The 115,343-nt window shown below is 47.9% G+C and carries 77 protein-coding genes and 10 pseudogenes (2 of these 87 cut by a window edge); 18 read left to right on the forward strand and 69 right to left on the reverse strand.

Annotated elements, in window-relative coordinates:
* The 15 genes from F1728_RS24425 to F1728_RS24495 form a co-directional block, all read right to left on the reverse strand.
* A protein-coding gene (locus F1728_RS24425) for a hypothetical protein (RefSeq protein ID WP_155366262.1) crosses the window boundary here: on the reverse strand, positions 1-3,780 show its 5' portion. Its footprint begins 504 nt before the window's first position; 3,780 of the gene's 4,284 nt are visible here — the first part of the coding sequence; the start codon lies at positions 3,778-3,780; the stop codon falls past the left edge of the window.
* Between the two features lie 492 nt (positions 3,781-4,272).
* Positions 4,273-5,148 (reverse strand): hypothetical protein, encoded by an 876-nt coding sequence (locus tag F1728_RS24430; RefSeq protein WP_155366263.1) that lies wholly within the window; start codon positions 5,146-5,148, stop codon positions 4,273-4,275.
* A gap of 608 nt (positions 5,149-5,756) precedes the next feature.
* Entirely contained in the window at positions 5,757-5,987 is a 231-nt protein-coding gene (locus F1728_RS24435; RefSeq protein ID WP_155366264.1) for a hypothetical protein, read from the reverse strand.
* Between the two features lie 19 nt (positions 5,988-6,006).
* The gene (locus F1728_RS24440; protein ID WP_155366265.1) at positions 6,007-6,867 is read right to left on the reverse strand and encodes a DUF2971 domain-containing protein; all 861 of its coding nucleotides are present in this window, start codon (positions 6,865-6,867) and stop codon (positions 6,007-6,009) included.
* Between the two features lie 298 nt (positions 6,868-7,165).
* Positions 7,166-7,486: a hypothetical protein gene (locus F1728_RS24445; protein WP_155366266.1), complete on the reverse strand. Its 321-nt coding sequence runs from the start codon at positions 7,484-7,486 to the stop codon at positions 7,166-7,168.
* Positions 7,487-7,983: 497 nt separating this feature from the next.
* Positions 7,984-8,889: a hypothetical protein gene (locus F1728_RS24450; protein WP_155366267.1), complete on the reverse strand. Its 906-nt coding sequence runs from the start codon at positions 8,887-8,889 to the stop codon at positions 7,984-7,986.
* 12 nt (positions 8,890-8,901) lie between these two features.
* The gene (locus F1728_RS24455) at positions 8,902-9,819 is read right to left on the reverse strand and encodes a TIR domain-containing protein (RefSeq protein WP_155366268.1); all 918 of its coding nucleotides are present in this window, start codon (positions 9,817-9,819) and stop codon (positions 8,902-8,904) included.
* A gap of 1,110 nt (positions 9,820-10,929) precedes the next feature.
* Positions 10,930-12,678: a DegT/DnrJ/EryC1/StrS family aminotransferase gene (locus F1728_RS24460; protein ID WP_155366269.1), complete on the reverse strand. Its 1,749-nt coding sequence runs from the start codon at positions 12,676-12,678 to the stop codon at positions 10,930-10,932.
* 52 nt (positions 12,679-12,730) lie between these two features.
* Positions 12,731-14,311, reverse strand: a complete 1,581-nt coding sequence (locus F1728_RS24465) for a glycosyltransferase family 39 protein (protein ID WP_155366270.1) — start codon at positions 14,309-14,311, stop codon at positions 12,731-12,733.
* 153 nt (positions 14,312-14,464) lie between these two features.
* Positions 14,465-16,060 (reverse strand): glycosyltransferase family 39 protein, encoded by a 1,596-nt coding sequence (locus F1728_RS24470; RefSeq protein ID WP_155366271.1) that lies wholly within the window; start codon positions 16,058-16,060, stop codon positions 14,465-14,467.
* 67 nt (positions 16,061-16,127) lie between these two features.
* Positions 16,128-18,104: an SUMF1/EgtB/PvdO family nonheme iron enzyme gene (locus F1728_RS24475; RefSeq protein ID WP_155366272.1), complete on the reverse strand. Its 1,977-nt coding sequence runs from the start codon at positions 18,102-18,104 to the stop codon at positions 16,128-16,130.
* 76 nt (positions 18,105-18,180) lie between these two features.
* Positions 18,181-23,010, reverse strand: a complete 4,830-nt coding sequence (locus tag F1728_RS24480) for a hypothetical protein (protein WP_155366273.1) — start codon at positions 23,008-23,010, stop codon at positions 18,181-18,183.
* Between the two features lie 152 nt (positions 23,011-23,162).
* Positions 23,163-24,017, reverse strand: coding sequence for a carboxylesterase family protein (locus tag F1728_RS24485; RefSeq protein WP_155366274.1), 855 nt, complete (start codon positions 24,015-24,017; stop codon positions 23,163-23,165).
* A 392-nt stretch (positions 24,018-24,409) separates the two neighbouring features.
* On the reverse strand, positions 24,410-25,501 hold the full coding sequence (locus F1728_RS24490) for a DUF1559 family PulG-like putative transporter (protein ID WP_155366275.1): 1,092 nt from the start codon (positions 25,499-25,501) through the stop codon (positions 24,410-24,412).
* Positions 25,491-26,609 carry a DUF4339 domain-containing protein gene (locus F1728_RS24495; protein ID WP_155366276.1) on the reverse strand — a complete coding sequence of 373 codons (1,119 nt, stop codon included), beginning with the start codon at positions 26,607-26,609 and terminating at the stop codon, positions 25,491-25,493. Before F1728_RS24495 ends, F1728_RS24490 begins: the two co-directional genes overlap by 11 nt.
* A gap of 222 nt (positions 26,610-26,831) precedes the next feature.
* Here F1728_RS24495 and F1728_RS31850 point away from each other — a divergent pair.
* From F1728_RS31850 to F1728_RS24530, 7 genes and pseudogenes are all read left to right on the forward strand, one after another.
* Positions 26,832-27,069 (forward strand): annotated as a pseudogene (locus tag F1728_RS31850) (integrase core domain-containing protein); the annotation flags it as partial.
* A gap of 1,045 nt (positions 27,070-28,114) precedes the next feature.
* A complete protein-coding gene (locus F1728_RS24505) occupies positions 28,115-28,759 on the forward strand; it encodes an RNA polymerase sigma factor (protein ID WP_194242500.1) in 645 nt (214 codons plus the stop codon).
* Positions 28,728-31,298, forward strand: a complete 2,571-nt coding sequence (locus F1728_RS24510; RefSeq protein WP_228030332.1) for a protein kinase domain-containing protein — start codon at positions 28,728-28,730, stop codon at positions 31,296-31,298. The genes F1728_RS24505 and F1728_RS24510 overlap by 32 nt, the downstream gene beginning before the upstream one ends.
* A gap of 213 nt (positions 31,299-31,511) precedes the next feature.
* Positions 31,512-32,604: pseudogene (locus F1728_RS24515) on the forward strand (IS3 family transposase).
* A gap of 813 nt (positions 32,605-33,417) precedes the next feature.
* A complete protein-coding gene (locus F1728_RS24520) occupies positions 33,418-34,716 on the forward strand; it encodes a hypothetical protein (RefSeq protein WP_155366278.1) in 1,299 nt (432 codons plus the stop codon).
* Positions 34,709-35,341 carry a hypothetical protein gene (locus F1728_RS24525; protein ID WP_155366279.1) on the forward strand — a complete coding sequence of 211 codons (633 nt, stop codon included), beginning with the start codon at positions 34,709-34,711 and terminating at the stop codon, positions 35,339-35,341. The genes F1728_RS24520 and F1728_RS24525 overlap by 8 nt, the downstream gene beginning before the upstream one ends.
* A gap of 3 nt (positions 35,342-35,344) precedes the next feature.
* Positions 35,345-36,418, forward strand: coding sequence for a DUF1573 domain-containing protein (locus F1728_RS24530; RefSeq protein WP_155366280.1), 1,074 nt, complete (start codon positions 35,345-35,347; stop codon positions 36,416-36,418).
* Between the two features lie 63 nt (positions 36,419-36,481).
* Here F1728_RS24530 and F1728_RS24535 read toward each other — a convergent pair.
* Together F1728_RS24535 and F1728_RS31360 are read right to left on the reverse strand one after the other, a co-directional pair.
* Positions 36,482-36,910 (reverse strand): annotated as a pseudogene (locus F1728_RS24535) (integrase core domain-containing protein); the annotation flags it as partial.
* A gap of 118 nt (positions 36,911-37,028) precedes the next feature.
* Positions 37,029-37,151 (reverse strand): annotated as a pseudogene (locus tag F1728_RS31360) (integrase core domain-containing protein); the annotation flags it as partial.
* A gap of 98 nt (positions 37,152-37,249) precedes the next feature.
* Here F1728_RS31360 and F1728_RS24545 point away from each other — a divergent pair.
* Positions 37,250-38,398: pseudogene (locus F1728_RS24545) on the forward strand (IS3 family transposase).
* Between the two features lie 82 nt (positions 38,399-38,480).
* On the opposite strand, the gene F1728_RS24550 reads toward F1728_RS24545, so the two are convergent.
* The 7 genes and pseudogenes from F1728_RS24550 to F1728_RS32320 all read right to left on the reverse strand — a co-directional run bounded on the left by F1728_RS24550 (position 38,481) and on the right by F1728_RS32320 (position 48,793).
* Positions 38,481-42,515, reverse strand: coding sequence for a hypothetical protein (locus tag F1728_RS24550; protein WP_155366283.1), 4,035 nt, complete (start codon positions 42,513-42,515; stop codon positions 38,481-38,483).
* Between the two features lie 62 nt (positions 42,516-42,577).
* The gene (locus F1728_RS24555) at positions 42,578-44,239 is read right to left on the reverse strand and encodes an ArnT family glycosyltransferase (protein ID WP_194242503.1); all 1,662 of its coding nucleotides are present in this window, start codon (positions 44,237-44,239) and stop codon (positions 42,578-42,580) included.
* A gap of 1,474 nt (positions 44,240-45,713) precedes the next feature.
* On the reverse strand, positions 45,714-46,079 hold the full coding sequence (locus tag F1728_RS24560) for an integrase core domain-containing protein (protein ID WP_155366285.1): 366 nt from the start codon (positions 46,077-46,079) through the stop codon (positions 45,714-45,716).
* A 12-nt stretch (positions 46,080-46,091) separates the two neighbouring features.
* Entirely contained in the window at positions 46,092-46,775 is a 684-nt protein-coding gene (locus F1728_RS24565; RefSeq protein ID WP_155366286.1) for a hypothetical protein, read from the reverse strand.
* A 222-nt stretch (positions 46,776-46,997) separates the two neighbouring features.
* Positions 46,998-47,513: a transposase gene (locus F1728_RS24570; RefSeq protein WP_155366287.1), complete on the reverse strand. Its 516-nt coding sequence runs from the start codon at positions 47,511-47,513 to the stop codon at positions 46,998-47,000.
* Positions 47,510-48,608: pseudogene (locus F1728_RS24575) on the reverse strand (IS3 family transposase). Before F1728_RS24575 ends, F1728_RS24570 begins: the two are co-directional and overlap by 4 nt.
* Positions 48,609-48,664: 56 nt before the next feature.
* A complete protein-coding gene (locus tag F1728_RS32320) occupies positions 48,665-48,793 on the reverse strand; it encodes a hypothetical protein (protein WP_261344481.1) in 129 nt (42 codons plus the stop codon).
* Between the two features lie 701 nt (positions 48,794-49,494).
* Here F1728_RS32320 and F1728_RS24580 point away from each other — a divergent pair.
* On the forward strand, positions 49,495-53,604 hold the full coding sequence (locus tag F1728_RS24580) for a CheR family methyltransferase (protein ID WP_155366288.1): 4,110 nt from the start codon (positions 49,495-49,497) through the stop codon (positions 53,602-53,604).
* Between the two features lie 154 nt (positions 53,605-53,758).
* Here F1728_RS24580 and F1728_RS24585 read toward each other — a convergent pair whose 3' ends face one another.
* From F1728_RS24585 to F1728_RS24595, 3 genes are all read right to left on the reverse strand, one after another.
* On the reverse strand, positions 53,759-54,517 hold the full coding sequence (locus F1728_RS24585; RefSeq protein ID WP_155366289.1) for a response regulator: 759 nt from the start codon (positions 54,515-54,517) through the stop codon (positions 53,759-53,761).
* A gap of 630 nt (positions 54,518-55,147) precedes the next feature.
* A complete protein-coding gene (locus F1728_RS24590; protein WP_155366290.1) occupies positions 55,148-55,669 on the reverse strand; it encodes a hemerythrin domain-containing protein in 522 nt (173 codons plus the stop codon).
* A gap of 468 nt (positions 55,670-56,137) precedes the next feature.
* Entirely contained in the window at positions 56,138-56,491 is a 354-nt protein-coding gene (locus F1728_RS24595; RefSeq protein WP_155366291.1) for a hypothetical protein, read from the reverse strand.
* 141 nt (positions 56,492-56,632) lie between these two features.
* Between F1728_RS24595 and F1728_RS24600 the strand changes: the two genes are divergently transcribed.
* Together F1728_RS24600 and F1728_RS24605 are read left to right on the forward strand one after the other, a co-directional pair.
* Positions 56,633-57,517 (forward strand): LysR family transcriptional regulator, encoded by an 885-nt coding sequence (locus F1728_RS24600; RefSeq protein ID WP_145042236.1) that lies wholly within the window; start codon positions 56,633-56,635, stop codon positions 57,515-57,517.
* A gap of 436 nt (positions 57,518-57,953) precedes the next feature.
* The gene (locus F1728_RS24605) at positions 57,954-58,526 is read left to right on the forward strand and encodes a hypothetical protein (RefSeq protein ID WP_155366292.1); all 573 of its coding nucleotides are present in this window, start codon (positions 57,954-57,956) and stop codon (positions 58,524-58,526) included.
* Between the two features lie 665 nt (positions 58,527-59,191).
* On the opposite strand, the gene F1728_RS24610 is transcribed toward F1728_RS24605, so the two are convergent.
* From F1728_RS24610 to F1728_RS24620, 3 genes are all read right to left on the reverse strand, one after another.
* On the reverse strand, positions 59,192-59,368 hold the full coding sequence (locus F1728_RS24610) for a hypothetical protein (RefSeq protein WP_155366293.1): 177 nt from the start codon (positions 59,366-59,368) through the stop codon (positions 59,192-59,194).
* A gap of 574 nt (positions 59,369-59,942) precedes the next feature.
* Positions 59,943-60,119, reverse strand: coding sequence for a hypothetical protein (locus tag F1728_RS24615; RefSeq protein ID WP_155366294.1), 177 nt, complete (start codon positions 60,117-60,119; stop codon positions 59,943-59,945).
* A 71-nt stretch (positions 60,120-60,190) separates the two neighbouring features.
* The gene (locus tag F1728_RS24620) at positions 60,191-60,475 is read right to left on the reverse strand and encodes a transposase (protein ID WP_155366295.1); all 285 of its coding nucleotides are present in this window, start codon (positions 60,473-60,475) and stop codon (positions 60,191-60,193) included.
* 90 nt (positions 60,476-60,565) lie between these two features.
* On the opposite strand from F1728_RS24620, the pseudogene F1728_RS24625 reads away from it, so the two are divergent.
* Positions 60,566-60,831: pseudogene (locus F1728_RS24625) on the forward strand (integrase core domain-containing protein); the annotation flags it as partial.
* 717 nt (positions 60,832-61,548) lie between these two features.
* Here the strand turns inward: F1728_RS24625 and F1728_RS24630 are convergent.
* From F1728_RS24630 to F1728_RS31365, 26 genes and pseudogenes are all read right to left on the reverse strand, one after another.
* A complete protein-coding gene (locus F1728_RS24630; RefSeq protein WP_155366296.1) occupies positions 61,549-64,938 on the reverse strand; it encodes an RHS repeat domain-containing protein in 3,390 nt (1,129 codons plus the stop codon).
* Complete coding sequence (locus F1728_RS24635; RefSeq protein ID WP_155363077.1) at positions 64,938-66,092, reverse strand: IS256 family transposase; 1,155 nt, start codon at positions 66,090-66,092, stop codon at positions 64,938-64,940. Before F1728_RS24635 ends, F1728_RS24630 begins: the two co-directional genes overlap by 1 nt.
* Positions 66,093-66,242: 150 nt before the next feature.
* Complete coding sequence (locus tag F1728_RS24640) at positions 66,243-69,230, reverse strand: hypothetical protein (RefSeq protein WP_155366297.1); 2,988 nt, start codon at positions 69,228-69,230, stop codon at positions 66,243-66,245.
* A 424-nt stretch (positions 69,231-69,654) separates the two neighbouring features.
* Positions 69,655-71,097: a D-glycero-beta-D-manno-heptose 1-phosphate adenylyltransferase gene (gene rfaE2 / locus F1728_RS24645; protein WP_155366298.1), complete on the reverse strand. Its 1,443-nt coding sequence runs from the start codon at positions 71,095-71,097 to the stop codon at positions 69,655-69,657.
* A gap of 38 nt (positions 71,098-71,135) precedes the next feature.
* Positions 71,136-73,259 (reverse strand): glycosyltransferase family 2 protein, encoded by a 2,124-nt coding sequence (locus F1728_RS24650; RefSeq protein ID WP_194242505.1) that lies wholly within the window; start codon positions 73,257-73,259, stop codon positions 71,136-71,138.
* Between the two features lie 10 nt (positions 73,260-73,269).
* Positions 73,270-73,932, reverse strand: coding sequence for a glycosyltransferase family 2 protein (locus F1728_RS24655; RefSeq protein ID WP_194242506.1), 663 nt, complete (start codon positions 73,930-73,932; stop codon positions 73,270-73,272).
* Positions 73,929-75,548 carry a methyltransferase domain-containing protein gene (locus F1728_RS24660; protein WP_155366301.1) on the reverse strand — a complete coding sequence of 540 codons (1,620 nt, stop codon included), beginning with the start codon at positions 75,546-75,548 and terminating at the stop codon, positions 73,929-73,931. The genes F1728_RS24655 and F1728_RS24660 overlap by 4 nt, the downstream gene beginning before the upstream one ends.
* The gene (locus F1728_RS24665) at positions 75,542-76,591 is read right to left on the reverse strand and encodes a glycosyltransferase family 9 protein (RefSeq protein ID WP_228030333.1); all 1,050 of its coding nucleotides are present in this window, start codon (positions 76,589-76,591) and stop codon (positions 75,542-75,544) included. The genes F1728_RS24660 and F1728_RS24665 overlap by 7 nt, the downstream gene beginning before the upstream one ends.
* A 495-nt stretch (positions 76,592-77,086) precedes the next feature.
* On the reverse strand, positions 77,087-77,497 hold the full coding sequence (locus tag F1728_RS24670; protein ID WP_194242507.1) for an iron-sulfur cluster assembly scaffold protein: 411 nt from the start codon (positions 77,495-77,497) through the stop codon (positions 77,087-77,089).
* 243 nt (positions 77,498-77,740) lie between these two features.
* Positions 77,741-78,640, reverse strand: a complete 900-nt coding sequence (locus F1728_RS24675) for a plasmid partitioning protein RepB C-terminal domain-containing protein (protein ID WP_145043902.1) — start codon at positions 78,638-78,640, stop codon at positions 77,741-77,743.
* A complete protein-coding gene (locus F1728_RS24680) occupies positions 78,637-79,527 on the reverse strand; it encodes a plasmid partitioning protein RepB C-terminal domain-containing protein (protein ID WP_155366302.1) in 891 nt (296 codons plus the stop codon). The genes F1728_RS24675 and F1728_RS24680 overlap by 4 nt, the downstream gene beginning before the upstream one ends.
* A 1-nt stretch (position 79,528) precedes the next feature.
* A pseudogene (locus F1728_RS32670) lies at positions 79,529-81,096 on the reverse strand (recombinase family protein).
* Positions 81,097-81,191: 95 nt separating this feature from the next.
* Entirely contained in the window at positions 81,192-81,554 is a 363-nt protein-coding gene (locus F1728_RS24690) for a helix-turn-helix domain-containing protein (RefSeq protein WP_155366303.1), read from the reverse strand.
* 590 nt (positions 81,555-82,144) lie between these two features.
* Complete coding sequence (locus F1728_RS24695) at positions 82,145-82,804, reverse strand: HesA/MoeB/ThiF family protein (protein WP_155366304.1); 660 nt, start codon at positions 82,802-82,804, stop codon at positions 82,145-82,147.
* Positions 82,801-83,469 carry an MPN domain-containing protein gene (locus tag F1728_RS24700; protein ID WP_228030336.1) on the reverse strand — a complete coding sequence of 223 codons (669 nt, stop codon included), beginning with the start codon at positions 83,467-83,469 and terminating at the stop codon, positions 82,801-82,803. The genes F1728_RS24695 and F1728_RS24700 overlap by 4 nt, the downstream gene beginning before the upstream one ends.
* A complete protein-coding gene (locus F1728_RS24705; RefSeq protein ID WP_155366305.1) occupies positions 83,381-84,397 on the reverse strand; it encodes a hypothetical protein in 1,017 nt (338 codons plus the stop codon). Before F1728_RS24705 ends, F1728_RS24700 begins: the two co-directional genes overlap by 89 nt.
* A gap of 89 nt (positions 84,398-84,486) precedes the next feature.
* On the reverse strand, positions 84,487-84,711 hold the full coding sequence (locus tag F1728_RS24710) for a MoaD/ThiS family protein (protein ID WP_155366306.1): 225 nt from the start codon (positions 84,709-84,711) through the stop codon (positions 84,487-84,489).
* Positions 84,712-84,916: 205 nt separating this feature from the next.
* Positions 84,917-85,132, reverse strand: a complete 216-nt coding sequence (locus tag F1728_RS24715; RefSeq protein WP_145043917.1) for a hypothetical protein — start codon at positions 85,130-85,132, stop codon at positions 84,917-84,919.
* A gap of 96 nt (positions 85,133-85,228) precedes the next feature.
* Positions 85,229-85,474 carry a hypothetical protein gene (locus tag F1728_RS24720; protein ID WP_145043919.1) on the reverse strand — a complete coding sequence of 82 codons (246 nt, stop codon included), beginning with the start codon at positions 85,472-85,474 and terminating at the stop codon, positions 85,229-85,231.
* 9 nt (positions 85,475-85,483) lie between these two features.
* On the reverse strand, positions 85,484-86,419 hold the full coding sequence (locus tag F1728_RS24725) for a hypothetical protein (RefSeq protein ID WP_145043921.1): 936 nt from the start codon (positions 86,417-86,419) through the stop codon (positions 85,484-85,486).
* A 31-nt stretch (positions 86,420-86,450) separates the two neighbouring features.
* Entirely contained in the window at positions 86,451-87,947 is a 1,497-nt protein-coding gene (locus F1728_RS24730; RefSeq protein WP_145043923.1) for an AAA family ATPase, read from the reverse strand.
* A 44-nt stretch (positions 87,948-87,991) separates the two neighbouring features.
* A complete protein-coding gene (locus F1728_RS24735) occupies positions 87,992-88,597 on the reverse strand; it encodes a hypothetical protein (RefSeq protein ID WP_228030337.1) in 606 nt (201 codons plus the stop codon).
* 59 nt (positions 88,598-88,656) lie between these two features.
* Complete coding sequence (locus tag F1728_RS24740; protein ID WP_145043927.1) at positions 88,657-88,851, reverse strand: DUF2997 domain-containing protein; 195 nt, start codon at positions 88,849-88,851, stop codon at positions 88,657-88,659.
* Positions 88,848-89,216 carry a DUF1257 domain-containing protein gene (locus F1728_RS24745; protein WP_155366308.1) on the reverse strand — a complete coding sequence of 123 codons (369 nt, stop codon included), beginning with the start codon at positions 89,214-89,216 and terminating at the stop codon, positions 88,848-88,850. Before F1728_RS24745 ends, F1728_RS24740 begins: the two co-directional genes overlap by 4 nt.
* A gap of 1 nt (position 89,217) precedes the next feature.
* Entirely contained in the window at positions 89,218-89,790 is a 573-nt protein-coding gene (locus F1728_RS24750) for a hypothetical protein (RefSeq protein ID WP_145043931.1), read from the reverse strand.
* A complete protein-coding gene (locus F1728_RS31365; RefSeq protein ID WP_194242508.1) occupies positions 89,729-89,920 on the reverse strand; it encodes a hypothetical protein in 192 nt (63 codons plus the stop codon). The genes F1728_RS24750 and F1728_RS31365 overlap by 62 nt, the downstream gene beginning before the upstream one ends.
* Positions 89,921-90,273: 353 nt before the next feature.
* Between F1728_RS31365 and F1728_RS24755 the strand changes: the two genes are divergently transcribed.
* On the forward strand, positions 90,274-91,143 hold the full coding sequence (locus tag F1728_RS24755) for a tyrosine-type recombinase/integrase (protein ID WP_145043933.1): 870 nt from the start codon (positions 90,274-90,276) through the stop codon (positions 91,141-91,143).
* Positions 91,140-92,363, forward strand: a complete 1,224-nt coding sequence (locus F1728_RS24760) for an IS91 family transposase (protein ID WP_145043935.1) — start codon at positions 91,140-91,142, stop codon at positions 92,361-92,363. The genes F1728_RS24755 and F1728_RS24760 overlap by 4 nt, the downstream gene beginning before the upstream one ends.
* Before the next feature lie 369 nt (positions 92,364-92,732).
* Here the strand turns inward: F1728_RS24760 and F1728_RS24765 are convergent, their stop codons facing one another.
* The 3 genes from F1728_RS24765 to F1728_RS24775 all read right to left on the reverse strand — a co-directional run bounded on the left by F1728_RS24765 (position 92,733) and on the right by F1728_RS24775 (position 96,253).
* A complete protein-coding gene (locus tag F1728_RS24765) occupies positions 92,733-92,915 on the reverse strand; it encodes a hypothetical protein (RefSeq protein WP_145188126.1) in 183 nt (60 codons plus the stop codon).
* Positions 92,916-92,972: 57 nt separating this feature from the next.
* Positions 92,973-94,937 (reverse strand): serine integrase family protein, encoded by a 1,965-nt coding sequence (locus F1728_RS24770; RefSeq protein WP_145043937.1) that lies wholly within the window; start codon positions 94,935-94,937, stop codon positions 92,973-92,975.
* A gap of 68 nt (positions 94,938-95,005) precedes the next feature.
* Positions 95,006-96,253, reverse strand: a complete 1,248-nt coding sequence (locus tag F1728_RS24775; protein WP_155366309.1) for a tyrosine-type recombinase/integrase — start codon at positions 96,251-96,253, stop codon at positions 95,006-95,008.
* Positions 96,254-96,451: 198 nt separating this feature from the next.
* Here F1728_RS24775 and F1728_RS24780 point away from each other — a divergent pair, with 198 nt between their 5' ends.
* From F1728_RS24780 to tnpC, 4 genes are all read left to right on the forward strand, one after another.
* The gene (locus F1728_RS24780) at positions 96,452-97,606 is read left to right on the forward strand and encodes an IS256 family transposase (RefSeq protein WP_155363077.1); all 1,155 of its coding nucleotides are present in this window, start codon (positions 96,452-96,454) and stop codon (positions 97,604-97,606) included.
* Positions 97,607-98,813: 1,207 nt separating this feature from the next.
* Positions 98,814-99,203 (forward strand): hypothetical protein, encoded by a 390-nt coding sequence (locus tag F1728_RS24785; RefSeq protein WP_145190855.1) that lies wholly within the window; start codon positions 98,814-98,816, stop codon positions 99,201-99,203.
* 20 nt (positions 99,204-99,223) lie between these two features.
* Complete coding sequence (gene tnpB, locus F1728_RS32675; RefSeq protein ID WP_228030878.1) at positions 99,224-99,565, forward strand: IS66 family insertion sequence element accessory protein TnpB; 342 nt, start codon at positions 99,224-99,226, stop codon at positions 99,563-99,565.
* Between the two features lie 103 nt (positions 99,566-99,668).
* Positions 99,669-101,324 carry an IS66 family transposase gene (gene tnpC / locus F1728_RS24795; RefSeq protein WP_194242510.1) on the forward strand — a complete coding sequence of 552 codons (1,656 nt, stop codon included), beginning with the start codon at positions 99,669-99,671 and terminating at the stop codon, positions 101,322-101,324.
* A gap of 326 nt (positions 101,325-101,650) precedes the next feature.
* Here the strand turns inward: tnpC and F1728_RS24800 are convergent, their stop codons facing one another.
* From F1728_RS24800 to F1728_RS24840, 10 genes and pseudogenes are all read right to left on the reverse strand, one after another.
* Complete coding sequence (locus F1728_RS24800) at positions 101,651-103,942, reverse strand: SulP family inorganic anion transporter (RefSeq protein WP_194242511.1); 2,292 nt, start codon at positions 103,940-103,942, stop codon at positions 101,651-101,653.
* A 1,078-nt stretch (positions 103,943-105,020) separates the two neighbouring features.
* Entirely contained in the window at positions 105,021-106,640 is a 1,620-nt protein-coding gene (locus tag F1728_RS24805; RefSeq protein ID WP_145190867.1) for a TolC family protein, read from the reverse strand.
* A 673-nt stretch (positions 106,641-107,313) separates the two neighbouring features.
* A pseudogene (locus tag F1728_RS31860) lies at positions 107,314-107,730 on the reverse strand (transposase); the annotation flags it as partial.
* A gap of 301 nt (positions 107,731-108,031) precedes the next feature.
* Positions 108,032-108,148: pseudogene (locus F1728_RS32680) on the reverse strand (hypothetical protein); the annotation flags it as partial.
* A 164-nt stretch (positions 108,149-108,312) separates the two neighbouring features.
* Positions 108,313-109,164 carry an aspartyl/asparaginyl beta-hydroxylase domain-containing protein gene (locus F1728_RS24815; RefSeq protein WP_194242512.1) on the reverse strand — a complete coding sequence of 284 codons (852 nt, stop codon included), beginning with the start codon at positions 109,162-109,164 and terminating at the stop codon, positions 108,313-108,315.
* A gap of 585 nt (positions 109,165-109,749) precedes the next feature.
* Positions 109,750-111,891: an LTA synthase family protein gene (locus tag F1728_RS24820; protein ID WP_145190876.1), complete on the reverse strand. Its 2,142-nt coding sequence runs from the start codon at positions 111,889-111,891 to the stop codon at positions 109,750-109,752.
* Entirely contained in the window at positions 111,888-113,474 is a 1,587-nt protein-coding gene (locus tag F1728_RS24825; protein ID WP_145190879.1) for a PP2C family protein-serine/threonine phosphatase, read from the reverse strand. Before F1728_RS24825 ends, F1728_RS24820 begins: the two co-directional genes overlap by 4 nt.
* A gap of 522 nt (positions 113,475-113,996) precedes the next feature.
* Positions 113,997-114,527: a hypothetical protein gene (locus tag F1728_RS24830; RefSeq protein ID WP_145190882.1), complete on the reverse strand. Its 531-nt coding sequence runs from the start codon at positions 114,525-114,527 to the stop codon at positions 113,997-113,999.
* 270 nt (positions 114,528-114,797) lie between these two features.
* The gene (locus F1728_RS24835) at positions 114,798-115,001 is read right to left on the reverse strand and encodes a hypothetical protein (protein WP_145190885.1); all 204 of its coding nucleotides are present in this window, start codon (positions 114,999-115,001) and stop codon (positions 114,798-114,800) included.
* 99 nt (positions 115,002-115,100) lie between these two features.
* Positions 115,101-115,343, reverse strand: partial view of an efflux RND transporter permease subunit gene (locus tag F1728_RS24840; protein ID WP_145190888.1) — the end only. 2,967 nt of this gene lie beyond the right edge of the window; only the last 243 of its 3,210 coding nucleotides appear in the window; its start codon lies off the right edge, out of view; it ends in the stop codon at positions 115,101-115,103.

Genomic DNA, 115,343 nt, shown 5'->3' on the forward strand with positions numbered 1-115,343 from the left:
ATTTTCCGGGAACAATCGCCACATGCTTTCTATGAGATCAGGTGGCTCAATGTAAGTTACGCCTTTGAAATGTGGCACTGCTTGCCTTTCCAAGCTTTTTCCACAAACAAGAGGAACAAGTACGATTGATGACCACAGTAGTTCGATAGCCTTGACTTTTACTAATTTTTCGCGATCTGGCTCAAATGCGGCGACCAATTGATGCCACATTATTTCTATTGAGTTCAATGTCGCAATAGGATGAATCGTGTCGCAAGTGATCCACAGTGCAGAACAACCGTTCCATGGCTCGTTTTCCGTAAGAATTTGTGCCTTTATGCCCTTTTTTCGAAGTGCTTGAAGCGAGTTCTTCAGGCGGTTCCTGGTCTGAACAAGCAAGTCACCAATTCCGGGAGCTTTTATAGTATTTCTTTTATGGAAAGGCGACTTCTTGTTTGATCTTTTCGCCATTTCTTTGTCTGTGACATCATCAACGAACATACACCAAGTAGTCATAGTCAGGTAAAACTCTCGATGCTCGCGTTCACAGAACTCTACATCTGCACCGAGTAGTTGCTCGTATTCGAAGAATCTATTTGTAGTCCTTTGTATCTGTTCAACGGCGGCGCAAGCGTCCATGCCATTGATTATAGACAAGCGAATTGAACTCTCTTTGACCCCTAGCGCAGATACAGTCGACAGCAGCTTGTCCTTGTCGAATTGTGATTTTGCATTCCGTAAGTGTGGCACGAGTACCAAGCAGTCAAGAGCTTGAGACATGAAGTTTCCAATCGTTCGTGCATACTCACCAACGGCTTTTCGAACAGGTGTAAATCGTCGCAATCCAGAATAACGTTCAGAACGAGGGTCTGTATCATTACTAATTGATGATTCTGTAATAAAGCCCCATTCATCGAGGGCCGCTTTAGGCAAAAGTAATTGCATATTAATTTTTCGACGGCAGTTGTCCCATTCAGCAGTATTCTGGAGGAACTTCATTCCGTGGACGGGGGGGGCTTTCAATCGTGGTATTGATTGCCGCAGGTCATCAAAGGCAGCCAATACTTCTTCTCGTAATGATTTAAGCAACCGAAAGTAATCCAACCAATTGGCTGGCCGGAATTTATGTTCGGTATATCCACGAGCCAATGCATTAAAACGAGGTGGCCATGTGGCATGCAAATTCTCGGCTAAGACACCAGGTTTATCGGCTTCATCCCAGAATTGTGATACAAGCGACATGCGGTGACCGTAACCAACTGCCCCGTATCGTTTTTTCCCAGGGAAAAGATTACTTAGCAACTCAATTCGCTCAATTGTCAAATCGTGAATAGTCGTTTTGGCAATCACCGAACTTTTTCCGCGGCTACGCAATGTAGATGACTGTCGATCAAGATTTATTGCATAATGGGCAATCAATGCATCGTCGGTTTCATCCCAAACGATGATTGCAGCCTCGTGCCGTAGGTACTTGAACAAATTATCCCAGTGTGCTTTGACCCATTCTTCATATATACTAGGAACACATGTTCGGATGCCTCGGACAAACTCACCTAAGAGATATACTGGAAGTTCTTCAAGTGCTTTGTCGATGCAGTTTCCAGTTATTGCTTTACTTAATGAGGTATCGATCTGCAAATGTCCAATCCAAAATGCAATCTCTCCCATTGAATTGAAATTTTGGATGTCATCGGGGAACAATGGTGATTCGCTATACTTTTCTAGCCAGTGACGCAATTCGGAGAAAACTCTATCTTTGTCTGACTGCCTGGACTTGACGGAACGGGCATAAGATGCTGCCATGGCCGCTTCTTTAGACATGTTCTCAAGCCCCTCAAACAACTGAAACCCTTTTTTCCCGAGTGCCTGTCCCAAGTCCCAATCGAGCATACCATACCATCCATCTCCTAACTTCTGATATACCTCTTCCAGTAGTGCTGAATTTTCTTCTGTGTATTGTTTAATTCCATTCCACATAAGCGAAGTTGTAACACCGTGAATGCCGACCCAAGTTCTTGGTCGAAAATCATCTAAGGCGGAAATAAGAGAGTGGGTTGCACCGGAGTTTCGTGAAAATGCACAAAGAAGAAAATCTTGTAAATCCTCTTCGGCGATTATTGGTAAAGCTCGAGAAGCTGCTTCGGACCAAGGGGACACAACGGAGGCAGTAAGCACGTTTGAGATAATTTCACTACGAATTGGATGAAACCCTTCGATATGTTGGCCATCTTCAGAGACGCGAATAAAGTATTCTTCGTTAAAAAGATCAATTGTGCGCTGTGGTGCAGAAAGATCGCAGTAATTCAAGAGTATTGCGAGGTTTAAACGGGCTTCGTAGGACGTGGCGACGGCCACAAGTCGTAGAAGGTCTAATTCCCCCTCACTCCTTTCACCTCGTATCACCGCGTCTTGTAATGCATTGATTTGTGCTGTAATTCGTTCCGCAAGAGATTCTTCCTGTGTAATGTAGTAAGCAAATTCGAACAAGGTTTTTCGCGTACCGAATTGGTTCCAGGCGTCCTGAAAATCTAGATGACGCGACTGTTTTACTTGTGCTCTCAAACGGTTGTAGATTAACTCAGCCTCCTCTATCTCAAAAGCGAGTTGAACTTCATAAAACGAGAAATCGGCTGCACTAATCCTAGCACGTACCCAATCTTCTTCACGAATTGTAATTATGATGCGGATTCCGATAACGGAACTGAGTTCACGAACAACTTCGGTCCAGTAGTTGTCACCCGGTCTCACATCTAGAAAAATTAAAGTGGGAACTTCAACAGCTTCAGCGTGGCCGATCAATGCCAGTGCAAGCCGTCGTGCATGTTGAAGATTCGATGAAGTCAGGACCTCAAACCGAAAAGCCGAAGGTGCGAATATTTTTGCATATCGGTAAGCGAGAGTAGTCTTTCCCTGACCTGATGCGCTATGGACAACAACTACGTCATGACTATTGAAAGCAGCATGAATCTCATTCAAGATGCGGTCGCGTGGTACATCAAAGTCCAAATTGACGTGGTCAAAGCGAACTCGACCTCCTCGATAGAACTCTTCTGCCAGTGAGGTAACATTGTCAGCGGTTTTATCTGTTGGCCCAATTGGAATGATGGATGTATACCACTCGTCGTGGTAAGCAGCACGCTGTGATAGAAACCTGCCAATATGTTCAACTTTTATGATGGCCTTACTTCTATCGATTCTCAACTGTGTTTCAGAAGATGTGAGAAGCCACCACATCAGGAAATCGAATGCATTGTGGGCGTCTACTCCTGTAACGGTTTTCGATAATGCATTGACAACGGAGTTTGTTAATTCTTCTTCAGCCACAGAACTAAGTTCGAGGTGGTTGATGATGTTCTCAGCCTCGGTATCTGTGAGTCCCGGTATTGTGTGCGTCTGCGTTGTTCCGTTTGCTAGCTTATACTCTCGTGTCTGAGATTTAGTTATGGTCTTTAGCACGCGAGACTTCGCGGCGACATCTCCTGAAACAGCATCCCGAAGATCAGGACCAATCGGTCCATACGATACAATCCGTACTTTTGTAGACGAATCAGTAGCACAGTAAGGGGCGATCCTCTCGTAGAAAGCTGATTTAAAGCTTGATGCTGCTAAGTTGTGACTATGATCCTTCACTTGAACGATTTCAACAAGAGTCTCAGCCGAGTCGAAGATCGCTAAGTCTTCGTTTCCTTCAGGTTGGATTACTGTACCTTCCGGTAAAGCATCATCAAAAAGGCGAAACAGAGCATAGAGTGCCTGCCGTCGATAGCCTCGATATGTTGCTGTTGGGTCATCAACACTCATGAATAAACTTCTACAAAGGGCGGGTACCTGATCTGGTATTATGCTTAGATTTCAGATTTCACAGGATTCACCGCTCCGGTTTCGTTGCTTCTCTTGCCTGTTTTCTCGCAAACGCTTTCTCTGTGATCTCCCAGTTTCTTGGACTCCTGAGTGACGTGCTCCCCTTAACCGCATCCAGAATTTGATATACTATTCAGGATTCTGGACCAAGTGAGGAGGCGAACATGCCCACTAAGCGTCTTCATCATTTTGGTCAGTGTCACCTGTCTCATTATAAGACGCCCCTTGTTTTTGTTTAGCTAAGCGGTTTTTGTTCGAACCAGTTCGGCCTTTCGCCTATATTGATCCGAGGACATTAATCTTTCATTTCTCTTTTAAAGAGGTAGTTGGCAATTTTGACATTGGAAACATAATATCACTGTTTACTGGGCCACGGAGAATGACTTCGATTCTACAAAACGCGAGATCCGCGGCTCCGTGTGCAGGGGTTTGTTATCCCGTTATAATTCCCTTGTCGGTCGCCCATTGTTCGATGGGAGACTTGATCGACTCTTTAGCGTTTTGCGGGTCGAAAGGCCGGTATAGCTTCCCAACAAGGTCAGTGTGCAGTGTCTTTAGGGTTTGATCTTTCACGAGACAAACGGGTTTCTTTAGTGCGAACATATATCCTACCTCCAGTGAGACGTTTGGATTGAAATCATCACCCTCCAAACGCTCGAATACCGCAATACCAAATGACGACCCATAAATATATGTGAGGATGTTCGGAAGCAGGTCGTCGTGATACTGCTTGTCGTCCGCGCGTAGTACGCTGATTCCGTGACCGGAAAAAACATCGCGAATTCCAGTGACAATGTCATCATGCGCCTGAGTATTTCCAAATCGCATCATAAGGAATGCGACGTTTTCGGGTTTAGGATGGTCTTTACGAAACCGACGAATGCTGTCGTTAATCTCGACAGGTTCTTGAAAGTGTGGGGGCATATGAACAAGTTCTCGCTCTGTGAGGTAAAGGCGTATTGCAGCGTCAAAAGACGGTGTACCAAAAGAATCACGCTCGGTTTGCTCAAATTCAGGCACCACAGCGACAGTACCAGAAAGCCATGCGAATTTCGGAAGATCGGGAAAAGCCTCATAGAGCTTTAGAACATCAATACGCCAGTTCTCTCGGTCGGGAATTATCCATTCGACGTTGTTTTCCGTAAGAATGCGTTCGATCGCACGAAAGGCTTGTCGCCTTTGGTATTGCTCGCGAAATGAATGCAGCGAGAAGGAAACACAGATCCCGTCTTCGCCATCGAAGTGGTTTTCGCCTAGTTGCCAGATGATGTCGCCGGATAGAACGGGAACACCGGTTACGTAGTGCATACATTCACCCTGTCACCTCAACGGCCAATGAACATAGTTTCATTTAACTGAATCTATCAGAATTTCTGTTTATTATCAACTGACGCCATGTGAACATATTGTATTAGTCCGAGGGTTGTTCATGGAAGAACGAAATTACAGCGGATTTTGATCCTCTCCTCTCCTCTCTATCAGGATCACGCAACATGACCACTACAGTCTGCCTTAACCCACTGAGCAGATGCAGCAGCAGTTGAGCTTAATGTAAACTCGCTTCGGTGAACCAACCAAAAGAGGTTTCCGAGAAAACCTATGGCTTCTAGGGATATTTGTAGTGTCCGTTTTATTATTCGTTTTCGATTGCTGTACGGCAAACAACGACTTTCGCGAACTAATTATGGCGTATTTGTCGGGGGTTCTGTTTTGATTCGATTTCACTGTAGATTAGATACGGACTCCTGAGACCGAATTAACGTGTCAGCGAAATGGGTAGCTTTCTCGGAATTTCGAAATGAAATACGGATGAGTTGATGCGACAACAGTGGTCAGTAGGTGGAGGCTCACGCCGTACTTTGGAATAAACCGAAACGAAGCGTAGATTTGTCCCTGGCTGCACTTATTCATGCCTATCACCGCCAAGAAGCGACACTAGACTTTACCTCAAAAAACTTATCAACCTGAGCTTGATCTAGATTTGGGAGAAGCTTTTGCTTAAAGGCATTCCCCAGACCTTCTGTGGCCTGCTTTACAATAGGATGTAATTTTCTTGCAACTTCAAATATGAAGTTTTTTTCGAATGCTATTTGCGCACCACCATGAGCATTCAGCGAGTTTACCTTCTGGGCATCAGCCTGTGACAAAGTACCTCCTGTAGGCGACCTAGATATAACGATGCTTCAATCGGGGGATTCCATTTTTCCATCCGATTCGTGCAGCCGGTATTTCAAGTGCCTCACAGAGTTTCAGCAGACTTGGAAGATAGACGTCTGGGAAATCCACCCCGACAACAACACCCGCGATTGCAGATGTGATCGGTACGAATTCGGGTTCGTTCATCCCACCAATTGCAATCCAGCGATACTCAAATTCCTGTTGCCAATCAAGCGCCTTAGAGAAGAAGAAAGTTTTGTGGTACCGCTCACGCTGGGTTACCAAGCAGTTTTCGACCCCGTGATGGTCAATGTCTTCCTGCCTCAGCGCGTACGCCATCAATTGTTGACCGACGTTGTCCGAGTATTCGACTGGGCCTTTGTAGATCGTGTGAGTCGTTGCAAATGCGTTGTTGATTGCTTCGTCCAAGTTCACCTTGCGGAATATCAAGCATATCCCCTTGTGACTATCACCGTATTGAGCCCACATTCGTGAGTGACCAAATCCTCGCTTTGCATCCGTAAGACCATCCGCGAAGGCAGAATACGATGGATCATCCATCGTGACACAAAATAGCTTGCACTTTTCTTGGATAATCTCCTGTGCGCGCTCAAGCGTTTGCCTAGTTTCGCCGAGCCATTCCTGGCATTCCGGGTTGCTTTTGGGCGGATCAGGAGGATTCGTGGCTGAGATACCGAATGACCACGTTCGGTTCTCTCGCGGGTCATTTGTGTTTCGAAGCAGTCCGAGTCGAATTGAGGCTCCAGTGAGAATGTGCTCGAGGGCCGTATCACGCGAAGTGTAGTGGTAGACATACTCATCACAGTCCAGATCGCGAAATTCAACTGAGATGTCGGGAGGAAATGCCATATTGGATGGGATTGTCGGCTAACGTCCGCGATAACCGAGTCGCAGAAGTAGGTTGTCCATTTAAAGTCGCCCGGCTACCGCGACTTCGGTTCATCACTTAGTTGAATAGAGAACTTGAACATCGGCTCCATTCCTGCGTCACTACGCGATGTCAAATTCTTATTTGTTATGTCGCGATCTAGGAGTTCACGATTAATTGGTTGGCAGCTCAAAGTGTGCATGCGTTGACAGCGCACTCCGTTTCCGACAGTGACATTATCGAGTTAAGTGCGATAAATTCAAGGACATCTTCAACAATTCAGATCCGATTCCATTGCGACCACATCAATCCGGTGAATCCGACAATAAGAATCAATAAAAGGACCGCCAAAGCAAATTGAACGGTGGAGTTTGCAGTTTTTAAAGTTGAAATTGCAAGCCATGAAATCAGCACAACAAACGGGATGAGCCAGACGAGCTGTTGTAGCGCAATAACGTCATCGAACCGCCCGGTCGAGCGGGAAATCTGGACGATTGGCATCGCCACAATGGCACCGAGCCCGAACAAGACATAGCCGATTATCAATCGAACCCTAGGATCGATGTTGCGTTGTGGCGACTTTTTGGAGAATTCATTCATCGGTCGCCCAAGCGACATAACTATTGATAGACAGAGCTTAATTCTGTTGAAATCTATCAGGAATTCTTCCTAGTATCAATTGACATCACGTGAATATGCTTCGGTGAAACGACCGATGAGTCGAACCGGCTGAAAGATGTTTCCGAGAAAACGTCTGGTTTCTTGGGGCACTTCTATTGTCCGTTTTATTATTCGTTTACGTTTGCTGTCCAGCATTTGATGAGTTCCGCGAACTAAATTAAAAGTGCGGACTCGTATGGATCAATTTAAGATCGGATCGAAGTGACGCGAAACTGTTAACTGGTGAACTGAGTGAATGTCAGCGAAACGACGACTTTCGCTGACAGAATCCACACTCTCGCAAGAGAATAGTAATCATTACCGTTCAGTCCATTGCCGTTCTCGATTGTCTCATCTATTAGCAACGGACATCTACTGACACATGTCGGTTAGTCCTGCGCGAATAACGAGTTGGTGTTTCTTTCATATACACGGGCTCAATCGGAGGAAGCGGGCGGTGCTGCGAGCATTGTCCGGATTCGTTCCATGCAAGAGCGTCCCTCGTCGTTGATATCGTTGTCCGACGAGTCAACTGTTTCCAGAGCGTACAAAGCGAGCCATTGGTATTTTTCACACGCAACGCCACTATTGAGTGCTTTCTCTAGGTGCTCTCCGAAACGGCAAATTGTGCCCTTAAACCCGGCTTTCTCCCTACCCACAAATGTAGAAAGATAATCAACGAAGATCTCGGGGTCGCCGACCCACAACGGATGGCCTGAAGAATAGCTCGTGATAAGTTTTCCTTTGTAATAGAATTCGGTGAAATCGTTGTTTAGGATCTCTGCCATTTGCTTAAAGTTCTTCCCATAGAACTCCTCAACCTCTTTCCCTATTACAACTCGGGGGACAATACTCTGTTTGCTTTCAAGCAAATATGCCTGAATATATGCCGGGCCAACGATGAGATTTCTTTCGGAGTCATGAACAAGCTTGCCTACGGATATGCCGCCACGCATGTAGTATCCGTTTAGAGCTAATTCATGTTGGAGGTTGCCGATTATCACGCAGAGGTTGAATAAGTCCTTGAGAATCTCATCAGACTTTGCCTTGACGGACACTATAATCGAGTCACTGATATTTGTAATTTGCAGGTCGTCCCGCAGAATATTCACTTGGTTAGTCCGAAGCATGTCGGGTATGAGGTTTACGACAAATTCAACATCATCGTCCCGACGTTCCTGGACCATATTAGAAAAACCGAGTAGATCCAGAAATGCCACTAGTCTGTCTTCATATGTGAGTTCAAATGGTTTTGTCAGACCATAAGTGTCTATTTTTCGTTTTATTTCTTTCATTTCGTTATTGAGTCCTTTTTCTGTCTGCGCATCGTTATCGGACGACATCCGTCATTCATTCTATTCATTTTTAGGTTCAGGTATTATGTTTGCATCAACCCAAGACGGTGCATGCGCGCGAGGCCACGGAAATCCGCCACTCGCAGGAAGTTCACCCCAAGAACCGACGTCCGATCGAAAGTAGTCGGATTTGTGACCATTGTCCACGAGCCATTGAGCAAATTTTTTCCCACGGTCAGTTAATGACACATTATTTCGCAAGTCAGCTTGGAGCAGGTCAGCGTCTGGCAGTTTGTTGCATAGTTCGTCAATCGAGAATTCTCCCTGACCACCGGCACGATTCTTAAGTGAATATTCGAATTTAATACCCGAACCTAAACCCATCCTTGGCATGCGATAGAGTGTTTTTTCAGTTTCGTGCATGAATATCAAGAATTGTTCAGCAGCACTATCAAGTAAATCGTGGATGATTTGAAACGTTGTATACTCGTCAACTTTGCCAGTGATTTTCGGTGTTCGTTTCCCCAGGTTTTCGATTGTCCCCTTAATTAGTGTCGAGGCTGCGCCCAACGAGGATTGTAAGTTACCGCTGGAGTGAATTTCATACGTCGCCGGAGTAACGCCAGCGAGGTCGGACGGTAGCTTCATTGGCGTTTTTCGATCATAAACTGTGAATGTTCGCTCACGTCCGAGCGCACCAATAAATAGCCCAATCTCAAGCAAGACATTATCACGGGGCGATTGTAGTTCTTCGTCACGGGAAATAGTAATATCGTCAGGCGTTAGCACAAGTGCTGCAAAATCAAACCCTTCAAGTCGGTCAACTAATGATTCAAGAGTGCCCTGCCCAAGACCGAAAACTCCTTGTGACCAAATCGTTACCTCACATGCATAATCCAGATTTATCTGAATCGCCTCTGCGACAGGTAGACCTTCGGCAGAGGAACCGATGAACATGGAAGGGCGAGGTTTCGTCATTAAAGCTAAGTCCGTTAAAGACCGCCATCACCGGGTGGCGTGAGTTGACTTTGATTCCATAAAACGCTGGCCACCGCCACTCCGGAGTATGGCATTGTTCATCGACTTTCCCTTTGCACATGGCCATCGCACATCAAGATAATTTTTGTCTCCGCAGTACAAATTCGGTCTCGTGGAAAATACCTGTCGATGTTCGTTATCGTATGATCCGCACCGTGAGTGAGAAACAGTTCGATTGCATCATAATGGGGTTCTCACCGCTACATTCCCAGCAAATTTTTACTGTTGTCATGTCACTATCTATTCACTCAGTGATTGTGTAAACAGAACGAATCAATTTGGAAAAGGCTACGAATACACTAAAATGGTGAGTTGAGGACATAAGTCGCTTATTAATTCTATCCGGGATTTCCCATATGGATCAGACTAGAACCGCTCCAAGTATAGATTGTCCATAATTGTAACTACTGCGATTCCCCGTGTCTAAAATGAAGTGATATTTCTCCAGTTTTGCTGTCTTTCTGTTGTTGAAATCTGGGAAACGGCCGAAAGATGTTTCCCAGAAAACGTATGGCATCTCGGGACACTTGTGGTGTCTGTTTTATTATTCGTTTTCGCGGAAAGCTGGAAAATCAGTATCTCATCACTTTAATCTACACATGCTGATTACGTTCTTGCTGTAAGCGAAATCAAAATACTTTTATTCCGTGAATAGAGATGAACCCCGTACACAATTCGAAGGACGAGGTTACCCAGAAATAGTGAATCGTTAAATCAGCGGAAGCCTGCCCCTGCCAATTGCTTAATGGACTCGAAGAGTAAAACAATAGCATTTCTAAAACATCATCCAGTAAACAGCGATGTTCTAAGGGCATAAAGCATAGAAGCTTACAGCATTATCACTCAATTAAGGTATATGGCTGGTTCTCTTCAGAGAACGGTAGCAATACCTTATTGGTGTTTCTACCGGAATGAACATTATGATGGTTTCTATATCAATCAGTTTCAGGACCCGAAGGTCATACTTAATCTCTTTCGCCATCAGATGGAAGTTCCTTATTTTTTAGCTCGATAGCGATAACAGATAATTATACAATTAATGTCCTTGAGCTAAAGATTGCGTGAACTCGAAACAGACCTGTAGATACGTTCGATATCATTTTTACCGATTTGCTGATGGCAAGGCACATACAGATATTGCGATGAAATCGCTTCCGCATTCGGGAATTCTGAATTTGTGCAAAAATGTTCTCGAGCAATATTGGAAAACAGGGGGCGACACTCAATACCAGATTTACTGATCTCTTCCAAAGCACGATCGCGTGACATTTTGTCAGCATATCTTATCGGAAAGCCATGAGCGACAATATCGTTCGTCGCAATTTCAAAATCGTCTCCCAATCGGTCTGCTAACTGCCTGACGACCTGCTTCCTTTTTTGAATCATCTCTTCAAAATCATCAATATGCGCAGTTGCGTATGCAGCCTGGATGTTTGACATTTTTGCATTAAAGCCCAATCTGGGAAAGCAAAAACGTTCATTTACATTGTCTCCCAAGCGTCCATGTGCACGGATTGATTTGCAAAGTTCTGCGATTTCATCATCATTAGTAACAATCATTCCCCCTTCCCCAGAGGTAAAGGAATGAGACACATACATGGAGAAAGTACCTGCCATCCCCATGGTACCTGCATATCGCCCCTCAAACTGACTTCCTAAAGCTTCGCATGCGTCTTCCAGTACGGGTAGAGAGCTCTGGAGCTGGCTTACCCAACGACAGACCTTCCCCATCAGATGGACTGGGTAGAGAATGGCCTGGTTGCGTTCTGCTAAGTCCACGACATGTTCCATTAATCCATCAGTTCCCACATCGACGAACAGGGGATTCAGCCCCGCATGTCTTATGGCATTAGCCTGGGCAATGAAGGTCAGGGACGGCACAATGACATTGTTGAAGCCTGTTTTTACTGAGATCGCGGATAATGCAACTGCATCGGCCATCGTACCATTGCAGACTGCAATTGCGTGTTTCGCATTCAGTTTTTCAGCAAATTTATGTTCAAGTTCTTCCACGAATCTCCCGCTGGCAATTCTGCCTGTACGTGATGCTTCCAGCAGGTTCTGATCTGCCTGTCTGTTATAACTGACACATCCCAATGAAACCTGAATCTGAGATGTCTGGGTTTCATATCTTCCCCCTACATAACTCGTTCTGGAATTTAGATCATAAATTGTGCAATTCTTTTTCAGATACCAGATGATAAATAAGCTGTTTACAACAACCTCAATCCCTTTTTCTGGATTCCGGATCAGAAATTCCGCTGAATTTATTTTCTCGAAGCTGAACTGGATAAACCGGTAGATCCATTCCATGAACTGATGGAATGCTGCTTTCTGCATAATTAAGGTTCCAACAGTAAAGCCTTCTTTCAGTTCAAAATAATCTCCTGGAATCTCTTCCTGCAGATCAGCAAACAGACTCATAATGTATGAGGTGATGCCGGGATACATTTTTTCTGACTGGGAGGCAAGCCCCAGATGGGAGCTGATTTTGGATCCGGAGAGGATTACGTTTTTTTCGAGTAACGCTTCAATTTCGATTTCCTCAGGGAAAAGATCTTCAGGAGTCTCTTGCAGACTCCCTGTAAAATATCCGATCCAATCATGTTGATCCTTGGGTGAGCTTCTCCATAAATACAGTAATTCCGCGAAATGCGGTATCTGCTTGTGGATTTCGGGGTTCAGGAGTTCCGGACAGAATGCGGTTAAAGCAGCATTGAACCCTGACTCTGAATCTAACCCCGAAAACATCGAAGGATCAAAGCTATGATCTGGCTGGAAACAAGACTGATAGATCATATTGATCGTCCTGAGTTAGTGTTACGAGTTGATTCCAGTGTGAAATTGTAGTTCAATTTGACTTTGGTTTTGCTGTCACTTCGGTTGCTCGTGAATAGAGTCTTACTGCATATTTCGCTCGGAAACCAGGAAACGAATTTTCCCCCACTAATCGGTAGCCAGGCGGAACCGGAACTCTCCAACGATAAGAGTCAGCATCAAAAGCCCAGATCCAGGGATCCCTCCGTTGGGCAATTTCCTGTGATCGTAAATATTCATCTTCCCGCATGGCCGCAGCTCCGTGCGTAAAGGGATAGTCTTCACCCGGATGAAACGTGAAAATATCTCCGCGTTCTCTGGCATGGGCGATCACAGATACATAAATCGCAGGATCGCACACGAGAAGCAGTTCCCCTGGTTTCCGACGTTCTTCAATACTCGCCATGGCGCCCTGAATGGCAGGCAGTTTGAAATCTGCTTCACGATTGAGCCATTGTTCATAAGCCAGAAAACCGGTCCCTGCGATGCAGATTCCATACAGGCAGAATTGAGCCGGTTTCAAGCTGATACGACTGATTAATACAGCCAGCGCAGCAAAAAGAAAGATCTGATTGAACATGAAATAGCGATCATTGAAGATATTCCGTGAAAAGATGGAAACGAGAATTCCAGCTACAAATGGGAAACCGGCTATCAGAGCTAGAAAATAGTCCCCCGGACGACGCCCGAATGCTAGCAACAATAGAATCAATACCATGATCTGACCTGCGATCAGACCAATGACCGGAGTCATATTTATTGCCTGATCAAAGCCAAACATATCAAAGAGTGTCGCTCCCGCTGTCTCCCAACTGAATGGTTTCGTCCAGAAGCCCTCGACAACAAGTTCTCTCTGATGGAGAAACGAAGGCAGCCAGGGCAGCCAGGCGAGAAGAGTGCCTGCCGCTGAGATCAAAAGCGGCATAAGCCGGGAGCCCGCTTGTGACAAACTCGCAGCACGGTGATATAGCAACAGATAACCGGCTGCAAAGAGATATTGCGCTGTGACTACGAACAGCCCGAAATTATGAGTGTAAACCAGGGCGATCGCAGTCATTGTGAAAAAATACCAGTCACGTTTGCGTGAGGGTTCTCGTCGCAGGACCTTAAGCAGAAACCAGCTTGAAAAAGCAGCCAGAGCAGTGCCTGCCGCGTACATCCGCACCTGGTATGACCATAATATGTGGAGTGGGCTCAACGCGACCAGAGCAGCGGCTACGACGGCAGCCGAATTCACGGAGGAACTACAGTTTCCTGTTTGTGGGTCGCGATATGCTTCTTTTACTACAAGATAAATCCCAATGATGGACAAGATACCCGGGATGAAACTGGCCAGCCTGGTGGCCAAGGTCGATGAGCCAAACAGCATTATCCAGTACTTCAGGATGAAGTAAAATAATGGTGGATGCGGATCTTCCTTTGCATGGACCCACAAATCGGAAATGGGGAACTCTGCCATTTTGAGACAGAAACTTTCATCAAACCAGAAACTCATGTCTGAAATTCGATGCACCCTAAAAATCATAGCAATCAATAGAACAACCAGTAGCATCCCGACCGCAGGAGTTAATCTGTGTTTTGTTCTATCAGTATTGGAAGTTAGCTCTGATTGCATTAATTTTTCCCATACCTGATTCTTTCCCGGATAAGGAATTTACCTGTCAGAAGTAGTTCGAATGATTTAATTTTTATACTCCGCTGCACTTATTCTTTTACTTCACACTACTAAATTTGGTGTCGTTCTCAACATCAGCATTTCCCACCTCCCTTATTGGAGAAGTAGTGTTTGCTGAGCCTGCGGTTTGTCTTCACGAACATATAACCGCAAAATGAGATCTGCATAAAATTCAGGAAAATGCATTTCCCCTGCCTTTCTCCAGCCAGTCGGTACATGAACTTCCCAGGTACCATTGAACCAGCGTTGAGCATCCAGAGTCCAGAATGCGTTACTGTCTTCACCAAGATATTCAGCGGGTGCAAGATATTCATTTTTTCGAATGACCGCTGTCCCCTGATAATAGGGATACCTGTCTGGCGAACCATCTACAAAAATTGTATACCTGTCTCGGGAATATGCATTAGCAGAAGTAAATAACATGGGGTTACAGCAGATCAGTTTTTCGTCCGCCCTCCGAGACTGTTCAAAACGGGCAATTGCCGTTTCCATACCAGGTAAAAGAGCATGTTTTTGTCTGACCTCATGATGCTTCCAGGCGAGGAATCCCATACCTGATATGACGAGAACAGCCATACTCAACCGGAGTGGTTTCACTGGGAGACGAGAGAGCAGAACAGCTATGGCGATTAACATGAAAATCTGTGCGAATTGCAAATAGCGATATGCAAATACACTGCGAGATATTTTTGAAATGATGACAGCAATCAAAATGGGGACACTTGCTGCTAGCGCAATATAAATATCAGCCGGACGACGTCCCATTACCAGGATCACCAGCAAGACAAAGCCGATCTCTGCAGCAAGCAAACCTTTCTGTGGCGCATTGCTCAACCATAAAATCAAATCGAACAGCAGGGCGATTTGTGAACCAAAGCGATCCCACGTAAGTGGACTACTCCAGAAAGTCTGACTAACATGCGATCGCTGGTACAAAAACTGTGGGATCCAGGGAGACCAGACTAACCAGATTGCGAAGGCAGAAAGAACCAAAGGCCATATATGGTTTAGTCGATGTGTCCACTTTTTCTCTGTGGAATTCAATAGCAGATATCCAAGTGCAAACCCGAATTCGACGGCCAGCGTAAACAGTCCAAAATAGTGAGTGTAAATCAGTAAGATTCCCGTTAGCGTAAACAAGCCCCAGTCACGTGTGCTCCCTTGAGGACGCTTCAGTGCACGAAAGAGAAACAAGCTCGACAGTACTGCCAATGTGGTCCCCAGAGAATACATGCGAATACGTTGAGACCAGGTGATATGCAGTGGGCAGAGCGCCGTCAATAAAGCAGCGGTAATAGCGATAAATCGTGCCTGTTTTTCTGAGCTGGCATCTCCTGGTTTTCGGTACGCTTCATAGGCTAGGAAATAGACCCCTAAGACCGTAATTGTGCCCAGTGCGACGCTCAACATGCGTGTTGAGAACAGGGAATCACCGAATAACCCTATCCAGGCTTTCAGCGTGAAATAGAACATAGGTGGGCTGATATCTTCAGGGATCCGTTCCATCATTTCCTGAAAAGGGAACTGGACCATTTGCAGGCTGAAACTTTCGTCAAACAGGTAGCCCACCTCTGACAGGTTTTGGATTCTGAGAAAAACAGTCAGAACCACGATTGGGATCAGCCACCAGAGTTCCGAATATGCTCTTGTGGAAGTCGTGTTTTGGAGAGTGGATTCTGGAATGGCCATAGCAAGGAATCTTGATACAGTTGAATAGTTTGATCGGTTCTACTTTCTTTGAGAACGTTTTACATGTTCAATCAGCTACATCTCCGTGATTATGAATCGAATTCTCATCCGGTATTTGGTGCAATTCACAAACTATTCGAAATCCGACAAAGGGGCTGGCCTTCCAGGGAGGCATCATGGAATAATCGATGCGACAGGTTTCACCGGTAAAGCGCCAGTCAGACCCGCGGACCACTTTAATAAATCCCTGTGCTGGGCCCCGGGGATTTTCTCGGGGAGAGCGACGATAGTAGTCGCGATCAAACCAGTCGGAACACCATTCCCAAACATTGCCTCGCATGTCATAGATTCCCATTGAATTTGCTGTATAATGGCCGACGGGTGTCACAGGCAGTGCCGGTCTTATCCCACCTGCATAACCAGTGCCACCTGAGCGGTTTTGGTATCTGCTCCAGTTAAATGGTTCATCTGATCCAGCCTTGCAGGCATATTCCCATTCAGCTTCAGTGGGCAGTCGATATGAGCGCCCTTTTATCTGCTCTGCAGGTAAATTCGAAAGTTGTCTGCAAAAATCGTGTGCCTCATACCAGGTCACCTGTTCGACAGGAAAATTTGCTATATTATCACCTGAGGAATTTTCAGGGAGATGATAACTTGGATTGCTGCCCATAATGCGTAAATACTGTTCCTGGGTTACTTCATATTGTCCCAACAGAAAATCATCTGTCAGAGTGACAGGGTGAGCAGGAGTTTCCGGAGGTGGATCGAAATCATTCCCAGAGTCCGGAATCCCCATGGTAAAAGTACCTGCAGGGACCAGAACAAACTGCATCTCGATGGAATTTGTCAGCGTAGTAGGCTTTTCAATAACCCGCTGTTTTGTTGTTTTTGTCTCGTCGCACGAAGCAGTTTTCTCTTCAAAATTCTCTGTCGCAAGCTGGTGATCAAAATCATTGGAGTTCAGTAATTCTGAAGGGGTTTCCCTGGAATGAATTGCATGCCAGAGTCCCGGATCAATTTGATTTGATAAAAAACGACTGGCGCCATCCAGAAACAGAACGTTTGCTCCCTCAGTGTGAAGACTGCGTGCGGTAGCGTTGGTGTTACTATCAAGATAGGAGACGCAGGGCATTCCTTCTTTTGTTAAAGTCTCTGTCCCAACGGTATTGTGCAAGCGCGCACACCCGAGAATATCATCAGATCGCGGCCATTGATTATTGGGACCATAATCATCTCCGTTCACACCATGTGCCCACGTGACGCTGCCCCCGATCTGACCGAAAGCCCAGACACCTCGAGGGTCGACGGGGTGAATACCAGCACGCACTTCATCAAAGACCACAAGAGACGAACTTCCATTTGCAAAATCTTTCTGTCGAAATGAAATATTAAATCCGGCAACGCCATTTCCCCAATATTGAAACTCTCTGTTTTCCCGGTCGATTTTCAACTGCGCTCCATCTCCTGACGGAATTGTGGTTGATCCCGGCACCAGACGCATATTATGAGATCCGCCATTGATGGCATAATTCCCTCGCGCAAAAGAGATCGCTTGCCCTGGTGCCGGTTCAAAAATATGCAGGTTCTCAGCCTGATTAAAAGAATCCCCCGGACAGGTCATCACTGAGAGGAATGTCGTGCGAACTGCACTATTCTGTTCGACGCTGACGGGCTGGCGAAAATCCATTTTTTCTGCCAGGTGTTCCTCCCCCACAAAAGGCAACAGCATCAAAGCCCAGTTAGCATGCGTGAACAGATCAGGACGCGTACTCATATTCAGAGAGAGCGAATGCATGGATTGCGTGCTCCAGATCGCAGCAGGAGGCAGACATTGATACGTGGTATGATATGCCGCGAGTCCTGTGCCAAGACGTTTCAAATTCGACTGACAATGCAGCAGACGAGATGATTCGCGAGAATAGATCACAAGAGGCGAAATAATGGCTATCAACAGGATCGCCACACAAGACACGACGATGACCTCACGTCTGGTGATTCCCCGTCGTGAATACCGATTTGTAACGCAGCTTTGTCCTCGATACATTGCGAGTCCTTGAGCTCTTTCTGTATTCCAGCTAACAACTGATTCCGTCCGCAATACGATCTGGAGAACTCCAGGTTCAAGCTTTTTTGAAATGAGATCGAAACAAAAACAAGATCACTCCCAGGACCAGGACTACATTCAGCCCCAGAACGAGAAGCATCATGTTTGATTCACCTTCCGGTGCCTCATCCTTTTTTGACACCTGGAGACTGCTGCGGTTCCCGGTCTTGAAAGACATATCGGGTGCGAGAATCTGATTACCAGCTTCAGTGTCCAGTTCTACCAGACTGATCAGTTTGTCACCGTTCACATCTGCTCGATAAAACGCCTCTTCGATCCGCATGACGCGCGGTTCTGGACTCCCATCCAGCTTGATTTTGCCGCTGTTTTTCTCTGCGTTGAGAACCTCGTCGAGGTTTAAAGAACCATCCTGATTTTCGTCGCAGTGTTTCAGGATGAGTGCCTTAGGGACTTTGCTCATATCTGCAGTGAATTTGAACTCGTTAAAATCCAGATAGCCATTTTTGTTGACGTCCAGTCGGTCGAAATATTCCTGGCGCAACAGGTTTAATTCCATGCCTGAAGACCAGCCTAGTTCCGTCAGTGTCACCCGTCCGTCTTTGTCTGTGTCCCGGGAATAGGAAATCCAGTTTTCAACCCGATTCGCAGGCAGAGATGTTCGATATTCATCGAGAGAAAGCACTCCATCCTGATTCAGGTCAAAACCCGGAAAAGTATAGCTTGCCAGTGGTCGCAGAAAAGGAGCAATGCCTTCCATCAATTCGGTTTCGTCCAGGGACGCATCCAGATTGAGATCCATCTTCCGAAATTCGGCAATCGGATCGAGCAGATGCCCGGGCATCTCCGCCCATTCCTTGAGTGTAATGTTTTCATCCTGGTCAGCATCCCCTTGATCAAAAAGTTTTTTGCCCGCCTCTTCCCCCAGTCGCTGATAATAATTCATGAACTCTTTGAGCGTCAGTGAATCATTGTGATCGCGATCCAAAGCTTTGAAATGCCACCAGTAGACGATTTGCCCAGTTGGCAGGTGAAGCAGTTGACCGTCCAGGCGACGTAATCCATATCCCGCTTCAAACAGCCAGCGGCAATCATGTTTGCTGATTTTACCATCTGCATCTCGATCCCAGTCCTGCCAGGAAGAAAGCGCCAGTCCCGGGATTTGCCTCCCTGGTTTTGCTGACTGAAACTCATCGGGAGAAAGCATTCCGTCTTGATCCTGATCCCACTGGCTCCAGTTTTTTTCAAGCTTCTCCATGAGCCTGTCAACGTGGCCGCTCAGTGGATTTGACAAAGCACCACGAAGCTGACTCGGAGCCATCCCCGGTACTGCAGCGTACTCATCAAGTGCCAGTTTCTGATCCACATTCCGATCAAAGAGCTGAAAATCCCGTCGTGCTTCAAGTTGTTTATCTGCAGGAAATGCAGCCGTAAATTCAGACGGGGTCAAAAATCCGTCCTGATCAGTATCGCGTTTGCGGAACCCGGCTTTGAGTGCCACCTCTGGGGAAGTCTTACTAGCATCAACGGAAAAGTTAAACTCGTTCGGGTCAAGAAAACCATCCCGATTCTGGTCCAGTCTGTCAAAATACTCCTTACGTAACAGACTTAGTTCCGGCCCTGGAGTCCATGGCAGTTCGGACAGGCTTAACTTTCCGTCATGATCCTGATCTCGTGCGCTGAGCATCCAATTTTCCACTCGATTCGCCACCATGGTTAAGCGGTACTCGTCAAGTGAAAGAAATCCATCCCTATCGAGATCAAACCCGGGGAAGATGGTTTTGACCAGCGGCTTCAAAAATGGAGCGACACCATCGGTGATTTCCTGCTGACTGAGTTTCCCATCAAAGCTGGTATCATATTTACGAAATTCTGAAACGGGATCGAGTAAAAAACCGGGCATTTCTGCCCACTCTTTAAGTGAGAGCATTTCATCCTGATTCGAATCCCCTTTCTGAAAACGCGTTTTTGCATCCTCTTCACCAAACCGGTTGTAATAGGTCTGAAACTCTGCCAGGGATAAGCCATCACTGTGATCGCGGTCTAGATCTTTGAAATGCCACCAGTAGACAACAAGCCCCGAGGGAAGCTGAAGAGGCTGGCCATCCAGACGTCGCAATCCATAGGCGGCTGTTATCACCCCTCGACATTCTTCCAGGTCAATGGTACCGTCCGAATTATGGTCCCACTCGCGCAGCTCAAGAGATTCGATGCATGGCAGGTGTGTACTCAATGTTGTGGATGGATATTCTTTCGCAGACAGATTGCCATCGCCATCCTGATCCCACTGCTCCCAGTTTTCTTCAATCAGAGCTATCTGCTTTTCAATCATTGGAGTCAGTGGATGCGGCAAAGCCCCACGTAAAGCCAATGGAACCTGACCGGGTATCGTTCGAAATTCCTGAGCAGATAAATGATCATCACCATCCAGATTAAACAGCTTGAAATCACGTTTTGCTTCTGCCTGCTTCTCTTGAGGAAAGGCTGCCAAATACTCCGTTTCATCTAACCGGCTATCCTTGTCAGTATCTCTGGAAGCAAATGCAACCTGTAGTACAATCTCCTCCGGTACCCGATTACTGTCGATGGAAAACTGATATTCATTTAGTTCGAGAAAACCATTCTGATTGAGGTCAAGACGTCGAAAGTACTCATGCCTTAAGAGGCTTAACTCCAGTCCGGGAGTCCAGGCCATCTCATTCAGGCTCAAACGCCCATCAAAATCCAAATCACGTGAAGTAACAGACCAGTTCTCCAACTTATTGACCGGCATTGTCATGCGGTATTCGTCCAGGGAGAGCTTTCCATCACGATCCAGATCAAACCCCGGAAAAGTATAACGAGATAATGGGACTAACCATTTTGCGGTCTGCTCGACAAGCTCATCCTGATCCACAAAGGTGTCCAGGTTGCGATCCATTAGTTGAAATTCAGAAATTGGGTCGAGCAACAGACCGGGCATCTCTGCCCATTCCTGAAGTGAGATCGTCTGATTCTGGTCAGAGTCTCCATCGGTAAACCTTTGCTTCCCTTTCTCTTCTCCATATCTCCGGTAGTAACTTTGAAACTCTTCTAAGGTCAGTTGTTCGTTGTGATCTCGGTCCAGATTTTTAAAATGCCACCAGTATACGATGCGTCCCGAGGGAAGGTACAAAGGCTGACCATCGAGGCGTCTTAATCCGTAAGCCGCTTCCAGCACATGACGGCAGTCATCTCGACTGATGGTTCCGTCAGCATCACGGTCCCATTCTTTCAAAGTGGTCTGGGGTAAGCCCGAAATATGATCTTCGAGTTTCGCAACCTTGAATTCCTCAGGAGACAAAGTGTCATTACCATCCTGATCCCACTGCTGCCAGTGTTTTTCGACCACAGCCAACTGTTGCTCTACCAGAGCTTGCAGAGGATGTGGCAACCCCTGACGTAAAGCGACAGGGATCAGACCGGCGATCGTGCGATACTCTTCAAACGAGATGAGTTCATTCCCGTCACGGTTAAACAGATGAAAGTCGCGTCTGGCTCCTGCCTGCTTCTCTTCTGGGAACGAGGCCACGAATTCTTCTTCGGTCACTTGTCTGTCCCGGTTGGCATCCCGGCTGTAAAAACCAGCTTTTAAGGCCATCTCGGGGGGGACTTTTCCACCGTTGACCGACACTTTGAACTCATCGAGTTCCAGGTAGCCGTTCTCATTCTGATCCAGCCGTTGAAAATAATCCTGACGTAACAGACTCAATTCCAGTCCGGGGATCCAGGCCATTTCCTGCAGGCTCAGGCGACCATCATGATCCGTATCCCGGGAAGTGACATCCCAGTTTTCCACCCGGTTCGCTACCAGCGTCAGTCGGTACTCATCTAAAGAAAGCGTTCCATTCTGATCCCGGTCAAAGCCCGGAAAGGTAAACTGCGCCAGTGGACGCAGAAACGGAGCGATCCCTTCCAGCAGTTCCTGCGGATCTACCTGGGCATCGAGATTCCGATCCAGGTTTCGAAATTCGGAAATTGGATCTAAGAGATAGCCCGGTTGCTCCGCCCATTCATTCAAGGTGATGGATTGATTTTGATCTGAATCGCACTTTTTAAATCGCTGCTTCGCTTCATCCTCACCAAAGCGATTGTAGTACGCCACAAATTCCTTGAGACTCAGCTGATCATTCCGATCTCGATCCAGATCCTTGAAATGCCACCAGTAAACCACCTGACCGGTCGGTAACTCCAGGAGCTGACCATCCAGGCGTCTCAATCCGTAAGCCGCTTCCAGCACTTGACGGCAGTCCTCCCGGCTGACGGTTCCATCAGCATCCCGGTCCCATTCTTTCAGAGTGGTCTGGGGTAAGCCTGGGATCTGATCTTCGAGTTTCGCCGACTTGAATTCCTCAGGGGACAGGCGGTCGTTTCCATCCGTGTCCCACTTCTTCCAGTTCTGATTAATGACGTCTGTCTGTTTTTCAACATGAGTACCCAAAGGATGAGTGATTGAACCACGAAATCGTTTAGGTACAAGACCTGGAATTGTGCGGTATTCCTCAAATGACAGAGACTGATCACCATTACGATTGAATAGCTTGAAGTCTCTCTGAGCGACAGGTTGTTTCTGTCCAGGAAACGATTTGAGAAATTCTGATCTGGATAACTGACCATTCTCATCAGCATCGTGAGCAAGAAAAGAATCTTTAATGTTTATCAGGGACATAGACGTCTTGGTGGCAGGGGTACTCCTTGGTTTCTCTACCCTGGATTCTGGCTTCTGGCTGCCTGTATCTGCTCGCAGGCAGGTAGTCTCAAAATCAGGAGAACTGAGAAGAATAATCCAACAATAAAAAGACCTGAAAATCAGATATATAACGTTATTACGATTGAACATGAACCTATACCCTTCGGTACAAAACAACATCCAAACAAATATTCATGCTACAAATACATTTACCAATGTACAACAATAATTATGGTTAATTATTTACAGACATTAAATTTGCAAGATTGGATAGAAGGTATTTCCCGGGCAAGTGATCTGGGACCATTTGAGATAGTGAGTTCAGAAGATGTTCAATGAGAACTGCCCGGCGATCTTCTTTGTTTGAATAACCATTCCATCATTCCGGACTGCTTACTGTATGTAGGTGTCCAGCTATCATGAGCAACTCCCCGTAACTCCACGTAAACTGGTGAACTGCCCACCTGTTGAAGTGCCTTAACCATCCTTCTTGAAGAAGCTACCGGTATGGTCTGATCTGCATCTCCGTGAGCAATCCAGATGGGCATCTTTGAGAATCTGGATACTGTTTCCGGATTGCCTCCACCGCAAATCGGTACGGCTGCAGCAAACAATTCCGGGTAACGGGCAATCATACTCCAGGTCCCGAAGCCTCCCATCGAATATCCTGTGACGTAGATCCTCTGTTGATCAATGGGATATTTACTGCAAATGTCCAGAATTAACTCGTGAATCTGATCAAGCAGCAATTTATCTTCGCCGGCGGGAGTGTCATCCTGGATTACAGTCGACGACCAGTTCATGCCGCGCGGGCATTGCGGTGCCAGAACAAAACAGGGAAACGCCTCTCGGCAAGGAGATTTTGCCATTTGCTGAGGTAGAAATTTTAGCTGTTGTCGATTGTCATTTCCTCGTTCTCCTGCCCCATGCAGGGACACAATCAGGGGATAAGCTTTCCTTCTCTCAACCCTCTCCGGTTTCAAAAGCCTTGCTCTGAGAGTAACAGAATCTTTTGAAATATCTGTCAGATTTGGAGTCGGGAGGGACTCGAATTCGTTGACAATCTCGGGAGCCAAAATGATTTCGGTTTTGGTTTTATCATGATTCGATGAAAGGCAGATAAAGAATCCTGCATTCACCAGGATCCATGCCATGATGAAGCCGATGGTGGATTTAAAAACCTTCATGTTGACTCAATCACGAGAGATAAAGTACGAGCAGCATTACCAGACATTTGCTCGCACATCAAACAATCCAATCTTATTTACAGAATACAAGCTGACTATTGTCACAGGATGCGGAAGCCGCATCTCGGCGGCTGTTCCGGACTGATGGTTCCCACTTCCTTGCGATTGCTAAGAATCTGGTTATCTGGATCCGGTACGGCAGGCATATTCGCATTCTGCTTCGGTCAGTAGAAGTGTCAACGGCCCGCTGATGACGCAGAGCATCCTCGAGGCCAGGATCGAGGTGCCAAAGGCCAACCCCCCTAAATCTGAGTACATAATTGATTTCGAGCGATCATGAATTCTGCTAAATTTTAGATAGATTCAGAAGCTGAATTTCTGAAATACTACGCTTATTGTTCCAGTGGCGTACCACTTAATGCCTGCCCTTGGGGACTGGCGAGAGCAGCATATACTTTTCCGTCAATGTCTGCTGATAGAAACTGAATGTGTCCATCACAGTATCCAACGTTAACTCCTCCTTCGTGCAGTGAATTGGGAAAAGGGGCACTCCCCTCGGGCTGAGTAATTCCGGCGTTAATCTTGCTTGAACCTGAATTTGAGCGATTATAATCCACGTTTCCGGAAGCGCAGTTGCTATTCAGGCAGGGATTTCCTATATAAAAACTGGTGAGATAGGGATTCGGCGAAGCCCAGTTGGCTGAATCAGGTCTGGCTGGATCGTAGCCCGTACGGATATTCTCAGAAATCAGCATGGTATTGGAGGCACCGTCTGTGAGCCCGGACATCTGATAGTGACGCTTGGCCCGAATGACCCCTTTCCACGTTTCGTTGAAAAACAGTCCCATCTGGAAAAATATTTCCCGATCTGACGGTGTTCCATCCCCCTCCGTAGATGAGTTGCATGTAATCCCGTTTCCATTCAAATCCAGCTTTCCTGATGAAGGACCAACTGGACAGTCATGGATTCCACCAATCATTGCAGAAAAGCCGACACCACTGCTGACGACGTAAGTCAGATTTCCCTGGCCGGGGACTTCAGTGATATCATCAGGGCAGGTCAGGACAGGGAGATGCGTTTGGGCCAGGGGAGCATTAACGGGATCTTTGTAGTTCAGTTCAACATCCCATTGATTGTACAGGTTGGACTGATCAATAAAAGGTAGAATGGCCACAACCCAGCTCCGAAAAGAGCCCCCGCCTGTCGGAGTCCCATCTCCGAAATAACCACAAGCAGGGAACCGATTCGCACTGTCTGTCGCCTGCAGCAGTCCCAGACTTACATTGCGCATGTTATTTAAACACTGCAACTGTCTGGCCGAGTTGCGTGCTGACTGAACCGCGGGAAGCGCCAGCGCAATTAATATCCCGATGATCGCTGTCGCAACCAGTAATTCGACAAGGGTAAAACCTGCTCTCTGGCGAAACGCCCCTGTTAGAGAACTGTGATTGATTCGTACGATATTTCCAGGTTTAGATTTCATCAGCTTGCGCCTCCAGCCACCAGGCGGCAAAGTAAGCCACTACAGCCACAATGACCACGGAATCAACAAAGTACATCCAGTATGCAAACGGGGAACATTCGCCCAGGAGCGGAAAGATCAGTTTGGTTTCAGTCGGTCTGCGTGAAGGGAAAATCATGTTCTGTTTTTCCGACCAGTTCAACAGAAAAAATATTGTGATATTCGCGGTCACCAAAGCTGCCCCCACTCGGTACCCGAGACGCAAATAGGGCGCTGCAATATAGACCAGCAGTGGTCCCAGCATAAGAACCGTCAGTAAGGAGCAGCCGGCATATGCCAGAAACAACAGGGGCGAGGTATATCCGATAAAAGGAAAATAGAGTTTCCCCTGCCCCATCCAATCGACAAATCCATAGATCCCCAGACTCGCACAGAGGATGAAAACGCAACCCACCAGCAACTTGCGAAAAGCAGGATGATCCCGAAAGGAAAAGCTGAATGTCGGGAGTATTTGCCTGGGAGGCGAAGTCTGTTCCTGTTTGGGTGCCCGGGCATCGACGCGCTCGACAGCTGCGTTCACAGTCGATGACCAGGTCTCTTCGGAATAAGCACCGATTTCAACATCATCGTTTAGATTGTCTGAATCGCTGAGCGCGTCCTCAAGCTGTTCCAAACCGGTCGCTGATTCCGTGCTGCCGTCAACAGGAGCATGAAGATTTACATGAATCTCCCGCTGGGGGTCGAGGGGAACCGAAGGGATCTTACTGTCTCTTAATGACAGCAGCCGTTTCAGCCAGCCCGGGCGTTCAGATTTTTGTCCCTGAAGAGCAGAAGCAGTCGACTCAGATTCATCTGAATTTGCCAGAAATGTATCCAGATCATTTTCATCAGCATATTCATTATCAAGGTCCATTTCTTCAGAGGAAACGGGGGGCAGGGGCTCAGGTTCTTTCCGCGCCATATAAAACAGACCCACTACAGAATCTGCCCGTTGCCACTCAACCATATAGCTGGGACGCACTAAGGAGTCAGGCAATAAACGCTCTTCACGCACCATGTCCACCATATCACGGAAGAGATATGGTCCCAGCTCTTCATCAGACTGTTTGTAGAACCATTCAGTCGCCATTGTTAGCCATCATCAAGATGCAAGTAATGCTCCCATGATTCCAGTTTCAAATTAAAGCAAGGAATCACTTGACCAGAATGAAACACCAGTGTACATAAAGAATTGTTCGAATTGCAACGTTGGTTCACGCATTATGTTCATACAAAGTGAATCAAGACGGGAGATTGATTGAAATAGGCTGCTCTTCAAAAGTGGTACAAAAGTTTTGAAGGTTCTTATCGCACTGAATTTTTTTCGAAGAGTCTGGTTAGGAGGGCTTACTGGAACCGGGTGAAGCTTGACTTCAGTCGTCCTGGAAAGCCTACAGATAATGCGTTTATTGAATCCTTCAGCGGTCGACTGTAGCGGGAATGTCTGAACCAGCACTGGTTGCTATCACTGGCAGATGCCCAAGAAAAACTGGATTCCTGGAAAAAACATTTACAACGACCGGCATCCCCACAGTACATTGGGCAGTTGAACGCCTCAGGAGTTTGCTAATTTTTCAGACCGGGGGCAAGGTTAAAATTTTGGGTTTTAAATCTTGTCCGGCTTGAGAGCGAACATTCAATCAGCCCTCATTATTCTCCGCTGAACAAGAACGTAAACAAACGGGAATCAACAGATAACAATTAGCTTTGACTGAATTGACCAGTAATTGGATCCACGTGAGGCTTTAATCACAGCATTTGTCTCCCGACCAGCAATTCTAGAGGTTTTACTATCAGGCCCTATTACCTCGATTTTTGTAGGCCAATGATCGACTTAAGACTATCTCTTCGATCTGCTTTGTCGAAAATGTGTCTTTGCGAGTTCATTAATTTTATCCAATTCCGGATCATCACCATCTTGCCCATCCCCAGTAACGACGCCAGACACACGACAAAGGGGGCTTATATATCCGCAGTTTTTCTGCCCACCTGTTCGACCGGAAGCAAACGGGCGGTAAACTAGGTGTCGCCAAGACTGAAGTGGCTGGGTAGTTCGATGTCAGTACCAAAAGGTAATGAGAATCTTCTCTGAAACTGTCGATTGCTCGGATCGTTATTAAACTGTCAGCACATTCTGAGTGGTTTTCTCTGGTTCAGAGATTCGGAAGCATACTTTCGGCTACAAGAATTTTTTGAACTAAGTGGATCAGAAATCAACAGGTGAATCGGTGGAACTGAGAATCGCTTAAAGCCGTAGAGATTTTGATTTTCCCACACTCGTCGTGCTGAATTCCGACTGGGCGACAGTCGAAATAACAGTTAAAGTAGTCACGTAACTTATAACCTCTTTTGGCGGAACGATACCTTGAGGAATACCTATCCCCACAGGTAGCGGATGTATACAATCAAGCAATATATTGATAGAATGTAGAGAGTTATAGCAATTATGTATTCTTGTACTATGACGCCGTCTGATGTGCGACTTGTCGCGTCTGAAGGTGACTGGTCATGACAATATCTCTAATATTATCCGGAATTCGTGTCAAATCCTCTGACGAGATGGATTAGATACTATAGTCAATTGAGGAGACTGGTGTGACTGAATTTCCAGAAACCGTTGATAGCTTGATCGTTCGGCTGCGCGACCCGTCGAATCGTGCAGCGTGGGATCAATTTGAAGAGCTCTATCGACCGGTTATCTTTCGCATCGCACGAGCGAAGGGACTTCAGCATGCCGATGCGCTCGATTTGGTTCAGCAAGTGCTGATCTCAGTAGCTTCCGCGATCAGTAACTACGAAAAACAAGGAAGCGGAGTGCGATTTAGGAATTGGCTAAGCCGAATCACCCGAAACGCGATACTTAAGGCATTCTCGCGGCAACCTCGCGACCGTGCGACCGGCGGCTCAGGTATCCTGGACGTACTCTCGGAGTTACCAGATGCTGATCCTGAAACTGATGCGATGATTAACCTTGAGTATCGACGTGAATTATTTCACCGGGCCGCTGGATATGTGCGAGGTGAGATTCTGGAAGCGACATGGTTAGCATTTGAAATGTCTACATTGCAGCAAAACTCTATTGAACGGACAGCGGATTTTTTGGCTGTTTCAACCGGGAGTGTATATGCGGCTCGAAGTCGTGTCATGCGGCAGATTCGAAATACAGTAATTCGACTAGAAAACTCCGACTTCTGGGAGGAAATAAATCATGAACATGAACCCAATAGAGAAAGTTTGTAATTTACAATGTATTGAAGACTATCTAGACGAACGTCTCAGCGATTCAGCGGTCGTTGAGTTTGAATATCATCTCATCGGCTGTGAACACTGCCGCACCGAACTGCAAAAACGCTCTGCTGAGCCGGAGATCTGGCGTGATGCCATAGCATTGCTGAGCAGCATCGATAGTTTTTCTCATGACCAGAACTCTGGAGAGCAAAGCAACGGTCAAGGAGATCAGCATGTTTCCAATGTGCTCGAGTTACTCGCTCCGACTGACGACCCGGAGATGCTCGGTCGCATCGGTGGCTATGAAATTATCGGAGTCGTGGGGTTTGGAGGGATGGGGGCGGTCTTGAAGGGATTCGACAAGTCACTATGCCGCGTGGTGGCGATTAAAATGATGGCTCCACATCTGGCTGGTAGCGGTTCGGCTCGCAGACGATTCCAGCGTGAAGCCAAAGCAGCGGCGGCGATCACTCACGAGAACGTTATCGATATTTATGGGGTTTCCGAAGAGAATGGACTGCCCTATCTGGTTATGCCCTTTGCTCGCGGGCCATCGTTGCAAAAACGTATCAATGAAAGTGGTCCGCTGACGACTCATGAGGTGGTTCGGATTGGGCTCCAAATTGCTTCTGGCCTGGCGGCGGCTCACGAGCAGGGGCTTGTTCATCGAGACATCAAGCCGGCTAACATACTGCTGAATGAGGGAAACGAGAGACTGTGGATAACTGACTTTGGCATTGCACGAGCGGTGGATGATGCATCGATGACACAGACCGGAGTAATTGCCGGTACACCGCAATACATGTCGCCTGAGCAGGCTAGAGGTGAGTCTGTGGATCAACGTAGCGATTTATTTAGCATGGGGAGTGTGCTTTACACCGCGTGTACTGGACGTCCACCGTTTCGCTCCGAATCGGCCTACGGTGTTCTGCGCCGCATCACTGATACCGCCCCGCGGCGGATCATCGAGATTAATCCAGACATTCCGATATGGTTATGTCGACTCATCGAACGACTAATGGAGAAACACCCCACCGATCGTTTCAAAGGAGCTAGTGAAGTGGTCAAAGTACTGGAAGGATGTATGGCTCATCTGCAACAGCCAACTATAGTCGAATTACCACAGTGTGTCGCATCGTCAAGCCGCTCTGGTGAGTCAGTCTCTCCGAAAGATAAAAAGTGGCCTAAGCAGAGTCGTTCTAAATCCACACATTCATCTTATTGGCGACGCACGAGAAATTGGATTTTGATTTGCTTGGCGATACTGGCGGGAAGCGGGATTGCCGCAATGCAAATGACGAAACCAGAGGATATCTCTGGAAGGTGGTCGGGTGAGAAGTGGAAAAGCGTTTCATTAACGACAGTGGAAAAGGCATCCGGATGGTACACCGGTACATTTACTAATTTGGATGGTCGTCAAGGTGCCCTTCAGCTTGAGTGGTCTCGATTGCAACGGCGTTATAACGGTCGGTGGATGATCGGCGATGATTTGTCTGGTTCCGTAACGCTGCGAGTCAGCGCCAACGAACTTCGTGGAGCCGTAGCGGTGGACTCCTATTCGCGTGTCGCCGCGAAGATGCCCCGCTTGCGCGAGTTCATTTGGGTACGTAGTCCTGACGCGGTAAAGAGGTTTCACACAGACAAATTCAAAGGTCCACCAACAGCTATTCAGTCTCCGGTCATTGGTCATATCGTTCGATGGGGTGAAGGCATCCGCGAAAACAGCCATGTCAACAAGGGAGATCTGTTAGCCGAAGTGGCAAATCTGGATTCCGAATATCTAGACCGACTCAAAAAGCAGTTGGCCGACTCTGCTGTTCAAGTTGAAGCAGCCAAGAAAACTCTCGAGTCGGACCGAAGACAGCTGGAAGCCATGCGGTCTATTGTGGCTGCTTTAAAATCACAGCAATCGGTTTACGAGAAGGTGGCGAATGAGTTCTCTAAGGCATCAAGAATTGTTGTAGACTCAGCAAAGATCAAAGTCGAAACCACCAAAGCAGAACGGGATGAAGTTTTCGCGGAGTTGGAGCAGGCTCGGGCGGAGTTCGATCAGCAAAAGATGTTGTTCGATAAGAGGCTTGTCTCTCAACTCAAATTCAAACAGGCTGAACGCAAGCTTAAACAAGCTGAGGCAAAGGTTAAAAATGCCGAAACTCAGATTCAGTCGTCGAAAAACGAGTTGAATATGAAATTGAATGATCGGGCATCAAAGCAAGCTAAAGCGAAAGCCGATCTTGCTCAAGTCGCTGCTCAACTAAACAAGGCACTGGCTGATATAGCAAGACTCGAGAGCGATATCGCGAAAGCGGAATCGCACGTCGCAAAATCCCAAAGTGTTTACGAAGAGTTGCAGACAAAGTTATCACGACAAGCAAAGATTATTGTTAGAGCACCCTTTACCGGATTCGTTACTGATGTCATCGATGCGAGGGGCGTCCTCAAAAAAGGTGGCTTGCTTTGTTATCTCTGGCCGGAGGTTGCTGAAAACGTGCCTGAAAATTCATCAGTTGAGAAGAAGCACAGTAATGAAGAAGCAGACGCCGATGACTAGTATTACAGCACTAGGAATGTCTTGGAAAATACTTCTGAATCTATTGGATTCGGAGCATCAAACCTGCACAAGGAGGTGCTGTCATGGATGCTCGTGAAACTCGTCGGCTGAAGCCGGAACTAAGTCGTTATTTAAATCGCTTTGCGGACTGCTTATAGCCCGCAGGGATACCCGAGAGCATCTGCCCGTTTATGTGGAAGGCAATTGTCCGATTTGCCACGCAAAAGTGCCGAGCGGATTGCCGTTGCTTCGCGGCAGCATGACTCCGGTACTGCGGTGGCGGAGATCGTCTGAAGATGGGGATCACCGAACAGGCCTTTTACCGCTGGAAGAAGAAATACGCCGGCCTGGGCGTCGCTGAAGTCCGCAGACTGAAGCAGTTGGAAGAGGAAAACCGGAAGCTCAAACAACTGGTGGCTGACCTGAGCCTGGATAAGAGCATGCTCCAGGACGTTCTCAAAAAAAAGCTGCGAGGTCCGCTCGTCGCGTAGTGGTGAAGCGGCTTCAGGCAGGTTATTCCCAAAGCGAACGTCGTGTTTACAGGGTGCTGAACTTTCTACGAGCCAGTCACCGTTACCAGAGTGTTCTTGATGAACGGGCCGAGCTGCGGATGCGACTGCGCGAACTGGCCACCATTCGTGTGCGCTATGGTTATCGGCAGCTGCATATCCTGTTACAGCGGGAAGGCTGGCGTGTGAATCACAAGCTGGTGTATCGTCTCTATTGTGAAGAAGGCCTGCAGATGTAGATCAAAACACCTCGTCGGAACAAAAGCTGTGCCGTTCGTGGTGAGCGTTCTCCAGCCCGGCAGTCCAATGAAACGTGGAGTATGGACTTCATGTCCGATCAGCTTTATTCTGGACGGAGATACCGACTGCTGACGTTAGTTGATAACTTTAGCCGTGAGAGTCTGGCGATCCAGGCCGGACAGCGTCTGACCGGTGATGATGTTGTTCAGATTCTGGAGCAGGTCACGCAGCAGCGTGGTGCTCATCCAGAAACGATTCGAGTCGACAACGGCCCTGAATTTATTTCGAAGAGTCTGGACTGGTGGGCTTACTGGAACCGTGTGAAGCATTACTTCAGTCGTCCGGGGAAGCCGACAGATAATGCGTTTATTGAATCCTTCAACGGTCGACTGCGACAGGAATGTCTGAACCAGCACTGGTTCCTGTCACTGGAAGATGCCCAGAAAAAACTGGATTCCTGGCGTAAGGATTACAACGAGCGGCGTCCCCACAGTGCATTGGGCAACAGGACGCCTCAGGAGTTTGCGAAGTTTTCAGACCAGGCATGCCTGGTCTGAAAAACCTTGTTCACTCGCATTCCAACTGGTACAGAGTTGGGGGCATGGTCATATGAGTGGATGTCGGAATATCAAATATTTTGAGATTTAATATTCATGATTCCTAAATCTTTTAAGAGTTGAATCATCAAAATTACTGAATATATTATATAGACAACATGAACGATTGTAGCTATGTTGTACATGTCATCGAATGCTTGCACTAGAATTTGAGTGATTCATTTCAATAGATAAAATAACACTTACCTTAATACAGAAGGAGAAATAAAATGTACGTTAAGCTTATTTGTGTTGCAATTCTTTCATTTATAACCTTGTTTTTCTTTAGTTCTCAACATCCAACTGTAGCTCTAAGTTATTCAGACCTGCAAACGGCTGTTGGTGCGTGTGAAGCTCATGGAAGTTTACAAGAAGTGAGATGTCAAGTAACAGAAGATCTATGTACCTCTGATGATCAGATCGATTGCATAATTGAAGTTTTCCACACGGGATGTACGGGCGTCAATGCCCCAAAACCAGAAGGCGCAGGATCTCAGAATCATAAAGAGATTCAGTGCTCAAATAGTTACTTTCAAGGGAAATGCAGATGGTCTCTTTCACTAAACAAATGTGTATTTGGTCAGTATGTACAACCTTCTCTAACGTGTGGCACAAAGATCGGCGCCGAAGGTTGCTAGAAATCAGATCAATAATTTTTAAACCTTAGAAGTGTTACTTTTATGTAAAATAGCATGGTGAATTGCCAGATATTGAGAGCATAATTTTCTCTTCTGAGAATGATTGAGTAGTTGATCTCTAATATGGATTTAGCTCATGAGTAACAACAGCTGGCTGAAACTTTATTGGATGCATGGGCTTTGTAGGTCAGTACAGTTTCGAGCCGTTGCTATTGTATTATGTTTAACTCAGATCGTCTTGGGGCAAGACGCACCAAAATCTACCCCGAGTTCAGAGAACGAAAATCAGAAAGTTTCTAATTGGATCGAATCGACAAAGAAGTGGATCACATCAACAAAGCGAAACTCTGGTAACCCTCCAACGGACCGCCAGCTATCAGAAAGAGCTGTGGAAGCAGGCGCTTCTCCTGATGAGTTTATGGCTTGTTGGAAGATACTTCTAAAGGAGCAACAACCTGTTGTTTCAAAGTCCGATCTCATTGAATTAATTAAAGCTAAGCGTGCATCAATTCACGACATGTATTGTAAATATAAATTTCAATGGGAGGAACTGGACGAAAATGATGAACTGTCTGAGACTTTCCGCGTGGAGAATTCTTTTTTTCGGTCTGGGGTTAAACTTAGAATGCATGCTAAGAACTGGAAAGGCTCGAGTCCAAAACCAACTGATAGCGATATCTCTTATAATGGCGATTATGTTCAGTATGTTGATTTCTCGCTTAAAACTCCTAACGCATCAATTAGTAAGTTGCGAGGTTACAACGATTTCTATTTCCCTTACGACGTGCTAGCAAACGCTATGCTGCTAAACAGCGACGTCGATCTTGGTCTAAAGGGGGCACGACCTTATGACCTGTTAGAAATGTTGGGCGGTAAGTATACTCTCCTATTGCAAAGACTTGAGGAAGTAGACGGTCGGGAGTGCTTGGTAGCCACCGATACGATGTTTCGAGTCTATTTGGATGTAGAACGCGATTTTTCGGTGATCCGTTTTGAAAGCGTAAGTTTGGTTTTAGATTCTAGTGTAGTGGCCAAAATTATTGACTATCAGTTAGATTACACGCGGAGATTTGAATCCATGAAAAATTATGGCAATGGTTTATGGTTACCGCACAAGATTGAGACAACTTCTCTGAAGGACGGAAAGGTTATTAATCGTCAGATAACTGAAGTTTCAGAGATGACTGTAAATGAAGGTGTCAACGATAATATTTTTAATGACATCATCCCCAAAGGAGCATTCGTTTTTGACAGCATTCAAAATGCGTCTTATCGCTATGGGGAGAATCAGTCTATCGAGGGAACACTTGAAGACGAGATGAAAAATGCTGTCAAGCGGGGCCAGACTCAGTGGGCTCTGATTATTATCAACATCGTTTTTGTTTGCGCGATGATTGGTTGGATGTTGTGGCGGAGGCATTCACAAGATGCTTAGACAAATCGAGGGGAAGATACGAAATGCGTTTGTGCTAGCTGTTGTGGCAACAATCTTGTTTGTACCAACCAAGCGTGCATCGCCAGTTGATGATGTCAACACTACTACCCTACCGACTCTCACAGACAATGGTTACCAAACCGCGTGTGGACCGATCGCTTGTTTTGTGGCGATGCGATTGATGGGTGTCGATTGTTCTCTTGATACAATAATCACCAAGTGTGATTGGAAGGAGGGTGAGCTTACGACCTTACAAAGTATGCAGGACACATTCGCAGATTTCGAAAAAGAAATCGTGAGTATGCCTATTCGTGTCTCTCCTCAAGAGCTCGTGGATTACTTGGAAAGTGGCAACTACGTGGCTGTGTTGCCCATACGTAAGCGAAGTGGGGAAGTCAACCATGCGGTTTGTGCTATCGGTTATGAAGAGGGTAACGTCATTGCCGTTGATTACCCCGAGTTGACACAGAAATACTCATTAGACAAGCTATGCGATATCTGGGACGGGCCTGTATTGCTCGTATCTCGCTCATACCATGGTTGGTTTACCAGAAATTTGAAATGGTTGGTATTACCAATTCTGAGTGTGTTGATCTTTATCACGATTAAAGTTCGAGGCTATTAAATCATGACATCTCAGCAGAGTGTCTATCGACAAGAAAGATTTAAAGGTCTATTCATTCTCTATGGGACATGCTTATGGCTAGTGCAACTTGTTGGCTGTGGTGAAATAAAAGAGTCACAATCGCTAAGTCAGAAGCAGCAACTGGTCGTGCTGACACATGATTTTGGAGTTGTGTCTCCCGGTCAATTGGTTGAACATGAATTCATAATCAAAAATGAAGAGATACAAGAAGTTGAATACACAAAGTATAATATTGGCTGCCCGTGCGTAACCATTGTTAGCAACTCAGGTCCCATACCAATCAATGGCGAGGGAGTAATTAAGCTAAAGATGGAAACTCGAGGAATTAAAGGATTTGTGAAACGAAATGCCATGTTATTGTCCCCTGACTCGAAGGTGAAACCGGTCGTGCTGGAGCTAACCGGCACTGTTGCTAATATATGGCCTTCATCGAAGACGATTGAGCTTGGAAATCTGATGACTGGTTCAAGTACGTCCCGCAGTTTTCTTGTAATTGCTACTGGATATACGAATGCAAAGATCAAATCAGTATCGGTTCAAAATCCCGTTATTCAAACTAAAATAGAAGATGTAGTCCCCGACACGGTCTCCCGTGCCCGCGGACTAAGTCCGATCGGACAGGTGAAGCTCGAATGGGATGGGCAACCACTTCCACCAGGTCCTTTTGAGACAACAATTACTATTACGACCAATGTACCGGAGTTCGCAACTATTCAGGTTCCGGTTGTCGGGTATGCTAGTGGATCCATAAAAGTGAGTCCCGCTAGTCTGCTATTCGGAAATGTGTCTGCTGGGGATCATGTGCGTCGTTCATGTAAGCTTATAGGTCCTATCAAATGGGCTGAAGTTCAATCGCTGCAGTTGAAAGCCGATCATGATTTCGTAGAGGGTGCGTTTTCTCGTGCATCAAATGTAGAGACGGGGCAATTAGTTTTAGATGTCGACTTAAGTATACCAGAAATGAGTAAAAAAGGTCTCATCAAGGGTGATCTTTTGGTATCAAAGCAGAATGGTAAATTCTCTTTCTCTGTACCTTATATTGCATTTGTTAAGTAACCAGGATGATTTAGGACTTTAGTTTAAAATTCCAGAAACTAGTGATTTTGAAAATTCCTTGTGTTATTGCCTGTGACAGATCACACTATGGAGATTATTTGACCTTGCAAACTCCACTGGCGTTTGATTTCCCAGCGAGCTGTGTGGGCGGTTTTCGTTGTAGTCCAGCCACCACTGGTCAATTTGTTCCTGAGCGTCTGCCAAGCTTAAAAACCAATGCTGGTTTAAACACTCCTGGCGAACTCGCCCGTTGAACGATTCAATATAATCATTGTTGGTTTGTTTTCTCAGTCGAATGAATCCCAGAGTCACTTTGTTGAAGTAAGCCCACCAGTCCAGACTCTTCGAAATGAACTCAGGGCCGTTATCCGCACGGATTGACTGGGGACAGCCTTGGACCACTTTGACCCGATCCAGAGCTGTCACTACATTATCTCCAGTCAGTCGGGTTCCCACCTGAATGGCCAGGCTCTCACGACTAAAGTTATCGACTGACAGGCCCCCCTCATTTCTGTACTAGTTGTTATGAGAGTATTGGGGGCTTAGCAGTGTTTCTCTGGAAGACGGACGTAGTCCGTCTGGAAAAGGAACACTACTCTGAAAGATCTCTGGGGGTGCGGTACCCTAAGGAACTGTGTGGCCGCACTGTGTTGTATTGTTCTTTCCAGGCCGTTGTCTGCTTCCGGGCGGATTTCAGGTTTTCGAATATCTCACAGTTCATGAACTCGTCCTGACCTGCCTTAAAAACCTGTACCAGATTGGTCAGCTTTTCAAAAACTGATCCAAATGTTATGAAGGTTCTTAGCGTCCTTTTGGCGAGGAGAACTTTTGATGAACAAGCGAAGAAAACGTCACAACCCCGAGCAGATTGTCCGCAAGCTGCGTGATGCGGATGCAATGCTGAATGCCGGTAAAGATCTGGCATCCGTGCTGCAGATCCTGGAAGTCAGTGAATCGACTTATCTGCGCTGGCGGAATCAGTATGGCGGCATGAAATCGGAAGAAGCCAAGCGCCTCAAACAACTGGAAGATGAGAATAAACGACTGAAAGAACTGGTTGCTGATCTGTCTCTGGACAACAAGATGCTGAAATATCTCTCGGAGGGAAACTGGTAAGCCCTTCCCGAAAACGAGCCGCCGTCAAAGCGATCCAGAATGAGTTCCGTGTCTCTGAGCGGAGAGCCTGTGTGGTTCTGGATCAGCCTCGTTCCACTCAGCGTTACCAGTCGGGCCCACGCAGTGATGAGCCGTCTCTGGTCAAACGCATGTATGAGCTGGTGCGGTCACGGCCCCGGTTCGGCTATCGCCGGATCGCCAGGCTGCTGCAGCGGGAAGGCTGGCAGGCCAGCTTCACTCGTGTGTACCGTTTATGGCGTCGGGAAGGGCTGAAAGTGCCTCAAAAGAAAAGAAAACATCGCAGGACCGGTGACTCCCGGAATGGTTGTCACCGGCTGCGGCCAGAACAGAAAGATCATGTCTGGTGCTGGGATTTTGTGTTTGATCGAACCGCCTCGGGAGTGGTTTTCGATTGTCGATGAGTTCACCCGGGAATGTCTGGCTTTGAAGGTTGATCGAAGCATTCGCAGCGAGGATGTGATTGATACTCTGGTTGAACTGTTTTCTTCCAGGGGAGTGCCGCAGTGCATCCGGAGTGACAACGGTCCAGAAATTGTCTCCAGAGCAATTCAATGCTGGCTGAATCAACTGGAGATCAACTCGTTGTATATCGAGCCGGGAGCCCCCTGGGAAAACGGTTATGCGGAAAGTTTCAACAGTCGATTCCGGGATGAATTCCTGGCAGTCGAAGTGTTTGAGAGTCTGGGAACAGCCCGCAGGCTCACGGCTGCCTGGAAGGAAGATTACAACGGGCAACGCCCACATAGTTCGCTGGGATATGTTACCCCGGCAGAGTTTGCGAGTCGCTGTGCAGTTTCCAATCGGGCTGCGCCCTCATTCCAACTGCACAGCGAAATTACCTAAACCAACCTTCATAAGACCTGGTACAGGTTTTTAAGGCAGGTCAAATCGACTTGGCATATTGTTCAAGCAGGTAGTTATCTGGTTATTTGACAATCTTGTCATGCCATCGCACCAATCCCGAAATTGCATGCATCTGATAACCATATTGATAGCGTTGTTCATGCGTGCGGAAGAAAAAAGTCGATGTTGTATCTATATATTCTGCGGAAACCGCCGTTGCTAGGTATTCGACAGCGCGTACAACCCAATCTTCGCGAAGTTGTTCCGGTGGTAATGCTAAAACTAGCCACTCAACACAATGCCCCATATAATACACATCCATTCGGTTTGGAGTTGCGTTGGGTTGTGCCAGTAAACGTCTCCGCAAACTATCAGGTATGGCAAAACTTCCATTTGCAGCCTGATGACTCCGCAGGCGTTGCACTTCAATTGAAACCATACTTTCCATCTGCGGCCATAAAGCGGCAAAAAATTCGTCTTTTTTATGTTTGGGCGTTGAAAGAATACGCGAAATGGCACACAACTGATGAGTGCCACCACAGGCTCCTTCTTGTTTTGAGAGCATACTTTCGGCCAATCTAGCGAGAGAGAATTGTTCGCCAAACTTGTTTGACCATTGGCGACCGGGTTCTAAGTAATAGGAGTAGGAAGAAACCGTCCAGGCAAGCTCACCCGTCGTTCGGGATTCCCGCAGCGAGTTATCCAGTAAGTCACGAACTTGAAACTGACGCTTATCCACGAACAACGTCGCATCAAGTGAAACACCACTCATGCTCAAGAGGTGCAGGAACTGATCACGGTGGTGTTCTTGATCAAAGCGGTCCCCTTGTTGGCGTCCATAAGGTTTGCCTCCACGTATACTAAACGGCCCGAAAGAAGATTTGGGATTCAATATTCCGTCGAATACTGCTTTAGTCTTCGAAGATCCGTTTATAAAAGCGTCGTCACCATAGATCAATAATCGATGCATTTTCATCCAATTCTGCATCTCCTGCGGGTTGTCACCCTTACGGGCTTTGTTTACCAGAATCTCAACTTGTCGTGCGACTCTATCAATTGATCCATTCCCGAGAGTGGCTTCCAATTTGCTATTTTTGAGGTCATCATTGCGACTCATGCCATCGCAATTAGGTTGAAACCCAGACGTCAGGTTTTGCTGTGTTGAACTTTTCTTATTTTTCTTGTCTTCAGTTGCTTTCTTCTTGTTCTTAGATGTCAAGGAAGGGTTTCCCACAACTTTAACAGGGACAGAAATAGAGTGTTTTACTCCTTTTGCCGTTTGGTATTCAATTTGAACTTCTGATTCACCGAGCAGTTCGTTGCTAGGCAAAATAACAACTTCGAGTAAAGGTTTTGTGGTTCTCGCAGTGGTAAAGGATCGAACGTACAACCAAGAATTCATTCCTTCAGCATGAACTATAGATAACGGCTCTCCATTTACATGCCGCAACCTAATATTTCGAGTCCGTCTTTGACGGCTAGCTAAGAGTAGAAATCGACTAGGCTCGGCCGCTACAATCTGGTCATATCTGCCTACGAAGGGAACAGTTAATGTACGCTCAGTGATCTTACGGGCACCTATGGATACTTGAATTATTAGTCTACCAGCGAACGAACCATATTCTTTCGGTTTCGCGCGAAACCGAATCGACTTAACATCTGATTTCAGCTCAATGTCAGCTGGAACATCGATTGCTCTAGCGCTTTTTATACGATAGTGTGGGGCCTCAGAGAGAATATTGATCGTTAGAAATTGCGATGCATCAATTCTAGTAAACTGGCCACAATCAACGAACTTTGGCTCGCTATGTACAATATCGTATGCTTCAAGATCGATGAAGACGTCAAATCCGGAGTCAGCTAAACCGGAAGAAGTTACTCTCAAGTGAGTTATACTGGGTTCGTTGGAAAGCGGCACCTGCAGTTGGCCCGTGAGAAATCCATTGCTGTTTGCTGGGATTTTTATCGGAGTAAAGTCAGTTTTTGCGGGATTTGAAGATCGTCGGCTATTATCTTTAACTGTTACAGTAACAGGATCGGAACTTAAATTGTGAATTGGTATTTTTACCTCTTGTGTGCTATTCGCTTCTTGCCGTCCCAAGTTCAAAAATGGCGAGTCCGAAGGGATTATAATCGGTTTGAATAACTTTTCTGCTGGTTGTGTTTTTTGTACCATTCGTGATTCTGTGTGTTTCTCAGTAGCAATATCGCGTCTAATGATAATGACACGTCCGATATCAAACGCGGGCAACATCAACTGACTTCTTCCACTTTCCAATTGTTTACACTTGATGGTAGATCCATCTAATGCATCCTCCACCTTAACGTGTCCCCATCCTGAACCGAGAAATAAATTGATCTCAACACCATGCCGTGGAACCGCGTAGAAAGATTCATCTCCTTGTCTGGAATTTCGCGTGCACCACTTATTAATCGCAAATAGTATTACTTGATTACTTCCGCTATACAGCGTGCTAATGTGAATTCCCGGCTGGTTACAGTTTGTGGATAGCTCAATTTTTTCAGAAAGTGCAACAGTGCTCGATAAGTTCCGCCATTGATTCTTAATTAATTTTATGGTCGGTAAGCAGGACCGTGATAGTTCTGTGTCTATATTTGTTGTGCTGCGTACTAGGACACCACGACTTCCTTCACTCAGCGCCGCCAGCGTGCACCAGTGGAAATCGCTTGGCGAGAATAGACATGCTACATCAGGATTGATTGAAGCAACAAAAGGTATACCACTTCGACGGAATTCAGAATAAAACGCTATGCTATCAGAAATCGCATTCTTTCCGTTAGCTCTCAAAGTAGAAGGTGGTGAAATAACCACAAAGTCACAACTGCTACCCATCTGTGTTGCGACACTTGCAGAGATTCCACTACTCACTCTTGCATATATTGGAAGTTTTCTGGATGATCGTACAGTATCCAATACACGTTTTCTGATCTCCGCGGCGGAAATATGAGGGCGTAGCCCGCCATTATGGATGCACGTACAGTTGGGAAGGTAAGGATCATAGTCATACCCTACGACCGTATCTAATCTACGTTTAATGATAAATGAAATTTTCTTTCTTTGATGATGATCCGGTAAGGGATCACCATAGATTGGTTTCAATTGATGAAAGATAATTTCAACAACATGTGAATTCCCTTCGGACCACGGAACAGGCATTTTCAAGTACCGGACGTCGGATTGATAATTGTGAAAATCGGGCGGGAGAGGGCCTTGGGGAAGTTTGCAAGTATCAGTAATATCTTCCCCACTAAGTCGAATCGCGTCAATAACAACTGGTGATTTGGTATAGTCCGACTCGTTGTATAATGCCAACTGCAACTGCCGCCCGGTTTCTTTAACGCTAACAACTCGCAATATTGTGTCATATTGAGTCTTTCCAACAAAACAGGCTGCAAAGGCTTTTGTTGCAAAAACAAAACCATCTCTCCTTTCTAGCTTGAGTTCGGCAACAACAGCCTCACTATGCTTGATATATTGCTTTGGTTGAATCGTGATGCAGATTAAAGTGTTGCCGTCACGTTCTGGTAATGAACTTACATTGGTGATTTTTGCCTTTTGACCATTTACACAACACGAAGACACATCTTTGAGTGAAAATGAGTGATCTGATTTAAGACGGGCATACATACAAATCGTTGACAAGTTCTCTGAGAAAGTGAGGTTTGCAGCCCATTTATCCGTGGGAATCGTCGACACTCTCAAATTTCGCGTAGAGTCGTTCACCTGGAAATTGACGTATAATGAAGAGCCGGAATCAGTGGTGTCTTTATTGACTCGGATTACCGCAAATGTGAATAAACCAGGCTGCACAGAATACGAACTTATCCTTAAAATTTGAGAGGAGATCGGAACGTACTGAGAATTAAGCACACCGATATCTTTAATGACGCAAATTGAGGATGAGTCATTTTTTAAAGCCAGTACGAACTCCGTTGTATCCGCATTCCTATAACGTTTTGCGACAAATACTGAATGCAGCTCATATTTTTTTTCACTCGCATGCGATTGGTTTGATGTGTTTTCAATTTCATTTCCAGTGCTACAGCCTGATAGAACAACGAGATAGAGTAATATAAATAGCCTCGTATTAATCATAATAAATGCCTCTAAAATCGTACAATCAACATCCAGACGTAATGATTGATCCCAGGTATTTGCTAAGAGTCGACACCGCTTTCTATTCGGTTGGGTTTACCTGATGGTGGAACGTAGTAAATGTAAATTGAATAACCTGCAGAACCGATACGTTTCATCGAAGAAATTTCACGAAGCAGTGTTTTAGATAATCGAAAGTCACCTTTGTCTGTACCTCGAGCCAGCCACGGATCACCATTTAGGAGGTTGACACTGATTGCATAATATCCTGGTGCCAAAGGCAGTGATGTAGAAATGCTAAACTCGTCCTGCATTGGGCGAATGCCAGTGATTCCAAGTTGTGTCGGATTAGCACCGCCGAAATATGCGATGAAAACAGGTTCTTCGTTATCAAGATGAAGTAGTTTTTGTTTAAGAAATAGAAGGTCTTGTCCCCAATCAATGTTGCTGCCAAGCAAGTGATTCGGGCCACCGAAGGGACCTCCCGCATAAATGTTAAAATAAGATAAAGAATGAGGGAACGTTGTAATTGAAGAAGTCCAAAACCAAATAGTCAGGAATAGAATCCCTTTTTGTCTACGCTGTGTTGATTTTGTTTTTTGTGATAGTGGTTTTATAGCTAAATTTAAGTATGTCACTGTTGCAGCAATCCAACAAATTACAAATGGAAAACACGGCAATACATAGCGCATGTGGTGTGTAAAACCATGCTTGGCGCTCGCGACAACCAGAATCACGCATGGGACGGCTAGCAACAATATCTCGGCGTCGAAAAAATTGTAATAACATCTTTGGTAAAAGCGTAAAATGACCGCCATTATCGCAAGTCCCCAAAGCGCCAGAGGAACCTTTACAGTAAACCCATATAAGTAATAGTACCACCAACCAGTTTCCCGAAATGTGCCTCGAAGATATGATGGACGTCCGAAATTTTCAAAATCACTTTGCTGGATGTCGAGACCGAGTATGTAATTCGCAGGCAGCGGTACGCAGATATTACCGAACCAAGTTCCCCGAAATCGGTTTCCCGAGGATGAGCTTTCATCACCCGTATCTTTCAGGTTTGAATTGACGTTGTTATTACCAGTGAATAAAGTGCTGATAAACTGAAATTCCTGTAATCGCTGAAATGAGCCTTCAAACCCATAGCCAAGGTTAATTATATAAACGCTGATCAGCATCTGGATCACCAACTTGCTCAGTTCTGAGAGCCATCGCTGTGGCGACATTGTCACTTTTTTACGCCATCTGACAACCAACCATATCACAGGCCAGATGAAATAGAAAAGGATCAGCGTAGTCTTAGTTAACTCCGCAATACCTAATAATACACCAGTGATCAGCGTGTGTGGCCAGGTAGGATTTTGTAACCAGCACCAGAATATATAACATGCTAGGATGCCAATTGCTGCCGCCGGTACGTCAGGTGTGATTAGTTGGCCGTGTCCCAGGATACTGGGAGAGCCACACCAGAGTACAGATGCCAAGAAACCCGCCCAAACTCCAGCCAACCTTTTAGTCCATTGGTAACATGTCCAGGCTCCAATTAGGCTAAATGGAATACATGCCCATCGTGCCAAGGTTAACAGCCATATGGAACGTTCCCCGTTTGCTCGGATGAAATTCTCTCCCATTACAAAAACTGGACGTGCTCCTGGAACATCACGGAATGATGACCAGTCTGCTTCGTATCCAGCGGCCAATACTGGTAACGCAGCAATCATTCGTACTAGCGGAGGATTCACACGATACAATTCGAATCGTCCAAAAGTTATATGGCTGATCCCTGCAACCAAATGGGCTGGCTCGTTAAACGTTGGGGCTTGTCGTGAAGCCCCCCACATCAATAGAATAGCGTAAAATAGAAGTATCGCGGTTAACAACCGGGACCGCCAATTATCGCAATCCGTACACGAATTTTTGGCGAGTCGCAAGTTGTCGCCGTATTTAAGAGAATGATTTTTTGAGTGCCGATTCGAAGTCTCTTCTGAAGAGTTCATGGCACGTATGACCAAAGACATCGTCTTGACATTAGGTATCCTATTTAATTTAGATTAGTAATAATATTATATGCAGAACTGTTATTGCGTCTAGTTCTATACTTGACAATCAGTAGATTGTTTAATCAGCATAGCAATTGTATTGTCAGGGAGGATAGGAAAAACAGTTCCGATTAAATTTGACACCTTAGCGATAACCACTCAACTTGTATCGAACATCTTTATAGCTGAAGTCAAGGTTTGATTAATCACCTTAAATCCGCTAGCTAACCAAGTCGAGTCAGCAGATGTCAGTTCTGCTTGCTAGTCGCTTTGTTTTTATTAGAAAAATTTTATCTTTCTTCTTGGAGAAATAGGAGTTCGGTTCACGAAGACGAATAGCCAATTCCAACAACATTAAATTCTCGTTGTGTGTATAGATGCCAAAAAATAAGAAAAAATCTGCAAATGAATCTGAAGATATTCGCCTTGCGGATATTCTTTCTAATGTTGAGTTCATATGTTGGTCAGTTCTTGTTATAATTGTTTTTTTAAGGTGGTTTAACGGTTCTCCCGTTTCAACTGATCAGTTTATTGTGCAATTGGTACTCGTGTTAGTCTCGCTCACTGGAGTAATCGGCTTTAGATTATTCCATCTGACCAAGAAGTAGTGTAAGCAGCGTCGTCGATTTTGAGCCTCCAGCTCAGAAGTCCGATGACCTGCTGACACATCATGTTTAACAATTGGGGTTGAAAGTTTGAGTAAAAATCAGTTGACCTTGCCCCCAACTCTGTATCAGTTGGAATGCGAGTGAAAACTTCTCAAACTTCTGAGGTGTCCTGTTGCCCTATGCACTGTGGGGACGCCGCTTGAAATGAGTCATGGATATTAGCAAGATATCTTTCTGATAGATACCGCTGAGAAATTCTAGTAACAATTTTAAAATCTGTTTTGGTACAATGATTTTGTCCAGTGAAGCAGAGTTCGGCTTTGCGGGGACGCAACCGAACAAGGAATAACTGGACCGACGATGCCGTCGGGTACAAAAAGACTGTCGCCGGTCAAGTCCCGTAGCCAATTGATCTTAGAAGACAAAATCTTGAGAAGGAACTGGCATGGATCAGGGCACCTATACCGCGAAAATCTGTTGGTTGTGACATTTTAGTAGCGAACGCACATACGGTGAGCGTGAAGAAATCGCTTGCTTATTGATTTGATCTACGCCGCAATCCGCTCATATGACTTGATCAGCCCGCCGAGATGTTCTTCGCAGTGGATCTCATCGAGCCTGATCGTCTCGAATTCTGGCGGCGGCTCGGCACAACAGGGCGGTAGATGTTTTCGTGAACTGTGCGCTCGATGTTTGTTGTAATAGTCAACGAATTCCGAAACGAGATAATCGAGATGCCGTGGACCGAATGCGATGAAATGGTTCAATGCTTCGTATTTAATCGTTTGCACAAACCTTTCGACCCGGGCATTCAGATTGGGAGATCGTATCGGCAGCCTCTTTGGCTGGATGCCTTTGTTCTTTAGAAACTGCTTGAACTCAACTGAGAACTTCGTGTCTCGATCATGGATCAGGCAGGTTGGCCTCTAATCCCGGTTGGCAACGTGGTTTACAAATGCTTCGGCCTGTTTCGTGACCCAGGCAGAATCCGGACTTCGCGTTGAGGGTGTCACAAAGACTTCACGCGTCTCAAAATGCATGAAAACCAACACGTACAAATCGACGAGTCCCCGCGGCGTTACGGCTCGTTTCGTGAAGAAATCACAGGCCCAGAGTGTTTCCGCATGACTTTTGAGAAACTGGTTCCAGGTGCCGGTACTTCGCTTCGGACTCGGATCGATCCCAGCTTCCTTGACGATATTTTTCACAGTCTGACGGCAGATTCGGGAGATGCCGAGTTTCCGAAGTTCACCCAGGATGCGAGTATAGCCGAACCCCGTTTCACGGGCGATCTTGAGAATCAGTTCGCGCAGCACGGCACTCTTTCCTGGTCGACCAACGGTCTTTTTCTTCCGTCCTCGTTTCTCTTCCCGTACCCAGCGATGGAAGGTCCCGGGAGTGACGATCGTGATCAGTTCGTTGATCGCTTTCCCGAGCGGTTTGCCATATTTCAGGAGCTGCGCACGTTCGTGAGGTTTTGTATGAATCTCTCCTGGGATACGGTCCCGCAGAATCCGGTTCTCATTTTTCAAATAGAGGACGTATTTAGCCAACAGGCTGTCGGAAGCAGTGGCGATCAATGTCAGCAGGGGATGAAATAGTTGAATCATCGTGGTAAAATGAGTCTCGATAGTAACATGCTGTAAAATAAGGAGCTGTCATTTTATTTGTACCCCACTGAGACACAGTTCACATTCGATGGACGACCTCTTTCCGTGCTCTGAGGAACCTTCTCCGACTGCAGGGCCGCAGAGTTGACGTAGTTCACCTTAGATACCGGTGTCGCGGCTGCCTTAAGCTACTCCAGAAAAGTTCGAAAGCGTTGAGTTACCTCATAAATCACCGTAGAGGCTCGAACTTTTGTAAGCTCCTTTCGTTTCACGACTCCCAGGATCAGCCCGAGTAAAAGTCTTTACGAAGAGGGTTTTGTACGGGGCGGGGGGAATCGCTAACTCGGCGATCTGGTCGAGAATCGCGGAGAATAGCCGCCCTGGTAGAGCCAACTCGACGATTTGGAACGTAATGAATATTGAGTGCCGAGTCACCTTGGCTACGATTATGGCGAGCTTTTTCCGCAGTGTCGTCAGCGACCAGTGCTGGACATCCCTGGGCAGTGCCAACCGCTGCAGGAAGTTCGCCAGGTTGTACGTCAAGGCAAACAGTTGCAAGTGGGGCTGATTGTCCCTGAACGTCCGGCAAGAGAGCTTGGTCCAATTCGCAGCGTTCTTGCCTTCCTTGATCCACTGCTCGGCGGTGCCGCGACCGTTGTAGAACTTCACCATGTTCTTCGATGACCTTGCCCCCAACTCTGTACCAATTGGAATGTTAGAGATCCAAGGTAAAATCATCCCTGGCGCGCCAGGGATGATTTTTTCGCGAACTCCACCGGGGTCTGATTTCCCAGCGAGCTGTGTGGGCGGTTTTCGTTATAGTCCAGCCGCCACTGGTCAATTTGTTCCTGAGCGTCTGCCAGGCTTAAAAACCAATGCTGGTTTAAACACTCCTGGCGAACTCGCCCGTTGAACGATTTAATATACGCATTGTCGGTTGTTTTTCCCAGTCGACTGAAATCCAGAGTCACTTTGTTGAAGTAAGCCCACCAGTCCAGACTCTTCGAAATGAACTCAGGGCCGTTATCCACGCGGATTGACTGAGGACAGCCTCGGGCCTCTTTGACGCGATCCGGAGCTGCCACCACATCATCTCCAGTCAGCCGTGTTCCCATCTGTATGGCCAGACTCTCACGACTAAAGTTATCGACTAACGTCAACAGTCGGAACCGCTGCCCGTTAAACAGCTGATCGGCCATAAAGTCCATGCTCCAACTCTCATTGGTGCGACTGGCTTGCTGACGTGTTTTCCGGACCTGACAGCTCCGATTCCGCCGGGGGCGTTTTCGACGCATTTGCAGGCCTTCTTCGACATAGAGCCGGTACACCAGCTTGTGATTGACGTGCCAACCTTCTCGCGAAAGCAGGATATGCAACCGCCGATAACCGTAATGCACGCGGGTACGGGCCAGATCACGTAACCGGATACGTAATTCGGTCCTCTCGTCTTGAACACTTTTGTAGCGGTGGCTGGCTCGTGGAAAGTTCAACGCCCTGCAAACACGACGTTCGCTTTGGGAATAACCTGCCTGAAGCCGCTTCACCACTACGCGACGACGATCAGACCTCATACCTTTCCCTGGACGACATCCTGCAGCATCTTCTTATCGAGGCTGAGGTCGGCCACGAGCTGTTTCAGCTTCTTATTTTCTTCCTCGAGTTGCTTCAGACGCCGCAGTTCAGCCACCCCCATCCCGGCATATTTTTCTTCCAGCGATAGAAGGTCTGCTCGGAAATACCCATCTTGCGGGTCACTTCCACCACTGTAGTTCCTGATTCAGCCTGGCGTAAAGCAAAAGCGATTTGTTCTTCTGTGTAGCGTTTTCGTTTCATAGATCTGATCCTTTTCCTGAATACAAGATAACAAAATCTCTCGCATTCCGCATGGATCAGGAATCGGGGGGAAGGTCACGATACACCAGCTTGTGATGCACACGCCAGCCTTCCCGTTGAAACAGGATATGCAGTCGCCGATAAACATAGCGCACACGAATGGTGGACAGTTCGCGCAGTCGCATCCGCAGTTCGGTCCGTTCATCAAGAACACTAAGGTAAGGGTGACTGGCTCGCGGAAAGCCGAGCACCTGGCAGTCACGCCGCTCACTGACTTCGTAGCAACCGTCTGTTTGAGTTATTCATTGATAGAGAGTTTCAAATTCTTGGTATCGTATACATTGAATATACCAGACCATCGTAGCGGGGACTTGATGAATGGGCCCTCAAGAGCTTGTACGTAAAGGAAACTTGTTTGTCTCCAAAGCGGATGGCTGCCGACTGTTAAGTATTTCTAAGGTGTATCTCAAATTAATAGAAAGTGTTTTAATAATCAAAGGGTCTAAAATGTAAACGTAGCAGTGCGGGAATAAAAATTTTAGACACTTATCACCAATGTATACGAGGGTGCATTATTTTTCGTAAGTTAGCGCTTGGTAAACCAGAACTATCCTAACTGGAGTCGCGATTACAGATATAAGCGGCTATTTGAAAATACTTTCGAGCTTTTAATCATCGAATCAGGTGAGACTATCCTTACACTGAAGATGCGAAAGTCCTGTTCGGCTCGTCGGTATCTTCCAGTGGGATTTCCATTGAAATGCCAGGCTAAAGATTTTGCGTCGTGTCAATCACGGTCACACGATTTGATTGGCTAGTGCATCACAGTGACAGCAAAGTCACAACTTATGCGAGCAATAAGTGATCCCAGCAGGAGATCTTCTCGATGATTGACGAGAATACCAAACCGATAGACGACTCTGATTTAACCGATGGGGGCAAGCCCCCGACATACATCGTTGGGATCGGAGCATCGGCGGGAGGTCTGGAATCTCTTGAAAAACTTTTCCGAAGCATGCCTACGCAGAGTGCGATGGCCTATGTGGTACTCCAGCATCTATCACCTGACTTCAAAAGCATGATGAGCGAGTTGCTTGCCCGAGACACGAGTATGAGAATCATTGTGGCGGAAGACGGTATCCGCGTTGAAGCCAATGTAATCTACCTACTCCCTCCGAAGAAGCAAATGATACTGGCAGACGGGTGTCTGCATCTCAGTGAAAAAGATGTTTCGCGAGGGCTGAATCTTCCCATCGATCACTTTTTGGTATCGCTCGCACGTGAGATGGGGGAGTATGCAATTGCCTTGATCCTCTCGGGGAGTGGAACCGATGGGACGAAGGGAGCCCAGGAAATCTCCCGTCATGGTGGATTGGTGATTAGCGAAAGTCTCGACACCGCCAAGTTCGATGGTATGCCTGCGAGCGCACAGGCCTCGGGTACGGTTGATCTCGTACTTTCGCCGCCCGATATGGGGGATGCCTTGTTGCGCTACTGCGAAGATCCCGATACTTTTCCGAGTGTAAGACAGGATCGAATTGAGTCAGATTCCCCATTAAAAGGAATCGATTCGATCATTCAAACGTTCCGGAAAGTGTATGATATCGATTTTTCGTCTTACAAGGACACTACGGTCAAGCGACGTATCCAACGTCGGCTCGACATGGCACATGTAAATAATTTCGATCAATATGCGGAGGTTTTACAAAAAAATCCAGAAGAGCTTCATCGCCTCTATAGCGATCTGCTGATTGGCGTTACGCAATTCTTTCGCGATCCAGAGATCTTCGATTACGTAACCAGAGAGATACTGCCTGGTGTGCTTAAACGTCGCAAGAAAAATGAGCCAATACGAGTCTGGGTCGCGGGTTGCGCAACTGGAGAAGAAGCGTACTCGGTGGCAATCGCTTTGCAAGAGGCGATGCTGTGTACAGAAGAGCCTCGACCACTCAAGCTATTCGCTACTGATGTCCATAAACGCTCCATTGAGCATGCCAGTCGCGGAATATTTAGAGACGATGTACTAAAAGGGGTAACCCCGGAATTATTGGAACGATATTTCACCAGACGGACCGATGGTTTTCAAATACGCTCCGAAATCAGACAGATGATCGTCTTCGCGCCACATAATGTGCTTCGTGATGCTCCTTTTACCGACCTCGATTTTGTCTCCTGCCGGAATTTGTTGATCTATTTCCGTCCGTCTGCTCAAAGGCGTGCAATTTCTCTCTTCCATTATGGCTTGCGTTTGGAAGGCATCCTGCTGCTCGGAGGAAGTGAATCGACAGGTGAATTAGCAAATGAATTCGATACGATCAGTGAGCGATATCGCATCTACCGCAAACGACGCGACGTAAGGCTGACACACAACTTGCGATCCCCACTGACTTCGGCGGACTCGGTGCACCGTGGACTTCTCACGCACCCACTACCTGTCACAGGAGTCAATCGTACACGACAGCTTCACGACGAACTTCTTGACCTGTACATGCCCCCCAGTATATTGATCGATACTTCGCGATCGGTAATTGACACATTTTCCGGGGCAGAAAAACTGCTTCGATTTCCCAGTCGAAAGCCATCCCTGGACGTCTTAGACTTGGTCGATCGAGAAATTCGCACCACACTCTCTGGCGCAATTGGGCGGGCTATCAAAAACCAGGCTGAAGTCCGTTTTGGAAAATTAGCGATTCAAAATGAAGATGAAACGAAACTCTTTAACATGACAGTCCGCCCGCTTGCGGGCAAGGCCGAAGACATCTACTATCTGATCACTTTCGAGCCCGTCACCAATGCATCATCAGAACAGGTCGGGAGCAATCTACAAGCCGATCTCCCGTCCAAGGCATCCTCTCTCTCGAACGCGGGCATTGAAAGCCTACTTGATGCGTCACGCACTCAAATCAGGCAGCTTGAGGACGACCTCCGCTATTCGCGTGAGAACCTGCAAGCGACGGTCGAAGAACTGGAAACAAGCAACGAGGAACTCCAGGCCACTAATGAAGAACTGATTGCATCTAATGAAGAATTACAGAGCACCAACGAGGAACTCCACTCGCTCAACGAAGAACTTTACAGTGTAAACTCGGAGCACCAACTCAAAATTGAAGAATTGGCTGAGTTGAATCGAGATATGAATCATCTCTTGGAAAACACCGATGTTGCGACGGTCTTTCTTGACAGTGATTTGAAGATTCGAAGATTTACCTCTCGTGTCAGAGAAGTCTTCGAATTGATTGACGAAGATATTGGTCGCTCGATTCATGTGTTCGGGTCGAAGCTTCGTATCGATGATCTCGTTCAGCGGCTTAAAGATGTTTTGCAGAAAGGCGAAGCATATGAGCGGGAAGTTCGAGGAGCCGATGGGACGAGTTACTTGATGCGACTTTTACCTTATCGACCCGATGACCTGGTGAGTGGTGTTGTAATGATGTGGGTCGATGTCTCCTCTCTGGAAATGCTGAGGGGACGCTTGAGGTGGCTTTCGGCAATCGTGGAATCAACCAATGATGCCATTATAGGCCAAGACCTTAGTGGGATTATCACAAGCTGGAACCGCGGTGCCGAGCAACTTTACGGCTATACTGCTGCCGAGATTCTCGGAAAAAAGATCGATATCCTGATCCCCACAGACAGAGCATATGAGGTTGCTGAGTATCGCGATCGCATCTTACGCGGCGAAACGATACTCACCGTAGACACCGTACGTTTGGGCCGCGACCGTAATCCGATCGATGTATCTCTAACCGTATCACCGGTGTTTAACTCGGAAAATCAAGTGATTGGCATCTCTAAAATCGCCCGGGATATTGGAGAGCGAATCCGGATGGAGCAGGAAATCCGCAATCAAGTCCGCCGACGCGAGAGATTCCTGGCGATGCTCTCTCACGAATTACGCAATCCTCTCAATGTTATAAGCAATGCAACCGCAATCTTATCGAATGAAAACGCGGATGAGCAGACGAAAGTTTCTACCATTGTCACAATGAAAAGGCAGATTCGGATGATTACTCATTTACTCGCGGATCTGCTCGATGTGGCCAGGATCGCCGAAGACCGCATCTCGCTCGAATTTCAGCCTCTGGATCTTCGCGATCTGGTACCCGCAGTGAAGGAGGTAGTCCAATCCGAATTGGAACGGCATAACTGCGCGGTCGAGTTTGAATTCCCGGATCATGCGATCCTTGTTAATGGCGATCCAACAAGGCTGATTCAAATCCAGGTCAATCTGATTCATAACGCCGCGAAGTACTCTGGTACAACTGAAGCGATTCGGGTAAAGATGGATACTGACGAATCGACTGTCTCTCTCTCCGTGATCGATCAAGGGAGGGGGATTCCAAAAGAAAGTCTGGAAACGATCTTCGAACCCTTTGCACAATTGGATTATTCCAGCTCAATGAGTGATGGTGGACTTGGAGTCGGTCTCACTCTGGCAAAATCTTTAGTTGAACTGCATGGAGGTTCAATCCACGCCATAAGCAAAGGCGAATGGCAAGGTAGCTCATTTCATATTTCATTACCAAAATTTGATTTGGAGGAGGATACGCTCCCCGGTTTTCCATTAAACCCGGAGCAAGAACAGTCAGTAGCTCTCCCTGCCACCAAACTCACAATCTGTGTTGTGGAAGACATAGAAGCTAACCGCGACATGATGAAAACCCTGCTCGAACTTGATGGCCATCTGGTCTCGACGGTGAATGATGGTATCTCGGGGATCGACGTTTTGACTAATCAGCGATTCGATCTGGCTTTCGTAGATATTGGGCTTCCCGATATCAGCGGTTACGAGGTAGCCACTCGAGTCCGTGAAAAATTTGCATCTGAGCAATTAAAATTGATAGCTCTTACGGGCTATGGGCAACCCCGGGACATTCAAGATGCCATCGATGCGGGTTTCGATGACCATTTTCTGAAACCAATCGATCCGGAAAAGTTGACACGACTTTGTGCCTCTCACAATCGACGAAACTCAGGCACGAATCCAGAAGCTTAATGGTAGGGGCCAGTAGAGTGATATGTTCCGTAGCGACTTGCGAATGCGCGTCAAAAAAAACGTGGCAGGGTTCTTGCAACATACAACAAGCAAGTTGAGTCAAACAATAGCCTGAACAGGGCCTGATCAACACTTCTTTACCTGCCAAACTCGTTTATGGCTGCAAGCATCCGGTGAGTCGGTCCGGATCAAAAGGCTTGGAAAACCACTCATCCACGCCAGTATTATCACCGGTCACCAGTGAATCGTCTCGGTCTTCACCACTCACCACGACAATTTTTGTCTCTTTAGAAGAAGACATTTTTCGAATAGCCTTAGCCACTTCGCTCCCCCGCATACGTGGCATTCGCATATCCAAGACGACCAGATCAACAGTGTGCTTGCTCAGAAACTCCAGGGCTTCCACGCCGTCTCGGGCTTCGTTGATAAGAAAACCGCACAGGCGAAGGTAACCAGCCAGCAGTGCTCGTTCATTGTCTTCGTCTTCAACAATCAGGACTTCTGGCTGATCTTCGATATTCAGCGTCGCGACACGATTGGAATCAGATGAGCTCGCACTATTGGATGCAAGCTGCCGTTCGATGTCATTCAATTGTTGGACCATTTCCTCCAGCGTCTGCTCTGCGTCCTGGTCCCTTCCCAGTTTCAACTGCTTTTGGGCAATTGCCACAGCCAATCGGGCCTGATTCAGTTCATTCCGAAGATCGTGAAGACCACTCGCCCTCATAGATTGAGTAGAATTTGTGTCGCGTTTACGCCATTCCTCAGCCAGTTCCCCACGCAAGATCTCTACGGACTTGGGAGCGATAACTCCTACACTAACAGTTTTCCCTGAGATGCGACGAATTTCTACTTCGATTCCGAGGTTAGGGAAGAGTATCTGCTGATTTTTCCTGCGTGATAACACAAGCATGTCTTTGCTCCTTGACTAGCTACGAATCCTTTCCAGAAAACACCGACATCCTGTCGGTTGCGTGTAACGCCCCTTAGGCGAACACATCTTAGAGCAGTCCATGCTTGCATCTTTGTAGCAGATTGAGGCACGTTGTCAAGGCGATTCTCGCGCCAAGTTAGATCGATTTCATAGCCTTAATGACCCCAAATAATTTAACTTTCAACATAATTCACCAGTTGTACCAAGTCGTTTATCCTTGATCTGAGTGACCAGTTCTGAATGGAAATTCCCTTGAACGAGCTCTGAAACACCTGACTTAATGATCCACTGACTACCTGGATCGTCTGCCATGGAAAGGAGTTAGAGGCGACCGAGGGGAGGCAGAACTGGATGAAACTCATCATGCTGTTACAGAGTCACTACTGCATTGGCACTGGAGGATGAATAACAAGTGAGTGGAGCACTTCTGGAGAAAGGAAATTCTCAAGGACCCATACTACAATCGAAGCATTGAAGACTGTGGTTCAATGAAGGTCTGGGATTCCGTTTGTGTCCCCGGCATCAGGAATATAACTTGCAGAATTGTATATCATAACTTAGCTAGCCGATGCAGCGAATGTGGACGCCCCCGGAAATGAATGACCAAGGTCAGGGGCAAGCTCGGGTTGAGAATTCATAATCTGAGATGTTTGAATTCTGCTGATTTCTGACGTGATCGTATGATACAGACATGATCAAATCAAATTCTAACGCTTCATGATTCTGGAAAGCATGATAGAAATCATTCAATCGACTTACCTGATCGGCATATGCGTTTTCATTCAATTCCGGATACAAAGCGTCCTGAACATCGTCAGCGATCGAAGCGATCTCAAGATATAAATCAATGTGCTGTTTTCTTAAACGACCTGATATAGTATAGATGATTTCATCGACTTCATCTGCAAGATCCAGATAGCCAAACGTTTCTTCCAGAGTAAAGTGCATCGCCAGTTGGTCTCGAAAATCATTGACCAACATGTTAAACGCTTCTGGATTTAGGATCAGTGAGGCGTCAACCGAACAGAACGCCCGCAGATTTTCAAGCAGGCTGTAGAGCTTCAGATTGTCATCTTTTATTTCTTTAAGAAAAGCGGCGTTAATCGATACCCTGGTGCGGTTGTTGATCATTTCTAAGTTCTCATTTAGTAAAGTAAACCTTAAATGAATTCTGTTCAAAAGCGATTTTGACTTTTAAAAAGACTGTAAGATCAGGCTGCCCAATGCGCAGTTGAGTGATTGTAGTTAACAGGATCTGTAATGAGTAATACGACTGCAATGAGCCCTGTATGGAAAAATGTTTGCTCACATGCCGATACTCGATTTCCTGAAACTGAGTATCATTTAACAGCTCAATAAGTACTGTGGTTTCACATGTCACTGACTTATTCCTTAGGTCTTTGTGTGACATGATCTCTCCCGCTCATCCAGTCTGAATTCAGAATGATTTTGATATCTATCTAATAAATGAACTCTCCCAGGTACCTTTAAGGCATAAATTCAAGAACGGGAAATAACTCGTATATCGGATTTGATGAGATAATATGATGTCCATACAGGGCGTGGTTTTGACGATACAAGACGTTACATTTTGTTGTATTAATCTGAAACCGGTTCCATGAGATATTCTCTTACCCTCTCTCGCTTGCGTTTATTCCTGCGATCTACTTTTTGAGTTAAGGCATACGAGGCGCGATTGGCAACTCGATAAAGTAGCGCGTTCATACTTGCATCCTGATCCTGAATCACAATTGGTGACATGCGCCGCAGATGTAAAACACAACGACAGTGTTTGTCGATTCCTCCCTTGGGACCGTTTACATCTGTTATATACAGGTGGGCACTTTTTAGCCGGCGTTCAAACCGCTCAAGAGAACCTGCTAACACACGTTCAAAATCATGGTTGCCAAAATCGGATCTCTTGCCACCACTAAAATGAATGTTGATTTGCATCTCGATCTCCAGTATGTGGGATTTGTTGGTTCGAGCATTCAAAGTACTCGCTTTCTAATTGACTATACGCTGGGAATACCATTAGGATAAGTTTGTTTTTATGTGTTTATCGTTTAGTAATACTTAACAATAAGGGCGCATATGGATTGGCTGAATTACCACCATCTCTTGAGTTTCTGGCTAGTTGCACGTGAAGGTAGTGTGCGGCAAGCGAGTGAAATTCTTCATGTGACTCCCGCCAGCGTCAGTGTGCAAGTGAAGCAACTTGAGCGATCCCTGGGAGTCAAGCTTGTGAATAAGCAAGGCCGGGGCCTGGTACTGACAGAGATGGGCAAAGAAGTAGCGGAATATGCTTCAGAGATTTTTTCAACCGGTCGCGAGTTGATGGAGAGGGTTAAGGGTAACCCAGAGGGAAAGCAGCAGGTACTTCGTGTCGGAATTTGTGACGTGATGCCCAAGATTGTCGCGTTTCAACTGTTAAAGCCCGCTCTCGAATTAGACGATTCCATTCGAGTTGTATGCCGGGAGGCAGACATGCCGCAACTTGTCTCTGAGCTCGCAATTCATAAACTCGACGTGATCCTGTCTGATACCGCCCTCGACCCATTGTATAAAGTTCAGGCTTATTCGCACCGACTTGGTGAATCGGGAATTGTTATCATGGGGACAAAAGAACTTGCCAAAAAGTACCGCAGGGGCTTTCCTGGATCTATTGACGGTGCTCCCTTCCTGTTACCCATGGACAACTCCGTATTGCGGCGGGCAATGGACCAATGGTTTAGCGACTTGCAGCTGACTCCGGTCATTAAGGGGGAATTTGCAGATAGCGCGATGCTAAAAATTGCTGGTCGACAAGGTTTGGGGTTGTTTGCTATTCCCTCTTGTATTCAGGATGATGTTTCAGCGATCTATGGTTTACGTGAGGTTGGAGTCGCCGAAGGAGTCAAGGAGCAATTCTTTGCTGTATCCGTTGAACGTAAACTCAAACATCCGGCAGTTATTGCAATCCGCGAAAATGCCATGTAGGTACCATGTGATTCACGGAACCTGCAAACCATCAGAGCAAATCCTGCTGGATCAAATCACGATTGAAGTCAAAGAACTGGTTACATGCCCTTTCCTGCCACATGGCATAGCGAACTAGATAAATTCTTTAATCGATACAATCAAACACGAGTAGCAAGATACTCTTGATGTGAAACCATGATCACATCTTCGCTAGACCTTCTCGTTAGAGGGAGCTTTGTGAGTTGACATTCGATTTAGATAAACAGCATGAATATCAGGAATGATTTATTGAATTGCTCTTATTTTGTTTTTGCTGTTCATTCTTTAGAAATATTTAACTATTGGGGCGAACATTTAAAACAGACAATCGATTACTTCAGCCGTATGATACGCAGTGCATTCAGCACATCCGCTTATTAACACTTTACGATTCAGTACGAAAGTGAGGTTGAAGATGATTGCAACAAACAAATCTACTCGAAGGATCCAGAGATTAATTGACTTCAGGTGTTCTCAAACAGAACAACTCGTTCGTGATCGCTTTCAGAAAGATCTACAGTGGAATCAGGAGAAGGCTCGACTTTCAAGAGTCAGCACAATTCAGGATGATGATCTGATCGAGCAAATGTTGAGCCTGGGAATCAATGCTGAAAACATGGCTGCACTACATAAATTCCCTGTTGCCATGTCAGCTTGGGCCAGTGGTTCGGTTACTTCGCAAGAGGCTCAAGTCGCGTTTCAAGAGACATACACCTGTGAAATATCTGGACGTAGCTCGGAGGTTAAACTGTTTATATCCTGGTTAATCACGAAGCCACCAGAAAAGATGTGGCAGATATGGGAAAATTATGTTCGAATGCGGATCCCGGTAGTCGGTTTGCGGCATACGCAAACAATCGGAAGAAGTATTTATCGACTGGCAGAAAAGGTTGCAATGGAGTCAGGAGGCTTCTGGGGCTACGCTACGATATGCCGGGAAGAACAAGAAGTGCTGGAGCGAATTCAAAAATGCTACCTTTTGAAGTAATCTGCTACGATGTCTGTGAGACATCAGAGCACACTTACCACATCTTGATTGATTTGAGAGCAATCAATTGATTTGACAATCTCGATATCATTCCAGATCGAGTGTGACCAGGGCCCACGAATGACACCATTCACAGGACTCAGTGCTTTTTTGAATCAATAGCTGTTCTGCTCGCCTGTTGAAACGGAGTGGAAGCAGGTGAGCAGAGCAATTTGGCTTCCGATCACCGCCCGAAAAGATTTGACTGTCTGGGCACAGTTGGCGAAATTGAAGGTATCTATTCAGCACAGACAGCTAAGGGTTTTCAAGGGGCAGCCTTCTCTCGAAACTCTCCCGGCGAGCGCTGGCGAAAGAGGGGTGTGCAGCTTGTCCGCCGCCGGTGCTCGCCATCTATTACATTCCAGTGATTACGGAGAGATACGTTGCCTGGAATGTGAAGCACAAGCAGAGGTTCTGATCCTGCGTGGCCAGGTATCCACACGGATTGACTGGGGACAGCCTCGAGCCGCTTTAACTCGATCCAGAGCTGCCACCACATCATCTTCAGTCGGTCGGGTTAGTCTGATAGCTAATAAAAAATAGGCTCTGGCCGATCTGAAGATCGGCCAGAGAATCTAGGTGGTGAATCAATAATACTCTTTGGGGTAATGATGAAATTTTTAATATCAACTTTCTTGAGCAGAATCAGAGTTCAACTTTCCTTTACAAGCAGATGCACTTTCCAGTTTTTTACAAACATCTTCAGCAACAAGCACCATCAGTTCGAAAAGCGGGCTTTGTCTAATTACTGGCCGATTTTGAACAGTTTGTGATGGTATCAGTTTTCTTTGTGTTTTTTTCATGATGAAAAGAGCTCCCGAGTTTTACGATATTATTGAATTTCAGACTGTAATTCAGCTTCATCAACTTATTAACGCTACAGAACTGTGGCAGTCCCTTTTAAATCACAGTGGCCTTCCATTTTTCCCGCCTATAGACATGCACGAGTTATTTCAAGGTACATCTGCCCATTATCTGCTGTGCCAGACATTTTACAGTAACACTGTAATTCAAGTGCTCAAAACTCCTTTTGATCCAGGACCATGCTCCAGCAATGGCCGGCTGCCTTGACAGAGTCAGATCGTGACTCTCCGCGCTATGACTGTCGCATCAATAAAAATGGCCTCATACTTTTTAGTATGAGGCCATGAGACACAAGCGTGATTAATTCAGGGGGAATATCAGATATAAGGTGGGATGTATCCCGGCAGTGGTTCGAAGTTATAGCGGTTGTTCCGACTCCTTTTTACCTTTCTGTTTTCTTCCTCCGCAGGAGGGCCCGTTAGAAGTTCATATGGGCTGGACAGACTGTGTTCATGCAGCAGTCTGTCCAGTTTTAAAGCTCGCTGGACGGTCGCCTGATGTGTATTCAGCTCGCTAGCGATCTGACGCTGATTCTGTCCCCGGTTCCCGCTGCAGTAGCCTGGCGATCCAGCGATAGCCGAACCGGGGCCGTGACCGCACCAGCTCATACAAGCGTTTGACCAGAGACGGCTCATCAATGCGTGGGCTCGACTGGTAACGCTGAGTGGAACGAGGCTGATCCAGAACCACACAAGCTCTCCGCTCAGAGACACGGAACTCATTCTGGATCGCTTTGACGGCGGCTCGTTTTCGGGAAGGGCTTACCAGTTTCCCTCCGAGATATATTTCAGCATCTTGTTGTCCAGAGACAAATCAGCGACCAGTTCTTTCAGTCGTTTATTCTCATCTTCCAGTTGTTTGAGACGCTTGGCTTCTTCCGATTTCATGCCGCCATACTGATTCCGCCAGCGCAGATAAGTCGATTCACTGACTTCCAGGATCTGCAGCACGGATGCCAGATCTTTACCGGCATTCAGCATCGCATCTGCATCACGCAGCTTGCGGACAATCTGCTCGGGGTTGTGACGTTTTCTTCGCTTGTTCATCAAAAGTTCTCCTCGTCAAAAGGACGCTAAGAACCTTCATAACATTTGGAGCAGTTTTTGAAAAGCAGACCAACGCAACAGCGTGGCGCCCATCCGGAAACGATTCGAGTCGACAACGGCTCTGAATATATTTCGAAGAGTCTGGACTGGTGGGCTTACTGGAACCGGGTGGAGCTTGACTTCAGTCTACAGATAATGCGTTTATTGAATCCTTCAACGGTCGACTGCGACAGGAATGTCTGAACCAGCACTGGTTCCTGTCACTGGAAGATGCTCAGGAAAAACTGGATTCCTGGCGTAAGGATTACAACGAGTGGCGTCCCTACATTGCATTGGGCAATAGGACGCCTCAGTAGTTTGCGAAGTTTTCAGACCAAGCATGCCTAGTCTGAAAACCCTTGTTCACTCGCATTCCAACTGGTACAGAATTGGATACAAAGTCACTCCATTATTTTTTTAATTTGTTACTCGAATCCTCTTTGATCTTTTCGAGTTGACAAATTTTAATGAAAGAAATAACTATGCTAATTATACTGACGCCCAAAATCAAGGTGATTATGCTAGATTGCATATTAAGAGATAGATCATCTATTTGTGACGAGTTTATAATCGTTCCGATTATGAAGCCAAATGAAAGTGTGATAACAGAAACAAACAGATGAATATTGGCACTGCTCTTCGAGATTATAGTTTGGTGATCCCACCCACACGAATTCTTATTTAGTTGATATATCTTACATGCCACCAAAAGTAAACTCAACAAAAGAGCAATATAGCTGCTCATACAAACCCTTATGACAACACTTCTACCCACTTCATCTAGAAATGTAATCCCATAAGTTGCTACCCCCACTATAAAACAAATACATAAGTACGTGCTGAAGCGTAGGTCATTTGACATTGTACTAATTACCTCATAGGTTGCGAAAACTTGATTAAAATGACTCCTAGATTAAGAAGCAATTGTGTTGTACCCTGCAATATTTCCAAACATTGCAGGGTACTAGCATAATCTTTAATACTAACTTTACAATAAATGTGTTGAAAATCCAGTTTGAACTTTCCACTGTCTCTTAAGCGACATTCTTATTTTCAGGACATTTTTTACATGCCGTCAAGGAATTCCACAGTGGATTCCCCTGGTTATTCCCTGGAGAACCTCCTGGAGGATAGCCTGTACCTCCTCCAGGTGTTAGCTGGTTAAACGCAACCCTAAGGAGACAAATTACTAGTCCAATTACACATCCTGCTCCAGCAAAATCTTGCAGATTATCTGCATACGATCCTTCAAGTTCATCCATGCAATCTGATACACATCCAGGATAGTCGCATATCGAGCGGCACCCTTGAGTCTTGGCGATTGTTGCCAATAGCCAGAGGGCACAGAAGAATCCAACAATAGCGCCCAATACCAGCACAGCTCCTTCCCCACTAGAATCCGTGTGATTTAAGGGAAAGGAATTGCAATATTGGTAAAGACTAGGGCCATCCGCGTATCCAATTGGATCTCGCTGAATCCAGCATCCAAGAGTAGAATGATAAACTCTATTTCTGACATGGAATAACTCAGTCGACGTTTCCCAACAATATCCACAATACAATACTTCCCAATCAAAAGATGAAGAAATTTGGCTATTAAATGAACTGTCCAGAAACTGTGGTTTACCATAAGCATCATAGTTAAATCGTTCTTGAACAATGCCTGATGTATTAATGATTGATGTCACATTCCAATTCCCATCCTGCAATCCGTAGAGACGTTCATTGAGGGTTCCATTGTTTGTTGTATCGCGGTCTCTCAACACCAAATCGTCTCGGTACCTTAACCCCCAAACAAACTGAAGTTCTGGGTCTGTTGAACTCCCCACTCTTTCTTCGAGTACCTGCCATTGATTAGGTTCAGTGTAATAGAGATGACGGGTTTCATTGAGTACACCTCCAGTATAGGATTTCTGGATGACTCGCCGTTTGACACCATCGTATTCATACTCGGCAACAGTATTTACTCCCTCAACAATTCTCACCACTCGATTCCAGGCATCGTAGGTCGCTGAAAAACTTGTTGTTGGATCAGCAGGTTTAGGCATCGAGATCATATTTCCTGCTTTATTATAGGCAGGAGTCACCCAACTCGGGCCTGCGGATTCGGTAATATCAGTGATCTCATTGACTTTGTTATTCGTGCGACTTTGATTCAGATCCCAAGTTCCATTACCCGTATCATCTTGCCGATAATTCGACCAATTCCCGGTTTGATCGAGAGACCAGCATTCAGCGAATTGGAGATCCGTAATCGCATCTTTAAGGCTGTTTAACTTTCCTCGATCGATGTCTTTGAGACGGTTGATTCCATCATAGTTGTATAGTTCATCAAATTTTTTTGATAATGTGTCAGCGACCACATTTTTTCGATAGGTGCGACTACCTACCCGGTCATAGCCATACTGAATCCGCTCCACCTCGCTTGATGAACTATAATCGTACCAGTATGAATCTTTTACTCGCCCAAAGCGATCTAGACCACGGTAGATATCACCTGTATCAGGATCATTTCCTCCAGCTGTTCCAATTAAAGTATACTCTACATCGGGTTCTGTATAATCTACTTCGACAAAGTTTCTTAAACCGAAATAGGAATAGTCTGTCAAATGTGTGGAACTCATATCATTGTCTACCAAAGCAGCCACGCGGCTGATCGCATTATCTATTTTATCAGATGCACCATAATTATAGGTCAGGATGCGACCATCAGGGTAAGTCAATGTCGTAGGGCGAATTGTATTATCGCTGCCATTTGCGAATTCGTACTGTACTTTCGGAGTTGTTGACGTATTCACCGCTCCCGAATGTGATTGGTAATCCGTAATGAGTTGACCAAAATCATTATACGCAAACTTTACTTCGTTCACGATTGCTCCAGAGCCAACACTTGCATTATCAAAGCTTGACGCAGTGTCCTTCATGCCGCGTACTTCGTAAGTCGTCGCGATGCGACGGACAGCACCATCTACTCCGGTTCCCAAGGCTGTGACTCGATCTTGAGTCTGACGTCCTAGTTTGTCGAAATCATATGAATGAACGGTATTTCCTTGGTCCTGGATCTCGGTAATCTGATTTTGCCGATTGTATTTGAAAAAAATTACATCCGAGCTATCCTCGGAATCGGGATAAGTTTCAGATCTTTTCAAAGTAGTAGTGGCAATTTCTGAATCAGAAAGTGTAGTCCCATAAGTATATGTGGTTGTCTGATTCCCACTGAGACTATTATTGGCGACGATATTACTAATATTTCCATCAGCATTGTAATCCGTTGTAACAATAATATTCGCATCCAGGGATTCGGGGCATCCACTCGAACTACTGCTGGAAGAACTTGCCTGCACATTCATCGTTCGTTGAATTTCTCGCCCACGAGCATCGTATTCAGTTTGAATTACTTTTTCTGCAGGATCAGTAGTCTGATAAAACCTTCCTGCTGAATCATAAGACTTACTGGTAACCAATACTGTATCAGAGCGAGAAGGGATTGTGCTGGTGCGGGTTAGTGAAGTTCCACCATTAGTTCCATAATTGACAGTTGCGATACGACGTCCAATTGCATCCGAATATGTAGCTAGGTACGTCACTCTTGCTTTAGGAGTGGTGCTGGGGTTTTGCAAGGCGCCTGTCTGGCTGGCGGCCGCATCATGATATCTTTGACGAGAATTCTTTTGAATAACGTTTCCTGCATCATCATAAGCGGTTTCAGTTTGTTCAATCACAATATCATCAATAACTGATCCAGCATCAGCGTAATCTGTCTCGTCCAGATCATATGCCCAATATGTTGTCGTACGACGTCCTAAACTATCATAAATCTGTTTAATAAATAAATCAGATCCAGCAGGCAACTGTTTGATAATATTTCCGGCAGCATCATACCAGGTATTATCAGTCAGACTATTTCCCACGGTACCAGTACTCGAATCAATACCGTAGCGAATCGTCTGAAAAATACGACTGAGGTCATCATATTTGTTTTCTGAGCGTGTAACTAAATTGCCTGCTGAGGTTGTATCAAATTGTTCTGCTTTCGTGATGCGATTTAGATTATCGTAATAGAGTCTCTGGAAGTAAGTAATTTCACCATCTGTATCTATATTTCGGTTCCGCCAATCATAGGTAAATGACGTGATGCGAGTATCTGAATCAGTGGCATACTCTGTTTGTTTGGTCAGATTATTGTCACCACCGGCAATTCCCCCGTCATACTCAAAGCCTGTGACTTGCACCATGTTATTTCCAGGAGCACCACCGCCTGTCGGATCCTGATTTGTAGCCTCAGAATCATTGGTTCCAATAAAGGTCTTGGTCACATTTCCACGCACATCAAGCACGTTCAATGCAATCGTACCTCCTGGAGTTGTGATAAAGCAACAAACATTCTGTAAATTTCCGGGGCCTTCGGTCTCTGTGATCAGCATTAAATTGTCAGGTATCTCATGCCGGTTTCCCAGTCGTCGCTGAGTTCCACCAGGACCGCGGTCACCAGCCTCAGCAACGACTCCTCATTGGGAAACAGTCCCGCTACGCGGGTACGCCGTTTTAATTCCTTATTCTGCCGTTCGAGCATGTTTGTGGTTCGCATCCGCTTGCGATGACCGGCAGGGATGGTAAATACGGTCAGTCCTTCCAGGATGTTTTCTTCCGCCCAACTCGCCAGTTTCGGAGCTGTTTTTTCATGAGTGGAAACGAACCGTTTCAGTTCATTCAGCGCATCATCCAGGTCTCTGGCATTAAAGATATTGCGTAATTCATCGCTCACCTGTTTGCGCAAATGAACCTTGGGAACGTATTGCATCGCGTTTTGCATCAAATGAAACTGGCAACGCTGCCAGGGCGTGCCAGCGAGCATGTTCTGTCGTGCCGCTTTCAGGCCTTCGTGTGCATCACTGACGATCAGCTTCACGCCATGCAGTCCGCGCTGGTTGAGTGAACCCAGGAATTCACGCCAATGGACTTCGGCTTCGGAGAGCGACACAGACACTCCGAGTACGCTCCGATGACCGCTGGCCAGGACGCCGATCGCAATCAGCACGGCACAGTCCCGCACGCTGCCTTCCACGCGAACTTTTTCATAGCGGGCGTCGAGGATCAGGTATTCCACCTGCCCCAGCGGTCGATTACGCCACGTTTCCAGCTCTTCGTCGAGCAGTTTCGCTGCCCGACTGACCTGTGTACTGGTGACATCAAATCCACAGAGTTCGGTGGTGATTTTGGCGACCTTACGGGTAGAGACGCCTTGAACATACATTTCAGCGATTGCCAGCTTCAGTGCGCGTTCACTCCGTTCGCCGCGTTCCAGTGCAGAGGGATAAAAGTCGCCATCGCGTGTCTGGGGCACTTGCAGTTCCAGCTTTCCGAGGCGACTTTGAAATGATTTTGGCTTGAAACCGTTGGCATAAGAACGGCGTGTTACGCTGCGTTGATACGGTTCGGCACCGAGGTATTCGGAACGTTCCAGCTTCATCGCTTCGTTGAACAGGATCTGGAGTGCTTGCGACATTTCATCGAATCCATGATCGGCCAGGAGCTGGACAGCGTCGAGAATGTTGTTAGATTGTTGTTGGTGGGCCATGGTTGGAGTTCCTTTTCTGTTGTGGAAAACATTAAAAAGAAACCGATCTGGCCCACCCTTTCAAGGGCTCGCCGGAGTGGTGCTTGTTATTTTCGCTACGCTCAAATAACAAGCACCACTCCGGCACACAGGTAATTTACAGAAGAGATGTTACAGTAACGGAGTTGTTGTTCGGTTACGACGTTTCAGCGAATCATAACCATAATCAACCTGATCATAATTGGTTCCTGCAGCACCAGTTCCAGAGCTTGGAATGCTGTGATAAGCGCGGGTTGATTCTAGCAAACAACATTCGGTGTACTGGTTGGTTATCCAGCTCACATAAGAAGTTTGTGCAAATGTGTCTGTCGGAAGTAGTTTCCCAGATGTTGAAGCACGTGTGGCACGAATACTTTCCAGTAAATTTCCATTTTTGTCAGTCTTGAAAATACTGACTGGATTACTAATGGTGTAGTTATAGTTTGGCGAATTTCCGGTGGCGTAACCTTGTGCTTGCCAGGTTTGGTTTTCATCTACATCTGATTTATAGACAAACCAATTTGCAGTTCTGACTGTCGTTGCCACTCCATCCAGATCGATTGAATGAGAGGGCCCCAGTGATTGTGTTATGCGGCCTTGCTCATCGTGTTCATAATGTGTTACTAAATTCAGACCACCACCAGAAGGAGTTGTCCAGCTTGCTGGCACACCTGATGCTGCACCAGTGTCAATGTCCTGGATTCGTTGTGTAAGAGTTCCTAAAGGGATATCGTAAACTGAATGGTTTATATAACCTCGTTCATCCATCATCCAGGTCAGGTACCCGTATTCATCGAAGTATTCTTTCCGTGTATTAGCGATACCGGCCCCATTTTGACTAGTAGAAATGACGGGGAGTGTTGTCGTAATTTCTTTTATCTGACACGTTCCTTCATACCAGGTATAGGAGTACGAAGTGATGATCTTTTTCGTCTGATCGGTATCTGAAGGATACGAAATTTCTTTGGATAGAAAATAAGTCTGAACACTGGCAGAAGAAGATGAGGATGAAGAAGACGAACTTTCACTTCCATAGGAAATATATTCCCGCTCCAGCAGTTTGATCGACGTTCCTAACTCTCCTTCTTGGACACTGCTGGATGCCAGCCAGTTGGTGGGGGCGTGGTAGGTATAGGTCCGAATCAAACCACTATTATCCTGAAGATACTGATAGTTACCGCTGACTTCATGCAGAAGGTCGGAATATTGATCATCGTAGCCACTGATGGCCGAGGAACTGGCGTAAAAAATCACATTGGCAGAATCGTCGTATTTGAAGAACTCATACCATTCATCATTACCTGATTTAAGGATCTTGAGCATCGGCTGGCTGGCATAGTTGCAGTAGACGATGTTCTGACTGCCGTCAGGCAGAGTTTCAGTCGTTTTGGTTTTCCAGGCATTATAGTCGTCATCGAAACCGCTTTCTTCATAGCTGAATGTGAAAGTACGTGAGCCTCCCTGGACCATTTCTTTGGTGACACGCCGCTGTGAATCAAATTCATAATAAAAGTCAGCATATTGCGCAACTTGTGCATCAGTTGCCGTCAACGGATCAGAGACATTGGGGTCAGCAGCCAGTTTGTTATAGGCTTCCTTGTTCAAAATGTATTTGAGCTGATGGGCAAAGCCGTTCTCTCCACCAGAGGAACTGGAACTGCTGGAGCTACTGCTGCCTGAGGTGAGAGTTTTATAATAACGATAATAGTTCGTACCGGTATCCTGCCAGGCACTGCCGTCCCATTGTTGGGTGGTTGCGGTTTTTAAATCCTCTTCCAGGCCATAGGATTCATTGGTGCCATAATAGGAGTAGATCGCACGCGAAATATTTTCCCAAGAGCCAGCACCTACTTTACGTGACAATGTGACGCTGGAAAGGAGTAGGTCCCCTTCATCCTGATAGGCGTACTCAAACTTTTCGGTAGTGGTTACACTATTTTCCGTGTATTCACGCTCCACAGTTGTGAAATTACAACCATTACTACTCATACCAGTGACCGTGATTGTGTTACCGGCAGGGGAAATCCGACGGTAGAACATGCCAGTGTAGTCATCATATTCGGTGACGTTCCCTTTTAAATCTGTCAAACGGTAGACGTTGTTGTCAGTGTCATGTTCCAGCGTCGATTTTAGATTGAAACGGGGGACCCACTCCCCATCAACTTTGTCAAACCAAAATGATGAACCACTTTCGCCTTGAATGACAACTTCTGTAATTTCTGTGCCAGCCAGACCTGATGGCCCTTGCACTAGGAAAGGCCACTCCTTCACCTGCCAGTTATAGCCCTGACCGATGGTTTCTGAGTGGTCCAAGCGGGGACGAAAACTTCGTGTATGTCCCCAGGGAACGCCGTAACCTTTGACACTGAGGTCAGTCACCCAGTAGTCAAATTCTCCTGTGCCATACCTGATAGGAGCTTCACTATAGGTCGGTAAGCGACAGTAATCTGTTCCACATGTTCCGCCTTCTTTACAACATTTACCATATCTATCTGAAGAGTGCCCAGAACCTCCTCTTGACCCTGAATTCCCATTTGTATCATTTGAAGGAGTACAACGTATTCCATCGCATTGACCAGTAGGTCCGGGATTTGCGGCTCCCGTAGTGCCACGTGTACCCTCTCCGGAATTATCACCACCTGATCCACTTTCCGGGCCGTTACCTCCAGGCGTACGAGGACAGCAATAAAAATCAGGATTACAGGGTGGAACGGAAGGTGGTTTTGCGGTCGGGCTTGGTACTCCATCAGAAACATCAATTGTAAGTCCTCCGGTGGGAGGAGGAGGAGTTCCATCACAACAACTTTCTGTTACACCTGTCGTTCCGAAAAATGCTGTTACTGGAGAGCAAGTTGCAAACTCGGAAAATATTTCATCCCCTCCACAATCTTGTAAACTCCAGTTTAGCTTAAAGATGGGCTCTCCAGTTTGTTCATTAATTCCATGACACTTCAAACTGAATGAATACCCATCGCCGTCTTGAACGGCTATATAGCTTGACAGATCTCCTTTCCATTCCATCAGCACTTCAGTATTGAGATTCTTACATTGATCGAAAATGGCAAAAACTCTTATTAATAGTTTCGTAGGCATACCTTCTGGGCAGCAATTATTATCCATAGCTACATTCCTTTGATTTTATGTTTTATGATTTGACTGATGAGTAGGTAGAGAGAGTCGGTTGTGGTTTACGATGAATCAACAGCTACAAAATCAGTACAATTCACACAGCAGGAAATTCCATCAATAGATTTCGCCACCGTGCAGCATTCATGCTGAGCACAATCAAACACCTTGAGCTTAACGGTCCCCCGACAGGAAGGGCATTCCACTTCATCCACGACGTCTCCTCGATGCTGGCACACTTCTCGCAGCTGAAATCTACGTTTCACCTGCTGCAGAATCGATTGGCCATTTTCAAATTGATCAAAATAATCCTGCCGCCTGCGACACAATTCATAATAATGTCGCGATTTTTCACACTGGTGTCGTTCGCACCAGCCGGGCTTTGTACATTCACAGGGTGTGACTTTCATCTTCTTATTTATCCTTTTACCGAGGCTAAAATATCTGTTGTCGAAACGCCGTCGATTTGCCCGGTAATCCGGACATCACCTCCGTAACCGAAGACGATTTCTTTACCGATCACTTCATCCACCTGGTAGGTGCCCCCTTTCACGAGGACATCGGGACGAATTTCCCTCAACAGTTTGTGGGGGGTAGCTTCATCGAAGATGAGCACATGATCGACGCTAGCCAGCGCCGACAGGAGCGCGGCTCGATTCTGTTCGCCGATGACGGGGCGGTCGGGGCCTTTGAGCCTGCTCACACTGGCATCGCTGTTAACAGCGACGATGAGGACCTCTCCCAATGCGGCTGCTTGTTTGAGATAGGTGACGTGCCCGATGTGCAACAGGTCGAAACAACCGTTAGTGAAAACGACTTTCTTGCCAGACAGGCGATAGTCTTGTGACATTTTTGCCATCTGATCGAGAGTCACCAGCTTGTCGTCCGCGCTCGTTGTTTCAGGCTGTCGCTTAGTCAACAGTGCGTCGCGACTGATCCCTACCACGCCCAGATGTTCAATCTGTAAGCCGGCAGCCTGATTAGCCAAGACGATGGTCTCATCCAACTGCAAACCGGTCGCCTGTCCGAAGCCCAGAACCGCCAGAACAGTGTCGCCTGCACCTGTGATATCGTAAACAGCACGTTTTTGAGTCGCGAAGATTTTTTTCTCACCGCCCCTGCCGACAAGCACCATTCCCTGGCTGTCGAGCGTGACAAGAGTGTGCGAAAGATCCAGGTTCTCACAAAGCTGTGTTGCCGCTTCCAGAGCTGCTTCCGGCGTCTCGACAGCTTGTCCCGTAGCCCGAACCGTTTCAAGCCGATTGGGCTTGAGCAGATCGGCCCCTCGATATCTGCTGAAATCGTCTATAGCAGCGGGATCTATCAAAACGGGAATCTGTTGGGCATGTGCTAGATCAATGACCTGTTTCAGCAAGTGGGGCGTGCAGACCCCTTTGGCATAATCGGAAATCAACAAGACCTGACAGTCAGCCAACTGTTGACGAACCTCTTCAAGTAGTGTCGATTCCAATTCCTCGCAAATTGGATCTGACGATTCGTCGTCGACGCGAAGCATCTGGTGGGGATGTCGACCGGCGGCACGACCGATAAACCGTTCTTTGGTCGTCGTTGGCCGCAGCGAATCTGTTAGCACGGATTGGGAACCGATGCCCGATTCATCCAGCAGTTTTTGTAAAATGCGTCCGTTGGTGTCGTTTCCTACGACACCAACCAGTGAGACACGCATCTCCAGATCTCGGAGTAAAGCGGCCACACTGGCGGCTCCCCCCAGTCGTGTTTCTCGTTGATCGGTTTTGAGCACCATGACTGGTGCTTCCGGGCTGACCCGTTCGGCATTGCCCCACGTGTACTGATCCAGGATCAGATCACCCAGGACCACAATCTTCGGATTTGTTTTCATCGTCGCTCCTTCATCACGATGATCGGGATTTGTTATTTTCAGTTTGCCGCCGGTACGGCTGAGTTAATCTTTTCCAGGTAAAAAATCCGCTCATCTCGATATTCAGTCATTGTTTCAAGATGTTCTTCCGAGACAGAGATTTCCGGATATTTCGCAAAACAGTTCTGCAGATCTTCCAGTCGGAATGAAATCACCGGGACCGTGGTACCATCTTCAAATTGATGGTCACCGCGGTTATGAGTCTCTTCTGCAAAGGGTGTGTAAATCACAATCACCAACTTGCGTTGAAACGAGCTTAGGGCATTTTCCAGCACCTGCCGCCAGTGATGGTTGTGTTCCAGAACGTGGCGTAACAGGATGCCTTCGGATTGACTGCGGTAGGAACAGAGATCGACGACTCGATCTGCGTATTCCGTTTTCGTGCCATCGAGATTCTGAACATCGGCGTCACTGTGTCCAGAGAATATTTTGGAAAACCAACCGAATCCACAGCCCCAATCTTCAATTTGTTCACAGTCTGCCAGAAACTGCGCCGCCCGGTGATAGGTAACTTCATCGCCGAAGGGTCGCTGTTCTCCGGTAATCAGCGTGTCCCATTTTCCCTGGTTGGTTTCGGCATTCGTTTCCCGGTGCTCACATTCACAACGCCAGTCGATGCGTGCTTCCAGCCCAGTTTGTTTGAGACGAGTATAGAAAGCGAGATCAAAATCAGGCGGATCAGCCTGGGATGTGAAGATAGACTGCCGTAACAGGCTGCCACGAATGATCGTGCAGCCGAAACCGTTGCCGGCGATCGTCTGAAGTCCCTCTCCAGGCTCTTGAAAGCTGTGATAGCCTTCCTGCCAGGCACAATATCCCCCGTGATAGCGGCTACGGTAAGGGGCGGCCACAGAAGCGGTTTTGCCGTCAAAGCCCAGCAGTAATTGCTGGCAGACATTATCCGGTGGCAGAATATCGTCTTCCAGAATCCAGACATATTCGGTGGTGACTTCGCGGGCCAGCCGATTGTAAATCCGTGCCATGGCCTGACGCACAGATTGCTGAATTTCTTCTTCCCGCCGGTTGTCGTCTGCCAGGCGGGGTGGGCCGACTGCGGTTTGAATGTAATTCACAGCAAGATAGTCGGACTGGGCTGCCCAGTTTTTGACGAGGGAACTGAATTCCGCGCTTTGACTGGTGTCGATTAAGAGAAGTCGCGTTTGATCATGCGGCCATGACTGACGTTCCAGAAAGGCGGCCAATGCGGGCCAGAGTGTTTTTCTTCCCGACAGTGGAATACACAGCGTCACCTGTTCCTGGTCGAGTGCCGCATATTGAAAATATTTTGACCTTTTCTCCAGCATAAGATGCGTAAAGTTCGCTGTATGCTGGCGATAGTGATAAACGGCCTTCTGTTTGGCAGCCATCCAGCCATCACGTAAAGTATGCCGCCATAAAAACCAGTCCCCTTGTGTGTAAACGGGATCGAACATCTTTTCAAAGACCCGGCTCAAGACAATCGCATCTCGGCGGACTAAACTTCCCGCATGAATATAATTGTCGAGTTCCAGTTTTCCAGCATCATAAACGGCCGGGTACGTGCGGTATTCGGTTCTTTCACCAAACAGCTGGCAGTCGGAATAGACCACGGCGATTCGGTCATTCGTGAACTCCGCCAACCCTTGTTCCACATAATCAGGTGAAAGAATATCGTCGGCATCGAGAAAGCAGACAATGGGAGAGGATGTCGCTTCAAAGCCGGCCTGACGGGTTTTATGAACGTTACGGAAATCAACGCGTAAATACTTCACCCCTTCTGCTGCAAAGGATGCCGCAATATCAGCGGTGTTATCTGTTGACGCATCATCGACCACGAAGATTTCCGTAGCGGGTACTGTCTGGTTGAGCACACTTTCAATACACTCTTCCAGAAAGGCACCATAATTGTGGGCAATAATGGCTACCGCGACTTTCAGAGAGGGATTGAATTTGAGCTTGTTCCCCCGAGAAAGTAATTCCGCTCTCTGTTCCGACGTGAGCTGGCCGGGGCCGGTTCCCCGCTCCCATTGTTCAAAGTGCGTTTCGCTGAACTGGCACAGGCGGAAGCAGGATTTGTTTTTTTCGACGTTATGCCGAGAGCACCAGCCCTCGGACTCACAATTGCAGGCAGTATTTCTTTTCATGATTTGTTCTTTACCGTTTATATGTTTCAAATTCGGGGGTCTCGCAGGTTTGCCAGGTGGAGTCTCCATTTCTCCATCCCAGGTGATGGGCTCCTCCGGGCAGGACAGCGATCTGCTCTCCCCGGCTTTGCAGCGAATGGGGACTGTCTCGGCAGACCCACCAGTCAAAGTCTTTCAGGTTGTCGATTGGCAGCGGTCGCATCTGTTCCAGACGCGTTGTTTCCAGAATCAGACTGCAGCCGCGTTCGGATTGTTTACGCTGCCAGGTCTCAGGTCCGTCCTCAAATTCACCCAATGCAATATGTTCGGGACTGTGCTGATAACTGACGGCGCCAAAGTTGGAATAGTGTCGCAGTAAATTGATGGCCAGGGAGAACGGTCGTTGATAAACCATGTCCGCATCACTGATGAGAATGTGAGAAAAACGATTCACATAGTTCACTGGCAAGATACGTTCCAAAGCCACATTGATTCCGTAATTTCGGTCCAACAGTAAGTAACCGGTGAGCCAGTCTGTGTTGCGAATCACGGTTTGTGTTTCCTGATCAGAACCGTTATCCACGACGTAAGTTTCCGTCTGCAATCCTTCCCTCCTTAGCTGGATGGACGCCAGCGTCTGCTGCAGGAAGTGAGGACGATTCCAGCTCACCACGATGATGCATAACTCTTTCATAACGTTACTTTTCGCGCAAGAAACCAGTCCCAGTCGTATTCCTGTAAGTAGCTGTTCTCGGCCCGTTCCAGTTGTGCTGCATACTCCCCCGTGCAGACTTCCCAGCCCGCTGCTTTCAATTGCATGTGCCACCATTCCAGTGGGCGAATGCAGATGTGCGTGGGATCTTCGTCCACGGCGTTACGTCCCTGGCGAGTCATGAGTTCCTCGGTATCGAGAAAACAGAGAAACAGACCATTGTTGGTAGTCACGCGGTGTAATTCTTTCAAAATGAACGGGACCAGTTCCGGCTTCCAGTGCTCAGCAACTTGGGCACTGTGAATGGCGTCCCAACTCTGATCATCAAATAGATGCAGATTCACGGCATCGCAGATATGCAGCAGCGGAGTCATATCAGGCCATTGCTGGCGGCCTCGCTGAATCATATATTCGTTGACGTCGACTCCTTGGACCACGGCCCCAGCGGTTCCAAGTCCGCGTACGATCGAACCGCAGGCACAGCCGACATCAAGGACTTTTTTGTTGGCCCAACCCAGAGTGTCAACCAGCCAGCGCCCATAGTTGATCTGCCAGTCGCCGAAGCCCAGGTAATCCAGGCCCGCCTGTTTGTGTTCGTCGTAGTAGGTTTTGTTGTAGGCGGTCGAGGTGAGCTGCTTCAGAAAATCGCGGTTGGCCAGGTTTTCGGGCGTATGGATGTCTTCCGAATCAGACAATTGGCTGAGCACCATGGACCGCAGTTCCAGATCCAGTTGATCATAGACCCGGTGGTGATAGTTTTGCTCGAAGTAGTCCAAACAACGTGGACCAGCGGCTTTCTGGGCATGATTTCTGGGAACCAGATGACGAACGTGATCAGCCAGGTCAAAAAAGTGAACGGGATGATGGTGAGTCCAGACTCCAATCGTGGGTGTGGTGGTCGCTCCGGCAACATGCAATGGGCCGCTGTCAACGCCGATCATCAGCGAGGACGCTTCGATCAGGGCAGCCAGCGTTTCCGCGTCTCCTGTGCCTTTCCCCTGCCATAACGGGTGCCTGGCGTCCGGATTAAAAATGCGTTGCCCATCGATTAATGGAGACCGCTGATCCCAGTCCAGGATGACGGGGACGTAGCCGATATCGATGATATCTTCGCACACCTGCTGAATGAGGGCGTGCGACAGGTTCTTCTTACTGCCCGACGTATTGCCTTCGTAATGAATGAGGACTGCCGGGAATCGGCCCTCTGCATTAGCAGACGTGCCAGTGATTTCACTGAGATAGTTCGCAGCCGCTGCCTGAGACTGCTCACCCGTTTCGATACTATAGGTACACAATTCCGGTCGAGGTGTTAAGCGAAAGATTTCCAGCAGGCAACGGGCGACTTTGGTGCTGGGCCAGGACTCATGATCGTGGTGACATTCGTCCCAGTCCAGAGCGAAGCGTTTGTCATAATGAGAGGCGTCGACCTCTTCGTCCCTCAAGCGAAAGATCTGGCGACACAAACCCTGATAACAGGTATGCTTGCCTACCAGGGCAGAAACATCGACGTTCCAGTGTGGATAAAATTGCTGCAGATGTTTGAGCACGCTCGTAAATTGAGCGGCATCTCCCAAGCCATGCCGGAACTCAATCAGCACGTCCTGCTGCTTCCGTTGGCTGGTATTTGTATTTGTAACCGGTTTGCCATTTCGACGCGTATGCGACGGGGGATCGTCTGTTGATTTTGGTAGCTCAAGGCCCCTCCTTCATAATAAAGTTCAAGATTGTGAATGACTTCTTTAGGTGAAATCAGATGCATGCAGCGCGGGATGGAGAGCGTCTCGTTTACAGCCACGGGTTGTTCACAGAGATTGCGACGGTCCTTGTCATCTCCATCCCCCACTTTCTGACAACGGGATTTCCAGCAGCCCCCGTTTGAGCAACAAGTGAGCGCACCGTTGGTGCTCAGAAAACGATGGTGCGGATATGCTTCCCACTGTGGCGGTTCCCGGCCTCCGGCGATCACTACGCAGGCACGATTTCTGGGTTTTCCAGGAGGAGTCTCTACCGCTGCAGCAGCGTGCATGGCAAAGGTCACCGGGCACAGAATTCCGTCCGCGTGATAGATGAGTTTCAGGAACTGGCGAATGTCGGTCTTGCCAATCAGGTTCACGACATTCTTGAGTGGCGGGTGCCAGTGGTCAGCCTGGCCGCACTGCACAAACTGCAGCCGTCCTGCAAAATGATCGACGACTTGCTGGTAGAACTCCGGATTCCACCACTTAGCAGTGAAATCGTATTTTCCCCCGGCCATCACGATCCAGTAAGGAGACTTGATTTCTTTCCAGGGCAATGCAGACTGTTTCTCTTCAGTAGAAAGATGAATGTCACCTTTGAACTGGGTGACGGGAATCGAAAGTCCCAGCTGCTGTTCCAGGTATTGCACATAGCCATGCAGAAAGTGATAAGGCCGCTGATTGCTTTGATGAATCAACGGGTAGTGCATGTCGATGACTGAGACATCAGCATCATGCTCATTGAGAGGCGTGATGTGGGGATTATTCAGCCACAGATCATCGGCTGAGGTTCGAACATCGGTGGTGTATTGACTGGGATAAGCAACATGCAGGTCTCTGACCGCCGCTGTCAGCATCAGGATATCACCCGGGCTCTGAAATGATCTTAAGATCAGCTTTGACACCCCAAACTCCCCATCCCTGGGACCGACTCCAACTAAATCATTGATCAGATGGATCTGTCAAAAAGTTCGGTTAAGTGGAACCGAAGCCAACAAGAAATGAAAATATATACATATTTTCAGGATTCATGGGAACACTGCGTTCGTGGATAGATATTACGAGAGGGGATCGCTCAATCAAGAGGATTTTGAGATTAATTTGTATATTCCTATCCCGTTGTCATGAACATATGCCCCAATTCCTTACTGGTCAGAAACTTAAGCATCTACCAGCAAAATTGAATTTCCCGTGAACGAATTTAGTTTTAAAGTTGAGACCTGTTTGCGTTCCGGGCTCTCAACTTCTCTTCGTATGGGCCGACACTAAATTCGTGAAGCGGGCGGAATCGGTGCGATTTTTGAATCGCTGCATTGAGCGCTGAGACAATTGGATTTGGCTTTAGGAAGGGTTCGGGAGTGTCATTGAGCAGTAGTAATCCTTTTAGTGAAATTCCAATCTCAGTCTGCCGGCGTTGAGTCTGATTGGGGTTCGTCGAGGGAATAAAGGATCTGTTTGAGAGCTTGAAATGCCAGAAGACCGCATTGCATGCGGCGTGGAGAGAGAGGAATGCGGATTTGTTTCAACATGGACGGTGCACCGAATTGTTTTAGGTGTTCGATTGGTTGTCCCTGGATGAATTCACAGAGAATCGAAGTCGCGGCCTGGCTGATTATGCACCCCTGTGCCTCAAAAGCTGCATCCTGAATTGTGTTGTCCTTGATCAGCAGATCCAGAGTGACCTGATCGCCGCAAGTGCGGTTGAGAATCGTTTGACTGGATGAGGGATTCTCAAGCCGGCCACGGAATTCCGATGCTTCAAAATGGTCGCGGAGGAATGTTTCTTCATCGAAGTCGTTTGTATCATCCACTGAGAATTCCCTCCGATTCAATTCATAGATCTTTAGAGTCACATGGTATATTCGTGACTCCTTCTTGATTGAAATCTTGCGTGAATGAATCGGGGATTTCAAGTTCAATTTGCTCACTGCTCTTGCAATGGAGTTCTACTATATTCGATATTTAGATCTATCTTGAGTGCGGCTAAAGTGTATTTTCTGACATTATTCATGACTGAGGATTATTCAAAGCTTAGGGCCAATTTTGAAAACTTTTCAGGATTTAGTCTCCTCCGACAAGCTTTTTAGTTCTGATAGCTTTTGAAATTCATCCAATAATTCCTGATAATTGGATGCAAGATACCTAACGACACGGGCGTTGTTAAGTAGTTTTTTGAGATAGCCAATCACAATCACCAGGTTCAAAGTATTTTTACCGTGAGTATCTTCGATCTGTTTGAAATCTCTGGTAATGGATTCCATTTCACGTTCCATACGCGCTAAGTCAGCTTGCGAGATACCATTGTTCTCTTTTGGTTGTGCCGATTCGATTAGTTGATCTTCTGGGGTCGATGCAATCAGAAAATTTGCATAGCGCGCTGAGTAATTCGTTGTGGCACACATCAGTTCCGCCATTTCAATCTGTCGCATTGCTTTTGCTTTGCGAAGTTGTCGAAAGGTATCGGCATTAGCTTGCTTCCCTCTCAGCAGTTGCACTACTTCTGGGCAGATCCCATTCAGTAAATTTTTCTTTTCTCTTATATTTGCGATATTCACATTGAGGGCAGCAGCAATGGTGTCTTCGGAGACCCCATTATTGATCGCTTTCATGATCATAAAGTGTTCTTGAACAGCATTTAATCTGTTGATTTTATGATTATAGGTAAACGCCTCATCTTCGAGTGCAATCAGACAGTCTACATTCTTCTCTCCAGAATCCATCAGGATGTCATACCGAACATGCCCATCGAGAAGTAAGAATTCCTTACCGTTTTCCTGAGGAAAGACTACCAGCGGCTCTATGATTCCCAGTTTTTGAATTGAGGCTGAGATGCTAAGGTACTTTTTAGACTTACGAGTACTCGGGGAAATTCGGTGTAAAGGTAAAATGCTCGAAATAGCAATCGATTGAACTCTGGATTCACATGCAAAGTGGATCTTCTTTTTAGAAGTCATGTCGCTTCTCCATAGATTTGAGAAATAAGATATGCTGGAAGTGTATCGAGATCTTCAGCTTGCAAAATTGTGGTCATCTGCTCGTCCTGAAATAATTGCCGCAGAGCTGAGACCACAAATAACAGTTGGGTCTCGCATAAGCGGGACTTATGTATCAGGAGTTTCTGTTTTGCTGTTTCTTCTTCATATACGCGTAAAAGTTTCTGAGATGAGACTTCGTCTTCTTTCTTTTTTCGGGGAGTGGGTTTAAGCCCCTTTCCGTTCATGCGTCTTTTTTCTACCAGTTTCCGGGCAGTCAGTAATTTATTTCCACGTAACGTGTTTTTCTCGTATGCCTCAGTCAGAGCTTTTTGAATCTGATGATCGTTGGAGCTGGCGATAATTACTGCGATGCTGATTGGGATCTGTCCTTTTTCTACTGCCTGGAGTAAACGTTCTTCTCCCTTTTTGAGCAACTTTACAATGCCACGCACGTAGGACACTTCCAGAGCAGTTTTTTCGGCGATCTGTGCGAATGTGTAATTCCGGTCACGCATATCACTGATGTCACGAACCAGTTCGAGCGTTGAGTGCTGCCGTCTCGCCAGATTTTCAACCAGACTCATAAGCAACAACTCTTCTTTTGTTACATTCACGATCAATGCAGGAATCTCAGGCTCGCCTAAGATCTTGTATGCTTCATAACGCCCCTGGCCACAGACCAAATAATATTCCTGGTTGCCACGAGTGTGCTCTTTGGGAGTGACTGTGATCGGTTTCTTTAATCCTAGCTTTTCAATGTTGTTGATGATTTGAGCGAATTTTCTTTTACCACGCTCTCGTGGATTCAGAACGGAAATGTGTTCCAGGGGGATTAAGTGAATCTCAAGGTCGCGATTGTTTTTCATGTTACCACCTTAATTTTTCTCGGGCAGCGAGTTTTGTGAAATACTCTAAATCATTGAATTGGTAAGTATCGAGGTATACACCGTTAGTTTCACAAAGCAGTAATTTGGACTCCGAAATATCCATCATTGGTAAGAGATAGAAATCAGAAATCATGGAATTCGCAGAATCCATTCTCGCTAATATGGTGATATCAGGCATGACTCGATTGGTCATATTGATACGCCATCGCAATGATCCGGCAGCGGTAGGCTTGCATCTGGAAAGTACCATGGATGCGCTGTATTCGTTATTTATGAGAAGTAAGTCAGTGGTGGAATCGTGTGTGACAACAGCCCCCACAGTATCTAATTTTTGTTTCACATCCTCGATTAGATTGGGATAGAGACTTCTGAGATGCCGATTGATTTCGAGGTACTGATAATTCCTGTCTGGTATATAGCCGGCAAGCTTGTAAGCATTAATCAGGCTTCCAAATCGGGATCGATAGGTTGATGATGTAGGGATGTCTTCAGTCGCGTCGATTAATGCAGCTGACAATAGATCGTGTTTTTCAGAAAGAGCTTTTAATCGAAGAATCAGTTCATCATTGGTAAATTTACGATTTCGTTCCTGAAGAATACCCTGCGCTTGATAATATATCTCTGGTGGTACAATCGCCTCAAAAACGCCGTCAGCCCGGATCCACATTTCAGGTGAATTACGAACATGTTTTTTCTTAAGTTTAAATGAAGTTCTATTAAATACGTTATTGCCTATATACTTTTCATTTGTCAAAACCTGGCTTACTGTTCCCCGATTCCATTGACGTCCCAGATCAGTCAGAATCTTTTTTTCATTCAGGATAGAGGCAATATCACTTTCTCGCTTACCCTCTTTAACGAAAAGCTGATATATCCAATTGACATTATTTACTTCTGTGTCCGGTCCAGGGACAAGTATAACCCGGTCAGTCTGCAGACTTTTTTGTTCTCCCTGATCCAATTGACATTTGGGATGACCATTCATATCAACCAGCATTCGTCGAAGGCCATATCCGGGAGGTCCCCCTTGACGGTATCCCAGCTCGATTAGACGGCATTGCCCCTTGAACACTTTTATGACAGTTCACGGCTGTATTCAGCAGCCATCGCTCGCTTCACACTTTTAATAATCGTGGAAGTCGGTCCTCCATCATTTTCAAACTGTTCAGCGCAATAGTGGACTTCAATTCCACTTTTTTTGCATGTATGTTCGTAGTAAGCACTCTCATCTGCATCCTGGAATCTTCCCCAGCGGCTGACATCGTAAACGAGTATCACATCAAAATCGGCTCGGTTTTCTTGCACATCGGTAATCAATTGTCTCAATGCATTTCTACCAGCAACATTGAGACCACTTTTACCTTGGTCGGCATAGGTTTTGACGATTTTGAATCCTCGTTTTTCGGCATACTCAAGAATGACGTCTTGCTGATTGAGGGTTGAGTACTGTTGATGTTCCGTTGACATCCTGACGTATTGCGCAGCTCGAATCGTTTGTTTTTCCGGAGTCAATCCGGGAGGAGTTGCGTCCGAACCTGGGGTACTCATCTCTAATGCTTCCAACTAGCCAAAATAAACTATAAATGCTAATTGGTACTATTCTGTTCTGAGGCTGTTTGATCCTCGTTTGATATGCGTTCGAATTATGTTTGATTTTGAATATTCCAAGAAAAAATTAACCCATAATGTCCTGAAACCCTTCCATCGATCGCGGAGGCAAGTTGAAGCATACCCGCCGCAATCAGTTCATCTCGTAGTCTTTTGGCGACTCCACGGATTGTTGATGAGTTTCTTTCACTATGCCAGACATCATCAAGGAGCTCGACATGTGGAACATATTGATTGGGGGATTGAGCGAGTCTGTGGAAAAGCCAAAACAGCAAAGTGTTGCCAAGAAAACAAGTGTGATTTTTCCAGGTAATACTGAAAGTCTTTTCGTCGACGACAGGTTGTAATTCTGGATCTCCGAAATCGGGGACCTTAAGCTCCAGAGTTTTAATCAACACAGAAATCGTGTCTTCAATCTGTGCGATCGCTGCTGCATGTGATCGAGTTAAACTTCGAATAGACTCTTAAATTAATCTTTTCTTTTTACTTGTGAGCATTTTTCATTCTCCAAATTGAAGCGAGAAGAATGGGGAATGTGAGCTTTTTTATCAATGCGCTCTGTATATGAAATCCATTCCCTTCCCCCAAATATGAACTAACGGAGGCTTACAAACAATTCAGTAGAGATATGATCGCAGGAGATGAAAAATGTATGATCAAAAATGAAGACAACCGCTGTTGTAACGCTAAATGAAAATAATGCTCCTATTAATCCCTGGGATCCGGTGATTTCGGTTGGTCGAGTAGCCTCTAGAGAAATTGCTGTCCATTGTGGAACGATTATGCTCCCAGGGTTAAGAGGAAGGTTAATGAATTTTGGCGACAATTAGCTCTAAAGAACTGGAAGTTATACTGGTCTCGTTGGGAATTCCATGATGACTAAAATATTCTGATAGCTAAAAAAATGCAGGCAGGCCACCTTTGAAGGTGGCCTGCCTGCTCTGGTTATTGCGTTTTAGGATGATAGAGAAAATAGTATCGCAAGTAGTCAGCTTATTACAGTCTCGCCTGCCAACAGATTTAAAGTCATATCGTGCTCTAAGGATATCCCACGAAGCCAGCGAGCCAACTGATGTACCATCAGCCCCGCTGCAATGCTGGCTGCATACACAGTACTGCGTGAGGTACAACTGCCCGCATGAGCCTGGGGTTGAGGAAAGAGTGTCTCTGAATACTGGTCTATTCCAGAATCCTTTGTCGCAGTCAGCACTCGGATCGTTTCTCCCAGCATTCTGCCATCTGTCCAGAACGCACATTTTCTGCTGATGGATCGCCAGATCGCTGCTCGGGCAGAGATCGAATCCACACAGCAGAAGACAGCCTCTCCTGTACTTATGGAGGCACGAAACCGATCCGAAACTGTCTCCACCTGAATCGAATCATCGAGTTCCTGGATTGCCCTGGCCGTTGCTTCGACTTTAGCTGATCCCAGATCCTGTCTCCGATATCCCTGCGTCGTGATATTGGTCAATTCGACCGTATCAAAATCAACAAGCTGAATCCGCGGCGTCCCAATTGCCGCCAGTTGCAGGGCCACCTGTCGTCCGATGGCTCCCACACCGATGACAGTCACCGAAATCTGTGAAAGCTGTTCAGCGGGGACCAGACCACTTTGCCGCTGAAAACGATCTACTGTTTTATTTGTCACAATAAGTCTCCTTCCAAGTCAGGATCATCGGAAAACCAGTCCGCATCCCAGTCAAAACCGTCGAACGCCGATAACGGCCTGCCAGGTTGGCGTTGTTCGGGATGCACGTTCGTTAAATATTCCTCTTCCCAGCATTCAGGATCACAGCCTGGAAAAAGCTCTGAATAATCCCGCCTGACCGGAATCTCGCATTCAAACGTGGGACCGGAATTCATCCGCAGGCGGGCATAGGATCTTCCCTGTCGAGCGAGGATAAACATCACGGCCCAGTCAGAACGACCGAAGACGCGTTCAAAGGTCGCCTCATCAGTGGGGCTGGGTTCCGGACAAGCTCCCGGATGGGTGTGGATCCAGATCCGACCAAACTGCTCCGGGCGGAGTCCGGCATCGACCTGATCGTCAAAGAAATTCGCCACCGCTTCATCATCGAAGGCAACATGGACCAGCGAGCAGGTCTGTTTCACGAGTTGCAGGTCCTGGACCAGCAGCAAATCCGTCGAGGCTGCGATTCCAAATCCGCCGACCTCCGTATCACCATAATCACGTAGGAACAGCAGTTTGGCCCAGGCGGTTGGGCTAAAGCGGATCGCCGGAAGGGGGGACCGTCTCCGGCGATCTGGTTTCCTGGTCCGGTTCGTACGTTTCTTCGTCTTCCTGTGTTTCACAGATCGGGCACCTTTCTTCAATATCGAGGCAATTAGAACAACAGCTGGAACCACAGAGTCCACACTCTTTCAGACAGGATTCACAACAGTCATCACGGCAGATTTCACAGCGGGTCGAACAGTCGTGGCAAAATGAGAAACTACAGTCGGTACAGCTATTCGCACATTGCCGACACAAGCGGTTTTCGCAACTGGTGCAGTGAGTCTGCTCATCTGTGGTCACGACATCCGCACAATCACTGCATTCTGCACTGTGCCAGTCGCTGAGGGCGACATAGGGGCTTTCCGGGTTGTAGGTGTGCAACAAGCGCGACACCAGCACGAAAAAGTCCAGCAGTCGCCCCTGTTCTAGGGAACTTTTAATAGGCACACGGGCGTCCCCTTCACAGACGATATCAGACTGCACATGCGGATGCGTGACAGCGTCATCGGTGATCGGTGACTGCGGATCTTGAGCAAATACCTGGTACTGAAAGGGAGCGTCTGAATTCAGGTCTGTAAACTCCAGCCGTATCTCAAACGCTCCCAGATAAACGCCTTCCAGCACAATTGGCTCTGTCACTACCGAAATAGACTTGGTCTTGAGTTCGATGTCGTATTCACCAAACTCCTCTTCCAGGGCCAGCAGGTCTTCGTAGATGGTGCTAGTCTCAGGAACAGGCTTATCATCAGCGGCAGACTCCAGCTCCTGCTGCAACGTCACCAGTTGCCGCGACAGCTGAAACACCTCTCTGGTAAGTTCTCGCTCCAGCTTGGTGGCCGCACGAAACCAACCTCGTTCCTGAGCCTGCTGCCGCATGCGGATCAACCGCAGACAGTTCATCCAGGCCGCTTCTGGCAGCCCGGTGTATGTATCACTGCCCAGTGAGCTGAGTTGTTGCTCAACGAGACTGGCCATCCGCCAGACCGTTTTCGGACTCTGATTCATAGTCGTTCACTCCTGTTAATAGAAAACAGGCTGCCGGGACGAAGATCCCGGCAGCCTGTCAGAGACAATATAATTCACTTCAACAAAGGCTAGCTGTTCGCACCTTCGATTTTTGTCGGAGTGATCGAAATCCGGTCCCCGTCCTGAAATGTCTGATCGGGAGGGCACGGTTGGCGATTGACCCGGATCAGGTAATCCGAGGCGTTCGCACTCGCCATGCGTTGTTCGAACAATTGAGAGACCGTGGTCCCCGTGGCGACTTCGATGTAGTCCGCGAATCCGCCACCATCGTTGTTAATCAATAAAACTTTCATAGCATTCCTTTCTGGAATTGATTTGGAGATGTATTAAAAAGAAGTAATGCTTTAACCAAGCGACTTTCGTTTGCGACGCCTTTTTCGACGTTGACTTTTAACGGCGCGTCGTCCCCGTTGCCGCCCGCTACGGAGCAACTGAAATCGATTTGAGTGGAAGGGAGCATCTGCCTGACTGAGACAGTGAAATCCCTTGAGATCGGAATCACACCATTGAAGGAACATGATTCAATCCTTCTGTCTGCGGGCTCATTCGCTGGTTGTCCAGTTCGTCCCAGTCGATCACCAGCGGTCCCGACGTGTCCGAATCCGGATCAACGGTTTCCTGGGGTTCCGCTAATAAAAAGCCCAGGCGTTTGACGGTGGCGATTGTCTCGCCGGTGGCCAGGGCGACAGCCCGATTCAAGTCTGTCTGTTTCATCTAAAGTTTCCTTTAATACAAGGGTTCAATAAAAAAGCCCCGGCCCTGCAGAGACAATTCTGCAAGACCGGGGCCTGTTGTGGGTACATTCCATTCTCAGTGGTCGGAAGAAAGCCAGTGCAGTTCCAGCCAGTCGATTTCTGACTGCAGGGCCGCACTCCGCTGTGCGAACGGCCCCAACCGCGGACCCCGTACGGGGGACAGATCCACGATCCATTGACCAGCCGCATTCGGTTCAACAAACGAACCACGTGTGATACGCAGTCGACCGATGACGGTCAGATCAATGGCTTCCGCGTAAATACAGCGGACTTGCCCTTCAGCTGTGATGATGAGTTGCATGTGACCTCCTCACTTCGGAGTCCGTATGATCTGACGCCGCGGCCGGTCAACCAGCAGACCATCCAGGGCAGCCTGGACGCCCGACAGATCGGAGGCGACCTGTTGCCGGAGGGCGTCCCGCTTTCTCAACTCCTGGGGTTGAATTCCCTCCACAATGTTCTGACACTGAGAGACCAGGGCATCCAGTTGCTCGTTGGACCGCACATTCAACGACCGGAAACGTTCAAAGAACTCGTGCAAGTTGCCGATGGCAGAATCCCGGAAGACCTTGGGACGGCCATCGGCCTGTCCACTCAGGCGATCTGTCAGATGCGACACCAGTTTCGACAACTCATCCAGAAAAGCGTCTTCCGCCAACCGGACCGCCTCCTCGAATCGCGACTGCACGCGCTGGCACTCTTGTTCGTAGAGTTCGGGATTGAGCTGTCTGAGATAATTCGGCGGTTCGATACTGGGGAATTCCCAGGTCACTTCGAATAGCCCGACCAGCGTTGTGGGGTAATCATCGTCATTGAACAGACTTCCCAGTCGCTCCCGGGCCGCCGCCTTCAGGGACAGGTATTGTTCATCCAGTTCCGCAACCGCTTCAGCCAGTTCTTCCGTAAACCGATGCATCTGCTCCTGGAAGGTGTTCAGAGCATCCTGCCGCAATAAGCGGATTCCCGGTTCCGGAAAAGGCAGGCTGACCGAGGTCCAGTATTTCCGCACCTGGTTACGAACCGCACTCACGGCTCGAAAACGGGGATGTCCCGTATCCAGCAGCTTTTTACCGGCACTCAGGAACTCCCCTTCCGCCCCAAACGATTCGGCGGCCTGGGCCTTCTGGTCACGTGTGAGCGACTTCCGGGTACCGAACCATTCAAAACTGACCCGCGTGGCACACATCGTCGCCCTGAGACGGTCGATGGGATCGTGGTGAGTTTCCACTTCTTCTATCGTAGCCATAGTCGTCGTTTCTCCTTGATTAAAGTCAGGTTTAGTTTCTGCGGGGATCACGGGAGAGTTTGCGCTGCGTTCGGCTTTCCGACCGCTCTCCATGAACAAAGACGCCTGGCTGCTCTGCAGACAGGCAACGGTTGCTGGCCCAACGTCTGAGTCGAGCAACTGATTCTGCGGCTGTGACGGCCACAGGGACCACGTTTTCCGCGGCCTGGGTTAACGGGACATCCAGCAGGGCCGCCAGACGGCAGCAGGCCCGGATTTCCGAACCGGTCCAGTGCCGGTCTTCAGGAAGCTGCTGGTCTTCCGTAAGCCCATACTGTTCGCGGTAGATGTTCCAGATCACCTGCTTCTGTGAATCTCCGGGCAGATCCAGAAAGAAGAGACCGTCAAAGCGTTCGGCACGGATCAGCTCGGGAGGAAGTTTTGAAATGTCGTTGGCAGTACAGACCACGAACACGTCTGAAGTATGGTCGTTCAGCCAGCTTAAAAGTGTCCCCAGCATGCGTGTGGAAACACCACTGTCAGACTGTCCGGATGAGGCCGCTCCGCTCAGACCCTTTTCGATTTCATCGATAAACAGGACGGCTGGCTGCATCGCATCAACGATCCGGAGCGCCCGTCTTGTTCGCTCCTCGGTCTGGCCGACTAGAGAACCCATCAGGGCTCCCACGTCGAGTGTCAGTGTGGCCCGTCCGGTCTCCCTGCCCAGAGCTTTGGCGAAGGCACTTTTGCCGGTCCCGGGAACTCCCAACAGTAGCACGCCCCGTGGACGCACATGGGTTGATTCCTGTGATCTGGGACGCAGCGCACGCCGGCAAAAGGCCTTGAGTGATTTCAGGCCGCCCAGGTCATCAAATGACTCTGAGCCGCTGTGGAGCGTTAGCAGACCGCTTTTTAGCAGCGTCTGAGCCTTCAGCTCCAGCACGACGGAGACGTCGATGCGTCCGTGTCGTACCAGGGAGAGGCTGAAAGCACCCTCTGCCTCGTAGCGGGTCAGGCCGCAGGCAGCGTCCAGAACACGCTCCAGTTCCGTTCCTTCCGGTAGTTCGCCGGGTTCCGTGGCAATGCTGCGAGCGATCTCCTCCAGCTGGCTCCGGTCGGGGAGATCGTGTTCCAGACAGACGAACAGCTTTTCCAGTTCCGGGGGAATCTGGATCAGACTGGATAGAATGATCACAAAGGTTCGGGTTTGCTTTCCCAGACCGATCTGTTGCGTCAGTGCCTGGATGATTTCGGGAGAGTTAATAAAGCGGTGGAAATTCTTGAGGACGAGCAGCGTGGGCCGATCTGAATCGGCCTGGCTGTTGAGGCTGTGTATGGCTGCCAGGGGATCAGGGTACGACGCATCACTCTCTTCAATGGCTTGCGTTCCCTGTAGCCCCCGGTCAATATCCCAAGAGAGCAAGCCCCAGTCTTCACTGTGGCAGAGCCGGGTAATTTCCAACAACGCCTCGTCATGTTCGTGGCTCTGAATCCAGATCCCGGTAAAGCAGGCGCGTACGTTCTCCGCCAGTCGTTCGGTTAGTAACATAAGTGTTCCTCTTAGGTTGAAAGAAATAGGTGTGTGAAGTGTGCTTAAGCGGTCTCAGCCAGTTGACGGATCGTCTCCAGCCAGGAGATGATTTCTCCGTCCGGATCACGTTCCTGCAGCAGGGGGACCGTCATCTCCTCAACGGCACTGGTGTTGAGCCAGTGCTTGGCCCGATTCGTTAGTCGCACCTGAGCACGACGAGTGAGCCGTTGCCAGGCGGATTTTCCATGACTGCTCTCAAAAACTTGTTGTGCTGCCAGAGTTGCCACACAAGCATGGTCATCGAATTCCAGTGGGACATCAGTGATAACCTGAATCGAGTGGGGATGCAGATAGTTCTCCAGACTCCGTTTCTGCGTCAACATGCCGCGGCAACGAGAGCGTTGGTTGATCCTGTCGACGGTCTCCAGACGTTGTTCCGTAACCGGTGACTGCTCGCGATCGTACAAATGAAACTCTGGCAGATTGAGTGGTGACAGTCGTCTAATCCAAGCTTGAGGATGTCCACTGATCGGCAGGAAGATAAGTTCTCTATTACGTTCCATTGCGGCCAGATCAGGCAGTGCGGGATGCGCAGAATGGAGGAGTGCCGAGATGCGCCTCAGGAACTTGATGTCGTGTGTCCCTTCGACGACCACCAACACACGCACCCGTGAGGGGGCTCCGTCAATTCGTTCAGGTAATTCCTGTATGTGTTGTGAATTGAAAGCTAATTCTCCTGTTTGAGTTGGTTGGGTTGGTGTTGAATGGATTGGTGGTATTCGGCAGTCAGCTGTTCCGAGGAGACTTTTCCCAAAGCTCCTTCCAGAAACCGACTGGCATCCCTACAATGGGAACCGGTAAAGCCGCGGGTTTCGATCCGGGACTGACCGTCGGTTGAAATGATGATTTCAATGGTTTTCACTGGCCCTCTCCGATCTGAATAGTGAGTTTGATGGAACCGTCGCTGAGCCGGTTTTCCAGGACGGAATGTCCCTTGCGGCGCGCTTCCAGACGACATTTTTCCACGCAGTAGGATTGCAACAGACGATTGAGGTGAGTCGGCTGACCCCAGCGGCCTTCAAAGTTGTCGTAGCGGACCTGGCCCTGTTCGACGTCAAAGACGACAGGATACCGCCAGTCAGGGAGACGGACCGCGTAGCCAGAGACTTCCCCGCTGAACAGCGTAACGCTTTCGTGAACGGGTTCGCCCAGATTGAGTCGACGGCAGGCCAGGCTCAGTGCTTCCGCGTCGCGGACCTCTGTCTGGATCGTGACAATATGTGACATATCATGTGCTCCTTTCTGTGGGATCTTCAGGATCGGGGGGCTGCGGGCAATCCGTTAACCGTGGGTTGTTCGGATTTGTATTTGCAGGTGGCATCAGCCACGGTTCTTCTGAGACCAGGTCATCTAGCAGTAGCTCTGTCATTTGCTGATCGTTAGCGGGTTCTATTTTCTGCCTGAGCAGTAACCAGCAGATGAATAAGGGCAGCAGGCTGACAACAACCATGGCCACCCTGGTGATCGCCGCCGCAATGATCGGGTCACGATTTCTGCTGTCAGCAATTTCACGGCGTTCCGCTTCCAGCTGGTCCCGCTGGTATCCGATCTCGTTTCGCTCGGTCTGCATCTCACGCTGCAGCGAGACCAGCTCCTGCCGGGATCTGGCGTCTGCTTCCACCAGTTTCCGTGAACCGGAGGCAACTTCCTGCTGGAGTTCCGTCATCCGTTGGTTCTGCTCAGCCTGGCGCTCCAGCTGCCGTGTGGCCAGTTCGGCCACACGGCTGTTTTCGTCGGAACTACATCCGGCTCCGGTCAGCAGGATCAGTGTTAGTGTGATTGGTAGAGTCGGTTTTTCCATGTGCCCTCCAGCGTTGAATCAGGTGTCTGAGAATTCCCTGCAGCGCCAGCCGCAACCGCCGTTCCTTGATGAATGAGACGACAGTCAGCAACAGGGCGACAGAGACGAACGTTAAAACCATGTATTCCAAGCAAGGCTCCTTTCTATTGGGGATGTGTAAAAACAAAACGCCCCGCATTCCTGTGCCATGCGGGGCGTTTTTACTGACGACGAATTTGTTTTGGAGATCGACTACCATCGTACAATAGGTAATCTATCCCCTATGTATTGAACTAAACCGCTTCGCGGTAGGCCTGGGATCGGCAACTGTGATTGATCCTTCCGCTGAGGGCTCGTCCCCCCGGACCGTAAAGCACACGTAGGTACCCAGGTCCGTCTGTACGGCCTGTTCCGAATATTCCGATTTGCGCTTACGCCATTTGTGAGGCATAGTTTCAGTACCTTCCCGGTCTCTGAAATCTCTGTTTCACGAAAGGTCCAGTGATGACTCCACTGCGGCAGCGCATGATCGAGGACATGGAACTGCGGAACCTGTCCCCGAAAACGATCAAGCTTTACGTCAACAACGTGTCCCGCTTTGCCCGGCACTTCGGTAAAAGCCCGGAAGTCCTGGGACCGGAGGCCATCCGGACTTACCTGCTGTATCTGGTCCAGGACCGGCAAGTCGCCTGGGGAACCTACAATCAGGCACTGGCGGCACTGCGGTTTCTGTATCGGAATACACTTCAGCGCGGCGAGATCGTGCAGGACATTCGCTGCCCCCGGCCCGAACGGCATTTACCGGAAGTGCTGAGTTTTGACGAGGTGTGCCGCTTCTTTCAGGCGGTGCACTCCTTCAAGCACCGCACCATCCTGATGACGGCCTACGCGTCGGGATTGCGGATTTCCGAGGCAGTGCGTTTGCGGGTGTGCGACATCGACAGCCAGAGGATGGTGATCCGCATCGTGCAGGGCAAGGGAAACAAAGATCGCTATACACTGCTCTCACCCCTGTTGCTGCAAACGCTGCGGCACTACTGGTGGGCCGCCCGTCCGGCCGACTGGCTGTTTCTCGGTCCTTCACGGATCAAGCCGATCGCCGTGGGATCGGTGCAACGAGTCTGCCGGGACGCCTGTAGTGAGGCCGGCCTGGACAAAGCCGTCACGCCGCACATGCTGCGTCACAGTTTCGCCACGCATCTACTCGAAGCCGGCACGGAACTGCGGGTCATCCAGGAACTCCTGGGCCATGCCAGCCTGCGGACCACCTCGATCTACACGCACGTTTCCAAGCACCTGATCGGCGGCACCCGCAGTCCCCTGGAACTGCTCCATGAGCAAGACCAGCCAGACACGCCACAGGAGGACTCATGACGCGTCCCCGGTGGGAACTCGCTGACGTCGTGCGGCAGTACGGTGCGGAATACCTGAAGCGCTATCCCACGTCCGTTGCCCAGCGCCGCGTCATGCGGGCGTTGCAGAACTGCCGGACTGCGGTCCTGGGAGGGCATGTGGAAACGTGCCGCTCCTGCGACCATCGGCAGATCAGTTACAATTCCTGCCGGAATCGCCACTGCCCCAAGTGCCAGGGTTCTGCCTGTGCGCAGTGGATGCAGCGGCGGGCAGCCGAACTATTGCCGGTTCCCTACTTCCACGTGGTGTTCACGCTGCCGAACCTGCTGGTGGATCTGACGCTTGCCAACCCGCGGCTGATGTACGGGATGCTGTTCCGCGCGGCCAGCCAGACGCTGCTGGAAGTCGCCGCCGATCCCAGGCACCTGGGGGCGGAAATCGGGTTTCTGGCCGTGCTGCATACCTGGGGACAGACCCTGATGCCGCATCCCCACCTGCATTGCGTGGTCCCTTCCGGCGGACTGGCGCCCGACCGCACACGCTGGGTCGCGGGACGGGCCGATTTCTTCCTGCCCGTGCGCGTACTCAGTCGGCTGTTTCGCGGCAAGTTTCTGAACCTGCTCAATCAGACGTATGTCGCGGGAAAACTGGAATTCCCCGGGCGGCTGGCTTCCGTCGCCGATCCCCAGGGCTTCAAGCGTCTTCTCAACCAGTCCGTGCGGACCGAATGGGTCGTGTATGCCCGGCCGCCTTTCGGCGGCCCCGAGTCGGTACTGAAATACCTGGCACGCTACACGCACCGCGTGGCGATCTCGAACAGCCGGCTGTTGAACGTCGCAGACGGCCAGGTCACGTTCCGCTATAAAGACTACGCCCAAGGCAGTCGGAAGCGGACCATGACGCTCGCCGCCACGGAGTTTCTCCGCAGGTTCCTGCAGCATGTGCTTCCAGATGGGCTGATGCGGATTCGGCATTATGGCTTTCTGGCCAATCGCTTCCGGGCAGAGAAGATCGCGCTGTGCCGCGGACTGCTGGAAGGAGCGGGGCCTCTGAGCGAAAAACGTCCTCGGGCAGCGTCTCCGGTTCCCGGGGAATCGTCTGCAATCTGTCCCTCCTGTGGTCAAGCCGCACTCCAGAGGTCGCAGGAATTGCACTCCCGCTGGGAGCGACTTCCTGCTCCATATTTTGTTCGTGCCTCGCTGCCGGCTTCCGAACTCTGGGAGGTCTGTGATACCTCATGAGTCTTCTGCAAGAGAACCGGCCCCTCGTTTTGATCTCCCTTCATAGAGTGTTCCGGTCGGGGTCTGCGCCGGTGACGGATTCCGTCTTCGGGACGCCCCGCACAACCGTCCTGGCAATTACAACCCGCCACAGCGGCCTGCCTCGACGCTTGAGCGAACGATCCCATCGGAGAATCATACCCGCAATCACAGAGAAAACAGAACGCTGTTTTCACCCTGCGGGCATTCAATCCCCATAGTCGAAAACGCCCCTGCGGTTCAGTCCAATAGATCATATGCAGCGTGTTGAGTACCCTGAAATACCGCTCCACCTGAATGCTAACACGCTGCATATAATCCTATTTATTATGACACGTTTTGGGCCAAAATTTAGTTTTTACGGGAATCCCGTTCAGCGTCGTCCGGTTCATACTTTTTGACAATTGATCTGGCAATCAGTTGTAACAGCCGATGGACGGGGCTTCCCGGAATGACGGGGCCGGTTGGCTTCACGTTTTTCTTTTTGGTTTTGGAGTGTCTGGCTTTCAAAATAGCTCCTTTCAGATAGCGCATTAAAAAACCCCGGCAACTTGCCGGGGGCGGATCAGGAATCAATGGGGGTGTTCATTTTCAGAGCGGAGGCCGTTGATAACCGGGCTTCGGCTGAAAAGAATACTTTTTGTTCTTGTGCCTGCGCAGTTTTTTATAGTCATCAGGCGGTTCATCCAAAAATATGTAGGGACTTGTCAGTCCCTGTTCCAGCATCTGCTGATGCAGCTTCAAGGCTTTCCAGACCGCGGTCTGAGTGGGGTTACCATCCAGCCGACGGGCAATTTCCCGCTGTTCCAGTCCAGCAGCAGCCAGTCTGACAGCCTCCGGTCGGATCAATTCACGTTGAGGGGGCTCAAAGAGATCCAGAGTCAGTTCCCTGGACAGTAACTGCTGTAACTCAGTAGACGCAGCTGCATCCGGAATGCTCCCTGCAAGATTAAGGCAGATCTTAGCACGAGGCAGTAGATGACCACCGTCAATCAGCCGTACTAGGTAGACATGGATTTCCGGGACCAATTCCCGGATCAAATCACCGAATTCATGAGAGTGGATATCGACATCTTCGAGGTGATGCTGCAAAATCCCCTTGAGCTCTAATGTGGATTTCGGAAGATCGAGTTGACGAGATCTTGCATGCTCTAATGCCCTCCGGTCAAGTAATAACTGTTTTTCTCGACCCTTTAACTCGGCAAGCATCTCAGAAAGAAAATCACCATCGATATCATCGATCTCCTTGAAAAACTTTTTGAGCTTAGCGCGTTCCCGTTCAATTTCTTCCTCTTCCCGATTTAATTGATTTTCACGGGCAAGAAGTTTTTCAGGACCACCGGCATGCGTCTGCTGCACAATCTCTCGAAACTGAGAATCAATTTCATCCAGAGTCGCAACGCTATCCAGAACCACCTCCAGAAGTTTCTGTGCGGCTTCAGGTCCGTTAACCCCAACAGAGTTCCAGCAGTGCCACTCGCGGGAATTGGAGCACATCAGGTTGTCCGTCATGCCGTTCCCTCCCCACACGTAATGAAAACCGCAATAGAAGCAGGTAGCATGCTGACCAAAGGCCCGGGTCCGTTTCTTGGGAACCCGATGCCGTGAATCAGTGCCATTCTGATTTTTCTTACGTTTATAATTCGCATTTTTCTCAGCTAACGCTTTGAGAACGGGATCAATCTCATCAGGAGAGAAAAATGCCAGATGAGGTTCTTCCCGATACCGGGGACCATTCGGATTACGGACTGAGATTCTTCTGCCGGTTTCATGATGTTTGATGGAATGCTTATCTCCACGTTGCGGAAATCCTTTAAGTGTCGGATTACGGTAGAAGCGTAGCACCATACGTCCGTCCCATTGATCCTTACTGCAATAGGGACCTGGTGAAAATCCATTTTCATTAAAGTATTCCGCAACGGCTTCGCCATTGAGAGTCCGTTTGAGGATTTGAAGACCTTCGCGTATGAATATAGTTGCATCTTCCTTCTTGACCCAATCTGAGTACGACTTGGCATTGTCAGGTTTGATATATCCAGCAATAGGGCAGGGAGTGGCACCTCCGTACTTTTCAAACCGATTCATCAACTTATGTTTCAATCGAAGAGATGTATGCGTATTGTGTTTCAGATGCTCTTTGCATGCATTAAGTACATCGTCTTCCCAATTTTCATTATTAGTGTCAATAAAATCATTGGGAGAAATGACTCTGGTTCCATGGTCGACCGCAATGCCACACAGACGATGAGCTGCTGGGCCACGTACCAGGCGACCAAGATCTTCGACAATTAATAAATCCAACTCATCTGAGTTGAGCCAGTTCTCGATCTTAAGAAGTTCCGGACGGTCAAGTCGCTCACCTTTTCCCTTGGTTGTGATTATCCGGAACTCAATCTCTCCATCGTACATTTCATAGGCAATCTGTTTGCCATGATCCACTTGATCATCCAGGCTGAGTTCTTTCTGGTTTGCACAACCGGAAATACGCCCTAGAATGCCAACGATCAGGGTATGACCATTCCGTGGTTTGAGTTCATTTTCTTCTCTATAGCTCATGCTTAAAACTCCCTTTTAAATGGATATGTATTTATTAATGTGTTCAAAGCGAGTCAGTATGCTTAGACTCAGACTTTGTTAGATTTGGTCCATTGCCTCGCATAAGCGAGAGACTGGGGCCAGAAGCGAAGAGCACGTTCGATCTCTCGCTTCTGCGTGGTGGCGCGAGTGTGCGTATACACGCCTGTCATCCCCAGACCGCCACTGCGGGCGTCCTCGCTCGGTTTATGCCCCAGTGTGATCTGGCGAATGAGTGGATCGACGTTGGCATCCTGAAGCAATGTGGCAAAAGAGTGCCGCCAGCTTTTGGGGCAGGAAGACTGTTTCAGACCTGCAGACTTGGCGGTACGGATAAACGATGTCCGCACCCGCTCCGATCGAATCACGCCGGCTTCACGCCAGACGGCTCGGGCGAGCTTCTCCTCCATGGTTTGCGAAAGAGTCAGCACACTCCCTGAGTCAGCACGTGAGATGCGTTGCCGAAGTTCTTCCTGGAGTGCCATCTGGTTCAGGTTTCCCAAAAGTGAATTAAAGGGATCAAACTGGTGCCGGATAAATACAGGGCCTGACGTTCGATTGCCAATCACCCTGCGCAAGACGGCGACTGCTTCCTTGATCAAGGGGACAGAGCGTTCACGCCTGGTTTTGATTTTCCAGCACAACTCTGGTTTGTTGCGAATATGCAGCCAGCCGTTTTCCAAGTCGACCTCTTCGATCAGCAGATGGATCAGTTCGCCCGACCTTAATCCTGTCTTGGCAAGAATAAAGTGAATGGGGAACGTCCAGTCATCCGCTTTCTGGAAGAATCTCAGTTCGTCATCCGCATCGAAAACAAAGATGGGTTTGGCATCTTCGATTCTCATCCGCTCCAGGTTGAGCTTGGAGAAAGGGTTTTCGAAGTAGGGGGGAAGAAATCGTTGCTGGGCGGCATAGATATATACCGATCGACAGACTTCCAATACGAAGCGCAGGCCTTTATCACGAAGGGCCCGTTTGGCCGTGTTAGGATGGCCGTTCGGGGAAACTTTCTGCTTCCTCAGCCAGGCTACAAAATGATCTGCCCGGATCGCATGCGCCAGATCAGATGGGCGGCATTCATTGAAATAGTTTTCAAGATGCTGGGATGCCGATCGATAGCGTCTGATCGTGGCGGGAGAAGATCGCACCACGGTTTCGTGATGATTGAGGAAGGCCTGTCGCAGCTCTGAAAAACTGACAGACGTGAAGGAAAACAGAGTAGGGCTGGACGAAGCCAATTGCGCGTTGACTTGCGCCGCGATCTGCTCGGCTTCCACCTCTGTGTCAGCGACTCTCAACCGGACTGGCCGGTCTCCATCACGGTAGTAAAGATACCGTTACTGTAACATCTCTTCTGTAAATTACCTGTGTGCCGGAGTGGTGCTTGTTATTTGAGCGTAGCGAAAATAACAAGCACCACTCCGGCGAGCCCTTGAAAGGGTGGGCCAGATCGGTTTCTTTTTAATGTTTTCCACAACAGAAAAGGAACTCCAACCATGGCCCACCAACAACAATCTAACAACATTCTCGACGCTGTCCAGCTCCTGGCCGATCATGGATTCGATGAAATGTCGCAAGCACTCCAGATCCTGTTCAACGAAGCGATGAAGCTGGAACGTTCCGAATACCTCGGTGCCGAACCGTATCAACGCAGCGTAACACGCCGTTCTTATGCCAACGGTTTCAAGCCAAAATCATTTCAAAGTCGCCTCGGAAAGCTGGAACTGCAAGTGCCCCAGACACGCGATGGCGACTTTTATCCCTCTGCACTGGAACGCGGCGAACGGAGTGAACGCGCACTGAAGCTGGCAATCGCTGAAATGTATGTTCAAGGCGTCTCTACCCGTAAGGTCGCCAAAATCACCACCGAACTCTGTGGATTTGATGTCACCAGTACACAGGTCAGTCGGGCAGCGAAACTGCTCGACGAAGAGCTGGAAACGTGGCGTAATCGACCGCTGGGGCAGGTGGAATACCTGATCCTCGACGCCCGCTATGAAAAAGTTCGCGTGGAAGGCAGCGTGCGGGACTGTGCCGTGCTGATTGCGATCGGCGTCCTGGCCAGCGGTCATCGGAGCGTACTCGGAGTGTCTGTGTCGCTCTCCGAAGCCGAAGTCCATTGGCGTGAATTCCTGGGTTCACTCAACCAGCGCGGACTGCATGGCGTGAAGCTGATCGTCAGTGATGCACACGAAGGCCTGAAAGCGGCACGACAGAACATGCTCGCTGGCACGCCCTGGCAGCGTTGCCAGTTTCATTTGATGCAAAACGCGATGCAATACGTTCCCAAGGTTCATTTGCGCAAACAGGTGAGCGATGAATTACGCAATATCTTTAATGCCAGAGACCTGGATGATGCGCTGAATGAACTGAAACGGTTCGTTTCCACTCATGAAAAAACAGCTCCGAAACTGGCGAGTTGGGCGGAAGAAAACATCCTGGAAGGACTGACCGTATTTACCATCCCTGCCGGTCATCGCAAGCGGATGCGAACCACAAACATGCTCGAACGGCAGAATAAGGAATTAAAACGGCGTACCCGCGTAGCGGGACTGTTTCCCAATGAGGAGTCGTTGCTGAGGCTGGTGACCGCGGTCCTGGTGGAACTCAGCGACGACTGGGAAACCGGCATGAGATACCTGACAATTTAATGCTGATCACAGAGACCGAAGGCCCCGGAAATTTACAGAATGTTTGTTGCTTTATCAAGATACCAGGCACCGTGATGCAGATAGTACGAAACGCGCCCAACGCGTTTGCGTTGGGCAGACTTCTTGCGTCGTCTCATCAAAACCTCCTGTGCACACTGTGTGCACCAACTGTGCACCAGGGGGTTTATTACGACGCGCAAAAAACAACGCTAAGCTATTGAATTCAATAACTTAGCGCGTTTGGTCAGTTTGAAAAGCGGAGAGAGGGGGATTCTCTGACCGCTGAATTGTTGCCGGGTTTCCCATGTGTTTGAGACTATAATAATAGACTTATTCTATCAAACGTCAAGAACTTTTATCAGGAATTAATTCATTTAAGGCAAAAACGAATGCCACAAAACTGCCACAAATATTATGAGCAACTTGATAGTATAGTAGAACCACTCTCTCGCCAGCTATGACCGGTTGGCCGTGCGCAGTTCGTTATCTCCAACAGTGAATTCATCCCGAAATCAATTTCCCAATATGGAAGAGTCATTTCAGACGGTGATGATTCACTGTGTTTCGTTGCCGAACGGACTGCATTTTTCTCAGGCGTGAGAACTCGCGCAACAATATCAGGATTTCATAATAAACAGCACAGTCGGTTCATTATTAATTGCTATTTACTTTAGTTGTTTGTTGAATTATGCAGAGTCCCCAGTACTGCAACAATGCAAACATCAAAACAATATCTGCTAAGATTGATACTACCCAATTACCAGTCGAGTTAAGAGTTGCGATAGCCCAAGACTGGCGGACTCCCAAAGAGTGAATTATGCGGCCAGTTATTGAGTGTATATTCTCTCGAACTGGTCGGGACATTGATAGTTTAATGTTTGATGTAAACGTTTTGAATTGTAGAACGTTTCGATGTAGCGGAACAGGGCCGAATGTTTTCGCTTGCGATTATAAATCGTTTCGATGTAGACAAAGACGCTCAATCGCGCTGTCTGACGAGTTGTGTACCGTTTGGCCAACTCGCGCACCTCCCCCAAGGATAGTCGTTCAGGATCATAGTGGATGCAAATTTGGTCCTGACTCATGCCCTTGTTGTCCGTCGCATGGGTGGTCTCGATCCCTTCCTTTGTGTCCTTCCGGTAAGCGTGCATGATTGTTTTTTTAAATTCTGCTATCGTGAGCGGTTTCTCTTTTCAGGAGGTCGGCGATGGCGAATCAGAATCAGCGTGCACTGCCCCCGGATCTGGCCAGGGTTCGGGAGCGACTGGCGGCGTGGCGGCAGACAAAACAGCCCGGGGCGCGGATTCCCGCCCCCTTGTGGAAAATGGCGGTCAGGCTGGCTGGCAAATATGGTGTGACACGCACCGCTCGGTCGTTGAAGCTTGACTACTATGCGTTGAAGAAGCGGGTTTTCCTGGCGGAAGGGCAGCCAGCGGAGAACGGCTCGGCATTTGTCGAATTACCGTCCGTCTCTGCCCCGGCTTCCGCATGCGTGATCGAGTGGGAGGACCATGCCGGAATTTTGCGGGTCCAACTGACAGGTTATCAGGCCGCCGATATCGCGGTGGTGGGACGCAGCCTGCGAGGTTCAAACTGATGCTGGCCATTACACCGCAGATGAAGATCCTGGTCGCCACCCAACCGGCGGATTTTCGCAGGGGCATCGATGGGCTAACACGGTTATGCAAAGACACCCTGGGTGAAGACCCCTTCGCGGGGACGGTGTTTTGCTTTCGCAATCGCAGAAAGACGGCCATCAAGGTGCTGGTGTATGATGGCCAGGGTTTCTGGCTCTGTCACAAGCGTTTTTCCGAAGGGCGCCTTCACTGGTGGCCCGATGCGCGAGATGCTGCCACGCAACGCCTGGCTACTCATCAATTGTCGGTTCTGTTCTCGGCCGGCAACCCGGAGCGAACGGGAGCTGCCCCCGATTGGCGGCCCGTGGGCCCCCAGGCTTGATTGTCGCATCAGACAATTGCTCTTGCCACGCTGCGATAATCAGGGTATTTCTTCACTGAGCGAACGGACTTGGAGGCTCTGTGTTTGCCACGGATGGTGGATCATGAATCGGAAGAAACCGGAGGTCATGGAAGTGGATCACAAACGACTCCAGGATGTGGCGGACCGCGCCAGGCAATCGCTGGCTCTTCAAGATGCGGAGTTGATCGAGCGGGTTTTTGAATCCTATGAATATGTGGCGGGCCTGATTCAAGAAAAGAACATGTCGATCGGCCGGCTGCAGAAGATGCTGTTCGGCGCGAAGACGGAGAAGACCAGACAGGTCGTGGGAAATTCTGATCAGGCCGATGCCGAGCCGAACTCCGGCAAATCCGTGGAGCATACCGGGGACGCGGGCGAAACCGAGTCCGACGAATCCGACAAAAAGCCGAACGGCAAACCACCTCCCAGAGGCCACGGTCGAAACGGAGCCGACGCGTATCGCGGAGCCGAGCAGATCGAAATTCCTCACCGCTCGCTTCACGTCGGCGATCCTTGTCCGGAATGCGGGAAGGGAACCCTCTATCAAAAGCCGCCCCGCACTGTGGTGCGGATCACAGGCCAGGCTCCGCTGGGTGCCAGGACCTATGCACTGGAACGCCTCCGCTGCGGTCTGTGCGGCGAGGTCTTCACGGCCGCGCTTCCCCAGGAAGCCAGCCGCGAGAAATACGATGCCAGGGCCGGTGCGATGATCGGCCTTTTAAAATATGGAAGCGGGCTTCCCTTCAACCGCCTCCAGGGCCTGCAGGGGAACCTGGAAATTCCTCTGCCGGCCTCGACTCAGTGGGATGTGGTTTCCACTTTTGCCCCTCTACTCAATCCGGCTTTCGAAGACCTCATGCGAGAAGCCGCTCAGGGAACGATTCTCTACAACGACGACACAACCGTGAAGATTCTGACCCTGATGGGGGAACGCCGGATTCCCTTCGTGGACAATCCGGACCGCACCGGTCTGTTCACGTCCGGCGTGATTTCCACGCGGGATGGTCGCCGCATTGCGTTGTTTTTCAGCTCGCATCGGCACGCCGGCGAGAATCTGGCCGAGGTACTCAAGCAGCGCGCAGCCGAACTTGAGTCTCCGATCCAGATGTGCGATGCGCTCGCGCGGAACATGCCCCGGGAACTGGGGACGATCGTCGCCAACTGCCTGGCCCATGCCCGCCGGCAGTTCGTGGAGATTCACGATCTGTTTCCCGCAGAGTGCGGCCATGTGCTCGAAGCATTGAAGATCGTCTATAAAAATGATGCCGCTGCCCGGAAGGAGGGGCTGTCTTCCGAAGAACGTCTGGAGTTACATCAAGCCCACAGCCAACCGGCGATGACGGAATTGAAGAGTTGGCTGCATCGGCAGTTCGACGAAAAGCTCGTCGAGCCGAACTCGGCTCTGGGCACCGCCGTCAATTATCTGCTCAGACACTGGGAGAAGCTGACGCTCTTTCTGCACAAAGCCGGAGCCCCGCTGGACAATAACATCTGCGAGCGGGCTCTGAAAAAAGCGATCTGCCATCGCAAGAATTCGCTTTTCTATCGCACGCAAAATGGGGCCCGCATCGGCGACATGTTCATGAGCCTGATCCACACCTGCGAGCTCAATCAGGCGAACCCCTTCGATTATCTCACCGAACTCTTCCGCCATCCCGGCGAAGTCGCCGCCCATCCCGAACGGTTCCTGCCCTGGAACTACCGCCAGACAATCGCTGAACTCCCCAACGCTGCTTGAGCCCCCGCCGCCAGCTGGCCCCCGCTTCCCAACCGGCTCACCAAAAAATCACACCGGAAAGATTTTGCACGCTCACCGGAAGGACACCTTCCTTTGCGGTCAACAACTCGGTTAGTCGCTGAACACAGGCATCTCGTATATCCGACACACTGGGCAGAACCAGGTCAATATTTTTTCTCATCTTATCAGTCATCGTACTGTCCTATTAAATTGATTCTTCGCTGATGCTGCGCCCATTCCGGTCTTAATCCGTTTCAAGCCGTCGCCGTTGTAATACCAGCCACGGCAAATTCGACAACGAATGTCGAAGCACCGACAAGTAGAAACTATGCCGCTCTCGACCATTCGCAGTCATCACCGCCTACGTTGTCCTCGAACTGTTGGAAATTAGACGACTGCGGCGGCCGCGGGGGGGAGCTGTGAAACCTTGCGTGCAATGTATCCCAATCCAGCACGAGTGCGCCGCCCGTTGCTTGGTGCTGCTTTTCCCAATCCATCAAGTGTTGGAAGCAGGCGTGGTCGATGTAGCTCAAGCCTTTCAAGTCGATGTGCAGGACTGTACCCGACGGCACTGCTTCCAATGCCGCCGCCAACTTCGGCAGACGGATGAAGGTCGCCGAACCTTCCAGCACTAGCGTTCTACGATCACCGTCCGGGTCGCAGCGATGGGAAATTGAAAGCCTGGAAAACGTATAAATTAACTTTATGATAGAGAATCCGATTCCAACTAATACCCCTGTGAGCAAGTCCAGCGTCACCACAGCACAGGCCGTGACGACACAGATGATTCCCTCACTCCGACTTTCTTGCCACAACGCTCGAATCGCACGAATCCCTAGCAGTTTGACGCCGGTTAACACGAGTAGTGCGGCAAGAGCGGACGTAGGCAACATTCGAAGCAATTGGGGAAACAAGAGAGCAAATATCAGCAGCCATGCACCGTGAAACACTGCTGACCAACGGGTTCGAGCACCTGCATCAACATTGGCCGAACTGCGAACAATTACTCCTGCCATTGGCAACGCACCCATTAGTCCGCAGATAGCGTTGCCGACACCCTGAGCCGCTAACTCGCGGTCATAACGGGTCCGAGGGCCTTGATGCATTCGATCGACGGCGGCGGCAGTCAAAAGTGTTTGTGCACTCGTGACGAAGGCGACTATCAGTGCAACCTTCCAAACCGATGGACTAGTGAGAATCTCTGGGAGCGAACCAAAATTAACCCATTTGACAGCCGCTCCCAAACTGTCAAACTCGACCCTCTCAATGGGTAGCGCCAGGAAGGCGGAAACAGCCGTTACAACAACGATCGACACGATGACAGCCGGTACCGCCCTGAGTTTTTCCGGAACGATCCTCTTCCAGAACACCAGAATGAGCAGCGTGGCGGCACCAACGAGGGCAGCAGAAAGGTGCCCCGGGTGCCCATCGTGGCCGACGAAAACATGCGTCAGAGCCCGTGGAATGTTCACGAAGTTCACCAATGGATTTCGGTCGGGAGCATCGTCCAACGCGACATGGAACTGCTGGGAGAAAATGACGGCCCCTATTCCCGCCAGCATGCCAAGTATGACAGCGGGTGACACGGCTCGAAACCACTGTCCGAGCCGCAGGAGTCCAGCGGCGAATTGAATCAATCCAGCCAGAAATACAACGACTCCTAACATCCCGATACCCTGTTTCTCGACAATGTCGAGCAGGATAACAATGAGCCCCGCCGCGGGCCCGCTCACCTGCAATGGGCTGCCGGCAATCAATCCTACCAGAATTCCGCCGATGATGCCGGTGATCAGACCGACTTCCGCTGGAACACCGCAGGCCTTGGCAATAGCCAGGCACAACGGTAGGGCAACCATAAAGACCACCAATGAAGATGGAATGTCGCTCTTAAGTACCTCGAACCATTTCGGAGGCTTAGCGACTCGCGAAGCCTTCGGCGATCCCATGTTTTCGGGCGACCGTGAACTCGTTTCAGAATCAGGCCGGTCCGCGTGGACAACCGGCGTCTCCGCTAACGGCGCGAAGGCTTTGCTTGCTTGATCGTAGGCGAGCACGTCTCCTGTTTCGAATCGCAAGACCCAGGCGTGCAGATGAAGGGTGCCGGCAGTCAAAGCAGCAGCGACCGCTGGATGTTTCGCCAGGTTTTCGACCTGTAAGAGTACGTTCCGCTCGACTGCTTTGTTCCACAAGGCAACTCCTTCTATACTGGGGTGTTCCCTCCGGATCGTCTCGCTAGTCTCAGCGACTCGGGCTAGCCACTCGTTCGTCTTGCACAGATTGACTGCTTTTTCCGGGTGCAGGATTGCACGAACTGAACCGCAATCATAATGCCCGCAGATAATGATGTCAGTCACACCAAGTGCGGAAACGGCGTATTCGATCGTAGCCATTTCACCGATCGGACCATCGCACGGATGAACCAAATTGACCGCATTCCGTGTAACGAATAAGTTCCCTGGATCAGCCTGCATAAAGATATCGGGAAGGACGTGGGAGTCCGAGCACGTAATCAGAAACGCTTGTGGTTTTTGGCTCTGGGCGCTCCGCTCGTATTGTTCACGTCGTTCCCACAAGACATGGTTCTGGAAATGTTTCAGCCCCTCAATTAGTTTCTTCATGTGAACATCCTGTTCCTTCGCCAAGATTGGGCAGAGGCAGACAGGCTGTGACTGCCCCGACTTAGTCCGGTTTGACTCGATCCGTGACCTAGAGGACTCTAAGGGACCGATGTATGTCAAGAGTGAGTAATAACCGACGACGTAACTTATACGACGGTCACAATTTACCAATGAGTGTCCCATCTCGTGAACGCGCGTGACTAAACCGTTGTCAATGCGAGATGATTCGTATGAGATGGGGAAGCTTCACCGTCGAGTAGTACAGGACGATGGGCATCACCCAGACAACCTCAACAAAGTAGGATGCAGAGCACATGAAGACGGTCCCTAAGGGACAACACCGGTGCATCGGAAATTAGCTGCGCGATATTGGATGAGCCAATATACTGGTAGCAAAGATTGGCACCGACCATCGGCAAAACAGGATTTTCCTGGGAATCTCGATGGGTCTGTTGAATGCGCGTTGCCGGAAATGCTGTGAACTCATCACGAGATTCGCACGGGCACTTGGGCTGAGAGGGTAGACCACCACCCGATGGTAACTTCTTAACCGGAATCGGGCAGCATGGCTCGTAATCTAAGTCACCGATCGATGCTTGCGAAGCTACCCCAAGAAATAATGACGAGAAGGGTTGAAAATGGAACGGGCAGGGTAACACCCCAACCGCTGTCGAGAAGATAAGAATAGTAATCAACCCGATCCGCTGCATATGCATCTACCCTTCTGTGAAGACGAAAATGAAGTCAATATATGCACATTAAATATTCAAGGCTATCATTTCATCGGTTGGATGGAAAGTGGGGGTTGAGTCTAAATTTGGCATTCTCGAGATTATCGTGTGCATACAACATTTTCCTTGCAAAAGCAAAAAACGCCGGGGCAACATTTAAGCAATCTGGCGGAATGGAAAGCCCACGGAAACGGCGCAAAATATTATTCTGGTGGGAACGAACTTTAGAGTAGAGTCACTCACGTAAGGTTGAGGGCAAGGTTAACTCAATTTATCCATCACCACAATTTCTCCTTTCTGAAGAAGAACAAACAGTAGTGTTGCACGTCGACATTGCTCTGTTAGCTTTATTGTCCGCTCAAAGCCTGTCCGCGGTTGCTGGTGCCACCCACGCCTTGTGAGATGTCCTGAACACTGTTTAAACCACCAGAGAGGACCATGCCGTTCACGCGGACTTCGGACTGTCGCAGGTTGATCAGCGAGTTGACATAGTTGATGTTGGTTTCGAAGTACGTGCGACGTGCGGTTAAGACACGCAGGAAGTCAAACTGCTGGCTTTCGTAACCCTGGGTGGTGAGATCGAGGTTTTTCTGAGCGAGGGGCAGGATGTCTTCCCGATAACGTTCGACCTGTTTCAGCGATTTCTTGTAGTCGCGGTAAGCCTTGGAGAGTTCGACTTTGAGAGAGAGCTGCAGACGTTCAACTTCTTTGACAGAGCGGTTGTATTCGGAGTTGGCTGTTGCAATATTCCCCTGGTTGCGGTTGAAGATTGGAATGGGGAGGGCGATCTGGACGTTTGCGATATCAGAGCCGGTGGCGTTGTCATGAGCGGCACCGATCTGGGCGAGGAGGTTCGGCATGGCCTGAACTTCCTGACGGGAGATCTGAGCGCGGGCCCGATTGACGCGTGCACAAGCTGCCTGGATTTCCGGGCTGTTGGCGACGAGATTGTTGTAGGCTTCGTCCCAGTTCCATTTCACGGAGTTAACGTCGAGTTCTCCGGTGAAATTATAGTGAGACAGGTCGGGCGTACCGACGAGACTTGCCAGCTGCTGCTTGGCAGATTCAAGATCGTACTCGGCGTTCTGACGGAGGATACGGACTTCTCCCAACTGGACTTCGGCCTGCAGAATATCAGGCTGGGCAGCCTGTCCTGATTTATAGAGCGACTGAGCAATTTCGACACCGGCTTCCGCGACTTTCTCCAATTTCAAAGTGATTTCCTGCCGCTTCTGGGCACCGAGGGTGGCGTAGAACTGCGACTTGACATCGTTGCTGACGCGAAATCGCTGCGCTTCCAGTTCCCAGGAGAGCGATTGAACATCGTGGTGGGCGACATCCTGGTTGAGTTGCAGTTTGTTGCCGCGAACGTAGGTCTGGCTGAAAAAGGCTCCCTGCTGACCGGCTCTGCCATCATTTCCAATTTCGTTACCGGAATAACCAAAGACGGGGTTGGGACGCAGACCGACCTGGGTTTTGATCCCTTCGGCTTTATAGACGACCGCGGTGGCTTCCGCGAGTGTGGGGTTTGATTCCATCGCCATCTGCAATAGGCTGTCTAGATCGAGAGTCATGGCGATCAGATCCGGTTCTGCCGGAGTCTTGTCTCCTGATCCCGTTGTAGGGGCAGGGGGGATTGTTGTGCTTTTGGGTTCGAAACCGGTTTGCAGGAGTGGATCGTCGTCGCTGGAAATGTCGTCGAGCGAAATGACGATGTCCTTTTCAGTCTGTTGAGATCTGAGGTTGTCGGCGACTTCTGTACGGGAAGCATCAGCTGGCTGATTTGACTTTGAGACATTCTTTCTAACCATCTTTTTGAGCGATTTGGGAGCGTCTTCCTGCTGGGCAACATCCATTTTGGCAGGAGTTTTGTGATCAGTGACCTGCGTCTCGCCGAAATGGGCGCAGGACACTAAGCAAGAGCATGGCAGTACCATGCAGAACCGGATCAGTCGTGAACGAATCATGGTAGATTCCTTACATCATCAATAATATGTAGATTTGAGAGATATCAGAGACACTAACGGAATTGTGTCATGATTTATATGAGTAGTTTCCTCAGATCCGCGATGATGGAGCGTCGTTTGTAGAAATTGTCGATTGTGAGCCAGCTATTCTGAATCTCGTAATGCTCATCGCTAACGTTTGCAATATCGTGTGAACAAACATAATTCTGCTTCAACTGTCGGTATGTTTTGTTGGGAATCAGCACCAGAATTCGTTCCACACTGCATACGCAAAACGGACAGTTTGGCTCTGGGTTTTGATGAACAGGTTCCACCACCGAATCTACATGGCAGTGTTGATGACAAATTTGAGTTGATATCGTATGCATGTCAGAATGACAACAGTGGGTATCACAGGGAATGGTTGTCTGCGCGAGAGTCGTAATCGCGAAGCTGAGGCAGATCCAATTGTTATACCACCATCTCATCCTGAGATCCCGATAGAAAGAGAATACACAATCTCTTTAATAGATCGGTTCTTCGTATCATGCATGATAAATCAATTTTTCCGTTTCGGTCTACGGTTTGGATTTCGAAGGCCGCGCGATTGGAATAATCCGTGCAACCGGCGCAATTTATGATGTGGTCAGTACACTTACCGTTATTTCTTGTGGCAGAAAGGCGACAAATATGGCTCCCGTCGCTGAGTGGAACGAGGTTGCCCCAACACGCGGCAGTCCCGGCGTTCTGAAAGGATCTCAGGCCCCAAAATATTACGAACATAACTCACAGCCTGACATCGCTTGGCCGGGCTCAAAAGTTTCCCGAAGTGGCTTCCTTCAAGATCGCCTTATCCAGTTCCGCATCTGCCAGCATCTGCCAGCATCTGCCAGCAGCTGCCTTAAGCGTGCATTTTCCTTTTCCAGGTCTTTGAGCGTTTGTCCTGGTCGGTACGGATTCCACCGTATTCCTTACGCCAGCGATAATAAGTTTGATCAGTGATTCCCAGTTGTTTGCAGACCAGGCCAATCGTCTTGCCACGAGCCAGTTCGACTTCCGCTTCACAAAGCTTCTGAATAATCTGCTCAACAGTAAAGCGTTTTTTCGGCATTGCTCATTCTCCCAAAACTATGTCCAAAATCGATATGTTACCACATTTTAGGTGGACGCGGTTAAGGGGGCCAAGTCTATTCAGTATACGCATTATCGGTCGGTTTTCCCAGCCGACTGAAATCCAGAGTTACTTTATTGAAGTAAGCCCACCAGTCCAAACTCTTTGAAATGAACTCGGGCCCATTAAACCGGATAGCCAAATAAAATGTTGGAACTTTGTAGTCTATGGAACAGCACGTAAACTGGTTATCATTGCCTGGCTGATGCTCAAGAACAATGAGCCTTACGTTAATATTCAGGCTGCGTGCCACTTCAGCAGTGTTGAAGCCTTGCTTGGTGACCATTTTGATGGCTTCAAGTATGAACTCATTTGTAAATAACCGCCGTGTAATTTCGGGTTTAGATTTTGACTTCAACAGCTACTTGTTCATGTTGTTCATCGTCAGAATAGTTTACACTCTAGTTAGAGCGCCCACTATTCCCGGGGAGTTCACAACATTCTCTAAAAGCCTACGCGATCTTACCCAAGACAATTCATATTGAACACTGGTGGATGAAGTCCAGTCACCTAACAACCAAATCAAATATCATCGTCGAGTTTGCTATGTTCCGAAACTTCCTTGGCGGCTTGATTCCAAACGACATCCCAGTTTCTATAGAAGACTGAATTATAATTCGAAAGGCAAAACCTAATGAATCTCAAAATGCAATCCATCAAATTCGGCCAGGGTGAAGGACGCAGGATATCGACGAACAAGCAATATCGGATACTATCAGCCTGATTAAACGATTGGTGAATCAACGTATCATCGAAAATGAACAATCGACAATCCCGCCAGTAATTTGTGTGACGCCCCACCTCGATATAAGATGCTCCTTGCGGCACCGGACCAAAATTCAACAGCACTCGATACGTCAACCGTAGCGGACCAAAATGTCGAGAGGTCGATTCGTGTCCCCGAAAAGCAGATACGCCGATTGTACGGATGAACTTAAACGTTTGACAAAAAGCTGGGACGTCATCAATCATTTCGCTGTTTACCCCATACCACTTATAGAACAGCATCAGGCGCTTATGATCCTTCATTTGAGCGTTTGCGCGTTTGCATAGGTCAGCTTCATTGATTGCGTTAGCCAAATCATTCAGCTCTTGCTGATACTCCAGTGGAAGTTCGTTAAGTCGGTATACTCCTTTGTTCCAATACGGAAACGACAATAGATCAAAGAGCAAATTCATTGGCGACAGCATCCAAGTGAGGACACCATTACCGAAAAAATAGCGGGCAAAAGTGTTAGGGCTACGATCCGAATTTCTAATTACATCTAGCAGACCACAAATGATATAGAAAAGTGTAATCCAAGGAAGAAAATAGATTGCCAGCACAAGAGGAAGTCCCCGCTTCGCAACAGTTATGAGTTTCAATTTCTTCATATTGACTGCATCACTCCGATTGTGTCGAAATATTATTAAAGATAGTACTTCAGGTGGCATGCTCCCCTTAACTTGATCCATTTGTTGTGAGAGTTTCCAATAGACTTTTTCTAAGGAGACGATCATGACGAAACGACGCAGTATTCTAAATCACAGCTGCCATTCTATTGGAGATAGCGTAATCATCGTTCACACCTTGGCATGCTTCAGTAACAGAATAGTTGAGACTACAAGGAAAATTATGACGGCAGTCAACAAAAATGCGTTCCAGGGATTGGGATACCAAATCAAATCAATAATGTATGGGATAAACCTGAGTCCGACTAAGAAAAGAATCAGTATTGTATAACCCCACCGTTCCCTTGGCGTTAACTTCCGACGTTGAATCGGCTTCATGTGATTTCGTTTTCGTTTTCGTTTTTTCCGTTTGCTCATTAGTCTACAAATCGGTGTTGAGTTCTCCGCTTTTGATTTGTTGTTGTGTCACTCTCGTTTGGATTCTCCTGATCAACAAAATTAAGAGGTGGTGGAAGTCACGCATTTCACATTAATCAGACAAAAGATCTATGCGAATCTTGATCATTTTCAAAACTTTCTACCTGTCGTTGGCTTGTTATGCTGCCAGATCGGGATGTTGTGCGTATGGTGTATCTCGTGAGATTGCTCAGAAACGGATGTCTCAGCTGGAAACCAACGTTCTTGGTAGTACAAGTGATGTGCTGATTGGAAAAAACTAATCGCATCCCTGCGAAGCCTGGTATTCCTTTCCTGTTGTTGAGTTAGAGAGTATGTCTCGGTGTCTAAGCGAAATAACTCATACTTCTTCTGGCTACTAAGGACCAGCATCTGTTGATTACTTTGAAGGAGTGCCAAGTCATGATTGTGTTGCATCAACGCATAACCGGATGATGGAGCTATGCTTAGAGCATCGCGTCCGAAAAAGACGGATCGATACGTCCCACCGAGTTGTCCCATAATTGTTGGTGTAATATCAAGAGATGAAGCTAACGTCGAGCATCGTATTCCCCCACCATTACCACTTGGCAAAATCATAAGAACTGGAATTCGATATGACTTCATCGGGAACAATTGGCTTCCGTACACACGGGCACCGTGATCTCCCATCACAACGAATAATGTGTTCTTATAGAATTCATGTAATTTTGCTTTCTGAAAGAAATTCCCTAATGCCCAATCTGAGTACTTCACCGCATGTGTCCTGTTTTTCGCTTCGGAGGGCAAATCGATTCGACCACTGGGATATGTGAATGGTTGATGATTCGAATTGGTGAGAACAACCATAAAAAAGGGATTATTGCGTTTGCTCAGATCATCACATTCAATAAGTGATCGGTTGAAGATGTCTTCATCACAGGCCCCCCAAGCCGTTGTAAAGGTAGGGGCTTCATAGTCTTTCAGTTCAATAAACCTCTCAAATCCATTGGACATCATGAATGAGCGCATTCCATCGAAGATTCCATGTCCACCTTCAATAAACACCCTATTATATCCACGTGCTGCTAGTACATGAGCCAGAGTGTAGACATTATCTGAGTGGTCACGTTTCAAGATGGATTCTGTAGGAATCGGGGGCATTGAAGTTAGAACAGCCTCTAGTGCACGAGCCGTCCTGTTACCTGTGGCGTAGAAATTATCGAACAAGATACCTTCAGCAGATAGTTTGTCAAAGAAAGGAGTGAGCCCGCGATCATCGCCCAAAATACCTACGAAATCAGAGCCCAAACTCTCTTCAAGAATCACAACGACATTCCAATCACGTTGAATTCTGTGCACAGTTACTGTTCGGTCTACCGGATTAAGTGAAAATTCGTGTCGATGGTCGTTTGAAGTAATGATGCGCTGCTGAACACGCTGATTGGCTTCTTCTCGATCGATGGTAAGGTAGAACTCATCATAATCGAAACCACACGACCAGGCATAGAACACAAAACTGTAAAGCCCATTTCCGGAGCACTGGTTAACAATCCGGTTTTGAGAATATTTGGTACTACTCATACTTATTGTAGACCACAGGATACTGATCGTGAAAACGACCATAAAGAATATTCCATATCGACGACTCTTCGGAATGGGTATGTCGACTACATTCTGTGCTCGCTTTCGGATAATCACAAACAGGCTACCAGCAGTGATGAAGATGCCGAAGAACAATAATACGATGGGATATGATTCCCAAATATTGCCGAACACTTCATGTGGATAAACCAAATACTCAAAAGCGATGTAATTTAGACGTGATTGAAATTCATCAAAAAACAGGAATTCTGCAACGCATAGAAAGGGAATGAACAAAACTGTAAACAGTATTTCAAAGTGAAGAAACGTACGATTCAAACGACTAACTGAAGGTGTTTTATAAAAGAATGTATGACGAATGATTTGAGGCATCACATAGAGGAAAGTCACAAGTAAATCAAACCGTAATCCAATAATGCTTAATTGAATTAATTCGTGTGTCGCTACGGAATTCCAATCAACATATGTAAAAACTAGAATAACCCTTAACAGTGTGAATAGGACCAGAACCATGGCAATGAATTCCAGCGTAATGCGATACTGTCCCAACCAGAGTGACCAGGAATATGTCAGTTTTTTAATTAATCCCTCTCCTGACTGTGGCTTGTTGTTGTCCGCAGTCATAACGACAACCTTGCTGTTTGGGCATATCTCACGCAATTCATTGGTCGGATTTATCTGAAAAGTCATGAATCACTCATCCTTGATTTTTGTGAATTTATTTCCATTTCAGTAAGAATGTTTAGTGTTGCAAATGACTTGTTGTCATCAGTCTCGATCGTCGAAATCTCGTTCTTGTTGGCTACACATTGGAGTACCACAAGTGTTAGGTCATCGCTCAGGGTGGACTCACCTCGCCACTCGATTAGGATTTCAATAATCCGCATCACAGTGCTCTGAAGTGAAAGTACACTGCAGCGTGAAAACCATGCCGTTAGTCGTTCCTGGCCAAAGAGTTCTCCGTTCGGATTGCGTGTTTCGGTCACCCCATCACTGAAGAGTAGAATTCGGTCTCCGGTTGACAGAAAAGTAGTTTGCCGGTCCCAAACAGTACCAGCGTCCAACCCCATTAGCATTCCAGTGCTTTTTAATGAATCGAGACGTCCTGATTTTTCGAGCATTATTCCAGGAAGATGGCCTGCACTTGCCCACGAGAATTCATTGGTATCCGGTTTCCAACGAGCGAGAAACATCGATGCAAAGTTACCTGGCAACATCGTGGCAGCAAATCGTTGATTAACTTCTTGGAGTAGACTTTCAGGTTCGTATGGTGGCAGTTCAGAAGCGGCCATTAGCAGTGATTTGAGCATGGCCGCCCCCATTGCTGCCGGAACACCATGTCCAATAACGTCTGCCACGCAAATCAACCATGAACCGTCTGCCAACGGTAAAAAGTCGTAGTAATCACCTGCGACAGTATCAGCAGGTTCAAACACACATGCCGTCACTAGACCTGGGATCTGAATACCATTTGGAAGCAGATGCTGCTGGATATTTCTTGCCTTTTCCATTTGATGTCGACGTTCGCGGTCGTTTTCATACAACGTCTGGCTCATAGAATTAATGGCAGACGACAACTGATTCATCTCACAACTATTGAATGACGGAACTTCCGCTTCAAGATCTCCAGCCGAAATTTTTTCGACGGTCTTTAACAGTTGATTCAGTGGAGCCCCGATAATCTGCAACAGAACTACGTTGACGACAGTGGTTGCCAACAGACCTAATATTCCCAGGATGGAAAGCTGTATCAGGACCTTGCGACGAATAGCACGACGCACATTTTCTCGATTCTCGGAAACGAACACACTGATATTGTCTCCCGTATGATGTCCAACAATCAGCCCGAGCATATCAAGGTTATTCCACTTTATGCTCTGTGCTGTATTGGAATCAATTGCTGAAAAGATTTCTGTTGTTTCCGGTGAGTGTGGATTTGTCTGAAGTACTTTTCCGTTCAGCCGAACTATAATTTGATGACCGGGAGACGTGGAACTCCGCATCTGTTGACAGACGCAGTTGATATAACTTTGAACGTAACGAATACCATGGTCATGAATCAAATGTATGGCTGCTGCGTGAATAGCAATTGCTTCATCGTTCAGACCAGAACGCTTTTCCGTAACAACTTCTTCCATTTCGCGTTCATACTGCCATAAAAGTAATACCGCAAGGGCCGCACCAAGTGTCACATTCACTGCCAGTAGTAGCTGAAAGCGAATCGTTCGTAGATTTTTCCTGCTTGGTGGCTTGTTTATGAAAGACGGTAACATAATAGTTTCTTTCTTCAGATAGATTATTGATCATTCATTCTTCTTCACACGAGGACCTATTTGTCACATCACACAAGATTCAATTAGGATTCCCTCAAACATTACTCAAATTAGACAGCATTCCTAAGGCTGATATCTCCAAAAGTGCGCAGTCCTCTGAACTAGCAACGGGACTATAATTGTCTGACCTCAACTAGCTTACTTTTGGTCACCGATTGATTCCGTAACCTAGAATCATGTAGCTTGTGAATTTATATTTGTTAATCGGTCCCAGAGTGATTCCATAATTTGATGAACGATCATTGGTTCTTCCGCCAGATTCTCTGGCTACCATACCTATCCTCCCAGTGAGTGTCATGAAAATGCTTTTGAACACCCAATGCTCTAGGCCACCACAAAAAAAACATTTTCTCTATAGCGGACGGCATGGAAACTGTAATCCTAATGACCGCCCGCTACTAAAACCGAGTTATCTTGAATTTGATTGTTAAAACTAATTTGTTGTAGTAGTCCTTTTGAATACTAATGTTTGTGATCGTGACTTCCATGATCAGGTTCGATCTTTCCGGAATATGATTTCCCAGCAATTCGTAGAGCGAGGCGTGCATCCGCATCCTTGGCATGAAGATCTTCATTGAGTTCTTTGTCATTCGATACGAATCGTGACGATTGTCCCTCGGGATCTCCCTTGTCAGGCAAAGCAGTCAACTTGAATTGTTCCCCGCGCCCATCGTGTTTGAGATTGATCAAAATCTCTTTGGAGTCGATGGGAACAACATTTTTTGCGGTACCGTCGAGGATGTAGATTGTGACAGTACTATTCTTCTCATCGTGAATGAATTCGGCGTGGTATTCTTCTTTACCTAACTCGATAAGATGGCCATGGTGTGGGCCGTCACTCGGATGGTCGTGGGCATCAGTCTCAACTGTGGCCGGAGGTAAGTCGGGAACATCTGGATTCTGTGATTTATTGGACTCTGATGAGCAGCCAGAGAAGATTATTGCTAAGAGCAAAAAGGCTGTACTTGAGATCAAATGGTTTCGTATTATCATGAGTTGTCGCCTTTATTAAAGTTAATAAGTTAGAAAAAGCGGGTTCAGAGAAGAGAGTCAGTGACGGATTTTTTAATTTTCACCGCCCTCATAATTCCAAAGCGTATTCTAGTCTCTTGTTATAGGTACGTTTCAGTGCACGTACTTTGTCTCAAATCCACTCGTCTCGAGCCACTTGTCTCAATGGCGAGCAGAATCATGAGTTTTAAGAGTGATCTCTTGCCATTTGGACAACGATAGGTTACATCGAGGACTGCCATGGTCGTACTTCTAAACTTCACAACCGAGTTTTTTCACTGCCTTAATGTGAATGTTAGCCTTCTGGCCATCGTCAAAATGAATCGTCTTCCATTTCTGCAGACGGTAACCAACGATTTCTTTTTCCGCAGCCAATACAGAATTTGCAAACAGACTCGCAGCAATCACCATTGTGATGCCACCAAATAAGGTCTTCTTCAAATTCATCGTAAACATAGTCATTTTCCTTTCAGTTTTGATAGACTAGAAGTTGCTGGAAGTATCTATACATCCCAGTGAAAGTTTCAAATTAAGTGTCGACTTCGGTATCGACAGTTAAGATTTTAAAATATCATGTACAGGCTGTTGACTCTCCAATGATTCTTCCATAAGAGGGATTTCAGTCGTCGTAGATTCTACGATTCGTTCACCTGCCTTGCGTCCGAACGTCCAGAGTAAAGCCGGACGAATGAAGAATTCCAAAATAGTGCTGCTGATCAGCCCACCCAAAATTACAGTAGCAACCGGATAAAGAATTTCCTTGCCTGGTTCCCCGGCGGAGAGAGCAAGTGGTACTAA

The sequence above is a fragment of the Gimesia benthica genome, from assembly GCF_009720525.1.
Classification (GTDB): domain Bacteria; phylum Planctomycetota; class Planctomycetia; order Planctomycetales; family Planctomycetaceae; genus Gimesia; species Gimesia benthica.

Coding starts and splice junctions, on each gene's coding strand:
- F1728_RS24485 (WP_155366274.1), bottom strand. CDS start 24,017: ATGAAGGTTTTTAAATCCACCATCGGCTTCATCATGGCATGGATCCTG.
- F1728_RS24440 (WP_155366265.1), bottom strand. CDS start 6,867: ATGGCATTTCCTCCCGACATCTCAGTTGAATTTCGCGATCTGGACTGT.
- F1728_RS24475 (WP_155366272.1), bottom strand. CDS start 18,104: ATGTATCGAGGACAAAGCTGCGTTACAAATCGGTATTCACGACGGGGA.
- F1728_RS24650 (WP_194242505.1), bottom strand. CDS start 73,259: ATGAAAAGAAATACTGCCTGCAATTGTGAGTCCGAGGGCTGGTGCTCT.
- F1728_RS24600 (WP_145042236.1), top strand. CDS start 56,633: ATGGATTGGCTGAATTACCACCATCTCTTGAGTTTCTGGCTAGTTGCA.
- tnpB (WP_228030878.1), top strand. CDS start 99,224: ATGAAGATCCTGGTCGCCACCCAACCGGCGGATTTTCGCAGGGGCATC.
- F1728_RS24715 (WP_145043917.1), bottom strand. CDS start 85,132: ATGAAACAGACAGACTTGAATCGGGCTGTCGCCCTGGCCACCGGCGAG.
- F1728_RS24465 (WP_155366270.1), bottom strand. CDS start 14,311: ATGCAATCAGAGCTAACTTCCAATACTGATAGAACAAAACACAGATTA.
- F1728_RS24760 (WP_145043935.1), top strand. CDS start 91,140: ATGACGCGTCCCCGGTGGGAACTCGCTGACGTCGTGCGGCAGTACGGT.
- F1728_RS24525 (WP_155366279.1), top strand. CDS start 34,709: ATGCTTAGACAAATCGAGGGGAAGATACGAAATGCGTTTGTGCTAGCT.
- F1728_RS24745 (WP_155366308.1), bottom strand. CDS start 89,216: ATGTCACATATTGTCACGATCCAGACAGAGGTCCGCGACGCGGAAGCA.
- F1728_RS24605 (WP_155366292.1), top strand. CDS start 57,954: ATGATTGCAACAAACAAATCTACTCGAAGGATCCAGAGATTAATTGAC.
- F1728_RS24815 (WP_194242512.1), bottom strand. CDS start 109,164: ATGAAGAAATTGAAACTCATAACTGTTGCGAAGCGGGGACTTCCTCTT.
- F1728_RS24450 (WP_155366267.1), bottom strand. CDS start 8,889: ATGTCGTCCGATAACGATGCGCAGACAGAAAAAGGACTCAATAACGAA.
- tnpC (WP_194242510.1), top strand. CDS start 99,669: ATGAATCGGAAGAAACCGGAGGTCATGGAAGTGGATCACAAACGACTC.
- F1728_RS24455 (WP_155366268.1), bottom strand. CDS start 9,819: ATGACGAAACCTCGCCCTTCCATGTTCATCGGTTCCTCTGCCGAAGGT.
- F1728_RS24710 (WP_155366306.1), bottom strand. CDS start 84,711: ATGAAAGTTTTATTGATTAACAACGATGGTGGCGGATTCGCGGACTAC.
- F1728_RS24780 (WP_155363077.1), top strand. CDS start 96,452: ATGGCCCACCAACAACAATCTAACAACATTCTCGACGCTGTCCAGCTC.
- F1728_RS24825 (WP_145190879.1), bottom strand. CDS start 113,474: ATGTTACCGTCTTTCATAAACAAGCCACCAAGCAGGAAAAATCTACGA.
- F1728_RS24550 (WP_155366283.1), bottom strand. CDS start 42,515: ATGATTAATACGAGGCTATTTATATTACTCTATCTCGTTGTTCTATCA.
- F1728_RS24595 (WP_155366291.1), bottom strand. CDS start 56,491: ATGCAAATCAACATTCATTTTAGTGGTGGCAAGAGATCCGATTTTGGC.
- rfaE2 (WP_155366298.1), bottom strand. CDS start 71,097: ATGAAAACAAATCCGAAGATTGTGGTCCTGGGTGATCTGATCCTGGAT.
- F1728_RS32320 (WP_261344481.1), bottom strand. CDS start 48,793: ATGCGACTGCGCGAACTGTCCACCATTCGTGTGCGCTATGTTTATCGG.
- F1728_RS24585 (WP_155366289.1), bottom strand. CDS start 54,517: ATGCTTGTGTTATCACGCAGGAAAAATCAGCAGATACTCTTCCCTAAC.
- F1728_RS24785 (WP_145190855.1), top strand. CDS start 98,814: ATGGCGAATCAGAATCAGCGTGCACTGCCCCCGGATCTGGCCAGGGTT.
- F1728_RS24800 (WP_194242511.1), bottom strand. CDS start 103,942: ATGAAGAAACTAATTGAGGGGCTGAAACATTTCCAGAACCATGTCTTG.
- F1728_RS24820 (WP_145190876.1), bottom strand. CDS start 111,891: ATGACTTTTCAGATAAATCCGACCAATGAATTGCGTGAGATATGCCCA.
- F1728_RS24460 (WP_155366269.1), bottom strand. CDS start 12,678: ATGATCTATCAGTCTTGTTTCCAGCCAGATCATAGCTTTGATCCTTCG.
- F1728_RS24765 (WP_145188126.1), bottom strand. CDS start 92,915: ATGCGCTATCTGAAAGGAGCTATTTTGAAAGCCAGACACTCCAAAACC.
- F1728_RS24495 (WP_155366276.1), bottom strand. CDS start 26,609: ATGGCGACTGAATGGTTCTACAAACAGTCTGATGAAGAGCTGGGACCA.
- F1728_RS24445 (WP_155366266.1), bottom strand. CDS start 7,486: ATGAATGAATTCTCCAAAAAGTCGCCACAACGCAACATCGATCCTAGG.
- F1728_RS24555 (WP_194242503.1), bottom strand. CDS start 44,239: ATGATTGCTGCGTTACCAGTATTGGCCGCTGGATACGAAGCAGACTGG.
- F1728_RS24530 (WP_155366280.1), top strand. CDS start 35,345: ATGACATCTCAGCAGAGTGTCTATCGACAAGAAAGATTTAAAGGTCTA.
- F1728_RS24675 (WP_145043902.1), bottom strand. CDS start 78,640: ATGACTTCTAAAAAGAAGATCCACTTTGCATGTGAATCCAGAGTTCAA.
- F1728_RS24510 (WP_228030332.1), top strand. CDS start 28,728: ATGAACATGAACCCAATAGAGAAAGTTTGTAATTTACAATGTATTGAA.
- F1728_RS24490 (WP_155366275.1), bottom strand. CDS start 25,501: ATGAAATCTAAACCTGGAAATATCGTACGAATCAATCACAGTTCTCTA.
- F1728_RS24730 (WP_145043923.1), bottom strand. CDS start 87,947: ATGTTACTAACCGAACGACTGGCGGAGAACGTACGCGCCTGCTTTACC.
- F1728_RS24570 (WP_155366287.1), bottom strand. CDS start 47,513: ATGATTTTACCTTGGATCTCTAACATTCCAATTGGTACAGAGTTGGGG.
- F1728_RS24640 (WP_155366297.1), bottom strand. CDS start 69,230: ATGGATAATAATTGCTGCCCAGAAGGTATGCCTACGAAACTATTAATA.
- F1728_RS24755 (WP_145043933.1), top strand. CDS start 90,274: ATGACTCCACTGCGGCAGCGCATGATCGAGGACATGGAACTGCGGAAC.
- F1728_RS24750 (WP_145043931.1), bottom strand. CDS start 89,790: ATGGAAAAACCGACTCTACCAATCACACTAACACTGATCCTGCTGACC.
- F1728_RS24580 (WP_155366288.1), top strand. CDS start 49,495: ATGATTGACGAGAATACCAAACCGATAGACGACTCTGATTTAACCGAT.
- F1728_RS24830 (WP_145190882.1), bottom strand. CDS start 114,527: ATGATAATACGAAACCATTTGATCTCAAGTACAGCCTTTTTGCTCTTA.
- F1728_RS24720 (WP_145043919.1), bottom strand. CDS start 85,474: ATGCAACTCATCATCACAGCTGAAGGGCAAGTCCGCTGTATTTACGCG.
- F1728_RS24805 (WP_145190867.1), bottom strand. CDS start 106,640: ATGATTCGTTCACGACTGATCCGGTTCTGCATGGTACTGCCATGCTCT.
- F1728_RS24430 (WP_155366263.1), bottom strand. CDS start 5,148: ATGCACTACGTAACCGGTGTTCCCGTTCTATCCGGCGACATCATCTGG.
- F1728_RS24620 (WP_155366295.1), bottom strand. CDS start 60,475: ATGAACAAGCGAAGAAAACGTCACAACCCCGAGCAGATTGTCCGCAAG.
- F1728_RS24610 (WP_155366293.1), bottom strand. CDS start 59,368: ATGAAAAAAACACAAAGAAAACTGATACCATCACAAACTGTTCAAAAT.
- F1728_RS24630 (WP_155366296.1), bottom strand. CDS start 64,938: ATGCTGATCACAGAGACCGAAGGCCCCGGAAATTTACAGAATGTTTGT.
- F1728_RS24770 (WP_145043937.1), bottom strand. CDS start 94,937: ATGAGCTATAGAGAAGAAAATGAACTCAAACCACGGAATGGTCATACC.
- F1728_RS24835 (WP_145190885.1), bottom strand. CDS start 115,001: ATGTTTACGATGAATTTGAAGAAGACCTTATTTGGTGGCATCACAATG.
- F1728_RS24480 (WP_155366273.1), bottom strand. CDS start 23,010: ATGTTGTTTTGTACCGAAGGGTATAGGTTCATGTTCAATCGTAATAAC.
- F1728_RS24470 (WP_155366271.1), bottom strand. CDS start 16,060: ATGGCCATTCCAGAATCCACTCTCCAAAACACGACTTCCACAAGAGCA.
- F1728_RS24655 (WP_194242506.1), bottom strand. CDS start 73,932: ATGAAAGAGTTATGCATCATCGTGGTGAGCTGGAATCGTCCTCACTTC.
- F1728_RS24680 (WP_155366302.1), bottom strand. CDS start 79,527: ATGAAAAACAATCGCGACCTTGAGATTCACTTAATCCCCCTGGAACAC.
- F1728_RS24705 (WP_155366305.1), bottom strand. CDS start 84,397: ATGAATCAGAGTCCGAAAACGGTCTGGCGGATGGCCAGTCTCGTTGAG.
- F1728_RS24590 (WP_155366290.1), bottom strand. CDS start 55,669: ATGATCAACAACCGCACCAGGGTATCGATTAACGCCGCTTTTCTTAAA.
- F1728_RS24635 (WP_155363077.1), bottom strand. CDS start 66,092: ATGGCCCACCAACAACAATCTAACAACATTCTCGACGCTGTCCAGCTC.
- F1728_RS24565 (WP_155366286.1), bottom strand. CDS start 46,775: ATGATTCAACTATTTCATCCCCTGCTGACATTGATCGCCACTGCTTCC.
- F1728_RS24725 (WP_145043921.1), bottom strand. CDS start 86,419: ATGGCTACGATAGAAGAAGTGGAAACTCACCACGATCCCATCGACCGT.
- F1728_RS24520 (WP_155366278.1), top strand. CDS start 33,418: ATGAGTAACAACAGCTGGCTGAAACTTTATTGGATGCATGGGCTTTGT.